General features: G+C 34.1%; 106 protein-coding genes (2 of these 106 only partly in view). 55 read left to right on the top strand and 51 right to left on the bottom strand.

Annotated elements, in window-relative coordinates; translation table 11 throughout:
- The 5 genes from Q0951_RS03830 to Q0951_RS03850 form a co-directional block, all read left to right on the top strand.
- A protein-coding gene (locus tag Q0951_RS03830) for a phospho-sugar mutase (protein WP_299334462.1) crosses the window boundary here: on the top strand, positions 1-1,495 show its 3' portion. The gene continues 233 nt to the left of window position 1, outside the view; the window shows 1,495 of its 1,728 coding nt (coding positions 234-1,728); its start codon lies off the left edge, out of view; the stop codon is at positions 1,493-1,495.
- A 3-nt stretch (positions 1,496-1,498) separates the two neighbouring features.
- The gene (locus Q0951_RS03835) at positions 1,499-3,325 is read left to right on the top strand and encodes an ABC transporter ATP-binding protein (protein ID WP_299334465.1); all 1,827 of its coding nucleotides are present in this window, start codon (positions 1,499-1,501) and stop codon (positions 3,323-3,325) included.
- A gap of 295 nt (positions 3,326-3,620) precedes the next feature.
- Positions 3,621-4,163, top strand: coding sequence for an RNA polymerase sigma factor (locus Q0951_RS03840; protein WP_299334468.1), 543 nt, complete (start codon positions 3,621-3,623; stop codon positions 4,161-4,163).
- A gap of 30 nt (positions 4,164-4,193) precedes the next feature.
- Positions 4,194-4,703, top strand: coding sequence for a hypothetical protein (locus tag Q0951_RS03845; protein WP_299334471.1), 510 nt, complete (start codon positions 4,194-4,196; stop codon positions 4,701-4,703).
- An 85-nt stretch (positions 4,704-4,788) separates the two neighbouring features.
- Positions 4,789-5,238 (top strand): hypothetical protein, encoded by a 450-nt coding sequence (locus Q0951_RS03850; protein ID WP_299334474.1) that lies wholly within the window; start codon positions 4,789-4,791, stop codon positions 5,236-5,238.
- A 28-nt stretch (positions 5,239-5,266) separates the two neighbouring features.
- On the opposite strand, the gene Q0951_RS03855 is transcribed toward Q0951_RS03850, so the two are convergent.
- The 4 genes from Q0951_RS03855 to Q0951_RS03870 form a co-directional block, all read right to left on the bottom strand.
- The gene (locus tag Q0951_RS03855) at positions 5,267-6,364 is read right to left on the bottom strand and encodes an oxidoreductase (protein WP_299334476.1); all 1,098 of its coding nucleotides are present in this window, start codon (positions 6,362-6,364) and stop codon (positions 5,267-5,269) included.
- Positions 6,365-6,584: 220 nt separating this feature from the next.
- On the bottom strand, positions 6,585-7,025 hold the full coding sequence (locus tag Q0951_RS03860; protein WP_299334478.1) for a hypothetical protein: 441 nt from the start codon (positions 7,023-7,025) through the stop codon (positions 6,585-6,587).
- The gene (locus Q0951_RS03865; protein WP_299334481.1) at positions 7,015-7,341 is read right to left on the bottom strand and encodes a hypothetical protein; all 327 of its coding nucleotides are present in this window, start codon (positions 7,339-7,341) and stop codon (positions 7,015-7,017) included. The genes Q0951_RS03860 and Q0951_RS03865 overlap by 11 nt, the downstream gene beginning before the upstream one ends.
- Before the next feature lie 39 nt (positions 7,342-7,380).
- Positions 7,381-7,959, bottom strand: a complete 579-nt coding sequence (locus tag Q0951_RS03870; protein ID WP_299334484.1) for an RNA polymerase sigma factor — start codon at positions 7,957-7,959, stop codon at positions 7,381-7,383.
- Positions 7,960-8,111: 152 nt separating this feature from the next.
- On the opposite strand from Q0951_RS03870, the gene Q0951_RS03875 reads away from it, so the two are divergent.
- Complete coding sequence (locus Q0951_RS03875; protein WP_299334487.1) at positions 8,112-9,326, top strand: methyltransferase domain-containing protein; 1,215 nt, start codon at positions 8,112-8,114, stop codon at positions 9,324-9,326.
- A gap of 12 nt (positions 9,327-9,338) precedes the next feature.
- Positions 9,339-11,243 (top strand): endonuclease, encoded by a 1,905-nt coding sequence (locus Q0951_RS03880; RefSeq protein ID WP_299334489.1) that lies wholly within the window; start codon positions 9,339-9,341, stop codon positions 11,241-11,243.
- Positions 11,244-11,297: 54 nt separating this feature from the next.
- Here Q0951_RS03880 and Q0951_RS03885 read toward each other — a convergent pair whose 3' ends face one another.
- Positions 11,298-12,176, bottom strand: a complete 879-nt coding sequence (locus tag Q0951_RS03885; protein ID WP_299334491.1) for a bestrophin family protein — start codon at positions 12,174-12,176, stop codon at positions 11,298-11,300.
- 166 nt (positions 12,177-12,342) lie between these two features.
- On the opposite strand from Q0951_RS03885, the gene purL reads away from it, so the two are divergent.
- The 15 genes from purL (at position 12,343) to Q0951_RS03960 (ending at position 32,220) form a co-directional block, all read left to right on the top strand.
- A complete protein-coding gene (gene purL, locus Q0951_RS03890) occupies positions 12,343-16,005 on the top strand; it encodes a phosphoribosylformylglycinamidine synthase (protein ID WP_299334493.1) in 3,663 nt (1,220 codons plus the stop codon).
- A gap of 9 nt (positions 16,006-16,014) precedes the next feature.
- Entirely contained in the window at positions 16,015-16,764 is a 750-nt protein-coding gene (locus Q0951_RS03895; RefSeq protein WP_299334496.1) for a hypothetical protein, read from the top strand.
- A 65-nt stretch (positions 16,765-16,829) separates the two neighbouring features.
- Positions 16,830-17,633 (top strand): helix-turn-helix domain-containing protein, encoded by an 804-nt coding sequence (locus Q0951_RS03900; protein WP_299334498.1) that lies wholly within the window; start codon positions 16,830-16,832, stop codon positions 17,631-17,633.
- Positions 17,634-17,880: 247 nt separating this feature from the next.
- The gene (locus tag Q0951_RS03905; protein WP_299334501.1) at positions 17,881-19,653 is read left to right on the top strand and encodes a long-chain fatty acid--CoA ligase; all 1,773 of its coding nucleotides are present in this window, start codon (positions 17,881-17,883) and stop codon (positions 19,651-19,653) included.
- Positions 19,654-19,773: 120 nt separating this feature from the next.
- Positions 19,774-20,202, top strand: coding sequence for a hypothetical protein (locus Q0951_RS03910; protein ID WP_299334504.1), 429 nt, complete (start codon positions 19,774-19,776; stop codon positions 20,200-20,202).
- 12 nt (positions 20,203-20,214) lie between these two features.
- Positions 20,215-21,228, top strand: a complete 1,014-nt coding sequence (locus Q0951_RS03915; RefSeq protein ID WP_299334507.1) for a helix-turn-helix transcriptional regulator — start codon at positions 20,215-20,217, stop codon at positions 21,226-21,228.
- 111 nt (positions 21,229-21,339) lie between these two features.
- Complete coding sequence (locus Q0951_RS03920; protein ID WP_299334509.1) at positions 21,340-21,795, top strand: MarR family transcriptional regulator; 456 nt, start codon at positions 21,340-21,342, stop codon at positions 21,793-21,795.
- Position 21,796: 1 nt separating this feature from the next.
- Positions 21,797-24,205: a 3-hydroxyacyl-CoA dehydrogenase/enoyl-CoA hydratase family protein gene (locus tag Q0951_RS03925; RefSeq protein ID WP_299334512.1), complete on the top strand. Its 2,409-nt coding sequence runs from the start codon at positions 21,797-21,799 to the stop codon at positions 24,203-24,205.
- 101 nt (positions 24,206-24,306) lie between these two features.
- Positions 24,307-25,497 (top strand): acetyl-CoA C-acyltransferase, encoded by a 1,191-nt coding sequence (locus Q0951_RS03930; RefSeq protein ID WP_299334514.1) that lies wholly within the window; start codon positions 24,307-24,309, stop codon positions 25,495-25,497.
- A gap of 25 nt (positions 25,498-25,522) precedes the next feature.
- Positions 25,523-27,325: an acyl-CoA dehydrogenase family protein gene (locus Q0951_RS03935; protein ID WP_299334515.1), complete on the top strand. Its 1,803-nt coding sequence runs from the start codon at positions 25,523-25,525 to the stop codon at positions 27,323-27,325.
- A gap of 105 nt (positions 27,326-27,430) precedes the next feature.
- The gene (locus Q0951_RS03940; protein ID WP_299334517.1) at positions 27,431-28,711 is read left to right on the top strand and encodes a nuclear transport factor 2 family protein; all 1,281 of its coding nucleotides are present in this window, start codon (positions 27,431-27,433) and stop codon (positions 28,709-28,711) included.
- Between the two features lie 83 nt (positions 28,712-28,794).
- Positions 28,795-29,286, top strand: coding sequence for a DUF6265 family protein (locus tag Q0951_RS03945; protein ID WP_299334519.1), 492 nt, complete (start codon positions 28,795-28,797; stop codon positions 29,284-29,286).
- Positions 29,283-30,035, top strand: coding sequence for a sugar-binding protein (locus Q0951_RS03950; protein ID WP_299334522.1), 753 nt, complete (start codon positions 29,283-29,285; stop codon positions 30,033-30,035). Before Q0951_RS03945 ends, Q0951_RS03950 begins: the two co-directional genes overlap by 4 nt.
- A 19-nt stretch (positions 30,036-30,054) precedes the next feature.
- A complete protein-coding gene (locus Q0951_RS03955; RefSeq protein WP_299334525.1) occupies positions 30,055-31,401 on the top strand; it encodes a M28 family metallopeptidase in 1,347 nt (448 codons plus the stop codon).
- Positions 31,402-32,220: a M23 family metallopeptidase gene (locus Q0951_RS03960; protein WP_299334528.1), complete on the top strand. Its 819-nt coding sequence runs from the start codon at positions 31,402-31,404 to the stop codon at positions 32,218-32,220.
- A 37-nt stretch (positions 32,221-32,257) separates the two neighbouring features.
- Here Q0951_RS03960 and Q0951_RS03965 read toward each other — a convergent pair whose 3' ends face one another.
- The gene (locus Q0951_RS03965; protein ID WP_299334531.1) at positions 32,258-33,055 is read right to left on the bottom strand and encodes a T9SS type A sorting domain-containing protein; all 798 of its coding nucleotides are present in this window, start codon (positions 33,053-33,055) and stop codon (positions 32,258-32,260) included.
- A 510-nt stretch (positions 33,056-33,565) separates the two neighbouring features.
- The gene (locus Q0951_RS03970) at positions 33,566-36,814 is read right to left on the bottom strand and encodes a LamG-like jellyroll fold domain-containing protein (RefSeq protein WP_299334533.1); all 3,249 of its coding nucleotides are present in this window, start codon (positions 36,812-36,814) and stop codon (positions 33,566-33,568) included.
- Positions 36,815-37,390: 576 nt separating this feature from the next.
- On the opposite strand from Q0951_RS03970, the gene Q0951_RS03975 reads away from it, so the two are divergent.
- Together Q0951_RS03975 and Q0951_RS03980 are read left to right on the top strand one after the other, a co-directional pair.
- Positions 37,391-37,954, top strand: coding sequence for a YdeI family protein (locus Q0951_RS03975; protein WP_299334535.1), 564 nt, complete (start codon positions 37,391-37,393; stop codon positions 37,952-37,954).
- Positions 37,955-37,992: 38 nt separating this feature from the next.
- On the top strand, positions 37,993-38,568 hold the full coding sequence (locus Q0951_RS03980; RefSeq protein ID WP_299334537.1) for a hypothetical protein: 576 nt from the start codon (positions 37,993-37,995) through the stop codon (positions 38,566-38,568).
- 47 nt (positions 38,569-38,615) lie between these two features.
- On the opposite strand, the gene Q0951_RS03985 is transcribed toward Q0951_RS03980, so the two are convergent.
- Genes Q0951_RS03985 through Q0951_RS03995 form a run of 3 tightly spaced genes read right to left on the bottom strand, consistent with a single transcriptional unit; the run spans position 38,616 to position 41,949 of the window.
- Positions 38,616-40,082 (bottom strand): sigma 54-interacting transcriptional regulator, encoded by a 1,467-nt coding sequence (locus tag Q0951_RS03985; protein WP_299334539.1) that lies wholly within the window; start codon positions 40,080-40,082, stop codon positions 38,616-38,618.
- A 7-nt stretch (positions 40,083-40,089) separates the two neighbouring features.
- Positions 40,090-41,217: a VWA domain-containing protein gene (locus Q0951_RS03990; protein ID WP_299334542.1), complete on the bottom strand. Its 1,128-nt coding sequence runs from the start codon at positions 41,215-41,217 to the stop codon at positions 40,090-40,092.
- A gap of 54 nt (positions 41,218-41,271) precedes the next feature.
- Positions 41,272-41,949: a Crp/Fnr family transcriptional regulator gene (locus tag Q0951_RS03995; protein WP_299334545.1), complete on the bottom strand. Its 678-nt coding sequence runs from the start codon at positions 41,947-41,949 to the stop codon at positions 41,272-41,274.
- Positions 41,950-42,056: 107 nt separating this feature from the next.
- Here Q0951_RS03995 and Q0951_RS04000 point away from each other — a divergent pair, with 107 nt between their 5' ends.
- From Q0951_RS04000 to deoD, 12 genes are all read left to right on the top strand, one after another.
- Positions 42,057-44,435: a heavy metal translocating P-type ATPase metal-binding domain-containing protein gene (locus tag Q0951_RS04000; RefSeq protein ID WP_299334548.1), complete on the top strand. Its 2,379-nt coding sequence runs from the start codon at positions 42,057-42,059 to the stop codon at positions 44,433-44,435.
- Positions 44,436-44,543: 108 nt separating this feature from the next.
- Entirely contained in the window at positions 44,544-44,732 is a 189-nt protein-coding gene (gene ccoS, locus Q0951_RS04005) for a cbb3-type cytochrome oxidase assembly protein CcoS (protein WP_299334551.1), read from the top strand.
- Between the two features lie 6 nt (positions 44,733-44,738).
- Entirely contained in the window at positions 44,739-46,928 is a 2,190-nt protein-coding gene (gene ccoN / locus Q0951_RS04010) for a cytochrome-c oxidase, cbb3-type subunit I (RefSeq protein ID WP_299334553.1), read from the top strand.
- 6 nt (positions 46,929-46,934) lie between these two features.
- The gene (locus Q0951_RS04015) at positions 46,935-47,120 is read left to right on the top strand and encodes a CcoQ/FixQ family Cbb3-type cytochrome c oxidase assembly chaperone (RefSeq protein WP_299334556.1); all 186 of its coding nucleotides are present in this window, start codon (positions 46,935-46,937) and stop codon (positions 47,118-47,120) included.
- Positions 47,117-48,067 (top strand): cbb3-type cytochrome c oxidase N-terminal domain-containing protein, encoded by a 951-nt coding sequence (locus Q0951_RS04020; RefSeq protein WP_299334559.1) that lies wholly within the window; start codon positions 47,117-47,119, stop codon positions 48,065-48,067. Before Q0951_RS04015 ends, Q0951_RS04020 begins: the two co-directional genes overlap by 4 nt.
- 4 nt (positions 48,068-48,071) lie before the next feature.
- Positions 48,072-49,496: a cytochrome c oxidase accessory protein CcoG gene (gene ccoG, locus Q0951_RS04025; protein WP_299334561.1), complete on the top strand. Its 1,425-nt coding sequence runs from the start codon at positions 48,072-48,074 to the stop codon at positions 49,494-49,496.
- A 13-nt stretch (positions 49,497-49,509) separates the two neighbouring features.
- Positions 49,510-49,956 (top strand): FixH family protein, encoded by a 447-nt coding sequence (locus Q0951_RS04030; protein ID WP_299334562.1) that lies wholly within the window; start codon positions 49,510-49,512, stop codon positions 49,954-49,956.
- Positions 49,957-49,965: 9 nt separating this feature from the next.
- A complete protein-coding gene (locus Q0951_RS04035) occupies positions 49,966-50,667 on the top strand; it encodes a sulfite exporter TauE/SafE family protein (RefSeq protein WP_299334564.1) in 702 nt (233 codons plus the stop codon).
- Between the two features lie 54 nt (positions 50,668-50,721).
- Positions 50,722-52,194 carry an aspartate aminotransferase family protein gene (locus Q0951_RS04040; RefSeq protein ID WP_299334566.1) on the top strand — a complete coding sequence of 491 codons (1,473 nt, stop codon included), beginning with the start codon at positions 50,722-50,724 and terminating at the stop codon, positions 52,192-52,194.
- A gap of 64 nt (positions 52,195-52,258) precedes the next feature.
- On the top strand, positions 52,259-52,678 hold the full coding sequence (locus Q0951_RS04045) for a CBS domain-containing protein (RefSeq protein WP_299334569.1): 420 nt from the start codon (positions 52,259-52,261) through the stop codon (positions 52,676-52,678).
- 119 nt (positions 52,679-52,797) lie between these two features.
- On the top strand, positions 52,798-53,232 hold the full coding sequence (locus Q0951_RS04050; protein ID WP_299334572.1) for an Rrf2 family transcriptional regulator: 435 nt from the start codon (positions 52,798-52,800) through the stop codon (positions 53,230-53,232).
- 31 nt (positions 53,233-53,263) lie between these two features.
- Complete coding sequence (gene deoD / locus Q0951_RS04055; protein ID WP_299334574.1) at positions 53,264-53,962, top strand: purine-nucleoside phosphorylase; 699 nt, start codon at positions 53,264-53,266, stop codon at positions 53,960-53,962.
- A 25-nt stretch (positions 53,963-53,987) separates the two neighbouring features.
- Here deoD and Q0951_RS04060 read toward each other — a convergent pair whose 3' ends face one another.
- From Q0951_RS04060 to Q0951_RS04100, 9 genes are all read right to left on the bottom strand, one after another.
- Entirely contained in the window at positions 53,988-54,440 is a 453-nt protein-coding gene (locus tag Q0951_RS04060) for a hypothetical protein (protein WP_299334577.1), read from the bottom strand.
- Positions 54,441-54,450: 10 nt separating this feature from the next.
- Entirely contained in the window at positions 54,451-55,233 is a 783-nt protein-coding gene (locus Q0951_RS04065; protein WP_299334579.1) for an ABC transporter permease, read from the bottom strand.
- A complete protein-coding gene (locus tag Q0951_RS04070; protein WP_299334582.1) occupies positions 55,226-55,933 on the bottom strand; it encodes an ABC transporter ATP-binding protein in 708 nt (235 codons plus the stop codon). The genes Q0951_RS04065 and Q0951_RS04070 overlap by 8 nt, the downstream gene beginning before the upstream one ends.
- Positions 55,927-57,168, bottom strand: coding sequence for a nitrous oxide reductase family maturation protein NosD (locus Q0951_RS04075; protein WP_299334585.1), 1,242 nt, complete (start codon positions 57,166-57,168; stop codon positions 55,927-55,929). The genes Q0951_RS04070 and Q0951_RS04075 overlap by 7 nt, the downstream gene beginning before the upstream one ends.
- A gap of 1 nt (position 57,169) precedes the next feature.
- Entirely contained in the window at positions 57,170-57,601 is a 432-nt protein-coding gene (locus tag Q0951_RS04080) for a nitrous oxide reductase accessory protein NosL (protein ID WP_299334588.1), read from the bottom strand.
- Positions 57,598-58,215 (bottom strand): hypothetical protein, encoded by a 618-nt coding sequence (locus tag Q0951_RS04085; protein WP_299334591.1) that lies wholly within the window; start codon positions 58,213-58,215, stop codon positions 57,598-57,600. The genes Q0951_RS04080 and Q0951_RS04085 overlap by 4 nt, the downstream gene beginning before the upstream one ends.
- Positions 58,216-58,304: 89 nt before the next feature.
- On the bottom strand, positions 58,305-60,260 hold the full coding sequence (nosZ, locus tag Q0951_RS04090; RefSeq protein ID WP_299334594.1) for a Sec-dependent nitrous-oxide reductase: 1,956 nt from the start codon (positions 60,258-60,260) through the stop codon (positions 58,305-58,307).
- A 28-nt stretch (positions 60,261-60,288) separates the two neighbouring features.
- Positions 60,289-60,873 carry a fasciclin domain-containing protein gene (locus tag Q0951_RS04095; RefSeq protein ID WP_299334596.1) on the bottom strand — a complete coding sequence of 195 codons (585 nt, stop codon included), beginning with the start codon at positions 60,871-60,873 and terminating at the stop codon, positions 60,289-60,291.
- A 9-nt stretch (positions 60,874-60,882) separates the two neighbouring features.
- The gene (locus Q0951_RS04100; protein WP_299334599.1) at positions 60,883-61,380 is read right to left on the bottom strand and encodes a cytochrome c; all 498 of its coding nucleotides are present in this window, start codon (positions 61,378-61,380) and stop codon (positions 60,883-60,885) included.
- A 188-nt stretch (positions 61,381-61,568) separates the two neighbouring features.
- On the opposite strand from Q0951_RS04100, the gene Q0951_RS04105 reads away from it, so the two are divergent.
- Together Q0951_RS04105 and Q0951_RS04110 are read left to right on the top strand one after the other, a co-directional pair.
- Positions 61,569-64,781, top strand: coding sequence for a hypothetical protein (locus Q0951_RS04105; protein WP_299334601.1), 3,213 nt, complete (start codon positions 61,569-61,571; stop codon positions 64,779-64,781).
- A 20-nt stretch (positions 64,782-64,801) separates the two neighbouring features.
- Positions 64,802-66,757, top strand: a complete 1,956-nt coding sequence (locus Q0951_RS04110; RefSeq protein WP_299334603.1) for an alpha/beta fold hydrolase — start codon at positions 64,802-64,804, stop codon at positions 66,755-66,757.
- Positions 66,758-66,833: 76 nt separating this feature from the next.
- On the opposite strand, the gene Q0951_RS04115 is transcribed toward Q0951_RS04110, so the two are convergent.
- Both Q0951_RS04115 and hemN read right to left on the bottom strand, forming a co-directional pair.
- Positions 66,834-67,655, bottom strand: a complete 822-nt coding sequence (locus tag Q0951_RS04115) for a universal stress protein (protein WP_299334605.1) — start codon at positions 67,653-67,655, stop codon at positions 66,834-66,836.
- Between the two features lie 83 nt (positions 67,656-67,738).
- On the bottom strand, positions 67,739-69,103 hold the full coding sequence (gene hemN / locus Q0951_RS04120; RefSeq protein ID WP_299334607.1) for an oxygen-independent coproporphyrinogen III oxidase: 1,365 nt from the start codon (positions 69,101-69,103) through the stop codon (positions 67,739-67,741).
- Positions 69,104-69,195: 92 nt separating this feature from the next.
- Between hemN and Q0951_RS04125 the strand changes: the two genes are divergently transcribed.
- The 5 genes from Q0951_RS04125 (at position 69,196) to Q0951_RS04145 (ending at position 72,634) form a co-directional block, all read left to right on the top strand.
- Complete coding sequence (locus Q0951_RS04125) at positions 69,196-69,684, top strand: YdeI/OmpD-associated family protein (protein ID WP_299334610.1); 489 nt, start codon at positions 69,196-69,198, stop codon at positions 69,682-69,684.
- Positions 69,685-69,762: 78 nt separating this feature from the next.
- Entirely contained in the window at positions 69,763-70,398 is a 636-nt protein-coding gene (locus Q0951_RS04130) for a superoxide dismutase family protein (protein ID WP_299334613.1), read from the top strand.
- A gap of 76 nt (positions 70,399-70,474) precedes the next feature.
- Positions 70,475-71,005 carry a sigma-70 family RNA polymerase sigma factor gene (locus Q0951_RS04135; protein WP_299334615.1) on the top strand — a complete coding sequence of 177 codons (531 nt, stop codon included), beginning with the start codon at positions 70,475-70,477 and terminating at the stop codon, positions 71,003-71,005.
- 1 nt (position 71,006) lies between these two features.
- The gene (locus Q0951_RS04140; protein ID WP_299334617.1) at positions 71,007-71,810 is read left to right on the top strand and encodes an anti-sigma factor; all 804 of its coding nucleotides are present in this window, start codon (positions 71,007-71,009) and stop codon (positions 71,808-71,810) included.
- Positions 71,811-72,025: 215 nt separating this feature from the next.
- The gene (locus tag Q0951_RS04145) at positions 72,026-72,634 is read left to right on the top strand and encodes a hypothetical protein (RefSeq protein WP_299334619.1); all 609 of its coding nucleotides are present in this window, start codon (positions 72,026-72,028) and stop codon (positions 72,632-72,634) included.
- 135 nt (positions 72,635-72,769) lie between these two features.
- On the opposite strand, the gene Q0951_RS04150 is transcribed toward Q0951_RS04145, so the two are convergent.
- From Q0951_RS04150 to Q0951_RS04165, 4 genes are all read right to left on the bottom strand, one after another.
- A complete protein-coding gene (locus Q0951_RS04150) occupies positions 72,770-75,001 on the bottom strand; it encodes a TonB-dependent receptor plug domain-containing protein (protein ID WP_299334621.1) in 2,232 nt (743 codons plus the stop codon).
- Between the two features lie 2 nt (positions 75,002-75,003).
- Positions 75,004-76,299 carry a cell surface protein gene (locus Q0951_RS04155; protein ID WP_299334623.1) on the bottom strand — a complete coding sequence of 432 codons (1,296 nt, stop codon included), beginning with the start codon at positions 76,297-76,299 and terminating at the stop codon, positions 75,004-75,006.
- An 88-nt stretch (positions 76,300-76,387) separates the two neighbouring features.
- Positions 76,388-76,939 carry a DUF4331 family protein gene (locus tag Q0951_RS04160; protein ID WP_299334625.1) on the bottom strand — a complete coding sequence of 184 codons (552 nt, stop codon included), beginning with the start codon at positions 76,937-76,939 and terminating at the stop codon, positions 76,388-76,390.
- Positions 76,940-76,964: 25 nt separating this feature from the next.
- Positions 76,965-77,618, bottom strand: a complete 654-nt coding sequence (locus Q0951_RS04165) for a DUF4331 family protein (RefSeq protein WP_299334627.1) — start codon at positions 77,616-77,618, stop codon at positions 76,965-76,967.
- 152 nt (positions 77,619-77,770) lie between these two features.
- Between Q0951_RS04165 and Q0951_RS04170 the strand changes: the two genes are divergently transcribed.
- From Q0951_RS04170 to Q0951_RS04180, 3 genes are all read left to right on the top strand, one after another.
- Positions 77,771-78,958, top strand: a complete 1,188-nt coding sequence (locus Q0951_RS04170; RefSeq protein ID WP_299334629.1) for an LETM1-related biofilm-associated protein — start codon at positions 77,771-77,773, stop codon at positions 78,956-78,958.
- A gap of 80 nt (positions 78,959-79,038) precedes the next feature.
- Positions 79,039-80,058 carry a hypothetical protein gene (locus tag Q0951_RS04175; RefSeq protein WP_299334631.1) on the top strand — a complete coding sequence of 340 codons (1,020 nt, stop codon included), beginning with the start codon at positions 79,039-79,041 and terminating at the stop codon, positions 80,056-80,058.
- 4 nt (positions 80,059-80,062) lie between these two features.
- Entirely contained in the window at positions 80,063-80,512 is a 450-nt protein-coding gene (locus Q0951_RS04180) for a DnaJ domain-containing protein (RefSeq protein ID WP_299334633.1), read from the top strand.
- On the opposite strand, the gene Q0951_RS04185 is transcribed toward Q0951_RS04180, so the two are convergent.
- Genes Q0951_RS04185 through Q0951_RS04210 form a run of 6 tightly spaced genes read right to left on the bottom strand, consistent with a single transcriptional unit; the run spans position 80,509 to position 84,371 of the window.
- Positions 80,509-81,264 (bottom strand): LytTR family DNA-binding domain-containing protein, encoded by a 756-nt coding sequence (locus Q0951_RS04185; protein WP_299334635.1) that lies wholly within the window; start codon positions 81,262-81,264, stop codon positions 80,509-80,511. The two genes, Q0951_RS04180 and Q0951_RS04185, sit on opposite strands and share 4 nt — an antisense overlap.
- A gap of 41 nt (positions 81,265-81,305) precedes the next feature.
- Positions 81,306-81,623, bottom strand: coding sequence for a 2TM domain-containing protein (locus tag Q0951_RS04190; RefSeq protein WP_299334636.1), 318 nt, complete (start codon positions 81,621-81,623; stop codon positions 81,306-81,308).
- Complete coding sequence (locus Q0951_RS04195) at positions 81,620-81,958, bottom strand: 2TM domain-containing protein (RefSeq protein WP_299334639.1); 339 nt, start codon at positions 81,956-81,958, stop codon at positions 81,620-81,622. The genes Q0951_RS04190 and Q0951_RS04195 overlap by 4 nt, the downstream gene beginning before the upstream one ends.
- A 12-nt stretch (positions 81,959-81,970) precedes the next feature.
- Positions 81,971-83,317 carry a histidine kinase gene (locus Q0951_RS04200; protein ID WP_299334641.1) on the bottom strand — a complete coding sequence of 449 codons (1,347 nt, stop codon included), beginning with the start codon at positions 83,315-83,317 and terminating at the stop codon, positions 81,971-81,973.
- Between the two features lie 8 nt (positions 83,318-83,325).
- Positions 83,326-83,949, bottom strand: coding sequence for a hypothetical protein (locus Q0951_RS04205; protein WP_299334644.1), 624 nt, complete (start codon positions 83,947-83,949; stop codon positions 83,326-83,328).
- Positions 83,946-84,371 (bottom strand): DUF2141 domain-containing protein, encoded by a 426-nt coding sequence (locus Q0951_RS04210; protein ID WP_299334647.1) that lies wholly within the window; start codon positions 84,369-84,371, stop codon positions 83,946-83,948. The genes Q0951_RS04205 and Q0951_RS04210 overlap by 4 nt, the downstream gene beginning before the upstream one ends.
- A gap of 198 nt (positions 84,372-84,569) precedes the next feature.
- Here Q0951_RS04210 and Q0951_RS04215 point away from each other — a divergent pair, with 198 nt between their 5' ends.
- A complete protein-coding gene (locus Q0951_RS04215) occupies positions 84,570-86,372 on the top strand; it encodes a serine hydrolase (protein WP_299334649.1) in 1,803 nt (600 codons plus the stop codon).
- A 58-nt stretch (positions 86,373-86,430) separates the two neighbouring features.
- Here the strand turns inward: Q0951_RS04215 and Q0951_RS04220 are convergent, their stop codons facing one another.
- Positions 86,431-86,859 (bottom strand): hypothetical protein, encoded by a 429-nt coding sequence (locus Q0951_RS04220; RefSeq protein ID WP_299334652.1) that lies wholly within the window; start codon positions 86,857-86,859, stop codon positions 86,431-86,433.
- Between the two features lie 309 nt (positions 86,860-87,168).
- On the opposite strand from Q0951_RS04220, the gene Q0951_RS04225 reads away from it, so the two are divergent.
- A complete protein-coding gene (locus Q0951_RS04225) occupies positions 87,169-87,549 on the top strand; it encodes a hypothetical protein (protein WP_299334655.1) in 381 nt (126 codons plus the stop codon).
- 85 nt (positions 87,550-87,634) lie between these two features.
- Here the strand turns inward: Q0951_RS04225 and Q0951_RS04230 are convergent, their stop codons facing one another.
- Complete coding sequence (locus Q0951_RS04230; protein ID WP_299334669.1) at positions 87,635-88,567, bottom strand: peptidylprolyl isomerase; 933 nt, start codon at positions 88,565-88,567, stop codon at positions 87,635-87,637.
- Positions 88,568-88,614: 47 nt separating this feature from the next.
- Between Q0951_RS04230 and Q0951_RS04235 the strand changes: the two genes are divergently transcribed.
- Positions 88,615-89,124 carry a hypothetical protein gene (locus Q0951_RS04235; protein ID WP_299334671.1) on the top strand — a complete coding sequence of 170 codons (510 nt, stop codon included), beginning with the start codon at positions 88,615-88,617 and terminating at the stop codon, positions 89,122-89,124.
- A gap of 6 nt (positions 89,125-89,130) precedes the next feature.
- Here the strand turns inward: Q0951_RS04235 and recQ are convergent, their stop codons facing one another.
- Complete coding sequence (gene recQ, locus Q0951_RS04240) at positions 89,131-91,332, bottom strand: DNA helicase RecQ (RefSeq protein WP_299334673.1); 2,202 nt, start codon at positions 91,330-91,332, stop codon at positions 89,131-89,133.
- 86 nt (positions 91,333-91,418) lie between these two features.
- On the opposite strand from recQ, the gene Q0951_RS04245 reads away from it, so the two are divergent.
- The 4 genes from Q0951_RS04245 (at position 91,419) to lptB (ending at position 94,357) form a co-directional block, all read left to right on the top strand.
- Positions 91,419-92,384, top strand: a complete 966-nt coding sequence (locus Q0951_RS04245; RefSeq protein ID WP_299334675.1) for a KpsF/GutQ family sugar-phosphate isomerase — start codon at positions 91,419-91,421, stop codon at positions 92,382-92,384.
- Positions 92,384-93,211, top strand: a complete 828-nt coding sequence (gene tatC, locus Q0951_RS04250) for a twin-arginine translocase subunit TatC (RefSeq protein ID WP_299334677.1) — start codon at positions 92,384-92,386, stop codon at positions 93,209-93,211. Before Q0951_RS04245 ends, tatC begins: the two co-directional genes overlap by 1 nt.
- A complete protein-coding gene (locus tag Q0951_RS04255; protein WP_299334679.1) occupies positions 93,204-93,551 on the top strand; it encodes a carboxymuconolactone decarboxylase family protein in 348 nt (115 codons plus the stop codon). The genes tatC and Q0951_RS04255 overlap by 8 nt, the downstream gene beginning before the upstream one ends.
- A gap of 62 nt (positions 93,552-93,613) precedes the next feature.
- Positions 93,614-94,357 carry an LPS export ABC transporter ATP-binding protein gene (gene lptB / locus Q0951_RS04260; protein WP_299334681.1) on the top strand — a complete coding sequence of 248 codons (744 nt, stop codon included), beginning with the start codon at positions 93,614-93,616 and terminating at the stop codon, positions 94,355-94,357.
- Between the two features lie 428 nt (positions 94,358-94,785).
- Here the strand turns inward: lptB and Q0951_RS04265 are convergent, their stop codons facing one another.
- Both Q0951_RS04265 and Q0951_RS04270 read right to left on the bottom strand, forming a co-directional pair.
- Positions 94,786-95,619, bottom strand: coding sequence for a tellurium resistance protein TerC (locus tag Q0951_RS04265; protein WP_299334683.1), 834 nt, complete (start codon positions 95,617-95,619; stop codon positions 94,786-94,788).
- Positions 95,620-95,629: 10 nt separating this feature from the next.
- On the bottom strand, positions 95,630-96,385 hold the full coding sequence (locus Q0951_RS04270) for a CDP-alcohol phosphatidyltransferase family protein (RefSeq protein ID WP_299334685.1): 756 nt from the start codon (positions 96,383-96,385) through the stop codon (positions 95,630-95,632).
- 123 nt (positions 96,386-96,508) lie between these two features.
- Between Q0951_RS04270 and Q0951_RS04275 the strand changes: the two genes are divergently transcribed.
- Complete coding sequence (locus tag Q0951_RS04275; RefSeq protein ID WP_299334687.1) at positions 96,509-97,573, top strand: PorV/PorQ family protein; 1,065 nt, start codon at positions 96,509-96,511, stop codon at positions 97,571-97,573.
- A complete protein-coding gene (lnt, locus tag Q0951_RS04280; protein ID WP_299334689.1) occupies positions 97,573-99,171 on the top strand; it encodes an apolipoprotein N-acyltransferase in 1,599 nt (532 codons plus the stop codon). Before Q0951_RS04275 ends, lnt begins: the two co-directional genes overlap by 1 nt.
- A 34-nt stretch (positions 99,172-99,205) precedes the next feature.
- On the opposite strand, the gene Q0951_RS04285 is transcribed toward lnt, so the two are convergent.
- The 15 genes in view from Q0951_RS04285 to Q0951_RS04355 are tightly spaced (at most 48 nt apart) and all read right to left on the bottom strand, a layout consistent with a single transcriptional unit that may run on beyond the window.
- On the bottom strand, positions 99,206-100,600 hold the full coding sequence (locus Q0951_RS04285; RefSeq protein ID WP_299334692.1) for a sugar transferase: 1,395 nt from the start codon (positions 100,598-100,600) through the stop codon (positions 99,206-99,208).
- A 48-nt stretch (positions 100,601-100,648) separates the two neighbouring features.
- Positions 100,649-101,656, bottom strand: coding sequence for a glycosyltransferase family 4 protein (locus Q0951_RS04290; protein WP_299334694.1), 1,008 nt, complete (start codon positions 101,654-101,656; stop codon positions 100,649-100,651).
- Positions 101,616-102,989 (bottom strand): O-antigen ligase, encoded by a 1,374-nt coding sequence (locus Q0951_RS04295; protein ID WP_299334696.1) that lies wholly within the window; start codon positions 102,987-102,989, stop codon positions 101,616-101,618. Before Q0951_RS04295 ends, Q0951_RS04290 begins: the two co-directional genes overlap by 41 nt.
- The gene (locus Q0951_RS04300) at positions 102,990-104,123 is read right to left on the bottom strand and encodes a glycosyltransferase (RefSeq protein ID WP_299334698.1); all 1,134 of its coding nucleotides are present in this window, start codon (positions 104,121-104,123) and stop codon (positions 102,990-102,992) included.
- Complete coding sequence (locus Q0951_RS04305) at positions 104,123-105,226, bottom strand: glycosyltransferase family 4 protein (protein ID WP_299334700.1); 1,104 nt, start codon at positions 105,224-105,226, stop codon at positions 104,123-104,125. The genes Q0951_RS04300 and Q0951_RS04305 overlap by 1 nt, the downstream gene beginning before the upstream one ends.
- A complete protein-coding gene (locus tag Q0951_RS04310) occupies positions 105,223-106,554 on the bottom strand; it encodes a glycosyltransferase family 2 protein (RefSeq protein WP_299334702.1) in 1,332 nt (443 codons plus the stop codon). Before Q0951_RS04310 ends, Q0951_RS04305 begins: the two co-directional genes overlap by 4 nt.
- Positions 106,551-107,390, bottom strand: a complete 840-nt coding sequence (locus tag Q0951_RS04315; RefSeq protein ID WP_299334704.1) for an FkbM family methyltransferase — start codon at positions 107,388-107,390, stop codon at positions 106,551-106,553. Before Q0951_RS04315 ends, Q0951_RS04310 begins: the two co-directional genes overlap by 4 nt.
- Entirely contained in the window at positions 107,362-108,546 is a 1,185-nt protein-coding gene (locus Q0951_RS04320; protein ID WP_299334706.1) for a glycosyltransferase, read from the bottom strand. Before Q0951_RS04320 ends, Q0951_RS04315 begins: the two co-directional genes overlap by 29 nt.
- A gap of 3 nt (positions 108,547-108,549) precedes the next feature.
- Entirely contained in the window at positions 108,550-109,653 is a 1,104-nt protein-coding gene (locus tag Q0951_RS04325) for a glycosyltransferase family 4 protein (RefSeq protein WP_299334708.1), read from the bottom strand.
- On the bottom strand, positions 109,646-111,034 hold the full coding sequence (locus Q0951_RS04330) for an asparagine synthase-related protein (RefSeq protein WP_299334709.1): 1,389 nt from the start codon (positions 111,032-111,034) through the stop codon (positions 109,646-109,648). Before Q0951_RS04330 ends, Q0951_RS04325 begins: the two co-directional genes overlap by 8 nt.
- On the bottom strand, positions 111,027-112,538 hold the full coding sequence (locus tag Q0951_RS04335) for a hypothetical protein (RefSeq protein ID WP_299334711.1): 1,512 nt from the start codon (positions 112,536-112,538) through the stop codon (positions 111,027-111,029). Before Q0951_RS04335 ends, Q0951_RS04330 begins: the two co-directional genes overlap by 8 nt.
- Complete coding sequence (locus Q0951_RS04340) at positions 112,526-113,236, bottom strand: methyltransferase domain-containing protein (protein ID WP_299334713.1); 711 nt, start codon at positions 113,234-113,236, stop codon at positions 112,526-112,528. Before Q0951_RS04340 ends, Q0951_RS04335 begins: the two co-directional genes overlap by 13 nt.
- Entirely contained in the window at positions 113,233-114,189 is a 957-nt protein-coding gene (locus Q0951_RS04345; RefSeq protein ID WP_299334714.1) for a glycosyltransferase, read from the bottom strand. Before Q0951_RS04345 ends, Q0951_RS04340 begins: the two co-directional genes overlap by 4 nt.
- A 9-nt stretch (positions 114,190-114,198) precedes the next feature.
- Entirely contained in the window at positions 114,199-115,116 is a 918-nt protein-coding gene (locus Q0951_RS04350) for a glycosyltransferase family 2 protein (protein WP_299334717.1), read from the bottom strand.
- Positions 115,113-115,343: the end of a glycosyltransferase family 2 protein gene (locus Q0951_RS04355; protein WP_299334718.1), read on the bottom strand. It continues 642 nt past the right edge of the window; only the last 231 of its 873 coding nucleotides appear in the window; its start codon lies beyond the right edge, outside the window; the stop codon is at positions 115,113-115,115. The genes Q0951_RS04350 and Q0951_RS04355 overlap by 4 nt, the downstream gene beginning before the upstream one ends.

The raw sequence follows: 115,343 nt of genomic DNA on the forward strand, positions 1-115,343 counted from the left end.
CAATTATTTGCATCAACAATTTCCTTCGGAAACTTTAAAAGTAGCTATTGCTTACGATTGCAGACACAACAGTCAAACGTTGGCAAAACTTGTGGCTGATGTGTTTTCGGCTAATGGAATTCACGTTTACCTCTTTGAAGATCTACGCCCTACTCCAGAGCTATCATTTGCTTTAAAGCATTTGAATTGCCATTGCGGAATTGTATTAACTGCATCTCATAATCCACCTGAATATAACGGCTATAAGGTGTATTGGCAAGATGGCGGACAACTTGTTCCTCCTCAAGATGCAGAAATCATTGCTGAGATCAATAGTTTGGATTATTCAGAAATAAAATTTGAAGCAAACGAAGCTAATATCAATTATATTGGTTCGGCTGTTGATGACGTATTTATTAATAATTCCATTGAAAATGGTAGCTTTAACACTTCAGATGAAGCGAAACAAAACTTAAATATTGTTTTTACTTCTTTACATGGAACCTCAATAACAGCTATTCCTGAAACTTTAAAACGTGCTGGTTACACAAACGTAAATATTGTTGAGGAACAGCGTGAACCTAATGGTGATTTCCCAACAGTTAAATCACCAAATCCTGAAGAACCGGAAGCACTTAAAATGGCGATGGAACTAGCAGAAAAAGTTAATGGTGATATTGTTATTGGAACAGATCCTGATTGTGATCGCTTAGGTGTTGTAGTTAGGAATTTAGAGAACGAATTGGTCATATTAAATGGAAATCAAACCATGATCCTTATGACTAATTTCCTTTTAAAACAATGGGAAACTTCCAATAAATTAAATGGAAATCAATTTGTAGGTTCTACTATTGTGTCTACACCTATGATGTCAGTATTGGCAAACGCTTACAATGTAGAATGCAAAATTGGACTAACTGGTTTTAAATGGATTGCTAAAATGATCAAAGACTTCCCTGCTCTAGATTTTATTGGTGGTGGTGAAGAGAGTTTTGGCTTCATGGTAGGTGACTTTGTTAGAGATAAAGACGCCGTAACCTCTACGCTTCTAGCTTGTGAAATTGCTGCTCAGGCAAAAGCAAAAGGAATTAGTATGTATGAGGAACTCATTGAATTATATATCACACACGGATTTTTTAAAGAGCGTTTAGTATCCTTAACTAAAAAGGGCATTGAAGGCGCACAGGAAATTAAACAAATGATGATTGATGCACGTAAAAACCCTCTTGAAAAGGTAAACGGATCGAAAGTAATTAGAATTGAAGATTATCAATTATCTACTGTAAAAGATCTTCTAACCAATGAAGAATCAACAATTGACATTCCAAAATCTAATGTTTTAATCTATTATACCGAAGATGGAAGCAAAATAGCATTACGACCAAGTGGTACAGAACCTAAAATAAAATTCTATATCAGTGTAAATACATCTTTAGACAATGTGGCAGCATTTAAAGCTACGGAACAAAAATTGGAAGCACGTATCGATGACATCTTAAAAGATATGAATCTCTAGTCAATGAACTATTTCAAACAAATAATTCGCTTTGCAAAACCTTATAAAGGCTATGCCATACTAAATATTGTTGCCAACATATTTTACGCTTTATTTTCTGGCTTATCATTTATGGTATTGATGCCTTTATTAAAAGTGTTATTTGATAAAGAGGCTATTAGGGTTACTAAAAAACCAATCTATAATGGGTTTACAGAAGCTGCAACATTCTTTAATGACTATCTAAACTATCATATTAGTCAGCTTGCAGATAATGATCCAGCTAAAGCTTTAACGTTCGTAATTATACTCATCCTTACGGTATTCTTCTTGAAAAATGTATTCAATTATCTCGCAATGTATTTCATCACATTCTTGAGAAATGGTACCCTAAAGGATATTCGTAATGAACTCTACGGAAAAACTATAGAACTCCCTTTGTCTTACTTTTCTGAAAAACGTAAAGGTGATATTATGGCAAGATTAGGAACAGATGTTCTTGAAATACAACACTCGTTCTTATCTATTTTAGAGTTGTTCTTTAGAGAGCCACTCACCATTATTTTTACCATCATATTTATGCTTACAATTAGTGTAAAACTCACACTGTTTGTATTTATTTTTATTCCAATATCAGGAATCATTATTTCTCTAATAGGAAAAAGTTTAAAGCGGAAATCTGATAAGGTTCAAAAGGAACAAGGCTACTTTTTATCGTTGCTGGAAGAATCTCTTGGCGGACTCAAAGTCATAAAAGGGTTTAATATGGAAGGGATTTTCAATAGAAAATTTCAAGCTTCAACAAAACGCTTTTTTCACTTTTCAAACTCACTACTTAACCGAACTAATCTCGCTAAACCAACTAGTGAATTTTTAGGCATTGGTGTTATTGGTGTATTACTCTGGTTTGGTGGACGAATGGTATTAGTAGAGCAATCACTTGAAGGCGAACAATTTTTGACCTTTATGGGCTTAGCTTATAATATTCTTACACCAGCAAAAGCCATAAGTAAAGCTAGTTATAGTGTTAAAAAAGGTAATGCTGCTGCAGAACGTGTATTGGAAATTTTAAATACCGAATCGCCTTTAAAAGATGATCCAAATGCAATCATAAAAGAAGAGTTTACTTCGGAAATAACACTCAATAATGTCTCTTTTAAATACGAAGACGATCTGGTACTCAAAAACTTCTCAATAAAAGTTCCAAAAGGAAAGAGTGTTGCATTGGTCGGACAATCAGGAAGTGGAAAATCTACTATTGCCAATCTAGTTACCCGTTTTTACGATGTTACTGAAGGTCATATTGCAATTGACGGCACAGATATAAAAACCTTAACCAAACATTCGTTACGAGATTTAATGGGATTAGTAACTCAAGATTCGGTACTATTTAACGATACTATAAAAAACAATATCCTATTAGGAAAAGAAGATGCTACAGATGAAGAGATTATTGAAGCTTTAAAAATTGCCAATGCCTGGGAATTTGTAAAAGATCTGAAAGGCAACTTAGATTTCAATATTGGTGATTCAGGAACTAAAATTTCTGGAGGACAAAAACAACGTTTAAATATTGCTAGAGCTGTACTAAAGAATCCACCTATAATGATATTAGATGAAGCGACTTCTGCTTTAGATACAGAAAGTGAACGTTTAGTTCAGGTTGCTCTTGAGAACATGATGAAAAACAGGACATCGATAGTGATTGCTCATAGACTTTCTACAATTCAAAATGCAGATGAGATCATCGTCATGCAAAAAGGTGAAATTGCAGAACAAGGAACTCATAACGAACTTATTGCTAAAAACGGTGTTTATAAAAAACTTGTCGATATGCAGAGTTTCGAATAGTTAAAAATCGAATATAAGAGGCTTTAAAAAATAGAAAAGGATGCGACTTGGGTTGCATCCTTTTCAGTTCTATCGCCATATTTGGGGACAATGGCAATAATTAAGTAGGTTAGGCTGAGACAAACATAAATCAAATAAATGTACTGTGCAAGAAAAAAATGCATTTCATCGTTATTTTTTTACACTTAATCGATGTTTTTATAACCAACTAATTGATTACCAATTATTAAGATAAAAAAAAATTTTTTGATTAAACTTTCAGTAAATTGACGAGTCAAAAGAGAAAACGTTTTTATTGGACAACGAACAGGATTTTATACAACGTCTAAAGACCTCATCTACTAAAGAAGCTGCTTTTAAAGAACTTTTAAAACTTTATAAGGAACGACTCTATTGGCATATACGTCATATTGTGAAATCTCATGATGATGCAGATGATGTTTTACAAAACACCTTTATTAAGGTCTATAAAAACATTCATAACTTTAAAGGCGATAGTAAATTATTTTCATGGATGTATCGTATAGCAACCAATGAATCGATTACACACATCAACAAAAATGTGAAGCGCTTGAATTTGACTAATGGTGAAACGCAAGAACATTTGGTTAATAGTTTAACAGCTGATGTATATTTTGAAGGTGATGAAATTCAGTATAAATTACAACAAGCTATTGCGACGTTACCTGAAAAACAACAAATGGTTTTTAACATGAAATATTTTCAGGATATAAAGTATAAAGACATGTCAGATATTCTAGATACCAGTGAAGGCGCTTTAAAAGCTTCATACCATATTGCAGTAAAAAAAATAGAAGCCTATTTAACACAGGATTAAACCAATTAAAGACTTTAGAGTCTTATAGATATGAAACAGAAAAAATTAGATACTATTAAAACTTCAGGATTTAAAACACCTAAAGATTACTTTTCAAAAGTTGAAGAGCAAATTCTTAGTGAAGTTAGTATGATAGATAAAGTTGAGCAATCTGGTTTTGAAGTTCCTGAGTCGTATTTTGATTCCGTAGAAAAGAGCATATTAAATCAGGTTACTCCAGAAAATGACACCAAAGTTGTATCCTTATTCACTTGGAAAAAAGTCATGTATACTTCAGCCATTGCTGCATCATTGATTTTGATGTTTAATGTGTTTTATAGTCCTTCGGAAAACATAAGCTTTGAAGATATTGAAATGGCTTCTATTGAGAATTATATCGAAGCAGAAGACTATACCAGTTACGAACTAGCTGCGCTTTTAACTGAAGATGAGCTTAACAAAGACAATTTTATTGATAACAACATCTCTGAAGATTTACTTGAAGATTATCTTTTAGATCAAGTTGATATTGAAGACCTAATTATAGAACAAACACAGTGAAACATCATTTAGTTATAGTATATAAAATGCTTAATAACAATCAGATGTTACATGTGACAACTAAAAAAAAAATAAACGTGTACACATGAAAAAGATATTTATAACACTACTTTTTATTGCGCTAACGCTTAATGTTTTCGGACAACGAAAAGAGAGACAGGAGCGTATCAAAGCGTTAAAAGTTGCTTTTATTACTGAAAAATTAGAACTGACTACTGATGAAGCTGAAAAATTTTGGCCAATTTACAATGCACACGAAAAGGAAATGGAAATGTTACGCCTTAATGCCAGAGAACAAAGACGTAATTTAAAGATTGAAGATCTCAATGAAGCAGAAGCAAAAAAAGCACTCAATGATTTTTTAGCTTTCGAGAAAGAACAACACACCCTTAAAAATGATTTGATTGAGAGTCTCTTAACAGCAATTCCTGCAAAAAAAATCATCTTACTTAAACTTGTTGAAGAGCAATTCAAAAAGCAAATGCTTAAAGAATTACAAAAACGGCGAGAGCAATTCAGAAAGAACAGACCTTAACAAAAAAGAAGCCAATTGGCTTCTTTTTTTATTTCTTGAATGTTAATTTAGACACACGTCCACTACCAGCAGCATAAGCCACACTATCGTTTAAAAATCTTATGGTATAAAATCCTTCGTCACTTAAATGAGACCAGGTATTCCCCGAATCGGCTGAGTAATCAATACCTTTAAAGCCAATAGCTACTAATTCTTCGGCGTTACTACCAGGAACATATTGTACACAACTTCGGTATCCTGGCGATTGATTTTGTGCCACAAGCTGCCATGTTTTTCCACCATCTTGAGTTCGTATTTTATTAGCTGAACTATCTGCTGCTTTTGTATAATCTCCTCCAATACCAAAACCATTCATATCATCATAAAAATCGATAGAATAGATACCTTCAGTGTCTTTTGCTTTCATGATAGGTGTATCGATAGTGTCCCATGAGACGCCTTTATCTTCAGAATAATAGATACGTCCAGCTGTTGTTGCAACCCAGGTTTTATCTCCAATGATTGCAATATTAGTATCACTTGCAGCAAAGGCACCTTCGCCTTCAATGCCTTCTGGTAATTGATCACAGGTTAACTTAGTCCAGGTATCTCCACCATCTCTGGTAATAATCACAGATAAACAACCATCTACGCTATCTCCAATAGCTATCCCTTCTTTTGCATTCCAAAACTCCATTGAGTCATAGAAAGCTTTTGGGTGATCTTCTTTGTAGATCACCTTATTCTTTTCGATATCGACATCTAATTTATATAGGAGTGCTGGAGAACCAATACTTATTCCAAAGCCAGCATCATTACTAACAGCTAAGGCTCTGAAATTTGGAACAATAGAATCGTATTTGAGATATATTGGAAAATCTTCTTTAAGAGATTCAGGCATGTCAAAATCATCTTTATAATAAACTCCTAAACCGCCATTAGACGTTAAATAGACTAGTCCGACAGCATCCACGATCTCAATCGCTCTTACATTTAAAGTTGAGTCTTGCACTAACGTTTCAATGTCAACTTTTGAAAATCGGTTTTTAATCGGTTTGTACTTATTAATATTGTGATTAAAGAGTCCGCAACTCCCTAAACCAATAATAACAATAGGACCTAACAATACAACTAGTAATCGCTTCATGAGTTTCAAATTTCTATAAAAATAGAAAAGCTCCATGACATAATCATGAAGCCTTTCAAATTAACATTAAAAAAATAATCCAAATAATTATTATTGTCTACCACCAGGACGCCTTCCTCGTGGTTGTCTAGCATTGGGTTGTGGGGCGTTCTCTAATTCTTTTCTGGATAAAAACCCATCGTCATTAGTATCAATACTATCTAACATTTGAAAATATTATTTATTTCCGTCGTCTCTTTTTTCGGAGTGCTTTTTTAACAATCTCATTGAACCGTTTTTTCTGCTGATCTGTACAAATCTCTTGTATGGCTTTAAAATGGTAAAAGGTCTTTTCATCTCTTTGTATTTCATAATCACCAATGATTTGTAATAATGAATCTACTGTATTCTTTGATACATGCTCTTCAGAAATTTTATTCAGCAATTTACCTTTAAACTTCTTAAGTGAATCAGAAATCACATTCATTTCCATTTCGTGTTGATCAGTGAGAACAGTAAACTTTTGCATTTGTGCGTCATCAAACTTTAATTCTTTAGCAATAAAATCGCTTTGACTTACTCTTTTCTTTCCTTTATAACGACCTAAATGATTGACTAGAAAAAAGACATTAGCAACTGCCAGAAATATGATTAATATGTATAAAATTTTATTAGTCTTCATAAGTATCAGTTAATAAGCTATTATCTTCAGATGTATTCAAATCATGCAAATCAGCAAATTCTGAAATATTGTCGTCATAGGATAAATTATTAATTTGAGTTAGAGCTACGATATTTAAAACAATAAAACAAAGTAAAGTTGCCAGCTGCAGTTTTGGCGTAAACCACGACCAACCTGATTGTCTCATTTCTTTTTCAGAAAATAATACATTCAACGTTTTATCTTTAAAAAATGGAGATACCTTAACATCATTAATAGTATCTGCACTATTCAAAACGCTATGTACTTGATCCTGTATGTGTTTATTTGATTTCATGGTCATTCTTTTAGATGCTGTTTATAATAAAAACTTGTGTTAGCTATCATTTTTATAAAAATCTTCAAGTAATTTCTGTAAATTTTTCTTGGCTCTAAACATAAGCGACTCCACTGAAGATAGGCTTTTCTCTGTAATATCACAAACCTCTTGATAACTCTTTCCGTCTATTTTGTTCAGTGTAAAGACCAATCGTTGAGCTTCAGGTAAATTGTTTATTGCTAAAAATAATAGCTCCTGTTTCTCTTTATTCTCCAAAATAATCCCTGGATGATTCATTTCAGTAAAATAATTAGTTCTGTCCAGTTCAAAGTTTTGGCCTGTTATTGACTGCATAAAGGCAAAACGTTTCTTGGCATTTCGCTTTCGTATAAATTCTAAACATTTATTTGTTGTAATTCTATAGATCCAGGTTGATAATTTTGATTGTTTCTTGAATTTAGAGATTGATCTAAAGACCTCTACAAAAACCTCTTGAGCAATATCTTCGGCATCCTCTTTATTAGGAACAAAAGACAAACATGTTGCAAATACTTTTTGCTGATAGTCGTCCAAGAGCTTACTGTAAGAGGCTCTACTTCCACTTTTTAATGCTTCTATAAATTCGGTTTCTGTCAAAAAAAAGAAAACTAGTATTAATTCAATTAGGTTTAGATGCGTTAAGCAATAAAAACTTGTGTAAAAAAATTATTTCTCAAAAGATAACACTTTATCTCAAACACTTCAATATCTCAACTTTTAATGTACCTTTGCATGCTTAATTTTTTATAATGCGTTTACACAGAAACTTATGCTTTGCAGTTATTGATGGATTAACACTTATCTTCAATGAAGGCAAATATGCAGACAAAGTTATTCAACAACTACTAAAACGTGATAAACGTTGGGGAAGTCGTGATCGTGCCTTTGTTGCCGAAACCACCTATGACATTGTGAGATGGAAACGTCTTTATGCAGAAATTGCAGAAGTCAAAGCACCTTATGATCGTGATAACCTGTGGCGAATTTTTGCCGTTTGGGCAACGTTAAGAGGTATCAAATTACCCGATTGGAAATATTTTGAAAATACACCACAACGTAAGATCAAAGGTAAGTTTGATGAGTTGTCTCAAACCAGAAAATTTAAGGAAGCTATTCCAGATTGGATGGACGAATTGGGTGTTAAGGAATTAGGAGAAGCTGTATGGACAAAAGAAATTCATGCCTTAAATGAGCAGGCAGATGTAATCCTTAGAGTTAATACACTTAAAACGACAAAGGAAAAATTACAATCACTTTTATTTGATGATCATATAGAAACAGAATCAATTAAAGGGTATCCTAATGCTCTAAAACTGAAAGAACGTGCTAATGTATTTCAAACCGAAGCCTTTAAAAATGGTTTTTTTGAAGTTCAGGATGCCTCCTCTCAGTTGGTTGCAGAATTTTTGGATGTAGAACCAGGTATGAGAGTTGTGGATACTTGTGCAGGTGCAGGCGGAAAAGCCCTACACATTGCTTCTTTAATGGAAAACAAAGGTCAGGTTATTGCGCTAGATATTTATGCCAATAAGTTGCATGAGCTCAAACGTAGAGCAAAACGTAATGGTGCTTTCAATATTGAAACACGACCAATTGAGTCTACTAAAGTAGTGAAGAAACTATATGATAAAGCAGATCGTGTATTAATTGATGCTCCGTGTTCTGGACTAGGCGTTTTGAGACGAAATCCTGACGCCAAATGGAAATTACAACCTGAATTCATTGAAAGCATCAAACAAACTCAACAAGATATTTTACAACAGTATTCCAGAATTGTTAAACCTGGAGGCAAGTTGGTATATGCTACCTGTTCTATTTTACCTTCAGAAAATAGAACACAAGTTGACACGTTCTTAACATCAGAATTAGGAAAAGACTTTACCTTTGTAAAAGATAAAAGTATATTATCGCATCAATCTGGCTATGACGGATTTTACATGGCATTACTAGAAAAGAAAAAATAATACCCAAAATACATGAAGCATTTTTACACTTTATTCATTGCTCTTATTACATTAACAGCTTCGGCTCAGGTTCCTGCTGGTTATTATGACTATGCTACTGGAACAGGTTATACCTTAAAGACGCAGTTATTTAGAATTATCAACAGTACTGATGATCCTCAAATAAATAATACTATAGAAGAAATTCAAACCGTAGAAAGTTATAATTCATTAGATGGTTTCAATTCTACTTATGAAAGAGACTTCTATTACGAGACTAATGGTAGTAATACCATTTTAGACATGTACTCTGAAAATCCTACAGGAAATGACCCTTACAATTTTACACCAGGTGCTGATGAATGTGGAAACTTTAATGCTGAAGGAGTTTGCTATAACAAAGAACACGTCATTCCACAATCGGTATTTAGTTCTCAAACACCTATGTATAGTGATGCACATCATTTGATTCCTACTGATGGAAGGGTGAATGGATTTAGAAGTAATTATCCATTCGGAAATGTTGACGATAACCAATTAATCTCTCAATCTGGTATTTCTAATCCAACCCAAAACGGTTCTAAAGTGGGAGGTTATGAAGATTTAGGCTATCCAATTGATTATTCTGGAACTGTTTTTGAACCTATAGATGAATTTAAAGGTGATATTGCTCGTATCTATTTTTATTTTGTGACACGTTATGAAAATCAGGTAAGCAACTGGTCATCTTATCCAATGTTTAATGGTACTTCAGACCAGGCCATAGCTGAACCATTTTTGAGTGTATTAATCGATTGGCATTTAAATGATCCTGTATCGCAAAAGGAAATCGATAGAAATAATAATATTTTTTACAACCATCAAAACAATAGAAATCCTTTTGTTGACCATCCTGAATATGTATTGCAAATTTGGAGTACAACACCAGATACTGAAGCTCCTTCTGATGTAATCGATCTTGTAGCGTCTAATCCTACAGATAATAGTATTGACTTGTCATGGACAGCTGCAACCGACAATATTGCTGTGGCTTCATATGATATTTATGTAGATGGTGTGAACACATTCAATACATCTAGCACGACTTTTACAGCTACAGGTCTTACAGCAGATACCAACTATTGCTTTACGCTTAAAGCAAAAGATGCCTCTGGCAATGAATCTAATTTCAGTAATGAAGATTGTGAAATGACCACAAATAATGGAAGTTCTGGTGGTGATATTGATATTTTCTTTTCGGAATATATCGAAGGTTCAGGAACTAATAAAGTACTGGAGATCGCTAATTTTACAGGAGCAACCGTTGACATGTCAATCTATACTTTAAAACTTAGTACCAATGGAAATGCCAATTGGAGCACCACTTATACATTTCCAAATAATACTTCTATTAACAATGAAGATGTATATGTGATTGCCAATGGAGGTTCTACAGTATGTACATCAGAATATGATAATCTTAATAATGATATCACATCTTTCAACGGAAATGATGCTATCGGGTTATTCAAGAACGATGTATTGATTGATATCTTAGGCGATTTTAATAGTAGTGCTAATTATGCACAGAATACGACGTTAGTTAGAAAACCTACTGTAGATAGACCAACAACGACATTTGATATTAACGAATGGAATAGTTTTGCATCTAATAATTGTGATGATCTTGGCTCACACATTCAAACCTTGGGTGTTGATGAATTTACCACTTTTGAGTTTATCATGTATCCAAATCCTGCCAATGGTGATGAAGTGACTATTATATCAAATCAAGATATTGAAGTTGAAGTTTACGATATTCTTGGTAAGAAAGTAACAGTTCAAAGCATTTCTACCGATCAGCAAAAACTTGATATCTCAAGATTATCAAAAGGCATGTACATTATTAGATGTAATGCATCTAATGGAAGTATTACTAAAAAACTGATCAAACAATAAGGCTTATATTCTTCTAAAAAAAGCGTCCTGATTAATCGGGACGCTTTTTTTTAGCTATAAATCCTGTATTCGATGTAAAGTAGAAGTTTGAGATTCATGACTGGATAAATCTTCTATGATATAATTACCAATAGTTTCACAACTTTCCATAATTCCGAAGGGCAATAAAATAATACAGATCCAAACAAATAGATAATTAGGCGTAGCAAATTGCCTTGGATACGGAAAGTTTTTAATCCGTTCACTTTTACCTTGCAGTGTATAAAACTCAACCAACATATTAGCCAATTCCATATGTCTAAAATCTTCAATCAAACCATCGTTCTTTAATTCCTTTAAACGTCTAGACTGAACTCCTAGTAACTGAGATGCTTTATTTCCTTTGGCAAATACGTCTTTGTATTCGCTTTCAGAAATATAACCTTCAATCGCCTCTTCGATAGGAATTGTATCCTCACAAATCAGATAATGGTTTTCTCTAAATTCTCGATTCGATTTACCTGATTTTACATGCTGCTCCCATGGTTTATCTGCTCGTAACTGATAACGCAACGCTGTTAACCAGGCAACATGCCTGTGTACTAACTCTTTATGAATAGCGTGCAATTCTTCATCTGATAATTTATTTTTAGCATGATCATTAGTTATAAAATCCTTGACCATTATCGTCCATGATCTTGACGCGTTTACAATGCCACCCCAAATCTTACGAGCTTCCCACAATCGGTCATAAGATGCATTATTCTTAAAACTTACAATAAAAGCTACAGCTGTTCCCAAAACACCTAGCGGCAACCATGGAACATGCAACCATTTAAGTCCTACAATATCAAATAATACTACAGGAATGGTTGATAAAACAAAGAACAAAAAAATATGACGCCTTGTCCATTTAATGACTCCCATTACGGGAAATATTCGTCTTGTGTACATAGTATTGGTTTAAGTCAACTAAAAGTAACCAAATATGACCAATTATTGTGATTTGATTTGTGAATTATTTAGTGAATAACTCTCAATATTCATTTTAATTATCACCTTAAGTTACATTGAAAAAGTGTAAATTTGAGCTTTCAAAATTTCAAAAAAATACGATAAAATGATTCATTTCTTCGGAAACCAAAACAGCAAGGTATTTGCTGTTCAAGCAACAAAAGAATTATCTACCGATACGACTGCAAAATTGATATGGTTATTTGGCAATCAACCAAAAATAGAACAAGCATCACTCGATGCTTTTTTTGTTGGACCACGTGCTGCTATGATAACACCTTGGAGTACAAATGCTGTAGAGATTACCCAAAATATGGGAATTACAGGCATCATTCGTATTGAAGAGTTTGAATCATGCGCAGAAGATTTCAAAGGTTATGACCCGATGATTTCTGAAAAATATAACAAGCTTGACCAAAATTCATTTACTATAGACATCCAGCCTGAAGACATTTTGGATATTGAAGATATTGCAGCCTACAATCAACAAGAAGGTTTGGCGCTAAGTGATGAAGAAATTGAATATTTAGAAGGTGTTTCAAAACGCATAGGAAGACCTCTAACCGACTCAGAAGTTTTTGGGTTTTCACAAGTAAATTCTGAACACTGTCGCCATAAGATTTTTAACGGCACTTTTGTTATTGATGGTGAAGAGCAACCAACGTCTCTTTTTAAAATGATCAAAGAGACATCAAAACAACACCCAAATGATATTGTCTCAGCTTACAAAGATAATGTAGCATTTGTAAAGGGACCAAAGATCGAACAGTTTGCACCAAAACGTGCTGATGTTCCTGATTTTTATACCAAATCAGAATTTGAATCGGTCATCTCGCTTAAAGCCGAGACCCATAATTTCCCTACCACAGTTGAACCTTTCAATGGAGCTGCAACTGGTTCTGGAGGAGAAATCAGAGACCGACTAGCTGGTGGAAAAGGATCAATACCATTAGCAGGAACTGCAGTTTATATGACAGCTTATTCTCGTCTGGAAGATGATCGTCCATGGGAACAAAAACTGAAAGCTCGTCCGTGGCTCTACCAAACACCAATGGACATTTTAATAAAGGCTAGTAATGGTGCTTCAGACTTTGGTAATAAGTTTGGACAACCTCTTATTTGTGGTTCAGTACTCACTTTTGAAAATAAAGAAGACAATAGAACCTTAGCCTATGATAAAGTAATCATGCAAGCTGGCGGAATTGGCTACGGAAAATTAGATCAAGCCATAAAAGCAGTTCCTGAATCTGGAGACCAGATCGTGGTGCTTGGTGGTGAAAACTATAGAATTGGAATGGGTGGTGCTGCTGTATCTAGTGCAGATACTGGAGAATTTTCTTCAGGAATCGAACTCAATGCTGTACAGCGTTCTAATCCTGAAATGCAAAAGCGTGCAGCCAATGTGGTTCGTGGTATGGTTGAAAGTGAAGAAAATCATATCATATCTATCCATGATCATGGTGCTGGCGGACACCTAAACTGTTTGAGTGAACTTATAGAAGATACTGGTGGCTGTATCGATTTAGATAAATTACCTGTTGGAGACCCTACACTTTCCGATAAAGAAATAATTGGTAATGAATCTCAAGAACGTATGGGATTATTAATTGCCGAAAAACATTTAGACCATATCAGTAAAATTGCTGAACGCGAACGCTCACCATTATATACTGTTGGTCATGTAACAGATGACAAACACTTCTGTTTTAGATCTGAAACTAAAGGAAATACTCCTATGGATTTGGATTTAGAAGACATGTTTGGAAGTTCTCCAAAAACAATCATGACCGATAAAACGGTTAATCGAACGTATAGTGAGCTAAATTATAATGCTGATCTTATCTATGATTATTTAGACCAGGTATTGCAATTAGAAGCTGTAGCATGTAAAGATTGGCTAACTAATAAGGTGGACCGTTGTGTTGGCGGAAAAGTAGCTAAACAACAATGTGCTGGTCCGCTACAATTGCCATTAAACAATGTTGGTGTTATGGCTTTAGATTATAACGGAAAAGAAGGGATCGCAACCTCCATAGGACACTCTCCAATTTCAGGATTAGTCAATCCGGAAGCTGGAAGTAGAAATAGTATTACTGAAGCTTTGACCAACATTATTTGGGCTCCTCTTAAAGACGGTTTAAAAAGCGTATCGCTCTCAGCAAACTGGATGTGGCCATGTAAAAATGAAGGTGAGGATGCCAGACTATATTCAGCTGTAAAAGCCATTTCAGAGTTTGCAATAGAGTTAGGAATTAATGTTCCAACAGGAAAAGATTCATTGTCTATGAAACAGAAATATGCCAATGAAGAGGTCCTTTCTCCTGGTACAGTCATTATTTCTGCTGCTGCTAATTGTAACAATATCCAAAACGTAGTTGAGCCTGTTCTTCAAAGAGATGCAGGTGATATTTACTATATTAATTTATCACAAGATAATTTTAAACTAGGCGGAAGTTCGTTTGCTCAAATTTTGAATACTATCGGAAATGAGGTTCCTAACGTTCAAAATGCCTCTTATGTGAAACGCGTGTTTGACACCTTGCAGAAACTCATAAAAGATCATCAAATCTTAGCTGGTCATGATGTGGCTTCTGGCGGACTTATAACAACTTTATTAGAATTGTGCTTTGCAGATGTAAATCTTGGAGCAGAATTAGATTTGAGTGCTCTTAATGAAAAAGATTCTATCAAATTGCTATTTGCTGAAAATTCAGGTATAGTTTTCCAATCTAAAGATGCCTCAATAGAACAAGTGCTCTCTGAAGCTGATATTGAATTTTTCAATATAGGAAAAGTAACTAGTACTGATGTTCTTGGAATTATTAATGGCAATGAAGTTTTTACAATGACCATTTCAAGATTGAGAGATATGTGGTATAAAACCTCTTACCTACTCGATCAAAAGCAAACGGCAAATGATTTGGCTAAAACGCGATATGAAAATTATCCAAAGCAATCATTAGAGTATAGTTTTCCGAAGCATTTCGACGGAAAACTACCAGAAATAGATCCAACGAAACCAAAACCTAAAGCGGCTATTCTAAGAGAAAAAGGTAGCAACTCTGAACGTGAAATGGCTAATGCCATGTATTTGGCTGGATTTGATGTCAAAGATGTACATATGACCGATTTAATTTCTGGTCGTGAGACTTTAGAAGACATACAGTTTTTAGGTGCTGTTGGAGGTTTTTCAAATAGTGATGTTCTAGGGTCTGCAAAAGGTTGGGCTGGTGCTATAAAATACAATGACAATGCCAATAAAGCCATAAATAATTTCTTCAAAAGAGAAGACACTTTATCTGTTGGAATATGTAATGGTTGTCAGTTATTTATGGAACTAGAGTTAATAAATCCTGAACATGATGAGCACGGAAAAATGCTACATAATGACTCACACAAACACGAAAGTGCCTTTACTTCGGTTACTGTTCAGGAAAATAATTCGGTGATGTTGTCTACACTCAAAGATGCCACTCTTGGTGTTTGGATCAGTCATGGTGAAGGTAAGTTTCATCTTCCTAAGAGTGAAAAGGATTATAACATCGTAGCTAAGTACGGTTATGATAGTTATCCGGCAAATCCTAACGGATCAGATTTTAATACAGCCATGCTTTGCGATGCGTCTGGTCGTCATCTTGTTATGATGCCACATATTGAACGTTCGACATTTCAGTGGAACTGGGCTTATTATCCAGCTCACAGAAAAGATGAGGTTTCACCTTGGTTAGAGGCATTTATTAACGCTAGAAAGTGGATTGAAAATAAATAGCTTGTATTCATGATATTTAGACTATTGATCTTCTGTGTTTTTGTGTCTTTTTATAGTCATTCTCAAACCATAGAATCTAGTTTTAAATATACTGTTGAAAAAGACTCAATCTTTTTAGATGAATACGATAATGCTATTGACAAACGTCTTTTTGATTTTAAATTAAAAAGCACCTTGTTTTATAGCTTAACTATGAGTAATGATACTCTGGTATTGAACAAATTGAGATTTTCTCACCTCTTTGGAGAGTTGGAAACACCTAAAAAACAACAATTGTTCAAATTCTTATCACAGCGAAATAATGTCGACACTACTAAAGTCATGATTATTCATTATCAGGATACTTTAAAGAAGATTAATGAATTTCCTGAAAAATCAGCATTAATTTATAGCAAAGACAGTTCAAGTCACAGACATGTCATTAGTCATAAGGCATTTCTAAAACAACATAAGAAGTGTCAAAACAAACTCAACACTAAAAAAACTAGAGTTTATCATTTCTATGGTCATAATAATGGGCATCCAGAGTCTATTAAAAAATTAACATGGACAAAAGACCATTTGCACTTAATCAATACACTTTTTAGAGACGCTTATAAACGCTATAGTGCAATAATTATTCATCCTGATGGTAGCTTTTATTGTTGGAACTATCGCGATGGTAATCTGGATGTATATGAGGACATTAGAAAAGGAAAACGCTGGGACAAGCATAAGAAAGAATTTATAAAAAAATTGGAAGCACTCAATTCTATGTGATTTATCAGACATAGCTTGCTTTTACCAAAGTAATGTATTAATTTACCTACAATTAATCCTTATTCATGACGCTAACCTATTTTGATCATAGTGTACCACACTTAATCGAAGAGTATTATCAACTGTCGTTTTCTGAAAATGCTGTGCCTTTTCAATCTACAGTACTGCCTGTTGGTTTTACACACATCACTCATTTGTTCTACGGAAAACAAAAAGCTATTTTAAACTCAAAAGAAATGCCTCTGCAAGATACGATCATTAGCGGACAATTTTTTAGATCCTATCAATTGCACTGCGCCTCAGAATCGATGTCATTTGGAATTAGTTTTCACCCAACTGCATTGTTCAAAATATTAAATACTGATGTTTCTAAATTAGATAATAAGCACATGGCTTTGTCAGAATTCCATCCTGAGTTTCATGCTAAGATTCAAAGTGTTTTTAGTAATTTTTCCAGCCCTGAGAGCATGGTAAAACATCTTAATAAGTTCTTTTCAGACATAAAACTTACCACCAATAAAAACACTGAAAACATTGATATTGCTATCAATTTAATTAAAAATAAAGAAGGATTACTGAGTGTTCAAGAGATTCTAGAGCATTTAAATATATCTCAAAAAACATTAGAGACTCAGTTTAAAAAGATTGTCGGACTCACACCAGGAAAATATGTGAGACTATATCGCTTTTTAAAACTCATGAGAAAATATGAAAGTCAGGAAATTGCCATTAAAGATTTGATGTTTATGTTTGATTATTATGATAGATCTCATTTCTCAAAAGACTTTAAATTATTTATGAGTGAAACTCCAAAATCATATTTTAAAAAAGATTACCCGTTGCTCAAAGCAGTATTTAAAAATAGTTAGTTACGATTTTTTACACCATTATACTATTTGTAAATCTTAAATTTACGTATTGAAATGAAATTCATTCCTAAAATTAATATATAGGGTTTATTAGTTTTTAGTTATTTGTAGTAAAGTATTGACATTTCATTTTAGTTAAAATTCAACAAATTAAGGAGTTGTGTCATTGCACCTCCTTTTTTTATGCACACATTTGAAATTCACTTTTAATTTCATAATTTGCAATACTACAATCCTTTCAAACGAGATGACAGAAATAACGAGACTTTTCGACTTCCCATACTATCAATTAGAGGTACACAACCTGGATGCTGCATTAGTAACAAAATATGATGGCAAATGGGTAAAAACTTCAACTAAAGATTATCTAGACAAAGCAAATGCAATGAGTAGAGCACTGCTGAGATTAGGTATTCAAAAAGATGATAAGATTGCTGTCATATCATCAACAAACAGAACGGAATGGAATATCATGGATATTGGAATTCTTCAGCTAGGCGCTCAAAACATTCCAATCTACCCAACGATATGTGCAGAGGATTATGAATATGTACTTAACCATAGCGAATCGATATACTGTTTTGTTTCAGACGCAGAGGTTTTAGAAAAAGTAAGAAAAGTACAAGCTAACACATCCTTAAAAGAAGTCTATTCTTTTGATCATATTGAAGGATGTAAGCATTATTCGGAATTATTCGAATTAGGAAAAGATGACAGTAATCAGGATGAAGTACAAGCAAGAAAAGATGCTGTGCTACCTGATGATCTTGCAACCATAATTTACACTTCAGGTACTACCGGAAAACCAAAAGGTGTGATGCTATCCCATTGGAATATTACAAGTAATGTACTGAACAGCTCACCAAGAGTACCTCTTTCAGAAGGGCAAACACGAGTTTTGAGTTTCTTACCAATATGTCACATTTTTGAACGCGTACTAATTTATGTCTACCAACATGCAGGTACCTCCATATATTTTGCCGAAGCCATCGATAAAATTGGAGATAACGCCAAAGAAATAAAACCAAACCTCATGAGTGTGGTTCCAAGACTATTAGAAAAAGTCTTTGATAAAATCATGTTAAAAGGCGAAGAATTATCTGGTATTAAAAAAGCACTCTTCTTTTGGGCTGTTAAACTTGGAGAACAATGGGAACCCTATAAAGCTAATGGTGCATGGTATGAGTTTAAGTTAAAGATAGCCAATAAACTCATCTTTAGTAAATGGAGAGAGGCACTTGGTGGAGAGTTAACCACAATGGTCTCAGGTAGTGCAGCACTACAACCAAGACTATCTCGTATTTTTGCGGCAGCAGGTATGCAAGTCATGGAAGGTTATGGTTTAACTGAAACCTCACCTGTGGTGACCGTAGGTATGTACAAGGACAATATGTATAAAGTTGGAACAGTTGGCAAGCCAATTAATGATGTAGAAATAAAAATTGCAGATGATGGCGAGTTGTTAATTAAAGGTCCTAACGTCATGAAAGGCTACTATAAAGATCCTGAAAAAACAGCTAGTGTAATGACTGGCGACTATTTTCATACAGGTGATAAAGGTGAAATTGATGAAGATGGGTTCTTGAAGATTACTGGTCGTAAAAAGGAAATGTTCAAAACCTCTGGTGGTAAGTATGTCATTCCACCACTTTTAGAGAACGAAATGAAACAGTCTCTTTTCATTGAACAAATTATGGTTGTAGGTGAAGGCGAAAAAATGCCTGCGGCAATAATTCAGCCTAATTTCGAATTTATTAGAGATTGGATTGAACATAAAGGTCATGATATTGGAACATCTGAAAAAGACATTGCAACTTCAGATATTGTTGTCAAACGTATTCAAAAAGAAGTGGACAAATACAATAAACGCTTCGGAAAATGGGAACAAATCAAACGCTTTGAGTTAACACAAGATGTATGGTCTATAGATGGTGGACATTTAACACCTACTATGAAAATGAAACGCGATATCATAAAAGGAATTTATCAGGATCTATACGACAAAATATACCGAGCATAGCTTATACTGAGGGTTTTAACCCATATTACTACTTTTTTAGACCTTTTTTCAAACCCGAAAAAAGCATGATTAACGTATTGTAGATTTAAATTTGCGGTAGTAATCTAAAAAACGAATATTATGAAATTTCCAAAATTAGTTTCCGTAGTAATACTGTCACTACTGTTTAGTCTAAGTGCATTTGCACAACAATCAACCGAGTTTTCAATGACCAGAAATTTAGGGTTTAAAGAATCTTCAAAAGTTCAAACTGTTGATATTAAAATTTCCGAAGGAACTTCAGCACTAAGACTTGATATTAAATGCGGCGTTAGAAAAGGAGATGTCACCATCGAGATCTATGATCCTGAAGGGACCAAACAAGGTGAGTTTTCCGTAGAAAGTATAGAGACAGAAGATGACGGTTCTCTTTTCAATATGCTAAAAAAAGGCGTAGAAGGACAAATTAATAAATTCATTAAAAACCCACAATCTGGTACATGGACTATTAAATTTATTCCCAAAAATTCTACAGGTAGTGTTAAAATCCTGTCTTGGCAAGGCCTGTAAATATTGATTTTGATGTTTAAAACCAGCTTTAAAACATATCTGTTTTCAATAGTATTATGTTGCTCCTGTGTATATTGTTTTACTCAAAACACACAAGAGCAGCATAATATCAAAGGAACTATAAAACTGGATTCTACCTGGACTAATAAAGTGTATTTATCGCTTATTCCTTCGTTTAATAAAATGTACACCATGTCAAATGCCATGATTGTCTCTGTAGCAGACATAGATGAAAATGGCCATTTTAAATTTGACACCTCCTTTTTACCTGAAGATGAACGTTTATATCGTATACACATCGCAAAAAAAGATGCACCTCCAGCCTCATTAATCATTGGTGGTGATGATGAAAATCACATCTTTATTATAACACAGAAATATTCTAATATTTCAATACACAAGAATGCTAAAACAATGCCGTTTCATCAAACTAAAATCTCGGGTGGATTATCTAATGACGCGTTGGATGAAATCAACGAAATATCAAAATTTATTGACAGTACAGGTGTTGAAAACACCTATCTCAAAAGAGAATTCATTACTAAAGGTATAAATGAAAAGTTGCGATTTATTGCAGACACATCCTCTAACGGTTTGGTATCACTTTACGCACTCTACAAAAGCAAATATGAAAGCAATTACGAAATCAATAAACAATTTTATACTGATTATTTAGAAAAATGGTCGCATAACAAATCGTCATATTTTAGTGAGTTTAGAAATAGTCTCCCACGGGAAGATCAAAAAGAATCATACTCCTACACCAATATAATTTTAGCGATATGTTCTTTCCTTCTTGGAATATTATTTAGTTACTATTTCTGGGTATTGAGGAAAGCTAATAAACTTAAGTCATTAAGTGTTCAGGAACGAAAAATCTTTATGTTACTTCAAGACGGTAAAACAAACAAAGAAATTTCAGAAGAACTAAATATTGGCTTAAGTACAGTTAAATCACATGTTAGTAATATTTACTCAAAGCTTGGCATAAAATCTCGCAAAGAAATTCTTGATATGAATTTGTAGATTTTAAATATTCTAATTCCACATCTCTAAATACTATGCATGCATAATTTTTATTAAAATACTATGCATGCATAGTATTTTTTAGTATATTTGGATTTCAAAATTCAATATATGAAGGATAAAACAATTGATTACGTCCTTAGGACCACATGGTTAGCTGTAAATAAGATGTATAATGAAGAAGCATCTCAGTTTGGAACTACTATGGCAACTGGATTTGCATTGCTTAGTATTGATCCAGAACATGGCACACCTTCCACGTCATTAGGTCCAAAAATGGGTATGGAGGCTACAAGTTTATCTCGTACACTCAAAACCATGGAAGAAAAAGGTCTGATCATTCGAAAACCAAATCCAGAAGATGGACGAGGTGTTCTTATTCATCTCACCGAATTTGGCAGAGAGAAAAGAGCCTATTCCAGAGAAAAGGTATTGACATTCAATGAAACCATACGAGATAATGTTTCTGAAGAAGAACTTACCAATTTTTATAAAGTTGCTGAAGTCATTAATAATATGATTTCAAATAAACAGATATACAATCAAAAAGAACACATTTTAAAATAAGATGAGTAAACGAAGAATTAAAAAAATAGCCATTATTGGTTCGGGAATTATGGGAAGCGGTATTGCTTGTCATTTTGCTAATATTGGCGTTGATGTTTTATTATTAGACATCGTACCAAGAGAACTTAACGACAAAGAAAAAGCAAAAGGTTTAACATTAGAAGATAAAGTGGTTAGAAATCGATTAGTTAACGATGCACTAACAGCTTCTATCAAATCTAAACCTGCACCTTTATATCATCCGTCATTTAAAAATCGAATCACCACAGGAAATCTGGAAGATGATATCGCTAAAGTGAAAGATGTAGATTGGATTATGGAGGTTGTTGTAGAACGATTAGATATCAAGCAACAGGTATTTGAAAAACTTGAAAAATATAGAACTCCTGGAACCTTAATAACATCTAACACGTCTGGTATTCCTATTAAATTCATGAGTGAGGGACGAAGTGAAGATTTCCAGAAGCATTTCTGCGGAACCCACTTTTTTAATCCTGCACGTTACTTAAAACTATTTGAAATTATTCCTGGACCTAAAACTGATGCTTCGGTATTAGAATTTTTGAATGGATATGGTGAGCAATTTTTAGGAAAAACTTCAGTAGTTGCTAAAGACACACCTGCTTTTATAGGAAATAGAATTGGAATCTTCAGCATCATGAATGTGTTTCATGTTGTGAAAGAGCTAGGTATGACTATAGAAGAAGTTGATAAATTATCTGGCCCTGTAATTGGTCGTCCAAAATCAGCTACATTTAGAACGGTTGATGTTGTTGGTTTAGACACTTTAGTTCATGTAGCCAACGGTATTAAAGACAATTGTCCTAATGACGAACGATTAGAGTTATTTACACTCCCAGATTTTATCAATACCATGATGGAAAATAAATGGTTGGGAAGTAAAACTGGTCAGGGATTCTATAAAAAACATGTCTCTGCTGAAGGTAAAAAGGACATTCTTTCTTTAGACCTTGACACTCTGGAATACAGAGAAAAGAAGCGTGCTAAATTTGCAACATTAGAATTGACTAAAACTATAGACAATGTAGCAGATCGTTTTAAAGTTCTGGTTAAAGGAAAGGACAAAGCTGGTGAGTTTTATAGAAAACACCTCTCTGCTCTATTTGCTTACGTAACCAATCGTATTCCTGAAATCACAGAGGAACTTTACAAAATTGATGACGCCATGAAGGCTGGATTTGGTTGGGGACACGGACCGTTCCAAATTTGGGATGCCATTGGTGTAGAGAAAGGTATAGAAATGATGAAGGCTGAAGGTTTAGAACCTAATGCATGGGTTAATGAAATGCTAGAATCTGGAAGCAAGTCGTTCTATTCTGTAAAAGATGGTGCTACATATGCTTACGATATTCCGAAGAAATCTCAGGAAAAAATTCCTGGCCAAGATAGTTTTATCATATTAGATAATATTAGACAATCAAACGAAGTATTTAAAAATTCTGGTGTTGTTGTTGAAGATCTAGGTGATGGTATTCTTAATGTTGAATTCCAGTCTAAAATGAATACTATTGGTGGTGATGTTCTTGCTGGCTTAAACAAAGCCATTGATCTCGCAGAAAAAGATTTTGAAGGATTAGTTGTAGGAAATCAAGCCGCAAACTTCTCTGTTGGAGCTAATATTGGTATGATCTTTATGATGGCTGCAGAGCAGGAATATGATGAGCTAAATATGGCGATTAAATATTTCCAAGATACTATGATGCGTATGCGCTACTCTTCTATTCCAACTATTGCGGCACCTCATGGTATGGCACTTGGTGGTGGATGTGAGTTGTCAATGCATGCTGACAAAGTAGTGGCTGCTGCTGAAACTTACATCGGACTTGTAGAGTTTGGTGTTGGTGTTATTCCTGGTGGTGGAGGTTCTAAAGAAATGGCTTTAAGAGCACAGGATACCTTCAGAAAAGGAGATGTTGAATTGAACGTATTGCAAGAATATTTCTTAACGATTGGTATGGCTAAAGTTGCTACTTCTGCTTACGAGGCTTTTGATCTAGGTATTCTTCAAAAAGGAAAAGATATTGTTGTTGTTAATAAAGACCGACAAATAGCAACGGCTAAAGCACATGCTAAATTATTAGCCAATGCTGGATATACACAACCTGTAAAACGCAAAGACATTAAAGTACTTGGTAAGCAAGCACTTGGTATGTTCTTAGTGGGAACAGATGCTATGGAAGCAAGCCACTACATTAGTGAGCATGACCAAAAAATAGCAAATAAATTGGCTTATGTTATGGCTGGTGGTGATTTATCAGAACCAACTCTAGTAAGCGAACAATACTTATTAGATCTTGAACGTGAAGCGTTCTTATCGCTGTGTACCGAACGTAAGACGCTGGAGAGAATTCAGCACATGTTAAAAACTGGAAAACCTTTACGTAATTAAAATTACTAAGCTATTCGCCTTTAGCTATTTGCTATTGGCAAATTGAATATTAAATCATAATCGCTAGAGGCCAAAAGCTAATAGCCAAAAGCTTTAAAAAAATGAAACAAGCATATATAGTAAAAGCATATAGAACTGCAGTTGGTAAGGCACCCAAAGGAGTATTCCGTTTTAAAAGAGCCGATGAATTAGGCGCTGAGACCATTCAGCATATGATGAAAGAACTACCAAATCTTGATGTATCAAGAATTGATGATGTTATCGTAGGAAATGCGATGCCAGAAGGTTCTCAAGGATTGAATATGGCACGATTTATTTCATTAATCGGACTCAATAGTGTTGATGTTCCAGGTGTAACTGTGAATCGTTTTTGCTCCTCAGGAATTGAAACTATCGGTATTGCTACAGCTAAAATCCAGGCAGGAATGGCAGATTGCATTATCGCTGGAGGTTCTGAAAGTATGAGTTCTGTGCCAATGACCGGATTTAAACCAGAATTGAACTACGATACTGTAAAAGCTGGTCATGAAGAGTATTATTGGGGAATGGGAAATACAGCTGAAGCTGTTGCAAATCAATTTAATGTCTCACGTGAAGATCAAGATGAATTTGCATATAATTCTCATATGAAAGCTTTAAGAGCACAAGCTGAAGATCGTTTTCAGGAACAAATTGTACCGATTACAGTGGATCAAACTTATATCGACGAGAACGGGAAAAAAGCTACTAAATCCTATACTGTGACCAAAGATGAAGGTCCGCGTAAAGGTACCAACAAAGAAGCTCTGGCAAAATTACGTGCTGTATTTGCTCAAGGTGGAAGTGTTACTGCTGGTAACTCTTCTCAAATGAGTGATGGTGCTGCATTTGTTATGGTCATGAGTGAAGATATGGTGAAAGAACTAAATATTGAACCTATTGCACGTTTAGTGAATTATGCTGCTGCTGGTGTAGAACCACGTATCATGGGAATCGGACCAGTAAAAGCAATTCCGAAAGCGCTGAAGCAAGCAGGACTGAAACAATCAGATCTGGATTTAATTGAGCTTAACGAAGCCTTCGCTTCTCAATCCTTAGCTGTGATTAGAGAGCTAGATCTCAATCCTGAAATCATTAATGTTAATGGAGGTGCCATTGCACTAGGTCATCCACTAGGTTGTACAGGAGCTAAATTATCTGTGCAATTATTTGATGAAATGCGAAAGCGAGACATGTCTGGAAAATATGGAGCAGTAACCATGTGTGTAGGAACTGGACAAGGCGCTTGTGGTATATTCGAATTTTTAAACTAAACAAAGAACAAAACAAAATATAGCGATGGAAACAACAGAAAAAGATATCCTAAGAGGAGGACAATTCTTAGTAAAAGAAACAAAATGCGAGGACGTATTTACTCCTGAAGATTTTTCAGAAGAACAAAACATGATGAAAGATGCGGTTATGGAATTTAATGACCGTGAAATTATAGCACATAGAGAACGATTTGAAGCTAAAGATTATGCCTTCACTGAAGAATGTATGGTCAAAGCTGGTCAACTCGGATTCCTTGGTGTTGCAGTTCCTGAAGCCTATGGCGGACTAGGAATGGGATTTGTATCTACAGTACTAACTTGTGATTATATTTCAAGTGGTACTGGTTCTTTCAGTACTGCCTTTGGTGCGCATACAGGTATTGGAACAATGCCAATCACCTTGTATGGAACTGAAGAGCAAAAGCAAAAATATGTGCCAAAATTAGCTACTGGCGAATGGTTTGGAGCTTACTGTTTAACTGAACCTGGAGCAGGATCAGATGCCAACTCTGGTAAAACTACTGCTGAATTATCAGCTGATGGAAAATCGTATAAGATCAACGGACAAAAAATGTGGATCTCTAATGCTGGTTTCTGTAAGTTATTTATCGTTTTTGCACGTATCGAAGATGATAAAAATATCACCGGATTTATTGTTGAGAACGATCCGTCTAACGGTATCACAATGGGTGAAGAAGAGCATAAATTAGGAATTCGTGCAAGTTCTACACGTCAGGTATTTTTTAATGATACAGTAGTCCCTGTTGAGAACATGCTATCTGAAAGAGGTAACGGTTTTAAAATCGCTATGAACGCCTTAAATGTTGGTCGTATTAAATTAGCTGCTGCGTGTTTAGATTCGCAAAGACGCTTATTAACTACAGCTGTCAAATATGCAAATGAGCGTAAGCAATTTAAAACGCCAATTGCCGATTTTGGAGCGATTAAGACTAAGTTAGCTCAAATGGCAACTAGTGCTTATGCTGGTGAATCTGCTACTTATAGAGCATCTAAAAATATCGAAGATCGTATTGCCATTCGTGAAGCTGCAGGAAATACACATCAGGAAGCAGAACTTAAAGGTGTAGAAGAATATGCTATTGAATGTTCTATCCTAAAAGTGGCTGTTTCAGAAGATGTACAAAATTGTGCCGACGAAGGTATTCAAATCTTTGGAGGTATGGGATTCTCTGAAGAAACACCTATGGAAGCGGCATGGAGAGATGCTCGTATTGCACGTATCTACGAAGGAACCAATGAAATTAACCGAATGTTAGCCGTTGGTATGCTTGTTAAAAAAGCAATGAAAGGACACGTTGATCTATTAAATCCTGCACAGGCTGTTCAACAAGAATTGATGGGTATTCCGTCATTTGAAACACCTGATTACTCTGAATTATTTTCAGAAGAAAAAGACATGATTGCTAAGCTTAAAAAAGTCTTTTTAATGGTAGCTGGTGCTGCCGTTCAAAAATTTGGACCAGATTTAGAAGCACACCAACAATTATTGATTGCTGCAGCAGATATCTTAATTGAGATCTACATGGCAGAATCAACTATTTTGAGAACAGAGAAAAATGCAAAACGCTTTGGAGAAGATAGTCAGAAAGTACAAATAGCCATGTCAAAACTATACTTGTATAATGCTGTAAGTATTGTTGAAGGTAAAGGAAAAGAGAGTATCATTTCTTTTGCTGAAGGTGATGAGCAACGTATGATGTTAATGGGACTCAAACGTTTCACAAAATATCAAAACTATCCTGATATTGTTGATCTTAGAAATGAGATTGCTGAAAAAGTAAAAGCAGAGAACAAATATTGTTTCTAAAATTTAGGCTAATTCAAATTTTCTAAACAACTATGAAAGCCAATCCACTAACGGGATTGGCTTTTTTTATTTTACTATCTTTAGAACATTAATCTCCTTTATCAAATGAAACAATACTTTTTAATTCTATTTACGCTCGTTTTTTCTGTTAGCTTTTCTCAATCCAATACTGAAGTGTTTTTATTCGACATAGAAACTCAGGGTTCAAAAATTGATGTGAAAAACGGAAAAAACCTCTCAAATAATGAAGGGTATGATAACCAGCCTACATTTCTTAATGATCGCTATATTTTATTCGCATCCACCAGAAACAACCAAACAGACATTGCTAAATACGACATGCGCTATGATTCTAAGTCATGGTTGAATTTTTCTGAAGGTGGCGAATACACTCCTCTCAAAATCCCAAATAAAAATGCTGTATCTGCAGTACGTTTAGATCCAGACGGCAAGCAACGTTTATATACTTACAATATGAGTAATGGCGAATCTAGCGAACTCATAGAAGATATTGTTGTGGCTTATTACACTTGGTATGATGAACAAACTGTGGTTTCAGCAGTTATTGAAGACGATAATCTAAACTTATATGTGAGTAATCTTGAAGAAGGTAGAAGTCGAAAATATCAACTTAACGTCGGACGTTCATTTCATAAAATTCCTGGTTCAAATCTAGTGAGTTATATTTCCAAAGAAAATGAAAACAAATGGCAAATAAAGTCGCTAAATCCAATTTCCGGAACAACAAAAGTAATTGCCAATACTATGGAAGGTGTTGAGGATATATGCTGGTTGAACAGTAAAACCATTCTCTGCGGAAAAGATAATATACTGTATAAACTCACCTTACAAAAAGACAATAACTGGAAACAAGTTGCCGATTTATCCTCAAGCGGAATCACTAAAATCACACGTTTAGCAACCAATCCTGAGTCTGATAAATTATTGATTGCAGGAGATATTAGTACAACTACTAGCTCTACACCTACTGATGGTAAAACTACACCTGATGAAACAACCACACCAGATGATACAACAACTGAAAGTTCAACTACAGTATCAGATGCAGAAACAATTGTACAAAGAAATTTAGATGCTTATAATGCCAGAGATATTGATGCGTTTATGAAAGATTACGCTGATGATGTGAAACTGTATGCCTATCCAAACACCTTACAAACCGATGGTAAGGATGCTATGCGTAAAGGCTATAAGGATTGGTTTGACCGCGTACCAGATTTAAGAGCTTACATCAAAAAACGTATTGTTATAGGGAATAAAGTTATTGACGAAGAACAAGTAACGGCTAACGGTCAGGTTTTTAATGCTGTTGCTATTTACGAAGTTGAAAATGGCAAGATTCTAAAAGTAACTTTTATTCAATAAATCTATAAAAAAACTAAAAATGTGTCCTTAAAAACATAACTTCATACGTCTAGTTATTATAAGACATACAATTACATTATAACATGAAATATTTATTTATCATTACCGCATTGCTCTGTTTTTCTGGATGGTCTCAAAACGAAACCGAAACTAAAACACAGGATTCACTGGCACCAAAGCTTGAAAACATCAAATGGATTTCAGGAAACTGGAAGGGTGAAGCTTTTGGTGGTCAAACTGAAGAGAATTGGAGTGAACCATCAGGTGGCTCAATGATGGCGACCTTTAAATTGATTAATGATGGTCAAGTGTCTTTTTATGAAATAGAGATTATAAGAGAGATTGAAAATTCGCTTGTACTGCAGTTGAAACATTTTGATAATGATCTCAAAGGATGGGAAACAAAAAATGAAACTGTTGACTTTCCGCTAAAAAAAATTACACCAACACAAGTGATCTTTGAAGGTATGAGTTTTGAGAAAGTGAGCGATACTGAAATGAATGTATATGTAGATATCAAAAATGAAGAAGGCCATACAGAAATGGTGAAATTCAATTATAAGAAAAGTCCATGAAAAACTTTCTGAGTTTTGTCCTCATTGTTATATCTCTTATTGGCTGTAACAGTAAAATATCTAAAGAAGAGTCTTTAAAGTCTGATAAACAGCTTTTACAAATCAAACACGCAAAAACTGCGCCTGTAATAGATGGCATAGCTAATGAGGCAATTTGGGAGACATCTGCTTGGTATCCTTTAGATCAGGTTTGGTTGGGTGGAGCTTTAAATTCTGAAGATTTTCAAGGTAGATATAAACTCACATGGACTGAAGATGCGCTTTTCCTTTTAGCTGAAATTAAAGATGATATCCTCCTCGATAAAGAATCAGACCCTTTAACAGCATGGTGGGACGATGATTGTCTTGAAATTTTTATAGATGAAGATAATAGTGGTGGTGATCATCAATATACACACAATGCTTTTGCCTATCATGTAGCACTTGATGGAAATGTGGTAGACATGTCCCCTTCGGAAAAAGGAAAACTTTACAATTCGCATATAGAATCTAAAAGAATAACAACTAACAACATCTCGATTTGGGAAGTAAAAATCATGGTATTTGATGACACCTACAGTGAGGTTATTGTAAGCACACCTGTAAAATTAAAAGCCGATAAAAAAATTGGATTTGCTTTAGCCTATTGCGATAATGACACCAGTGCACATCGAGAACACTTCATTGGGTCTATTACAGTTGAAGGTGAAGATAAAAACAGAGGTTGGATAGATGCAGATATTTTCGGAACTTTAGAACTCACAAAATAATAGCAATTACTCACATATTATGAAACAATTTATCGTCTTAACGCTTTTAGCCCTTTGTACCACTACATATGCCCAAACCAATCAAAATATTTACGACATAATAGATGCTGTTTCAGAAGAACGTTTGCGTCAAGATGTTAAAACGCTCACCGGATTTGGAACACGAAACACCTTTAGTGACACCTTAAGTGATACACGAGGTATTGGAGCAGCTAGACGTTGGATAAAAAGTGAATTTGAAACCATTTCAAAAAACTGCAACAATTGTTTAAATGTGTTCTACCAAAAAGATTTCGTAACCAAGGAAGGTAATCGTCGTGTACCAAAAGATGCTTGGGTAGTGAATGTTGTTGCCGTTCAAAAAGGCACAAAATACCCTAATCGTTACATCATTATGAGTGGAGATATTGACTCTCGTGCGAGTGACACTATGGATTTTACTACTGATGCTCCAGGTGCTAACGACAATGCATCAGGTATGGCAGGAGCTATAGAAGCAGCAAGAGTATTGTCAAAATACCAATTTGAAAGCAGTATTGTCTATGTTGGTTTATCTGGAGAGGAACAAGGCCTATTTGGTGGAGCAGGCTTAGCAGCTTATGCTAAAGACCAAGGTTGGGATATTATTGGCGTTTTAAACAATGATATGATCGGAAATATTGAAGGTGTGGATGGTGTGATAGATAATCGTACGTTTCGTATTTTTTCTGAACCTATTACCACTGCAGAAAAAGATCCGGAAATTTTAGCGCGCCAAGCCAGAAGTCGCCGTTTCTTTGGAGGTGAAGTCGACGGTATTTCTCGTCAGCTGGCACGTTATGTTCACAATACTGTTAAAACGTATATGCCTGAAATGAACCCGATGATGGTGTATCGCTTGGACCGATTTGGTCGTGGAGGTCACCATAGACCATTTAACGACTTAGGATATGCTGGTATTAGAATTATGGAAGCACACGAAAATTATACCCAACAACATCAAGACATAAGAACCGAAAACGGTATTAATTATGGAGATACTTTTGAGCATGTCAATTTTGGATATGCCAAAAAACTTACAGCTGTAAATGCAATCAACATGGCAAGTCTGGCTTGGGCACCTCCTGCTCCAACTACTGTTGAGATTGGTGGTATTGTAGAAGCTTCAGTAAAATTAAAATGGAATGCTGTAGATGGTGCTAAAGGCTATAAAATTTATTGGAGAGACACCACATCTCCAACTTGGGATCATAGTAGATACGTTGGTGATGTTACCTCATTTACCTTAGAAGGCATTGTTATTGACAACTTTTATTTTGGTGTTGCTGCCGTTGATGATGAAGGCAATGAGAGCGTTGTTGCATTTCCAAATAAGATTCTACGATAAATGCGTATCCTGCTTTGCCTTATCATTATCACTCTGTGCTTTTGGTCTTGTAAGGAAAAAGCAAAAAGACCGAGTTGGATTAATTTTGAATTTAGTGATGATTCTACTCATGTCTTTGGCTCAAATAAGAGAGTATATCCATTCCAAGTCTACTTTAAGCAAAATGGGAATATAGTTTCTGATACCATTGTATTACGTGCTAACAGTTCTGTAAAATTACTGAGTTTTAAGACACAGGATATGGATACTTTAAGTATTTTGAAATCCTATGAGTTTAAAGGTGCTTTTGGTGATCCAACTGATACTATATATGACTCCACATTTAACTATCAACTCCCATTTCCGAAGTATAAATCATATAAAGTCTTACAAGGAAACAATACCAATTTTACTCATAGTGATGCATTTTCTAGATATGCTATAGATTTTAGAATGCCTGTTGGTGATACCATTTGTGCTGCCAGAAGTGGTTATGTAGTAGGAATAGTAGAGAACTTCAATAAAAATGGTAATGATGAATCATATAGGGAATATGCCAATTTTATTACGATGTATCATGAAGACGGTACCTTTAGTCAGTATGTACATTTAAAACAGAATGGTGCTTTAGTGTCCTTAAATGAATATGTTGAGCAAGGTCAACCCATTGCCTTATCAGGAAATACTGGTTGGTCTACTGAGCCACATTTACACTTTGCGGTATTTAGATCTGTTCCTTTAAATTTTGAATCGATTCCAATTATAATTAACGGAAATCGAAGTCAAACCATTAAGAAATGGGATGTAGCGTCTCATGATATACAAAAAGACCATCCGTAAGGATAGTCTTTAAGTTGACATAAAATAAAAAAACTAACTAATTAACTAAAATCTTCTTTGAGTTGATCCCGTTATTGGTTCTAACGATTACAACATAAGTTCCCGTTGTCAATCGGTTTGTATCGATATTCAACTCACTATTAGTATTAGGTGTGTTAGATCTGTGGACTGATTTACCTAAAATAGAATAGACTTCTACCGCTTCTATTTTTAAGTTTGTTTTATTTGATATTTTAATTTGGTCTGCAGCAACATTAAATCTAATATCTAATGCATTTGCTGCTGTTTCAAATTCATTTGTTCCTAAAGTTTCAGGTTGCATGAACACAATTTTAAATCGGTTTAAATACACTCCAGAGTTTAAGTTCACCTCATATGGCCCTTCTTTTAGACTATGGTACTCATCTAAAGTTGTATCATGTAAAAAGATTTTCATTGAACTTGGGATATTTTCCAACTTGTCAATAGCTATAGTATTTAATCCGTTTGTACTTGTATTGATTCCTAATGAAAGAACAGTTTCTTCATTAATTTCTGTAATTCCTTGGTTTAAGTACTTTCCAGAGTCAATGACCCAATACATATCGTCTGCTTGAATATTATTCATTTCAGAATCGAAATCGGCATCATAACCTTCTGTTGCATTCTCATCGGCCATAACTAAAATTTCTCTCATGAATGAATTTGGAGAGTTATACTCTAATCTAATCTTCATTCTTAAATCCTCACCTTGAGGATCATTGTCATTACTCTCAGGAGTAGTGTTTGCGAATAAACCAGTTGTACTGATCAACAAACAAAATAATAATAGTGATGCTTTAGTAATTTTTTTCATAATAATAGTTTTTAATGATGTCATGCATCATAGCTTAGTTAAATTCTCTTACTTAAATTAAATGTTGTGATATAAAAACTTATAACACTTTGAGGGAGAATACTTGACTATTATGAAAAGTATTTGGATTAATTAGATATTGAAAAAAATATTATGAAGTATAAATAGGTATTTAAATTTCATAGGCTTGGGGCCACATATTTAATTGTATGAACAAACACACAATTTCAATAACACTTCAAATATAGAGTGCATACAATGCGACTGTTCAAATACTCGATTACATGAAAAAAATACTCGTTAAAGTGATACAATTTGCAAAAATTACCGATAAAAAGCACGTTTTCAAAACGCAAAGCCCCCTGTAACAACATACTGTATAACAGTATTTTAACACCCTTAACCGTAGAATCATCTATCCTACGTTTATACTTGTTTTATAGAAGTAACCACATAACAAAAAGACCGCCAAACGGCAGTCTTTTTGTTGACATAAAATTAAAAAACTAATTAATTAACTATAACTTTTTGAGAGTAGTTTCCAGACTCTGTTTTAATTTTTACGATATATGCTCCAGTACTTAAAGTTGAAGCATCCAATTTGATTTCACTATTGGTTGTATTTTCATCTGATACCATAACAGACTGTCCGAGAATTGTAAATATTTCCACAGCATCAATAACAAGATTTTTTGAGTTTACTATCGTAATGGTCTCATCGGTTTTATCGTGAAATATAGTCAAACCTGCTTCATTAGCTTCATGGTTTGAAACACTTAAAGAGTCTTGATTAGTAAACACCACTTCAAAACGACTTAAATAGACACCAGCGATCAAGTTAACTTCGTAACTACCTTCTTTAAGATTATGGAATACTCCCATGTCAATATCGTGTAAATAGATATCCATCTCCTCTGGTATATTTTCTAATTTATCAATTGAGATATCATTTATTCCGTTGCTATTGATATTAATACCTAATGGCAATACTGTTTCTGTATCTATTGTATTAATACCTTGAATTACATATTTACCCTGATCAATTAACCAGTACATATCATCAGATTGGTTATCATACAATTCTGCATCATATCCCCAATCATAACCCATAGTTGCATTTTCATCTGCAGTAACAAGTATCTTTCTTACATAAGTGTTTACAGAATTAAATTTCAAACGAATTTTCATTCTTAAATCAGTTTCTTCTTCAGTAGGTGGTGCTTCATCTTGTGAAATCTGCGGACCAGCCTGACGCATAAAGGTTGAAGCACTTGTGGCTTCGGTCATAAATACTCTCTGACTATTATTAAATCTGATGGTGCCTGTATTTTCTCCTACAACAAAGAATCCTTGTCCGACAGGAATATATCTACCTGGTAATTTTGTTCCTATTAAAACACTTTGATCAACATCTTCATCAGCGATACCATAAGCTACAGCAGGAACTGATCCAGCTAAATTATATGTCGCATATCCACCTTGATATTCAGATAAAATGTGTGATCCTCCTCCCCAATGCTCCCAGAAATATAAGGTACCAGTTGTGTTACCTGGCGCATCAATTGTTGGTGCATTATCCAGAATAAACTCGTGCGCATCTATAGCAGAGGCGTAAGGATTTCCAACTAAGTAATCGTTACCAGCATTAAGCGGTAAAGTAATTGTACCATTATTAGGTTTTCCTTCTACAGTATAGTTTTGTTCTAATGCTACATTTCCAGAGGTATTGGTAACACCTTTCATTGTAAAACCTTCTCCAGGACTTAATGAGCCTGTACTTCTAACATGTTGCCAAGCAGAGTAATCTCCGTCAGGTTGGTTTGCAAATTTCCATATCCAATAATCTGCTATAGTAATTGGATTACCAGCACTACCATTATAGCTATTAGTGACAAAATTTATGTTTTGAGGCGAAACCGGATTGGTACCATCTTTAAATACTGAGCCTACAGTATAACTTGTATTATTTGTAGTTACACTAGTCACTCCAACAGGAGACGCCCAATAATTATAAGTGTACATATCCCTGGTACCTTGCTGGTCTTTTTCTAAAGTACCAGAACTTGTAACATCTAATTCACTTTCTTCAGTCTGAATTAATTGAGACTCTCCATCTAAATCTATTTTTCCATCTAATTTCAAGTACCATGAATTATACAGACCTGAATCACCATTGATTATTAATTCTTTAGAATTATCTATTATCAAACCAATAGTTTCGTGGTCTTCATTTGTTTCCAAATCGTCTGAAATCTTTATAATAGCAGAAGCCGTATGAGAATCTGATATATCCCAAACATCACCATGTACCCAGTTATTTTTATCTTTCCAATTTCCAGTACCTCCTGACTTAGTTCTATAAGGCAATGGTGCAGTGTAATCTTGATATGTTCTCATACCATGTAAGTTTCCATTTTCACCAGAAATTGAGCTATCTGAAGTTTGGCCATTGTTTAAGATATCCATTTTGTAGTATAATATTAAATCACTCCACAATAAACCATCTATATCTTTTGGAATTACTGTACCTCTTACTTTTCCAGCATTATTTTCTATTTCTTGATACACTTGTCTTTGTAATTGACGCTGTGTTAATGCCTTACTATAAACTCTGGTTTCATAAATGGACCCTTCAAAATAGTTATTGTCATTTTCAGTGTTTCTTCCTATTTCAAAATCGTAATTTGCATTCCATGTTGCTGTATTATCCAGAGCAGTACCTGTCATTCCGCTAAATGTCCAGACCAAATCTCCATTCAGATACAATTTTAACTCTTGATTATTGCCATCATAAATGGCCGCAACATGATACCATAAGTTTGTTGATAGTGTTGGTGCATAGATACTAGGCGTACCTTTCCCATATGATAGGGTTTTAGCATATGTTTTTAGTTTCATGTTTGAATCTACATAAATTCTAAAATTCCTTTGTCCCATGATTTCACCTCCATCAAAATTTGAATCTAATTTGACCCAAGACATCATAGTTACTTCAGATTCATTTCCTAAAAACGCTGCCCTATTAATATAATCGTCCTGACCATCAAAATCTAATGTTAAACCTTCTACCTTACTAAAAGCGATTTCCCATCTATCATTAATTGAGTTAGAACTAGAGGCAGCATCCATTGTCAACTCGAAGGTTATGGTTTGGAACACACCATTTAATCGAACACTTCCAGAAGCTGTTCCATCTAATGGTGGGCCACATTCTGAAGGTAAAGAGTTATAAGTTTGTCCTGCGCTTCTTCCCAATGATGTAGGAGTTACTACGAAATGAGTATCATTTCCTGACAACCTTGTAAATGTAATTCCTGGAGTAGCTATACTTACCAGTGTTGAAGTTGTTAAGTTAGCCATTTGCCCTCCTCCTAATCGGTCAAAATGCATGACAGGATTTTCTACAGCTTTGCTAAACGTAAATTCTAAATATGCTTTATTTGGAAATGTATGCCTAATACTTAAAGAAGGATTACCAACAATAGTCGCATCACTATAAGCGCCATTATTACATCCCATGGTATCATTTGTTTGAAAATCATTTAATGTATAACCTGTACCGCTTCCATAATTAGATGCAGAAGCCGTAATATCTATACCACCAGCAGAAGTTGTCCAAGTTGTTGATGCTCCACTTCCTGAAGCCACCCATACACCAGAATTTTGTGCAAATACTGCAACAGTATTGAACACAAAAAAGATAATCAAAAGAAATAATTTTGCAATAGTAGGTGTTCCAAAATTCTTAATAGCTTTCATAATAATAGTTTTAAATGATGTATCGCATCATTGGGTTAAGTAAAATCCCTTACTTTTTTTTAGCACTAATTTTATTTATGCATTTCACATGCTGTGCCACAAACTAACAATTGTTAGTAAGCGACATAATGAGGGAAAATACTTCGTTATTACGAGAGGTATTTTGGATTAATTAGATATTGAAAAAATAATATGAAAATGAAGTACCTATTTGGTTCTATGTGTATGAAAAAACAATCCGTAATAATCTGTATAACAGATTTGGAAAGAAAGAACATAACATTGCAGTAGAAACTGCTTTAAATAAGTATTTTTGTTTCATAGGCTTGGGGCCAAATATTTAATTGTAAAAAAATCACAATTTCAATAATCAGGGTAAATGTATGTTTACCTCCAATAACCAAAAAGACTTAATCGATTAAGTGTGCTACATATTCGACGAAATACATGCAAATGTTAAAATAATCGCTGAAAAACAGTCTGAAATACCAAAAATGACAAAAAAACGTAATTCCAACAAAATCAATACTTTAGAGTATTTGATAAATAAATATTGTCAGTGAAATCTTAAAAAACATGGAACATTATTTCAAAACTGACCAAGAATGGAGAAATTGGCTCATGGAACACCACAATACGTCTAAAGGTATCTATTTGATCTTTTACAAAGTAGAAAACAAAGAAGTATCCATGCGTTGGGAGGAAGCTGTAAAAGTGGCCTTATGTTTTGGTTGGATAGATTCTACAGTTAAGAGTTTAGGAGGTGGAAAACGCAGACAGTATTTTTGTCCGAGAAAACCCAAAAGTGTTTGGAGTGCTTTGAATAAAAGATACATTAAAGAACTTATATCACTTGATCTTATTCACGAAAGTGGATTACGATGTATAGAACTAGCAAAGCAAAATGGAAGCTGGACTGCATTAGATGATGTAGAAAAAGGTATTATTCCAGAGGCATTACAACTGGCTTTCGACAAAAATCCAGAAGCTTTCAAAAATTATAACAACTTTGCACCATCCTATAGAAAGAGTTATCTGTATTGGTTAAATCAGGCCAAACGAGAAGCTACACGCGAAAAGCGTATTAAGGAAATTATCAGATTATGTGTCAATAACACCAAAAGCAGAGATACATGGTAAAAAATTATTAGTATTTTTAATTTAAAATACTAAATAAGATGTCTGAAGAAACCCAAGCTGAAAAACATAAGTGGAAGATCAATTGGACTACAGATAAAATAATGAGTACGTCGGCTCTTTTTATAAGTGTCATCTCATTAATTGCACTCTTATACCAATCATATCTGGCACGTGAAGAAAATAAACTCATTCAAAAACAACAGAGTGCTAGTGTTTTACCTTATCTGAACCAATGGTATACTGATAGTAATGAAAAATTCCAACTGGTTATTGGTAATAAAGGTGTTGGCCCAGCTTTTATAACTAAAGTAGAACTCACCTTAGATTCTATTTATAAATTTGACAACTCAGATGATTTATTCAGAAAACTGTTTAAAGATCATGAAGGTATGGATACCATTCCTTATACAACCAGCACCTTAATTAAAGGCTTTGTATTACCAGCAAACGATCAAATAAATATCATTGAAATTCGAGGTCAGGATAATATAGCTGCCTTTGGAAAAGCAATGTCTAAGTCAGATATACAATACGAAATCACCTATGAGGATGTATATGGCACTATGTGGATACTAAATGATAAAGAGAATACGCCAATACTATTACCTGAGTAGCATTAGCCCTAAATAAAAGGTAAGCTAATTGCTTCCCTTTTTTTAATTTATATCCCACTTATATAACTTCCATAAGGATCTTTAAATTGAATGCCTTCAGTAAAACGATATTTACTCAACTGTTTAAATTCTACTAATGCCCAGAGCACAAACTCTTTTACAAAATAACTATCCTCCTTTTTGAGATTGGGTTGATATTCGCCTAAGAGATCGCCTAATGGAGAGATTGCATCTAAAAGGGCTTTATATTCTTTATCTCTAAGATCATCCAGAATTTCAAAGCCATCTTGCTGGTTAAAAAACCAGGATATAATATCATCATAAGGTGTGTCTTCGTCTTCCTTTTTGAGTTTTTCTATCTTCGGAAAGAACTCAGGAAACAAACTTTTCACGGCTTCACCAATTAAGTTATAGGCAACCATAGCTGCACCTTCCTGCTCGCCTTCGTACACCAATTCTACCTTTCCAGTAATGGAAGGGATGATTCCAACAAAATCACTCAAACGTAACATCGTTTGTTCATCACCTGCTTTTAATGCTCTTCGTTCTGCAGTACTTAATAGATTTTCAAGCGCTGTGATACTCAGTCGTGCACTCACACCACTTTTAGCATCAATATATTCGCTCTCTCGTGCTTCAAAAACAATTTGTTCCAATAGATCACGTGCAAGATCAGGAACAGTAACAGAATCTTTCTGACTTTCTAACACTTTGGCTTCCTGTTCGGTAATCAGTCTTGCTGTTTCGATATCTACAGGATAATGGGTTAGAATCTGACTCCCAATACGATCTTTCAAAGGAGTAACTATACTTCCTCTGTTGGTGTAATCTTCTGGATTTGCAGTAAATATAAACTGAACATCTAAAGGCAATCTCAGTTTAAATCCACGAATTTGAATATCACCTTCCTGCAAAATATTAAACAAAGCCACTTGAATTCTTGCTTGAAGATCAGGCAATTCATTAATAACAAAAATGCAACGATTGGCTCTTGGGATCATTCCGTAGTGAATGACGCGATCATCAGCATAACTCAATTTTAAATTTGCGGCTTTTATAGGATCAACATCACCAATAATATCAGCAACCGTTACATCTGGAGTGGCAAGCTTTTCTGCAAAACGTTCACTTCTATGTAACCACGAAATAGGTGTATCAGCTCCCCTTTCAGCAATGAGTTCGGTAGCAAAACGTGAAATAGGATGAAAAGGATCATCATTAATTTCAGAACCACTTACTATTGGAATATACTCATCTAGTAAATTCAGCATTAAGCGCGCTAATCTTGTTTTTGCTTGTCCGCGAAGTCCTAACAAATTAATATTATGTCGCGATAGGATGGCACGTTCCAACTCAGGAATTACCGTATTTTCATAGCCATGAACACCTTCAAAAGCGGTTTGTCCATTCCTGATTTTTTCAATAAGGTTATCACGCAATTCGTCCTTTATGGATTTTGATTGGTATCCTGTAGTCTTTAATTCACCTAAGGTTTTTATAGTTTCTATTTTCATAAGTTTTTTATCCTCTAATTCTTTTTTTTCTGTTTGTTTCGTAATCTTCAAAAATCATTTCACCAAGTCCTTTCAATCCTGTATAAAAAGCTTTGCCCTGATTAGCTCTGGTAAACTCCTGAACAAATTGCATCAAATAACGATCTTGAGCAATCATAAATGTTGTAATGGGAATATGTAATTTTCTAGCTTGTTGTGCCATAGCATAACACTTATTCGTAATGTATGGATTGAGTCCGTTACTATCTTTATAATATTGTCCGTCGGGTAAACGCAGGCAACTTGGCTTTCCATCGGTAATCATAAAAATTTGCTTATTGGTATTACGCTTTCGTCTTAACAAATCCATTGCTAATTGTAGACCTGCAACGGTATTGGTATGGTATGGTCCAACCTTTAAATATGGTAAGTCTTTGATTTCTATTTGCCAGGCATCATTTCCGAAGACAAGAATGTCAAGAGTATCTTTTGGGTAACGAGTGGTAATAAGTTCTGCCAAAGCCATGGCTACTTTTTTGGCTGGAGTGATGCGATCTTCACCATAAAGAATCATACTATGACTGATATCGATCATCAATACTGTACTCATTTGCGATTTGTGCATGGTTTCTTCTACCACAAGATCATCTTCAGTTAAACTGAAATCACCAATACCATGATTAATTTGAGCATTTCGTAAACTCTCGGTCATTGAGACTTTATCGAGTGGGTCTCCAAATTGGTAATTTCTGAAATCTCCTGTATGTTCGTCTCCAAGTCCAGGGCTTTTACTCTTGTGATTGCCTTGCCCGCTACGTTTTATTTTTCCGAAGATATGATCTAATGCTTGTTGCCTGATAGCACGTTCGGTTTTTGCAGTAATAGCCATACTTCCTTTACCATCAGGATCGATCTCTTCTTTGATATACCCTTTCTTTTTTAGGTCTTCAATAAAATCGTCTATAGTATATTCGGCAGTTGTAAGCTTGTATTCTTTATCGAGTTCTCTAAGCCAGTCAATAGCTTCATCAAAATCGCCAGATGTATGTGTAATCAACTCTTTGAAGATTTCAAAAAGTTTTTCAAAAGGAGATTGATTAGGTGCTTCGTAAGGTTTAAAAACAAAGCCTTTTCTAAAATTATTTTTCTGTTTCATTGCACTATAAAAATAATGCTTTTTCAACTGAAAAATATTAAAGCAATTATAAAATTACTCTACGAATTTTAATTTTTGAAGATTTTCGATTTTGATCTGCTTTCCTTGAGTAGAAATGAGTCCTTCTTTTTTAAACTGAGATATGATTCTAATTGCCGATTCGGTAGCAGTTCCAACAATATTAGCATAATCTTCTCTGGATAATACTATTCTTAAAAATCCGTGATTATCGGTACCAAAACTATTATGAATGTAGATTAAAATATCAGCCAGACGTTGCTTTACTGATTTTTGCGCCATATTAACAATGATATCTTCAGAATCTTTAAGGTCTTTGGTCATTTTCTTGAGTACTTCCATAGAGAAATCTGGATTCTTTTCAAGGTCATTAAGAATCTCACGTTTTGGTATAAAACACACCTGCATATCATTTAGGGCTGTAGCCGTTAAATTTGTAGACTCCTCTCTAATCAATGAGTTCTTTCCAAGAAGATCGCCTTTAACAACTAGCTTGACAATTTGATCTTTACCATTAGCACTTAACTTAGACAATTTACAAATACCATCTTTGACACAATAGATGCCGTTAAGGTGTTCACCTTCTTCAAAAATGACATCACCTTTCTTGATCATTTTTGATGTTTTACATCCTGAAATTCGCACTAGTTCATCTTTTGTTAGCGCTTTCAAAGAACTAAACTGCCTAACAATACACTGCTCGCATTTACTCATACCTAAGTTTTAATCTAATAGTAAAAATACTAAAAACATGACAAATATCATATTTTGTTCGCACTTCTTTTGTGACTTTTGTTACAGGTATAAATGAGCAAATAATTATGGAACAAACTTCTTGTTTCCACTGTGGTGATGATTGTAGTATATCAATTATTTCCTATGATGATAAAAACTTCTGCTGTAATGGCTGTAAGACTGTTTATGAGATTTTCTCAGAAAACGACTTAACTTGTTATTACGATTTAGAAGCGTCTCCAGGTGCTGTTCCAAAAGAAATTCAAGGTAAATATGACTTTTTATCTCAGGAGAATATTATTGAAAAATTAACCGAATTTAACGATGGCAACACACAAATTGCTACGCTTTATATTCCTCATATTCATTGTAGCTCCTGCATATGGATTCTTGAAAATCTCAACAAATTAAATGCTGCAATTACCTCATCTCAGGTTAACTTCGGAAAGAAAACTGTTCGGGTCACTTACAATTCTAATGCGTATTCATTAAAGGATGTCGTGCTGCTTTTAAGTGCTATTGGTTACGAACCTTATATCTCACTGGACGACTTTAAAACAGGCAAGCAAGATGTGAACAGACAACTCATATATAAACTGGGTATTGCTGGTTTTGCCTTCGGAAATGTGATGTTCTTGTCATTTCCTGAGTATTTTGAAGTTGGAGAATTCTGGTTAGAAAAATACAAACACCTTTTTAGATGGATCATGTTTGCGTTTTCATTACCTGTGGTTTTTTATGCAGGTCAGGATTATTTCATTTCAGCTTACAAAGGACTGCGTTCAAAACTATTAAATATTGATGTCCCAATAGCATTAGGTATTGCGGTGTTATTCATAAGGAGTACTGTAGAAATTATTTTTGATCTGGGTTCTGGCTTTTTTGATAGCCTGACAGGATTGATCTTCTTCTTACTTCTCGGTAAATTCTTCCAGCAAAAAACCTATACCTTCTTATCATTTGAACGCGATTATAAATCCTATTTTCCAATTGCTGTCACTAAAATAAACACCACTGGTGAGGAAACTCCAATTCAGGTATATGATATCAAAAAAGGAGACCGACTCTTAATCAGAAATGAAGAACTGATTCCTGTTGATGGTATATTAATTAACGGAAAAGCAAGAATCGATTATAGTTTCGTAACAGGAGAATCAGAAACTGTAAGTAAAGTGTCTGGAGACAAACTCTTTGCTGGAGGCAAACAAACTTCAGGTGTAATAGAAATGGAAGCTATCAAATCTGTAGAACAAAGTTACCTCACTCAATTGTGGAGTAATGATGTGTTTAGTAAAAACAAAGAAGACAGTTTTACAACCTTGACCAACACCATAAGCAAACGATTTACTATTGCTGTTTTAAGTATTGCAGTAATTGCCACAACATTTTGGTTATTTACCGATGCTTCAAAAGCAATGAATGTATTTACAGCTGTATTGATTATTGCTTGTCCGTGTGCTATTGCTTTGTCTGCTCCTTTTACCTTCGGAAATTTGCTGCGTATCTTCGGAAAGTTAAAATTCTATGTAAAAAATGCTGGTGTTATTGAGCAATTGGCTGCTATCAATACGATTATCTTCGATAAAACCGGGACCATAACATCAAATAAAAAGAGTACAGCAAACTATGAAGGTGAAACTCTAACTGTTTCCGAAGAAACCCTCTTAAAGAATACACTTCGGGGTTCAAACCATCCTCTAAGCAGAACATTGTATGATATTTTAGATGCTCATAATATCATTTCGCTCAATCATTTTGAAGAGCATTTGGGTAAGGGAATTGAAGCTAGTCATAATACAGATCATATCAAAATAGGATCAGCAAGCTTTGTTGGAGCTACAGAAACCTCATTATTAAACACAACTGTTCACATCAGTACTAATGATAAGTACAAAGGCAAATTTACATTCTATAACTCTTATAGAAAGGGCTTATCAAAATTATTCAATACACTAAAAAAACAATACGACCTTGTTATTCTTTCTGGAGATAATGAAGGTGAGTATGAGAACCTTAAAAAACTATTGCCTTCAAAAACCAAATTGATCTTTAATCAAAAGCCTGATGACAAATTAGAATACATAAAATATCATCAAACTGAAGGTGCTAAGGTTTTGATGATTGGCGACGGACTTAATGATGCAGGAGCTTTGGCACAAAGTAATGTTGGCATTGCATTGTCAGAAAATGTAAATGTATTTTCTCCAGCTTGTGATGCAATTTTAGATGCTTCAAAATTTAATACGCTAGATCAGTTTATAAGTGCATCAAAAAGTGCTATAAGCATTATAAAATGGAGTTTTATTCTGTCATTTATTTATAACATTATTGGCCTCTATTTTGCTGTAACCGGACAATTATCACCAGTGATAGCAGCTATTCTGATGCCTTTAAGTTCAATTAGCATTGTAGTTTTTACAACCATAGCTACCAATTTTTTAGGTAGAAAATTGAACACAAAATAATATGATGTACAAAAGACTAAAAAAAGAAAATTATTTAATCAAACATGACATAAATCATGTTTTAAGAACGTGTTCAAACGTAATTTTGAACCATAACTTCAAATAGGTATGAGTGTTATATATATTTTATTGAGTATCAGCATTATTGTTGCTATTGTATTTTTTATTGCGTTTATAACTGCAGTAAGACAAGGGCAGTTTGATGATAGCTATACACCATCTGTTAGAATGCTTTTCGAGGACGAACTCGTTAAAGAGCAACCAAAACCATCTGTTAAAATCAAAAAGACTAATTAAATTATTATGGAAGTTCAACAGTTTCATTACGATAACAAAATCGTTAAAAATTTCCTCTATGCAACCATGCTTTGGGGAGTTGTAGGAATGCTAGTAGGATTAATCCTCGCATTCATGTTTTTATTCCCAAATATGACCGACGGTATTTCGTGGTTGAGTTTTGGTCGATTAAGACCATTACACACTAATGCTGTAATCTTTGCATTTGTGGGAAATGCCATTTTTGCTGGTGTGTACTATTCTACACAACGTTTATTAAAAGCAAGAATGTTTAATGATACACTAAGTAAAATCAATTTCTGGGGTTGGCAATTAATCATAGTTGGTGCTGCAGTAACACTTCCTTTGGGTTATACAACATCAAAAGAATATGCAGAACTGGAATGGCCTTTTGATATTGCCATTGCAGTAATCTGGGTTGTTTTTGGTTGGAACTTGATTGGAACTATATTAAAAAGAAGACAACGTCATTTATATGTGGCTATTTGGTTTTACATCGCCACATTTGTAACCGTTGCTGTATTACACATATTTAATAGTTTGGCATTACCTGTAAGCGGACTTAAGAGTTACTCAGTTTATGCAGGTGTTCAGGATGCTTTGGTACAATGGTGGTATGGTCATAATGCAGTAGCATTTTTCTTAACAACACCATTCTTAGGATTAATGTATTACTTCGTTCCTAAAGCTGCAAATAGACCAGTATATTCCTATAGATTATCTATTGTTCACTTCTGGTCATTAATCTTTATATACATCTGGGCAGGACCTCACCACTTATTGTATACAGCACTTCCTGGTTGGGCGCAAAGTTTAGGTGTTGCCTTTTCTGTGATGCTTATTATGCCATCTTGGGGAGGTATGATCAACGGACTCCTTACCCTTCGTGGTGCTTGGGATAAAGTGAGAACAGATCCTGTTTTAAAATTTATGGTTGTTGCAATTACTGGTTATGGTATGGCAACCTTTGAAGGACCAATGCTATCTCTGAAAAGTATGAATGCCATGGCGCATTTTACAGATTGGATTATTGCACACGTTCACGTTGGAGCATTAGCATGGAATGGTTTCCTAACCTTCGGTATGATCTATTATTTAGTTCCGAAGTTGTTCAAAACAAAATTACACTCTGTAGCACTTGCAAATTTACACTTCTGGATTGGCACCCTTGGAATTATTTTCTACGCACTACCAATGTATGTAGCAGGTTTTCAACAATGGGCTATGTGGAAGCAATTTAATCCAGATGGAACATTAGTATATGGTAACTTCTTAGAAACCGTAACTGAAATTATGCCGATGTACTGGATGCGTGCTATTGGAGGTACATTATACATTACTGGTATGCTCATCTTAGTGGTAAATATTATCATTACAATTAGAAATGGTAGTAAAGTTACCGATGAATTAGCTGAAGCTGCTGCACTTAAACGTGTATCAAAAAGACGTGTTGCTGGTGAAGGATGGCATACATGGTTAGAACGTAAGCCAATCAAATTGACCATATACGCTACAGTAGCTATCTTAATTGGTGGTATGGTACAAATTATTCCAACACTACTAGTAAAATCTAATATTCCAACCATTACAAGTGTACAACCTTACACACCTCTTGAACTTGAAGGTAGAGATATCTATATCAGAGAAGGATGTGTTGGCTGTCACTCTCAAATGGTGAGACCATTTAGAAATGAGGTTGAACGTTATGGCGAATATTCAAAAGCAGGAGAATTTGTTTATGATCATCCATTCCTCTGGGGAAGTAAGAGAACTGGACCAGATCTACATCGTGTAGGTGGTAAATATTCAGACAACTGGCATTTAAGTCATATGTACAATCCACAAAGCACCTCATCTGGTTCCATTATGCCAGCTTACCAATGGTTAATTAGAAATGAATTGGATAAATCGCAAACCGAAGCTAAGATGAAAGCCATGGTATCATTAGGTGTTCCTTATTCCGATGAAGATATTGCCAATGCGCAACAAAGCATGTTAGAACAAGGGACTCAGATAGAACAGAATTTATACTCAGATCCAGATTTCGTGGCCTCTTATGAAGCTGATAAAGAAGCTGGTGGTGAAGCATTTGTAGAAATGCGAAATAGAGAAATTGTAGCTATAATAGCGTATTTACAACGTCTTGGTACTGATATTAAGGTAGAAGATCAGGAAGTAACAACAACTCAAAACTAATTAATCATGTTAAAATTCGTAAAAAATCATATGGAAAGCATCACAGGCATAGAAATCTATCCTTTGATCTCCCTAATCATATTTTTCAGTTTTTTCGTCATCTTATTTTGGTGGGTAATTACTGCAAAAAAAGACTACATCACCAAGGTGAGTAATATTCCGTTAGACAACCAAAATCCATCAGAATTATGAGAAATATACCATCATGGATAAGAATACCTGTAGTATTCTTTATCATTTTCGGACTTACAGAATACGTTATAGATTCTGGTGATCAACCAGCATTTATGGAACAACCTATTATATTACTATTCTTAGCATTAGTATTATTAATACTCATAGCTATTGAAGCCATAGTAAACTCAATAGATAATGTTTTATATCAAAGTTTAGATGCTGAGGCAAAAGCTAGATATGATGCTAAGCGTAGTGCACCATCTAAATTAGTGGCCTGGATCAATGGGCTTTATAATAAATCGTTAGGTCAAAAACCTATTGAAGAAGAACACGAAATCATCTTAGATCATAACTATGATGGGATTAAAGAACTTGATAACGATTTACCACCTTGGTGGCTATATGGCTTCTACGGAACAATAATCTTTGCTTTTATCTATTTAGGCAAATACCATGTATTCAATGGAGACACTCAATTCGATGAATTAGATGCTGAAATCGCTCAGGCTAAAATTGATATTGAAGAGTATAAGAAAACAGCTAAAGATTTGGTCGATTTCAATACAGTAACAGTATTGACCGACGCAGGAGATCTAAATGCAGGTAAGAAAATTTTTGAACTCAACTGTGTCGCATGTCATAAAGCCGATGGTGGAGGCGGTATTGGACCTAACCTAACCGACAAACACTGGATCTTAGGAGGCGGCATCAAAAATGTCTTTAAAACAATATCAGAAGGTGGCCGTGACGGAAAAGGAATGGTGGCCTGGAAACAGAGTTTAAAACCATCAGAAATGGCTCAGGTTGCTAGTTATGTATTGCAATTTCAAGGGACAACACCTGCCGAACCTAAAGCTCCTGAAGGGGATATTTGGGTGAGTGAAGATGCACCTGCTGAAGCTATACCAACCGAAGCTATTGAAGTAAAAACTGATTCTGTAATTACTGTAGAAGAAGAATAAACACATGGAAACGCCCGAAAACGAAACCTTTAGAGATTCTATTGGAACTATAACTGAAGAAGGAAAACGTGCCTGGGTATTTCCTAAGAAACCTAGTGGACGCTATTACGAGAAACGAAAGATTGTAAGCTACATTCTATTGGCATTTTTATTTGCCGCACCTTTCATTAAAGTTGGTGGGAATCAATTTTTAATGTTCAATGTACTGGAACGTCGTTTCAATATTTTCGGTTTTCCGTTTTGGCCACAAGATTTTTACCTATTTGTCATTTCTATGATTATAGGTGTCATCTTTGTCACACTATTTACAGTAGGTTTCGGACGTATTTTTTGTGGATGGATTTGTCCGCAGACCATATTTATGGAAATGGTTTTCCGTAGAATAGAATATTGGATTGATGGTGATAGAAATAAACAACGTAAACTGCAAAGACAGAAATGGGATGCAGAAAAAATTAGAAAGCGCCTTTTAAAATGGTTTATATTTTTAGTGATCTCATTTTTGATTGCTAATGTATTTCTAGCTTATTTAATTGGAAGTGATAAACTCATAAAGTACATAACTGATGGTCCTTTAGAGCATCTTAGCACTTTGTTTCCGCTACTTATTTTTACCGCTGTTTTCTATTTTGTATTTGCATGGTTTAGAGAGCAGGTATGTATTATAGCTTGTCCTTACGGAAGACTACAAGGTGTATTATTGGATAACAAATCTATTGTAGTGGCTTATGATCATAAACGTGGTGAAGGTGAAAACGGGCGTAAAAAATTTAGAAAAAATGAGGATAGAGAAGCTCTTGGACATGGTGATTGTATTGATTGTTTACAGTGTGTTCATGTGTGTCCGACAGGAATTGATATTAGAAACGGTACACAATTAGAATGTGTTAATTGTACGGCTTGTATTGATGAGTGCGATCACATTATGGAAAGTATCAACTTGCCTAAAGGATTGATTCGTTATGCTAGTGAAGATAATATTGAGAAGAAAAAGAAATTTGAATTCACACCAAGATTAAAAGGTTATACAGCTGTATTAGTAATTTTAATTGGTGTATTGTCAGGGATGCTTTTACTAAGAAATGATGTAGAAGCCAGAGTATTAAGATTACCTGGTCAGTTGTATGAGCGTAAAGATGGTAATATTATTAGTAACGTGTTTACCTATAAATTGATAAATAAAACAACTGACACTATAAGCAATGTGAGTTTCAAATTACGAAAATATAAAGGTGAAATAAAACTTGTTTCTACAACAGATGATTTTATAGTGCCAGCTCAAGGTTTAGCTGAAGGCACCTTGTTTATAGAAATAAATAAAAGTGAGCTTAAAGGCAATAAGAATAAATTAATGATTGAGGTTTACAATGATGATGAACTCATCGAAACCACTACTGTTAATTTCTTAGGGCCAGCAAGCTATAATTAAAATATAGATTGTTATGAAATTTAACTGGGGAACAGGAATTGTATTAGCTTTTATAGGCTTCATTGCCTTCATTATGTATTTCGTTATCAATATGAATACAGTAAAAAAGTACGATACCGATTTAGTCACTGAAGATTATTATAAAGCCGAATTAGAATATCAAAATGATATCGACAAAGAGAGTAATGCTAAAAATTTAGCATCAAATGTCTCTTGGAAACGAACTGAAAACGGTTTAGAAATCTCGTTCCCTGAGGAAATGAATACAAAAGAAATCACTGGAAAAGTGTTCCTATATAGACCATCTAATAAACAATTAGACTTTGAAACTGCAATTTCTTTGTCTAACCACAATTTGCTCATACCTGACAAACGTTTGTTAGATGGTCGTTGGAACATAAAAGTTGATTGGCAATATAAAGGAAAATCATATCTCTTCAAAGAGGAGATCTCTTACTAACCTTAAACTATGCTTTGGTCTGCACTCATATTTGGTCTTTTAGGAAGCTTTCATTGCATTGGAATGTGCGGTCCTATTGCCTTTATGCTTCCTGTAGACAGAAGTAATTCAACCAAAAAAGTTTTCCAAATTTTAACATATCACTTCGGAAGACTTCTCGCTTACAGTCTTATTGGTTTAGTCTTTGGATTAGTTGGTAAAGGGTTGTACCTCTTTGGTGTACAACAGCAATTATCCATAGTGATTGGAATTTTAATGATTGTTATCGTTCTTATTCCAACTCAAACATTCAACAGGTATAATTTTTCAAAACCAATCTATAAAGTGATTTCTAAAGTTAAATCATCTTTAGGGCAAGCTTTAAAAAAGAAATCGGCAGACACCTTTTTAACGATTGGTTTTCTTAATGGATTTTTACCATGCGGATTAGTCTATATGGCGGTTATAGCCTCTATAGCTACACAAAATGCTGTGCAGAGCAGTCTATACATGTTTTTATTTGGTATAGGAACCATACCGTTGATGACCACTGCAATTTATCTGGGTAAATTTTTAAATGCTACAGTAAAGCAACGCATTCAAAAAGCCATTCCTGTATTTGTAATCATTATCGGACTACTATTCATTATTAGAGGTATGGGATTAGGAATTCCTTATTTATCTCCTACTCCAGTCGTAGAGATGGCATCAAGTACTATAGACTGCCATTAAATGTTAATCATTACACTTTTTAACCTATTCATATCCATCTTTTACATTTAAATGATGTCTAACAACTTAATTAATAATCATAAACTACAATTATCAAAAGAAGACATGAAAGCCTATGGTTATCAAGTTATTGATGCCATTGTAGAACATTATGACACAAAGCACAATAAAAAACCTGTAGCTTCAGGATCTCGTGAAGAGATGGATACACTATTCAATATAGATGTCCCAAATTCTGGAACTAATTTTCAGGATGTATTCAGTTTTGTTGTCAACAAAGTATTACCAAATAGTACTATTGTTTCTCATCCAAAAGCCTATTCATTTGTACCTGGACCTAGTAACTATGTTAGTGTTATGGCAGATACATTAGCAACTGGTTTTAATATTTTTTCAGGAGGCTGGGCTGCTTCTCCTGCAGCTGCAGAACTTGAAATAGTAACCATGAACTGGTTGTTGAAGCTATTCAAATTTCCAACAAAAAAAGGCGGTGGAATTTTTACTAGTGGTGGTTCTATGGCTAATCTTACAGCTCTGGTAACAGCAAGAAGACAACATTGTGGTGATGATTTTTCAAAAGCAATCATTTACATGTCAGACCAAACACATTCTTCAAATATAAAAGCAATAAGAGTACTTGGTTTTAAGAAAGAACAGGTTAGAATCATCCCAACAGATCTAGAATTCAAAATGGCAATTAACAAACTCAAAAACGCCATAGCAAAAGACAAATTGGAAGGATATCACCCCTTTTGCATCATTGCATCTGCTGGCACGACTAATACCGGAAGTGTTGATCCGTTGAATGATATCTCAAAAATTTGCAAAGCTGAAAACCTATGGTTTCATGTTGATGGTGCATATGGTGGAGCTGCCATACTATCTAAAACAGGAAAAACATATCTAAAAGGTATAGAAAAAGCCGACTCTCTTACTATTGACCCTCATAAATGGTTATTCCAACCTTATGAAATGGGATGCCTTCTTGTACGTGATCATCGATGGCTAAAACAAACATTTAGTGAAAAACCAGAATACCTCAGAGATATTGAAGGAAACACATCAGAAATCAACTTTTATGATCATGGCATTCAATTGACTAGACGTTTTAGAGCACTTAAGTTTTACATGTCTATAAAAACCTTTGGCTTGAATGCTTTTAAATCTGCAGTCACCTACTCCATCGATCTTGCTGAGCAGGTAGAAGCGCATCTGAGAAAAAGTTCACGATGGGAAGTTATTTCTCCTGCAACGTTGGCTGTTATCAATTTTAGATATAACCCAATTAACAAAGCATTTGATGAAAAACGATTAGATAGTCTTAATCAGGATATATCAAAAAAAATAGTCGCTTCCAGAGAAGCTTTACTCGTCACCACTGTGTTACAAAACCAAGTAGTATTGCGTATGTGTTTAATCAATCCAAGAACTACATTTAAAGATGTTCTTGAGACCTTAACGCTTTGTGAATCTATAGCTGATGAGATTGTGAAGAGTAACTCAGTATCAAAAAACCAGTTTTGCTGATATTTGTCATAGTTTTTCGACTGATCTAATAGTAACTTTAGTAAAGAATTTAAAACAGAAGATCATGGATAAGAGTACTCCAATTTCAGAAATAATGACCACTGATGTTATCACGTTAAACCGTTCTGATAATTTAGATACAGCAGAAATACTATTTAAGAAACATAAAATACGTCATATTCCAGTTGTTAGTGGACATGAAATTTTAGGCATGTTAAGCTATACTGATTTATTAAGAATTAGTTTTGCAGATGCCGTAGATGAGCATGAGCAGGATGTAGACACTGTGGTTTATAATATGTTTACGATTGAACAAGTGATGGCTAAAAACCTCATAAGTGTCAATTCAGACTCAACAATAAAAGAAGTTGCTGAAATACTATCAAAAAGAGAATTTCACGCATTACCTGTAGTAGATAACAACTCATTGGTTGGTATTGTGACTACTACAGATTTAATAAATTTCTTGATTGAACAGTTTTAATGTGTCATCATTAAAACGGCAAATCCTGGAAGGCAATTGATCTTTCAGGATTTGTTTTGATTAAGACGATATAAATTAAAATATCATTTAATATTTGTAATATATTACCCGATTAAAATATGTTTTCCAAAGCCTGCGAATATGCCATTAGAGCATCTATTTTTATTGCCAAAAACTCCTTTGAATCCAGACGTGTAAGTCCGAAGAAAATTTCCGAAGAAATAAATTCTCCACAGGCGTTTACAGCTAAGATCTTACAAGCATTAGTTAAGTATAATATTGTCAATTCTGTAAAGGGTGCCTATGGTGGTTTTGAGATTAATAAAGAAGATATTTCAAAGATTAAACTACTACAAATAGTTCAAGCCATTGATGGAGAAAAGACTTTTAAAGGCTGTGCATTAGGTTTAGAAGCTTGCAACGAAGAACACCCTTGTCCGCTACATGATAAATTCAAGGATGTGAGAAATGATCTAAAAGACATGCTTGAACATACGAGTTTAGAAGAATTAGCTTTAGATTTGAAAAGTGGATCAGCATTTTTAAAAGTATAAATCCATAACTTAGAACACTTAATACAAACTTATGAGCATACATATTGAAGCAAAAAAAGGAGAAATCGCAGAGACTGTATTACTACCAGGTGATCCTATGAGAGCCAAATGGATAGCAGAAACATTTTTTGACAACCCTAAGCTATATAATGATGTAAGAGGAATGTTAGGCTACACAGGTACTTACAAAGGTAAACGTGTATCTGCACAAGGCACAGGAATGGGAATTCCCTCTACATTGATTTATTGTCATGAACTCATCAATGAATACGGTGTTAAAAACTTGATTCGGGTGGGTTCAGCAGGATCTTATCAACGACATGTGAAAATTAGAGATATTGTCATTGCAATGGCTGCTTCTTCTACTTCTGGAATTAATAACTCAAGATTTATAAATGCTGATTATGCTCCAACTGCTGATTTTGAGTTGTTCATGAAAGCTGCAGCGTATGCCAAAGACAACAATATACCTATCAAAGCTGGAAATGTATTATCATCTGATGAATTTTATGAAGATGAATTTGAGGACTATAAGAAATGGGCTGACTTTGGCGTCTTGTGTGTTGAAATGGAAACTGCAGGATTATATACAATTGCTGCAAAACACAATGTTAAAGCGCTTTCGGTATTAACCATTTCTGACTCGCTGGTTACCAAAGAAGCCACCTCAGCAGATGAGCGTGAATCTACATTTAATACCATGATTGAGATAGCTTTATCTACATTATGATATCAACCTATACTAAAGTTATGAATCAAATTGAAAAGTACTTAAAATAAGCACTACTTAATTGTTCCAAATTATAAAGTGCAGACTTGGCCTTTTCATTGTTGTTTTCCTCTTTTAAAACTGAAATCTCATCAAGCATTGGAATTAAAATAACATGTAATTGGTCATGAGCTTCCCCTTTCATACTACAATGCTTGATAATAAAACCTGTTTGCTCTGAGAGCTGATTTCCTAATTCAATATAATCAGTTTTATTTTCTGCTCTAAATTTGGTGATGATGGAATCCATTTTTCTGAAGCCTAGATGGGTTTCCGCATTAGCAATCCATTTCCCATTGGGATTTTGTGTTATAGAAAAGGTATCTAGAATTGAGACACGCTCTATTTCAGAGGGATTACCCGTGTCTATGGTGTTAGCACTATTCTTACAAGCAAGTATCAAAACTCCAACTAAAAGCAATAAAATATATCGTTTCATAATGTTCATACTAAAAATCTTTTTTTCTCGATTTGAACACGATACGCAAAACAGGTAATATAACCCAAATACTCAACATTAAAAAAGAGATGATTAATCCAAAACTGGTTCCGAAGAATTGTTTAAAAACAGCTCCAGTATATCCCAATAACGCAGAAATATCTAATTTCAACAAGATAAGTGTTCTTGAGAGATCTATAGGATTAAGCATGGTACCAACCAGCGATAATTTATCAAGTGGATAATCTTCAAACAAAATAAGAGACATCAAAAACAAACCGTCATATATGATGGCCAAAAATAACCACATCAAAATAGCATAACCAAACCCCTTAATTTTATTCTCATTAGACAACGCAATATTGAATGCCAGCGCACAAAAAATGAAAGTAAGAAACACTCCTGTTATTAATAATAATGAAAAATCCCAAATAGCAGACGATTTAAACAAACCGTAAGCAATAAACGGCAAGCCTAAACCTAGTATTAAACTCATAGATAAAGAAATAGCTACGCCTAAATATTGCCCTAAAAAGATAGAGCTTCGTTTTAATGGCTGTGCTAATAAAAGTTCGGTAAACTCTTTTGAATTGTAATAATACATCACACCAAAAACGGTTCCTATTAAAGGTACTAACACAATAATAACGTTCATTAAAGTGATGACAGCTTTTGACAGGTCATTATTAAGAAATAACAATACTATACCCAATAACAAATAAAATGCAAAATAGACATAGCTCCAGCTACTTCGCATAAGATCAAAAAAACTATATTTTAATATTTTAAGCATGGTTTTCGGTTAGGATATTAGCAATAGCATGTTCAAAATCTTGTTCTTGGGTTTTATTCTTTAATTCTGAAATACTGCCTTTAAAGTATATTTTTCCTTCTAAAATAAACACAATCTCGTCGGCTACTTCTTCAACAAAACTCATGATATGAGAGGTGATCAAAATGGTTTTACCCTTAGCCCTTTCTGCATGAATTAATTCTTTTAATCTAATTAGAGAAATAGGATCTAAACCTGTTGTAGGCTCATCTAGAATAATGATTGGGCTATCAAACATAAATGTTAATACAATATTCACTTTTTGCTTTGTACCTCCAGAAAGGGTTCCTAGCTTTTTATTTAAAAAGGGTTCAATCTTAAATGTTTTGATGAGATCTTGATCTGCGTTTGTTTGCCCTCTCAGGTCTTTGATCATTTTAATAAGTTCACTAACTTTTAAGTTACTGGGAAAGTTTGCTATTTGAGGCAAATAATCAATTTTGTGCCTGTATTCAGAGTTTTTTTTAACTGAGGTTTCAAAAACCTTTATAGAACCTGAATCTGGTATAACCATACCCAAAATAGATTTTATAATGGTGGTTTTGCCAGAACCATTTGGTCCTAATACAGCAAAAATACCACCTTTATTGATGTTTAGGTTGATACCATTTAGCACCTTATTTTTTCCAAAACTTTTGTATAGATCAGTAATTTCTACCATGTTGCTTTTGTCATTAGAGGCTTATTATCTATCAGGTTTTCAGGAGTAAAAACGGGAGATACTTTTTCAGAAAAATCAATGATATCTATAAATAAACTCCGTAAAAGCACGATACTCTCTGGTGTTCGATTTACCAGATAAGAAAACAATTTTACTGGTCTGTAGGGTACATCTCCAATGCCATCTTTATCAAGATCATAGCCTGTGTAATTACTCCAATAATTATTCTCAAACTCATTGCTATTTAGGTTTCCAGCATATGACAAATCAAATGAGTTATAAAGAAAATTGTTTCTCGAATAGATATTATCGTAACATGCGCCGTGAACTTTTATAGCATAACCATTGTTCTCAAACGTATTTTCTGTATATGTAATTCTATTGGTGCCATCAGCATTGATACCAATAGTATTGTTTTCAAACCGGTTGTGCTTCAACTCGGCATCATTAATTTCTTTTAGCAGTATTCCGTAAGATGCAGTTCCCCAATTTTTTTTAAACACATTGTTATACATCTTTATTTTTTTTGAAAACATAACAGCTACACCTGCTCCATTGGCTTCAAAGACGTTATTTTCATATATATTATCATTAGAAAACATAAAATGTAAACCATAACGCAAGTTTTCAGTAGAATAATTATTGGAAATGTACGAGTTACTTCCAAATTCTAAATAAATACCATCACGCATTCGTCTCACATCATTATTGGTAATAGTCACATTCTCACAATGCCATAAATGAATGGCATTTCCAGAATCAGCTTCCGCTGAACCTTCTCCCGAAATTGTATTGTTATGCACTTTTCCGTCTTTAGATTTTTGAATTAAGAACCCGAAAAATGCATTTTCAACAGTAATATTCTCAATAACAAAATCATAAGATTTAAATAATAATATAGCAGCATACTCCTTAGTATAGCTTACTTTAATGTTCTTTATTTTAAGATTTTTAATTACAATATCTGTAGCTTCAACCGAAAATCCGTAACCCTTATATTGGGTATCGATTACTGCTCCTTCTTCTCCAATAATGTGAAGTGATTTTTTGTAGATGACAATGTTTGACTCTTTGTAGAATCCAGATTTTATATAGAGAGTATCACCACTTTTAGACTGGTCTATAGCCTTCTGGATACTTTTAAAATCACAACCTGATTCACAAATTGTTAGTGTACCAGCACTTACTAGCCAGGTTGAAATTATAAAAATTATAATACTGAAATAGATCTTCATTCTATTCATTTAGTTTAATAAAAATACGTTCCCAGTCATAGTAGTTGGCTTGGTCATCGTTGATGGTTTGCTTAGCTGTATCAATAGAATTAAATCCTGAAAGGTTAGCTCCCATTGGACTAGTAATTTTTGAACTCACCAAATAGCCTGCGGTTTTTGCGTCAATCATTGTCCCAGGAGTTTTATAATCAGTAATTAAGAGTTGGCTCTTAGACAAAAGGTCTTGCTTGTCTTGTAGAAAATGAATCATACATTCAATAGCGTCAAATTTATATTGTTTGCCTTTATCCGTAACCATTTGTGCAGCATGTGTCTTGGTTACTATAGTCATTTGACAAAAATTACACATATCAGCTCCATAAACAATAGGCTCGGGAATTTTACTACATGCCAATGCAAGACTCACAATTAATAAAAGACAAATACGTTTCATGTGTTTACAATTTTCGTTTTTTTAATGCCTAGCCAATAAGCCATAAAGGTCAAAAACATTCCGAATCCCATCATATAAGCTCCTGTACTTGGATACGAATGTGCTACAAAATTTAATATGTGCCTAGTACCAAATAATGGTGGTTTATAACTCAACGGGTTTCCATCTGCATCTGTCATCTTCATAATGGCTTTAGGATCTAAATTAGTTCCGTAGTCAACCATCCAATTATTGAAGTCATACATACCCAATACTCCTAAAATAACCATTAAAACCAACCAAGCCAAGAACCATTTTGGTGATATGGATTTAAAAAGACTAATTAAACCTATCACTATACCCAAAACTGCCATTGCTCCAATGACTTTAGGAAAGGTACTAAATTCCCACATTTCATCTGCCTTTGGTAATTTACGCATTCCAATGTAATGGTTAAGACCATCAATATTTTGTAAGTCATGCTTCTCTCTACCCTGTAAACCATCTAAGTGAATATTCATACCAATACCATTAGGATATTGCGGTGCTTCTAATTCTATACTCCATAAAGGGAAGACAAATAATCCCAAGAGCATAGCTGATCCAATGATCATAATAATGCTTGCAGATTTCATAAAAAAGTTGTTTAAAAATGGGCGAGCAATTTTTACTCGCCCATAATAAGTTAAATATTCTTTTATAACACTAAAACGTATTTAACTCTTTATTCATCATCTAATGTGAATTTTAAAGGGGTATTTGAATTAGCTGCAGATACTCTAATATATCCCTGCATCTCCTGGTGTAATGCAGAACAGAAATCTGTACAGTAGAATGGCCATACACCTTCACGCTTTGGTTCCCAAACAATTGTTTTGGTTTGACCTGGCATCACAAGTATTTCAGATGTGTTAGCGCCAATGATTGAGAATCCATGAGGCACATCAAAATCTTGTTCCAAATTAGTCATGTGGAGGTAGACTTTATCTCCAACTTTAACACCTTCAATATTATCAGGTGAGAAATGACTACGAATCATAGTCATACTAATATGAACTTCATTTCCATTACGCGTTACTTTGGCTTCACTTTCGCTCTTAGCAACATAAGGGTGTTCATTTTCAGATAATTCATAATACTTTTTACTCTTATCTTTAATGATATCTGCTCGTATTCCAGCTGCGTAATGTGGTTCACCATGTGTAGGAAAATCAGAAAGTAATTCCATTTTTTCTCCTGAAATATCATATAGCTGAGCCGAGTGCTCTAACTCTGGTCCTGTTGGCAAATAGCGATCTTTTGTGATCTTATTCATTGCGACCATATATTTACCAAATGGTTTACGTGAATTACCTCCAGGAATCATCAAGTGACCAACCGAATAGAATGTAGGTTGTCTATCAACGACTTCCCATGTTCCTAATTTCCATTTTACAACTTCAGAAGAAATAAAGAATGTGGTATAGGCATTTCCTAGTCCGTCAAACTCAGTATGTAAAGGGCCTAAACCTGGTTGAGCAACAACACCAGCAATGGTATTTTCATAACTTAATACAGGAATTCCATAAGAATCGTCTACAAAGTCCTCTTTTTCAATCGCTGCTAATATTTTATCAAACGAATACACACTTAAGTCGGTAGATAATTTACCACTACCAACAATATATTCTCCAGATGGATCTACATCACAACCATGAGGTGACTTAGGAATTGGAATATAAAATACAGCACCTTTAACGTCTCTTGGATCAACAGTGATCACACCATCTTTAATGGTTGATGTTGCTGTATGCGTTTTCTCATCATAAACATTATGAGCATATTTTCCTGCCATTTTAGTTCCGCCACCATTTTTAACGAAGTCGGCAATTTTCTGCCAGTTAACTGCTGCGATATAATCCTTATCATTCTGAGATGCATTCACTTCCATTAGTGTATTAGCTTCTTCAGTGTTATAACTTGTAAAGAAGAACCAACCATGTGATTTATTTCGTCCTGGATGGGCTAAATCGTAATTAAAACCGGGCATATTCAATTGGAATTCCAAATTCATACGACCATTGTCAGCTATACTTACAAAAGATAAAGGTCCTTTAAACTGACCTTTCATTTCACTAATTGGCATATCACGTTGCGGATTAGGAACTGCAAAACGGGTACCCGCTACTATAAATTCTGTATTCTCAGTAACAAAAGAAGAAGCATGATTCCCTGCACTATTAGGAAGCTCTATGATCTCCTCAGTTTCAAAGGTTTCAAGACTTACACGAGCAATTCTTGGTGTATTGTTTTCATTAATAAAAATCCATCGACCATCAAGTTCCCCATTAGTCTGTGAGATATCTGGGTGATGAGCATCACCCCATGGTACAAATCCGAAAGAAGTATTTAACATCGGTTTGGTTTCTTCAGAATAACCATAACCTGAGGTAGGAAATTGTGAAAACACAGGAATCTCTTTTAACATTCGTCCACTAGGAAGACCAGCAACAGTAATATTACCACTATATCCTCCTGAAAAAAATGCGTAATATTCATCATGTTCTCCAGGTGCTACATATACTTTTTCAGCTTTGCTGGAGTTCATTGCTCCAGTATTGCCCGAATTGTTATTATTACCGCAACTTGTTATTAGAACAAAAGCGATAATACTAAACATATATTTACTTATTGTATTCATATAAATTGATTTTATTAGTTATTAAGAATTAATCTTTTGGTAGCATGACATCTTCTAAGACATGCACCCAGCCATTACTTACATTGACAGTTCCAATAATCCTGTTCCCATCAACATAAATATTACCGTCTTTGGTAGTAACTTCCAGATATTTACCAGATGCCATGTAAAGTTTTCTATTCTTCTCTGCGTTTTTTTCAAGAGTCTCAATTGGGTAGTTACTAGGTGCTACATGATGGGTTAAGATAAAAGCTAATTTTGCTTTATTTTCTGGCTTTAATAAATCATTTAAAGTTGTTTCATCAATTTTTGCAAAAGCCGCATCATTGGGTGCAAATACTGTTAAAGGACCAACATTAACTAAGGCATTTTCAACACCAGCTGCTTGAACTGCTGCAACCAAAGTGGTATGATCTTCAGATTGTATTGCTAATTGCAGTGCATTTGGTGTACCACCTTCATCTTTAATGAAAGCCTGACCTGTTTTTTCTTGTGCTGATTTTTCAGTTTCAGTAACTGTTGTAGTCGATGAGGCATCTTTGGTTTCTGTTTTGCACGACGCTAGTAAAGCGATTAATGCAAAACATAAAAATAGTTTTTTGGTTATCTTCATAATGTGGTTTTATAATGTTCTAAAATATTCTAATACTGCTCTGGCTTCTTTTTCGGTTAGATTTTGATTAGCCATTGGAGAGCCATTAAACTCGATTAGCAATTCTTTTGCTAATGGATCATTTTTTACCATGCCCTCTGGATCTAATATCATATTCATAATCCACTCAGGTGAACGTCGTTCAAGAAGTCCTTGTGGTGACGGACCAATAAACTTTTTGTTTGGTCTGTGACATGCTGTACACATCTTCTTAAAAATCTCTTCTCCCTCTGCAGCCATAGCTGTATCAATTTCACCTAAAGAAATGGATGAAATTGGTCCAACACCCTTATTGGTTAGATCTATCTTTTTTGATGCAGGAGTAGCTTTTTCTTTTGCTGATTCTGTCTTAACTGTAACCTCTTTCTTTCCATAAGAAATCGGCTCTTTTTTTTGTTCTTCTTTGCCTCCACAACTTATTAGTAGTGTTACAAATAATACGGTCAATAGTTTTAGTGTTATCTTCATAATGAAATTGATTTGTTAACAAAATTAGTGACTAAAAAGACCAATTATTATGATATATATCATATTTAGGATAAAAATATCTTAATTAATTTTTGAATAAGGCTTTAGATGATTTTTGTTAAAGCATTGCTCACTTTTTACTTCGCAATATCTTTTGCTTATCTTTAATGCAACTAAACCAAACTGTAATGAAAAAATCACTATTCCTGATGCTTTTCTTAGCATCACTATCTCTTTTTTCTCAAGACATTTCTCTTGATGTATTAAAAAACATGACACCGCGAAATATAGGTCCTGGAGGTATGTCTGGACGAGTTACTGCAATAGATGTGGTGCATTCAAACCCTGACATCATGTATGTTGGCACTGCTTCTGGTGGTTTGTGGAAAAGTGAGTCTGGAGGCATAACTTGGACACCAATTTTTGATGATCAGGTAACAGCTTCAATTGGAGCTGTGGCTATCCAACAATCTAATCCAAGTGTTATATGGGCTGGAACTGGAGAAGGCAATCCAAGAAATAGTTTAAATGGTGGCTATGGAATTTTTAAATCATTAGATGGTGGCAAGAGCTGGAAATCTATGGGATTAGAAAAAACAAGACATATACATCGTGTAATTATCGATCCAATCAATCCAGATGTTGTTTATGTTGCTGCTATTGGATCTCCATGGGGTGAACATCCTGAACGTGGTGTCTTTAAAACGACTGATGGTGGTGAGACCTGGAATAAAATTCTATTTGCCAATAATAAAACTGGAGCTGCAGACCTGGTCATGGATCCAACCAATCCAAACAAACTAATTGCTGCTATGTGGGAACATAAACGTGATCCCTGGTTTTTCAATTCAGGTGGTGAGGGCTCAGGATTACACATCACTCACGATGGTGGAAAAACCTGGAAAAAGGTCACTGATAAAGATGGGTTTCCTAAAGGGAACCTCGGACGTATTGGTGTTGCCATTGCGCCCAACAAACCAAATGTTATTTATGCTTTAGTTGAAGCCAAGAAAAATGCATTATATAAAAGTGTAGATGGCGGATTTAACTGGACCATGATCAATAATAAGAGTGATATTGGTAACAGACCTTTTTATTATTCTGAAATATATGTCGATCCTCAAAATGAAAATCGTGTGTATTCGGTATTTACTTATGTCAATGTTTCCGAAGATGGAGGAAAGAACTTTACACAATTAATGCCTGCCTATGGTGTAAGTAATGGTGTACATCCTGATCATCATGCCTGGTGGATTCATCCTGACGATGGAAGTTTTATGATTGATGGAAATGATGGTGGAATGAACATCACAAAAGATGGTGGACAATCGTGGCGATTTATAGGTAATCTGCCTGTCGCACAATTTTACCATATCAATGTAGATAACGAAATTCCATACAACGTTTATGGTGGAATGCAGGATAATGGCTCATGGAGAGGACCAGCTTATGTTTGGAGAGCTCAAGGCATTCGAAATAGCTACTGGCAAGAAATTAGTTTTGGTGATGGTTTTGATGTGGTTCCAGATAAAGACGATTCCAGATACGGATGGTCTATGAGTCAACAAGGTTATGTGAGTCGCTACGATTGGCAAACTGGAAACAATTATGGTGTAAGACCTACGCATCCAGATCCTGATGTTAAATTGCGGTTCAACTGGAATGCTGCTATAAATATTGATCCTTTTAATAACAGTACTATTTACTTCGGAAGTCAATTTGTGCATAAGTCAACAGACAAAGGTGATACCTGGACAGTGATTTCACCAGACTTGACTACCAACGATCCTGAAAAACAAAAACAATCTGAAAGTGGTGGTCTAACCATGGATGCCACAGGAGCAGAAAATCATACCACTATTTTAGTCATCGAACCTTCACCTCTAGAACGAAACATGATGTGGGTTGGAACTGACGACGGAAAAGTACACTACACCACTAATGGTGGTGAGTCATGGAGTGACGTCTCAAAAAATCTGAAAGGCCTACCAACTGGAAGTTGGATAGCACAGATCAAAGCGTCTAATAAAAATAAAGGAGAAGCTTTACTCATTGCTAACGATTACAGAAGATTTAATTATACTCCTTATGCCTACAGAACTACAAATTATGGTAAAACTTGGGAACGCATAGTTGATGCTAATGACGTTGAGAGCTACACCTTATCCATAGTTGAAGATCCAATTGAAAAAAATCTTATGTTTTTGGGTACAGATGACGGACTATATATCTCTTTTGATGCTGGAAACAAATGGACAAAATGGACTAATGGTTTCCCTACAGTTTCAGTTAAAGATCTCGTGATTCATCCTAGAGAACACGACTTAATTATTGGTACGTTTGGTCGTGCAGCATGGGTATTAGATGATATTCGACCGTTACGTGCGCTAGCCAAAAACAAACAAATAATCAATCAAAAGCTAGAGCTTTTTGAACCACCTACAGCATATCAAGCTGCTTACCAACAACCTACAGGTAGTCGTTTTGGAGCTGATGCTATGTATCACGGCGAAAACAGAGGTTATGGTGCAAGACTTTCCTATTTTGTAAGTATTGACACTATGAAAAAAACCAAAGGAGATAAAACATCTAAAAAGACTGATAAAAAGGAGGAGGTTTCCGAAGCAAAAGAAACTAAAGTGAAATGGGACTCTATTCATTTAAAACTATATGATAGTGATCGTCTGATTAGAAGTTTAAAACGAAATGCTCCAGATTCTACAGGATTGTATAAATGGACTTGGTTTATGGATGAAGCAGGTGTGGATCGTCCTTCAAAACGTATTAGACCAAGACGTGGAGAGCCAGGAGGTATGTCTGTTAAACCAGGAACTTATAAAGCTGTAATGACTTTTGGCGACCAAACTTCAGAAAAAATGATAACTGTAAAATCAGACCCTAGAGTTAATGTATCTCAGGCGAATATTAATCAGGTTTATGATCACTATAAAAAATTGGAAGGTATGCAGCAAACGGCTGCAGATGCTGTAAAGCAATTGATAGAAAGCAAGACTATTGCAAAAGATTATCAATCACTATTAAGCAAACTCGATAAAGACAAATACAAAGATGATATCAAAGCTTCAAAAGAGATCATTAAGAGCATCGATAGTATTGTTGACAAGTTCTTAGGCAAAGATGACAAACGTCAAGGTATAACTAGAAATCCTGAAGTGACAGTAATGCAGCGTTTAGGTTTGGCCAGAAATTATGTAAGTTCCAGACAAAACGGAATTACCGAAACTGAAACCACACTAATCAAAAATGCTAAAGAGGCAATGGAAGCTGTACTTAATGAAACTAATACCTTCTTTAATGACATCTGGGCACCTTACAGAAGTAAGATGGAACAATTGCAAGTAAGTCCGTTTAAAGACATAAAGACATTCAAAATAGATTAACAACACTAAAACAAATCATTATGAGAACAAAAATTTTAGGACTGTGTATCGCTGTTCTGATGGTGTCCTGTAAAAAAGACACTAAAGAACAAGCCAATGCAGAAAGGGAGATTCAGCAATACACTATCGATCAGTTCATGGATAACGAAGCCGTTGGAGGTGGGAGCTTTTCGGCTGATAACAGCAATTTATTAGTGTCTAGTAACCGTTCTGGTATTTACAATGTGTATACCATTCCTGCGGAAGGTGGCGATATGACTCCAATTACAAAATCAGATAGCACATCTATTGTTGCACAATCTTATTTTCCAAATGATAATAGAATGCTTTTAAGCGCTGATGGAAATGGCGATGAAATTGATCATCTGTTTGTAAGAGAACTGGATGGAATGATTAAAGATATCACACCTGATAAAGGTGCGAAATCTAACTTCTATGGCTGGTCTGAAGATGATAAATCATTGTATTACGGGTCAAATAAACGCGACCCTCGTTATTTTGATGTCTATAAAATGTCTATTGATGACTATACTTCGGAAATGATCTATCAGAATAATGACGGACTTGATTTTGGAGGTATGACCAGTGACGAACGCTATTTTGCCCTTTCAAAGAATTTAAATACTAACGATAGTGATCTTTTTCTTTATGATGTAAAGACAAAAGACATGACGAAAGTGAATGACTCACAGAGTGGTAATTCGGCACAGGATTTTTCTAAAGACAATACTACATTTTATTATACCACAGATAACGGAAATGAATTTTCATACTTAATGTCTTACGACTTGGCAACAAAAGAGAAAAAGAAAGTCGTTGAAAAATCTTGGGATATCATGGGAAGCGGTTTTACTTCTGAAGGGAACTATATGGTAGTATATGTCAACGAAGATGGGAAAAATGCCATAGAAGTTCTAAATGCTAAAACAATGACACCTATTGACCTTCCCGATTTTAAAGGCAAAAGCATAACCAGTGTTGGGTTTAGTGATGATGAAAAATGGATGCGTATGTATGTAGGTGGTTCTAACTCACCTTCTGATTTGTACACCTATAATTTGGAAACTAAAGAACAACATAAGCTTACCGATGTTCTCAATGATGAGATCAACGCTGATGACCTTGTAACTGCAAAAGTGATTCGATTTAAATCGTTTGATGGTGTAGAGATTCCAGCTATTTATTATTTACCTCACCAAGCATCTGCCGAAAACAAAGTACCTGCAATGGTATGGGTTCATGGTGGTCCTGGAGGACAAACACGTCAAGGGTTTAGCTCTTTAATTCAGTATATGGTCAATCATGGTTATGCTGTTCTTGCTGTTAATAATCGCGGAAGTAGTGGCTACGGAAAAACGTTTTATCAAATGGACGATCTTAACCATGGAGAAAAAGATTTACAAGATTGTGTAGAGGGTAAAAACTGGTTAGCAACTCAAGCTGAAATTGATGGAGACAAAATAGGTATTATAGGTGGATCTTATGGTGGTTACATGACTATGGCAGCACTTACCTACACTCCTGAAGAGTTTGATGTTGGTGTCAATTTATTTGGTGTAACCAATTGGATACGTACATTGAAAAGTATTCCTCCGTATTGGGAATCATTCAGGGAATCACTTTACTTAGAACTAGGTGATCCATTTTCGGCAGATTCTGTTCGTTTAAAACGTATCTCACCATTGTTCCATACAGATAAAGTAACTAAACCACTTATTGTACTTCAAGGTGCTCAGGACCCAAGAGTATTACAAGTAGAATCTGATGAGATAGTAGCAGGTGTTAGAAAAAATAACGTACCTGTAGAATATGTCTTATTTGAAGATGAAGGACACGGATTTGTAAAAAAGGAAAATCAGATTGAAGCTTACAGCCGAATTCTTAAATTTTTAGATAAACATCTCAAAAAAGAAAACATGCCAATTGATGGGGAAACAGAATCTAAAGAAATTGAAGTAGAATATGAAGATCAATAAGTAATCTTTCTAATTGAAATAAAAAAAGCTTGAGCATTAGACTCAAGCTTTTTTTATTATATATATTAAAATGATACTAGATCTTAAATGTCATTACAGGAATTGTGGCATGATTGGCCACATCTTCAGACACACTTCCAGAGAAGAAATGCGCTAATCCTTTTCTTCCATGAGTAGGAACAGCAATAAGATCGGCTCCTAGAAGATTAGATGAATTTAAAATCCCTTTTTCAACCGTATAATCAGACGTGTAATGCACATCATTCAATTTATCTAAATTACCATCTGCTTTCTTTAAAAAGTTAGCCACTGTAGTTTCCATTTCTGTAGAACTTCTAAATCCTTCACCTGGAACATTAACATGAATCAGTTTGACATTGTCAAATAATTGACGTGCTTTTAGGTAAGGCTCCACCATTTCTTCCGAAAAATCACTGGCAAAAGTGACTGTTTCAAAATTTAAATTTGTTGGCTTCTGCTTCACAACCAAAACTGGAATCTCAGAATGTCTCACAACACGTTCAGTGTTTGAACCTACGAATATTTCGGATAAACCACTAGAACCATGAGAACCCATAACAATCATATCTGCATTCTGCTCTTCAGCAACTTCAGCAACTTCACTAAATACTTTAAAGTGTTTTACAATTGGAGTGACGTTTACCCCTTCTAAAAAATCTTTAGCTAAAAATTCATCAAACTTCTGTTCGGCTAGTTTTAGAAAGAAAACTACCTTTTCATTATGAGCATTTGCAGAATCTGTTACACTTCCTCTATCTAGGTCTAACATATGTAATGCAATTAATTCAGCATTATTCTTTTTTGCTAGAATTGCTGCTGTTTCTAGAGCGTATTCAGAGAATTCAGAGAAATCTATTGGTACAATGATCTTATTCATGATTTTAGTTTTTTAGTTTTAAGTCCGTTAAATTACAAGTTTTGATTTAGTATCGAAAACATTTTCGACCAAATCACAAAATTTTACACAGTCATTGAAAATAATCGTGTACTGGGTTGTTTGCGTTGAAGTAATACATCAAAGGCCATACACACATTCCTAACGTATGGCTGTCCCTTTGGTGTGACTTTAATGCCATGGGTTTGAAATGTCACCAAACCATCAGCTTCCATCTCTCTCAGTTTAAAAACGATATCTTTAAATTCTTCAATGTATAACGACTGATCATTCCAGCTTGTTTCAAAGTGACACATTAAATTCAAAATATGTTTCCTGACAATAAGATCTTCAGAATTTAAAATATGCCCACGATATACAGGGATGATATCTTGATCAACTAAATGGTAGTATTCTTCTATACCTTTCACATTTTGTGCAAACCCATACCAGCTATCACTAATAGAAGACACACCTAAGCCAATCATAGCTTGAGTTTTTGATGCTGTATAACCCATAAAATTTCTATGCAACTCATTAGCTTGCATGGCTTTGAAAAGTGAATCACCCTCTAATGCAAAATGATCCATTCCAATTTCATGATACCCTGCTTTACTCAGTAGTTTCTTTCCCAATTCGTATTGTGCTCGCTTAGATGCTCCTGAAGGAAGATCCTCATCCTTGTAACCACGCTGTCCATTTCCTTTAAGCCATGGCACATGTGCATAACTGTAAAAAGCAATACGATCTGGCATTAACGCCTTAGTAAGTTCTACAGTTTTGGCGACATGTTCCTCGGTTTGAAATGGTAGACCAAAAATAATATCGTGACCAATAGAAGTATATCCAATCTCCCGAGCAGTGAGTGTGGCTTGTTTTACATTCTCAAAAGGCTGAATACGATTGATTGCTTTTTGAACAGCTTCATTATAATCCTGAACGCCAAAACTCACACGAGTAAATCCAAGATTATATAGCGTTTCAAGATGAGCTCGGGTGGTATTATTTGGGTGACCTTCAAAGCTAAACTCGTAATCTTTTGCAAGATTAGCTCGTCGTAAAATACCTTTGATCAAAAATTCTAAATTCTCTGGAGAGAAAAAAGTTGGAGTTCCACCTCCAAGGTGAAGCTCTTTTATTATTGGTCGTCCTTTTAAAAGTTTACAATACAGACTCCACTCTTTCAATACTGCTCTAACATAGGGCTCTTCAACATCATGTCGTTTTGTGATACGTTTATTACATCCACAAAACGTACACATACGCTCACAAAATGGCAAATGAATATAAAGGCTTATACCTTCGGAAGCATTGCTTTCTTCAAAGGATTTAGATAGCGACGCTTTCCATTGTTTTAATGAAAACGATGCATCATCCCAATAAGGAACTGTTGGATAAGATGTATAACGTGGTCCTGCCACATTATATTTATTGACTAATGAACTGCACATACCTGATTAATTTTCACCAAAATTACTCGCTTTTGTTTGGATAAAATATGACTTAAGTCATATCTTGGAGATTCATTGATAAATCTATGTTTATGTTAAAAAGCGAGCCATTTGAAGTGACACTTGCTACCAAACAAAGTATAATTTTACCTGAAGCTATAGCTAAATTATTTACAGACAACAATCATAAAAGAGTCAAGGTTACGGCTTCTCATCAAGGAACATCTATATCCTATCATGCTGCATTACTTCCGAAGAAAAATGGATTAACAACCATGTACTTTAGTAATGAAAAACAAAAAACCTTAGGCATCTTCATGAATGATTACTTCAGCATACAACTTATTGAAGACCAGACAAAGTACGGTGTTGAAATGCCAGAAGAACTGGATGCGGTATTGATGAGTGATCACGAAGCGTTTTCTGTTTTTGAAAGCCTGACACCAGGTAGACAACGCAGTATCATCTATACCATTAAACGCTATAAATCCATACAGACCAGAGTAGATAAAGCGCTAATCCTTACCGAAAATCTAAAACGAGGGATTACAGATCCCAAATTGTGGCTCAAACAATTTTAGTGAATTTTAAACCAATTATTTTCTATCATTTCAAATAATGATTATCTTTCAACTCCAATAAAACTTAAAACAAAACCAATGAAACGTTCTATTTTATATATTTCAATTTTAGCCTTATGCTTAAGTGTATCATGTAAATCTGATAAAAAAGAAGATGCTACTGAAAACACCGAAACTACAACAACTGAGGTTGAGACTAAAGCTGAAGATAAATCAAGAGAAACAGCTAATCCAAAAGATGAGCCTGCATATTATGCCGACAAGAAAAAGGCAACCGTTACCTTAGACCCTAAAAGTAATAGTGGTGTAAGTGGAAGTGTTGTTTTTACTCAAGATCAAGGTGTAGTGACCATGATTGCTGTGTTAGATGGCTTGTCTCAAGGACAACATGCTATTCATATTCATGAAAAAGCAGATTGTACTTCAGACGACGGAAAATCTGCCGGCGGACATTGGAACCCTACAGGACAACCTCACGGAAAATGGGGAGATGAAGCTGGATATCATAAAGGTGATATAGGTAATGTAACTGCAGATGCCAATGGACATGCAACTATTACTATGATTACAGACCAATGGTGTATAGGTTGTGGTGATGAGACCAAAGATATTCTTGGAAAAGCCATCATCGTTCATCAAGGAGTAGATGATTTTAAATCACAACCATCAGGTGCTGCTGGTAGTCGTGTAAGCTGTGGTGGTATCATCCAGTAATTCAAAAAAAACTTAACAGAAAGGCTACCGTTGTGTAGCTTTTTATTTAATCTTTAGCACAAATCAAATTCTCTAGATGCAATTAGAAACGCTCATTTCCCAATTTCAAAACAAAGATGAAAAGGCTTTTGAGCAATTGTACCATATGTATAAAGAAAGTATGCATGGTGTCATCTATAACATTGTACGAGATCATGATATTGCTGAGGAAGTCATGCAAGATGTATTTATTAAAGCATGGAACAAAGCTAGTACCTATAACTCCAGTAAAGGTCGTTTTTTTACATGGCTTTTGAATATCGCCAGAAATGCTGCCATAGACAAAACACGATCTAAAGCTTTTAAAAATTCTGGTAAAAACCTCAATGCCGAATTTTTCGTAGATATCTTAGAAACCAGTGATAATTTGAATACTAAGACAGATGCCATTGGTGTTAAAGGATTCGTTAAGAAATTAGCTAAAACATGTATCGAAGTTATTGAGCTTCTTTATTTTAAAGGCTACACTCAAAAAGAAGCCTCGGAAACCTTAGATATGCCTCTAGGTACTATCAAGACAAGAAATAGAAATTGTATCAAAGAATTAAGACACATGTTGTTGGAATAAAATGGATATTAACGCTTACATAGAGTCAGGTATACTGGAATTGTATGTTTCAGGTCAACTTTCTGAAAAAGAAAATCAGGAGGTCTATGAATTGATGCGTCAACATCCTGAAATTTTACAAGAAGTATTGGAGATTGAAGCGGCTATGATAAAACTCGCTGAAGGCGTAGCTCCAAATACTCATACTGTGCTATTACAACGCATAAAAGATGAATTACAGTTTGACAATGACGACAATAAGGTTCTTACTATGCCTAAATCTAGAACCAATTGGTTTGCATACACTGGATGGGCAGCAGCTCTTATTGTTGGTGCTGGATTACTATGGACTCTAAATCAAAATCAACAACTGGAATCTCAGGTTTCTGATATGGATCTTGAAAATCTATATCTGGAGCAGCAGATAGAAAAAGCTAAAACCGATCTTGCAGTCAAAGAAAACTTATTGAATGTATTACGTGATCGGGATATTATTTCGGTACCATTAGGTGGTCAGGGTAATTTCACCGATAGTTACGCTAAGGTATATTGGAATAAAGCAGACAATAGTATTTATCTTGATGCTCAAGGTTTACCAGAAGCACCAGAAGGTAAAGTATGGCAAGTATGGTCTCTGACATTAAACCCATTAACACCAACTAGTTTAGGAACTATTGATAATTTTAATACTGACCAAAACAAAATTTTTAATATTGCTAACACCAATGAAAGTCAGGCCTTTGGTATCACTTTAGAGCCAGCTGGTGGAAGTGAATCTCCAACTATGGAACAACTTCATACACTAGGTGTTGTTGCTCAACCTTAAAAATAAAGTCAATAATTTATTATGAAGCGCCAGATGAATATTTGGTGCTTTTTTTATTTTGAAATTTACGTAGTACTACGTATGCATTCGTATTTGATATTGTCATAAATTTAAGGAAATCAATACCTAATGCCATGATATCCTTTTTAAAAAAATTACCAGTATCAATAAAAATATGTTTGATAGCTGTTATTGTGATAACAATAAATTGGATAATGTTTAACAGGTTTAAAGCATCGTTTGAGCTATTGAATAATGAAAATGTAGTAGCAATCAAACAAATAGACAAATCTCGGATTGACTTATTCGAGAAAACCGAGAATATCAATTTGAATATAGAACAGAAAGATATCTTAAGACAGAAGATTCACATTTTAAATCAGCAACGATACCAATACATGAACCTTATAAGTCTTCTTTACAAAAACTACTATGCCTTACTAAGTTTATTTCCTTACATCTCTGGTTTAACAGGTGTATTTGTATTTATCATACTACAAGATGGCTGGAAAAACACAAATATTTACATCAAATCTATATTTCTAATTTTAGCATTACTTACTGCTATTACTGGTATCTTTCCTGAGGTTTACCAACAAAAAGAAAACATTGATCGCTACTCCAGTCATTACACAAAATTCAGCAAAGTACAACGTGATATTTTTAATTACAATTTAACTTCACCATATACTAAGCTTGACGACACGCTAAGCTTTAATAAGTTTTTACTTAAAATCAATGCTCAGGAAAAAGAACTCATCGATTTACATTTTGGATTGGAAAAAAAGGAAATTTCAAAAGATGCTTTTGAAATAACTAAGTAATTAGATAAAAAAACACCCACTCTTGAAGAGCAGGTGTTTCCACTAACAAAAAAACTCTAAAAATATCATAGTGACCTATGATAATCAATCAAAAACTCAAATCAATTTCATGTTAGTGTTCACCAATCAACAACCCTAAAAATTATAACTTATACGTCCTTTGATAAAAAAGGGAGTTCCAGGTGTAAAATGTATTTCTTCCACACTCTGTGGTTCATTTTGTAATCTGGATTCTGTTGCAAACTGTGTTTCGTTCCATTCAACATCAAATAAATTTTCAATTTGTAAACCCAGTGTGATATTGTCGAAACTGTAATTGATATTGAAATCTGTTACAAAGTATCCTTCAGCAATTATACTATTGGTTTCATTGGCTGGTCTATCATCGATATATCTATATCGTATTCCTCCCGAAAATCCATCCAAATCTGAAACTGATAATCCTCCAGCTAATGTAAAGTCTGGTGCTAATGGAATGTAATTTTCTCCTTCTGCAGCTTCCAGGCTTCTTGCTCTGGTGTAAGTGGCATCTGTATCAAGATATAACCAATCATTCAGTTGGTAACGCAAGCCTAAATCAATACCATAACGCTCTGTTTCCCCACTTGGCTCAACAATTCCAGCATCTCCAACATAAACAAATTCCTGTTCTAAAAACAGATACCACAGAGCTGTATTAATGATAAATTTTTTATTAGGTTTCCATATCGAACCTACGTCAAGACCGTAAGCTCTGGGCAGTATATCTCGACCAGAATTATTGACAACAACTCTTGTATCATTGGAATGAAAACCAATACCTGATTTCATATAAAGTTGTAAATTATTTTGAACGTCATAAAAAACATTAAGTTTCGGACTAACGATAGTTTTAGTTTCCGATTGAACTGAATAGGCTGTTTGCAGCTTATCATTATACAGGAATTTAAAATAATCTAGTCGCAATGCTGGAGCAATCCGCAGTTTTCCAAAATCGAAAGTGGTATTGATAAACGCATCAATGTTAGTTTGATTGATATCTCCCAACTGAACATTTTCTAATGTCGTCTGACGGTTTAACGTTCTTGATAATTCAACATCATTAATAATATCATGTCGAAACTCAAGACCAGCATCAAAACTCACATTTGTATTTCCAAGATACATTGATTTTGAAAGCATAGTATTGACACCAAAAATATGTCGTTCCTCTTCTTGCTTTATTTGGTCTCCGTTTATAGGATCCTCTAAAAAGAAGGTAAAGTTTGAAAAGAGTTTAAAGTTATAGTTAGAGTAAAACGCATTGGTTTTTAATTGTGTATCATCTGACATATACTTACTGAACTCTACATTAAAGTTTGTACGCGATGTTTCTCCTCCTTCAGTATCGTCTATAGCACCAAATCGCGTTATATTTCCGTTATCAACTTCGCGTTGCGGTATTTGCCCTGAAGCATCCCAGCGACTTGTAAAATGAGAAGCTGATAGTGTTAACTTATCATTATCAGGTGAGAACATCACATACTTCCCAAATAGATTTAAACGGTTAAAGTTTTGCGGCGATTCAAAAGGTCCATCAGTAGCAATATACTCCATTGCTAAATAGGCATTTTGTCGTTTTGTGTTTTCAAGTAAATTGAACATTCCCAATGTTCTCAGTGAATTAAAATCACCCACGGAAAGACTAATCTGACTATCTTTTAAATAGTCTTTTGTAGAGAAGTCTACATAACCAGCAGTATTAAAATCTCCTTGCTGTCCATAATAGGGTCCTTTACCAAAATCAATTTTATTAATGGTCTCTGGAATCAAAAAATGTAAATCGCTATAACCTTGTCCATGAGCATGAGACACCATATTTACTGGCATACCATCTACCGAAATAGAAACGTCAGTTCCATGATCAACATCAAACCCTCTGAGAAATAATTGTTCTGCTTTACCTCCTCCTGCATGTTGTCCTATAATTAAACCAGGAACTTTACGAAGTATTTCCTGTGAAGAATTTACTGGTGTTGTGCTTAAATCTAGCTTTGAAATTGTATGTAATGCATTGAGTTCTTCAGTAATTACCAGTTCTTCCAATTGATAGGCTTGTTCTTCTAAAACAATAACAAACAATGCGTCAAAATATGAATCATTCAATACCAGTGCTTTTGTTTTATATCCTAAAAGTCTAACCCTAATAGAATCTCCAACTTTAGTTTCTTTAAGCGCAAAAACTCCATTATCTGAAGAGTGAGCATGACTTTCAGAATTTATATTATAAATGTAAGCAGCTTCAATAGGTTGATTAGATGCATCAATGACTTTACCTTTCAGTTCTTGTGAAAACAAGAAACCAGTACTAAGTACAAATAGTATGCATATTATAAGTTGTTGTCTCATAATTACAGATTATTTATTTCAACTTCCATAGTTGGTCCTAGCTCATAGATACTTGCCAGAAGCTCATCTTTAAGCGGCTTTATCTTTTCTGTTTCACCTGCTGCTTTATAGATCTCAGCTACGTGATATAAGATTGCAGGTTCAAAGGTTTTTTCAATAATGTGTTCTTCCGTAATCTGTAGTGCAGCATCTAAATTGCCGTTACTAAAATAAGCCCAAGCCAAAAGATCGTATGATTGAGGTGTTGGCCTGTTCTCTACTTCTGTTTGTGCAATTGCAATTGCCTCATCCAAATTTGAGTTTTTATCAGTGTACAACAGGACATTATAAGCATTATACATATCACCATAGGCTTCATTCTTTACAGCCATTTCGTATAGTTCTAATTGTTTTTCAGCAATGGCATCGTAGCCAGCATAATCGGCTATTTCTGATTTCAAAAGGTAGTAGTCTGGTGCTTGATAGTTCTCAGTCACTGCGTTTAAAATACGTAATGCTTCATTTGGGTTCTTTTCATATGAATAAACAATCCATGCAATTCCTTTCTTAGCATAGGCATCGTTAGGATCTAAGGTTAGGGCTTTTAAATAGTGTTGGTATGATTTTTCAATCTTTCCGGCATGACCGTAGAAATCAGCAATATTAGTGTAAGACCACTGTTTTAAGTCTTTAAGATTTGAAGCCTCTGCTATGACCATGGCTTGCTCCATATATTTGATAGCAGCATCGAGATTACCTTTATGGTCACTAAGTTTTGACAAACGAATGAGATAATCAAAATCACTAAAATTTTCGAAGTTATTCAAGTAAGTTTGAGCCTCATTATAGTTTCCTAATTCTAGATGAACATCAAATAACATTTTTTGAGTCATTTGCAGGTTTTCTCTCAATAGTTCAGCTTTTGTGAGTAATTCTAAAGCCTCTTTGAATCTGTGTTGTGAAATGTAGTTGTATGCTAAACTTCTTAGATAAGAAGGGTTTTCATACCTTGTAATTTCATTAACTTCCAGTAATTTTTGTTCAGCTTCAATAAGATAATTCACATCTCCTGTTGCCGAAAAATAATTAGTATAAGTAGATGCTAATTTTCCTAAGTAAGGAAACTGATCTGGAGATTCTTCTAATTTTTCAGACCAAAAGATTTTATTTTGTTCAGCTTGTTTCAGAGATTGGTTTTCCGAAGGATACAAAAAGACATTATAATCATTATGATCTGTGATTTGAGTAGTTGTAGACGTGCAATTTGTGACAAGAGCAACTATCAACACAACCATTAGGCATGTGTATTTAGAGTTCATTGTTGAGTGTGTTTTGAGTTTTTTAGAGTGATTTTATTAAAAACTCTGAAATGAGATGGACTAATCCCATTTCAGAGCTATAAGCGGTTTAGTGAGGTGTTGCCAAATAAGGGAATGATGTTAAGAACGGCTTATCATTTCCATCGACATTATCATCTGTTAATCCAGGATTTTCTGAACCATCTGGACCACCAAAAATGAGCAATAACTCTGTTGAGATAACATCATCAGCCAGCGCACGACCCGTTAATACATTGGTGCCATCAAAAAATGTAGTAGTACCATTTAAAGACACTGTCAATACATCTGTTGCCAAAGCTCCTGTAAATGTTGGTGCGTCAAATCCTAAAGCATTTGTTGTATATCCAGGATTTAAGGCTAATAATTTAGCTTCAAACTTGGTTTGAAATGCTGCATTTTGATCTGATGGTACAGTGGTGTTAAAACTATTTTTATCTGCCATATCTACAAAAACTGTATTAATTGCAGGTCGACCCATTTGATCTTGCTGAGTAAAAGTCCCTGTAAAGTTTGGCCCTGTTGGACCTGTTGGTCCGTTATCGTCATCGTTACTACAGTTGTATGCTGAAAAGGATACAAGCAGTGCGATGGCTATTAATTTTATATTATTAAGTTTCATAATGTTCTATTTAAAAGATTTATAATTATTGTTTTCTTTTTGATTCTACCCAAATGTTTACTGAATCACCTGTACCTACCATAGCTTTTGGAACTTCAACCACAACAGATAGTACATTTGTACCAGCAAAAGTGTCTGATCCAGGATCATTGAACATGGTTTCGTTTCCAGCGATAATTTCTCCATAACGTGCAAAATCCATAAAGAATGGATCATCACGAGGTCCAGCAAAAAAGCTCATTCCATTATTAGTCTCAACAATGGCATTTGCGCCATAAGATGTAATATCCACTTCGTTACGCATTGCTGTATCTGCTAAGATTGTACTATTTAAACCTGACTGCGAAGGTGCTGTTGGTCCAAAAAAGTACATCTTACCATCTCTTGGAATAGCTTGAATCACTAAATCTTCAATGGCATCGCCATCATTGTCAATATTGAATTCTAATAAGACGTTCTCATCAAATGATGCTCCAGCTGTACTTGCTGGACTTAGTAATCCTTGTAGATTCGCAACAAACACAATGTTGTCGGTGTTTTGACCTTGAAAGCCATAAATGTCAGTGATATCACTTGTACCACCAGCAACTGCAGGAGCATCAATATGATCTGCTGCGATTGCAAAAAAGCCAGCAATGGTCAACACTGCAGCTCCAATTAAAATTTTTGATTTTTTCATAATACTTTTGAGATTTTGTTAATTAATGTTTTGTCTCTGCTAACACTTACGCAAATATTAACATAGCGGTTTTGTTAAAATTTTGTTAACGTAATTAAAACGTCGATTTTCAAAAGAAAAAATTAACTTTGCATGTCTTTAAAAATGATGTAATGAACCCATCTACTAATGGTTGGATTGAAAAGTTTTGTTCTCAACTCTCTAAGAAAGGAGTTGCCTTTGAGACCTATGACCAACTGTATGATAATCTGAAGGATTTTGGATTTATCTACGGTGTAAATGTTAGAGTTACAGATAAAATTGAACAGATTCATAAATATTCTGAAGACGAACTAGCCAAGATGAATCTCATCACTGGTTTATACCATATTTACTTATTTCACCGACAAAAATTCAGTACTAACGTATTTATTAAAGATCTACTTAACTTCTATAAAATGTTGGAAGTTTCAGATTTGTCATTATGGGATAAGTTAGTGATTGGTAAAAGTGATAATTCCATGTTGGAACGCTTAATTCATGATCGAATTCAGATAGATGATAATTTACTGACCAGAAATTTCAACAAGTCAATTACAAACTCTTTACTTTTTGTTGATGTACTAACCTTTGACGAGTATCTTTCAAAAACTATAGATCCAAAATCATATGCTGCCAACCTAGAAAGCATTATAGTTGGAACCTTATACCAATCTTTAAATTCGAAAAGTAAGATTACTGATTACGATAAAGGGATTATTAATATCATTGAATCCTCAACTGCCTTTTTAGAGGAAGACACCACTGTAATTGAAGACCTCATCTACGATATTGATTACGATATTAACACTAATGAAAAAAAATATCTGATTGATCTCATGTGCTTATCCGTTTGGGATGATGAGATCTTGGAAAAATCGGAGTATCAGTTTTTAAAACAGTTGGCAAAACGATTGGATATAGATATTTCCGAAGTTAGAAGTTCTATCATGTGTGTGGCTAATTTTCATACAGAACATAAAAAAGAGGTCATGCTTTTTCAGCAAACCAATCCGATTAATAATTTTTATGAAAATTCTTCTCAATTGGTAAATAAGCTGATTAGGCGTAATAGTAAACGTTTGGTAAAAGAACTCAAACAGAGTAAAGATCTGATGCTACTGATAAGTAAATCTACCCATTCTGATCTTACGAAAGAAGAACAAAAACAAATGCAAAGTCAGTTGCTGGATATTTTAAAATCTATACCAAGCTTGGCTATTTTTATGCTACCTGGTGGTGCTATTTTACTACCAATTTTTGCAAAATTAATCCCAAACTTATTGCCTTCGTCTTTTGATGATAATCGTATTGAAAAGTAATTTTTTAAATAGTCTGATAAAAACGTAACTTTAGTTATCATAAAACGTCCTATAGTTGATGTTAAAATGTGAGAACTAAGATGACTAAACAAGTACTATTAAAACCACAGTTGATTGCGTTTTTAATTCCAACAATCCTTTTATTATCATTAGTTCTACTCATCAATTCAAGCCTCTTTACAGAACATCAAAGCAAGCTATCTACCTTCATTACCATTGACTTTATTATCACGATTCCACTAATCTATTTTCTACTCATTAGAAAAACAAAGATTTCAAATCTAACCATAGCGCCTTTTCTCATAGTATGTGTTGTGATTGCCTCATATACCATTCCAATGGCTAATCAGGATATACTGAATCTTGCAAAAACTTGGTTAATCCCAATTGTAGAATTGAGTGTACTAACATTTATCATTCTCAAAGTAAGAAAAGCTATTAAGGCATATAAAGAAGTTGCAACAACTCACAAAGATTTTTATAGCACACTTACAGAAACTTGTAAATCGATATTTCCAGATACTGCAGCTAAACTTGCGGCTAATGAAATTGCATTGATCTATTATGGATTTTTTAATTTCAAAACAATAAGCTTAAAGGCTAACGAATTTACCAACTATAATGGTTCAGGAATTTTGTCAACCTTAGGTGCTCTTATTTTGGTGGTTGGCATCGAAATGGTTACTATTCATTATTTGGCTTCTAAATGGAGTATTACCTTTGCCTGGATTATGACCGGATTGAGCATATACTCAGCGCTTCAACTCATTGGTATTATAAGATCTGTTCCTAAACGTCCAATTGTGATTAATAGTGATCATCTATTATTGCGATTTGGTATCTTGAGTGAGACAACCATTCCTTTAGATGTCATTGAAAGCATTCAATTGGCAGATTCATCAGATTTCAATAAAGAAAAAGGCACCAGAACATTATCGCTTTTGGGTGAGATGGAACATAGTAATATTATGATTCACTTAAAAACACCACAACATATTGAATTCATCTACGGAAAACCAAAACTTTATACTAAATTATTATGTTTTGTAGACGATAATCAACGATTTAAAACTGAAGTAGAGCAGCTGCTTTCAAATTAATGCTATGGTAGAATTAACTAATTATTATCAATTATTGAATATTGATAGATCAGCAGATCTAAATACTATTAAAAAAGCATTTAGAACAGAAATTGCATTGTATCATCCAGACAACAATTCATCTAAAGGTGCCAGAGCTCGTTTTGACCTGCTTGTAGAAGGTTTTGATATTTTATCGCATCCAAAAAAAAGAGAAACTTATGATGCGATGCTTAGAGATTCAGACTTTAATAAACCAGTTATTATAAAGCGAAAGGTTGAGCCTGAATATCAAGAATGGCAAAAAGAAGCTAAGAAAAAATCAGATTCGTATTGGGATAGTTCTCTAGCTGAAGTATTAGTCCTTGATATATTTTTAGAAGCTGGATTTAGTGGATTATTTTCAGGAACCGAAGATCTACTAGACAGTCTTGGCGATTCGCTTGGTGATATATTAGATATTGATATCTTTTAAGCTAACCACTGTTTAAAGTCTTTAACACGTTCTCTAGCCACAATAACGTCCTGTTCATTATAAGTGTTTAGCTTAATCTGGAGTCTGGAATTGGTATAGCTTACCATATCTTTTATAGCATTCACATTCACAAAAAACTTTCTACTAATTCTAAAGAATTTATGAGGTTCTAACTCATCTTCAAGCTGCTCGAGAGTAGTGTCTAGCAAATAATTTCGCCCTTCTGATGTATGAGCATAAGTGCCTTTGTTTTCACTATAAAAACATTCGATATCATCAATATTGATGAGCTTTAAATGTTGTCCGACTTTTACTGAAAATCGCTTTTTATATTCTCGTTCTATTGGATTAACCAAAAGTTTTTTAATATCGTCAAAATCTAAAGTTACCGATTGTTGTTGAGGCGCGCGGTCTTTGAATTTTAACACTGCTCTTTCAAGATCTTCTTCATCAATAGGTTTTAACAAATAGTCAATACTATTGAGTTTAAAAGCTTGCAAGGCATATTCATCATAAGCTGTTGTAAAAATGACTGCCGAATTAATATCTATAGTATCAAATATTTCAAATGACAGACCATCACTTAACTGAATATCTAAAAAGATCAAGTCTGGATGTTGGTTATTTTGAAACCATTCTATTGACTCTTCAACAGAATGAAGCATAACTTCAACATCCATTTGTAATTCTGTTAGCATACGCTGCAAGCGTCTTGCCGATGGCTTTTCGTCTTCAATAATGATGATATTCATTTCTTAAATTTATGTTTTCTTATTAAATATTTTGAGAGACTTTATTCCCAATGTTGATCTTCTTGTTCAATATATTTTTTTATTCTACGTGCTTCCCAGCCTTTACCAAAAATTATATTTGGAAGAAACACAGATGCAGCGTGTGATACTAAAAACAGACCCCAAATAGAAAATGTAAAGAAATTATGCCATTGAAAATAGCTCTCACCAACCTCTAAGCTTCTGTAATTCATTATTGCAATTATGATATTTATTATTAAAAAGATCAACAAATGAAAGTAGAATCCTTTAAGTTGCTTTACTCTTTTAGCTGCCAGTTCATAACGTTCTCGACGTAATAGTTTATTTGCTTCCATCATTCCCAATGTTTTTTATCCTTATCCATCATTTCTTTTATTTTACGCTCTTCCCAGTTTCTTCCGAAGAAAAAATCTGGACCATACACTCCAAGGAAATGAAAAAAGAGTCCTATTCCCCAAAATAGTGCTGTTGCAAATGTTCCAAAGCTCCATAATCGTCCGCCATTAATTACAATCATACTGATGATAAAAATATTAACAATGATATATGAAGCCAGATGCCAGTAAAATCCAATAAGTGCTTTAACTTTTTTCTGAGCTCTTAGGTAAGCCTCTTCTCTTTCAAAAGCTCTTTTATGGTTGTTACTATCGTAAGGTTCTATCTTGTTTTCCATGATATTTATATTTTAATTCCAACGTTGTTCCTCTTCCTCTTGCATGAATTTTTCAATTTTGCGCTGCTCCCAACTTTTTCCTAAAACACCGTCATTTACATAGACTTTATAAGCGTGAAATGCTATTCCCATTCCCCATCCCAACATAGGAAACCAAAACCATTGTATGGTATTAGGAGTGTAACGATACCAGATAAAAATTAGGAATGGTATCACTAAACAATAGGAAATTAATCCATAATAAAATTCTTTCATCTCTTCTACACGTTTGCGTGCTCTTACATATCTGTCGTCAAAATCTGACTTAGGTTCTATTGCTTTCATAATTGATACTTGTTTTGTAAGCATTGGAATTGCTACTGCAAAACTGTTTGCTTGTTGATTGATTGATACTGTTCTACTTGATAATAATTTGTAGCGTTGTTTAATATTTTCTAATCCTACTCCACTACTCTTTTTTACAATTTGTTTGGGCTGAAGGTTATTCTCTACAACGAGCATACTCCCAGCTTCATATATTTTAATGTGCAACGGTTTACTACTCGTTACCATATTGTGCTTAACTGCATTTTCTAAAAGCAATTGTAATGACAATGGAACTACTTTACTTTCAGGATTTGACGCTTGATCCGGAATTTCAAAAATGATACTATCTTCAAAACGCATTTTTAAAAGTGACATATAGGTTCTGGCAAATTTCAACTCCTCGTCAACGGTTACCAGATCCTTATTTTTTTGCTCTAAAACGTAGCGATATACTTTTGATAAAGACGTTGTAAACTTTTGAGCATTCTTTGGATTTTCCTCAATTAAACTCGTTAATACATTTAAACTATTGAATAAAAAATGAGGATCTAATTGATTCTTTAAAGCGTCAAATTTCGCACTTGCTGTTCCTGCTATAACCTTTTGCTCTTTGATCTTATTACGCTGATATCTATTATAGAATGCTGCAATATGAAAAATGGAAACAATTATTAAAGTGATCCATAAACCGAAAGAATAGCCTTGCCAGGAATCATATCTTAGGAAATCTTCAATTGACACACCTTCATAAAAAACAGCAATTCCAAGTCTTAAACAAAAGATACCTACTAAGGTTAATATGGTTGCACCTAATATGCCAAGTACAATACGCTTTAATGTATCTCCTTTCTGCCATCTACGACGTTCCATGTAATTAAAAAACTCAGTGTTGATATATCCAAGTACAAAAGTATACAACTGATAGAATGCAAAATTTATTAAAAACTCATTGACCGATTTATAATTAAATCCTGTTGAAAGTGCAGTACCTATAACATAGATTACACATCCAATCAAAAAAGTAACAATGATATTTTTAAAGAATTTTGTCATAACTGTTTTTACTCTTTACAAGATTTTACAACCTGTTCTGCACGCTCTAATCCCCAATTAGGATGCAAATTGCTTTCTGGTTTAAAGGTAGCAAAAAGTTCAATTGATTTTTCTATTTCAGAACAAAACGGCTTTGTGTCTTGCCCAAAATAACGTGCGCTGCCCATAGCCCAATCTGCCTTACTAAATGCAACTCTTGGGTTTTCAGGAGCCAATTTGTAAGCTTTATTGTATAACTCTGTTATTTTTCCTGCGTACTTCATTCCGTAAGTCGCTCCATCATAAGCCACCCAATTCGTAAAAATCTGAGCTTGCATGACTATAATTTCAGGATTGTTTTCACTTATTGCCATTGCGCTGTCCAAATGTTTCTGAGCTTTCTCGAGTTGCACTTTTAGAACGTTTATATCTTTAATATTCCAGCTTTTTAAACTATTGATCTGAGCTATATAATAATGAGGCAACCATTGATCTGTTTCAGCGTTAGAAATGCGTTCAAACATATTTTCTGCTTCGTCTACTTTATTGTCTTGCCAAAGCTCAAACGCTTTTTGCATTCCTTTTTCAAAATTGCTTTGAGCATAGTTAATACCCGAAACTAATAGGAGTGTGATAATGATCACTTTTTTCATAATGTTATAGTTTTTGTTACTGATTTATTATGTAATTCAAATTTTGCATCTTTCCATTTTGGTGGTCCCATAAACCCTCTCGCATTATTAGAGCAACCGTAATCCTCCTTAGGGATTCCTAGAAAATTACTATCTAATCTATTATTTCCATTTTCATCATGAAACATAGATATAGCATAAATCCCATTGGGTACATTTTTAAAAACAACTTCGCAACTGTTATTTTCAATATACGTGAATGATGCTTTATACCCTTTATCCAAAAATGTGTCCTGAGAATTATAAAGTGCTACATACACTTTACCCTTATTATTATCAAGATTATCGATTTTGACAATAATATCTTGCCCTTTTAACTCTTGAGCATTAAGTACTGTATGACTCAATACAAAGAAAATTATGATTTTAACTAATGTGCTCATAATGATTTATTTTTTTACTGAAAATTTGTTCAGCTTGATTGATGAGACAAATATCATACAGAAGTTAAGATTCTTAAAAAGCGAATGACCGAATTGTGATTTTTTATGGACGAATTGTAAAAAACTAAAAAAAGAGTAACTTATTTACATACTTTACTACTAATGAAGTATGTATTCACTAACTTAAAATCTGATACAATGAAAACATTAGCTTTAGCTCTCTTTAGTTTATTAATCTGCACTACTGTTGATGCCCAAGACAAACGTCTTAAAGGCATTGATAAAGAACTCAACAAAATTCTTGAAACCACTAATGCTGCAGGTTTTGCTGTAGCTGTAGTAGAAGGCGATAAGATAATTTATGCAAAAGGATTTGGTTATAGAGATTATGAAAATAAAGTTCCTGCCGATGCCAACACACTATTTGCTATTGGGTCATCAACAAAAGCATTCACTTCTTCTATTCTAGGTTTACTTAGAGAGGATGACAAATTATCTTTTGACGATAATCCCAGAAAATATATTCCAGAATTAGAGTTTTACAATAATGATCTTAATAACAATTTGATCATTAAAGATCTTATGCGACATAGTTCTGGTATACCAAGACATGATGGGTCGTGGTACTTTTTTCCAACCCATGACAAAGACAGTTTAATTATGCGATTAAAATATCAAGAACCCTTTACAGGCATAAGACAACAATGGTATTATAACAATTTCGGATTTTTAATTCAAGGAGTTATAGCTGAAAAGATTACTGGTAAAAGCTGGGAAGATAATATTAGAGACCACTTCTTCAAACCCTTAGGAATGAACCGATCAAATGCTACCATTGCCGAAATGAAAGCAAGTTCAAATGCTGCATTTGGATATGAGCTCAAGGAAAATGGCTCAATACGTAAAATGGATTATTACGATATTGCTGCGATGTCTCCTGCTGGAAGTATTAACAGTAGTGTAAATGACATGAGCAAATGGATTACACTGTGGTTGCAAAACGGAAAATTTAATGACGAGCAAATCCTTTCTGAAAATTATATAAAGGAAGCCATGAGTGCGCAAATGGTTATGGGTGGAGGCGTTCCAGATGAAAAATTTCCAGATATTCACTTTTCAAGTTATGGATATGGTTGGATGATGCAATCTTATAAAGGACATTATCGTGTTGAACATGGTGGCAATATTGATGGTTTTTCAGCTAGTGTTGCTTTTTACCCAACAGATAATATAGGCATTGTTGTTTTGGCTAACCAAAATGGGTCTTCTGTTCCGTCACTTGCTAGAAATACTATAGCAGATCGTATGTTAGATGAAGAACGAACGGATTGGGTAGGTCGTTATGCAGAAAACCTTGAGAAAAGTAAAAAAGCTCAAGAAGACGCTAAAAACGATTCGAAAACTGCAAATGTAAAAAATACAAAGCCATCACATATTAAGCAAGATTATACAGGCTCATACGAAAATAAGGGCTATGGCAAATTTGAGGTTATTGTAGAAAATGACACTATGTTTACACAGTTAAATACCAAAAGACAGTACCTGCACCATTTTCACTATGACACATTTGAACTCATAGATGTTGTAGATGGAAAAGTCGACACAACAGGTATTGGACAATCGCTTAAAATCACCTTTAATACTAATGATGCTGGTGATATTTCCGAAGCAAAAATAAGTATTGAGCCTACAGTGGATGCGATCACATTTGATCGTACACCTAATACGATTGACGTTGATACTAAAACACTTGAATCATATACTGGAGCTTATGAATTGGCAGGAACAGAGATTAAAGTGTATACAAAAGAAGAGACGCTTTATTTATTTGTTGCTGGTCAACCAGAATACGAATTGGTCGCAACCGCAAAACACAAGTTTTCGTTTAAAGCATTAGATGGATTTAAAGTAGAATTTTTAGAATCTGAAGATGGACAAATCAACCAACTAAAAGCCATACAACCTAATGGTATTTTTACGGCTACGAGAAAGAAAGAATAAATTAATAGCATATATATTACATTACTGATGAGAAAAGCACTTTTTTAAAGTGCTTTTTTTAATGTTCCATATCAGCTAAAACTTTATTTGTTGCCCATTGCACTGCGGCATCAAGGCTATTGAAACGTTTAATTTTTTTACTAAAAAATAGATTTTCTATCATTGTATTGAGAAGACTCCCTTGCGTATATCCAACGACGCCATAACCTTTCAAGCTGTAACTATGCGTAAAAAACTTCAACCAATCGTTAGGTTTTACAGCATAAGAGTTGATTCTGTGTGAAATATAAATAATATCATTTCCGTCGGTTTCTAAAAAAGACGTAACATCCTCAACAATCTGCTTAGCGTGATGTTCCCAAGTAAATGTAATCCCTTGATTAATTTCAGAAATGACATATCCGTCAAAAACGAAAACACTACCATAATCGTAATTGAATTCTTTTAACACGTCATCAAATAAAGCAGAATGTTTTACACTAATCATGTATGTAATATAAAATTATTTAATCAAACAAATAAAATAAAATTTGGCAGGTTTGTTAGATATTTAATATACACTTAAAACCATAAGGTCCTGATTCATTGAGACACAGTAATTTAGTTTGAGTCACTTTATTAAAGTTTCAAAATAGATAAAAAAACATAATTAAAGTAAATAATTTCGATGAACTGGCACAAATCACGACAATTAATGGTCATGTTTGTCCATCTTAACCTTTGTATCTGCCTATTCTATCTGAAATCTGTAATAATCCATAAAATCATACGTTTCATATAAAAAAATCAACCAACAATGAAAAAATTACTCACAATAGTTTCACTTTTAGCATTTATTTTCCTCATGTTATATGGTGCGCTTCATCTCTTCGGAAGACAGATTTATAATACTAAATCCTGTGAATTATATAATATTGATAATATTGAATTAAGAACAGGAGTAGATATTCCAAAAGTAAAATCGACAGATTGTGAGTGTAAAGACAATACAAAAGTATCCAAGTTTATCATAGATACAAATCAACTCGATCTAGACCGCTACATATCCAGAAATGATTTTGAGCTTAAAGACAGCATATATGTCAAAGAAAATGACAATGATAATTCAACTTACAGAGTTACTTTTAATAAAAAAACTGCTGAACTCATAGTCAATTTAACCTACAAGAACGATTAAACTAAATATCACATCTCTACATAAAAAAAGCACCAGTAGTGGTGCTTTTTTTATGATATCAGATTCAGAAAAATTAGAATTCTGCTTACTTTACGTCCATCAATTCTACATCAAATACTAAGGTAGCATTTGGAGGAATAACGCCTCCTGCACCAGCAGCACCATAAGCCAAGTCACTAGGAATAACCAATCGTGCTTTATCACCTACGTTTAACAAACATATCCCTTCATCCCATCCAGGAATTACTTGTCCGACACCAACTTGAAAATCAAGAGGTGCATTTCTTTTGTAAGACGAGTCAAAAACAGTTCCATCTGCTAATTGCCCTTTATAATGTACAGACACCATTTTTCCAGCTTCCGCAGCTTTTCCATCTCCTTTTTGGATGATCTGGTAGCGCAATCCGCTTTTTGTTTCATCAAAACCAGCAGCAAGTTTATCTAATTCAGCTCTTGCAGCATCACGTTCAGCAGCAACTCTTGCCTCTCTCGCACCTTCAAAAACTCTAAAGGCTTCAACAGCATTAAATTTTTCGGCGTCAGCTCCTACTCTTACAATTTCTAATGTTTCTATTTCATCACCTTGTGCAATAGCATCTACAACATCTTGTCCTTCAATCACTTTTCCAAAAACTGTATGGTTATTGTCTAACCATGGTGTCTCAACATGTGTGATAAAGAACTGGCTTCCATTTGTTCCTGGTCCAGCATTTGCCATAGACAATACTCCTGGTGCATCGTGTTTTAGATCTGGATGAAATTCATCATCAAATTTATACCCAGGATTTCCTGTTCCAGTTCCCTGAGGACAACCGCCTTGAATCATAAAATCAGGAATTACTCTGTGAAATTTTAATCCGTCATAATAAGGAGTTCCCTGAGGCTTTACTGCATTTTCTAAATTTCCTTCAGCTAAAGCAACGAAATTACCAACAGTTCCTGGTGTTTTTTGATATTCTAAAGCGACTAATATTTCGCCTTTTGTTGTATTAAATTTTGCGTATAAACCGTCTTGCATTGTATTGTATTTTAATTGAGGTGCAAAGATAACAAACTCTATTAGAAGTGAAGCAGAATTTGGAATTTGAATCACATAAGGTTAGCTTTGCCGAAAATAACATTGCCATGAGTTTTATTACCAAATTAAAATCTGCTTTCGGAAATTCTAAATCCATTGATAAGAAAGCCACTTTAGATACTACTGAGGCTATCATTCAAGATATTGAACATGATCCTTTTGCTATTTCCGAAGAGAATGTATTATATGCAGGTTTGAACGAACTTGGTGGTTATTATTCATTTCAAACTGTTATAGTTGGAACTTTCAAAGTTAAAACCAAAAAAGGAGGTCAATTAAAGGTTACAGGTAAAAACTACAACTTAGAATTGAACTCAGAATCGGTTGAATTTGAATCTGACCCTACAGATATTAAAGGTCGAAGTATTACAAAAATAGACTTTCAAATTGAAGAGAATGATGCTACAAAAATCACTCAACACCAACCAAATCAGTTAGTTTTAAATTGCAAAAAACAAGAAATTGTATTCAATACAGCTATAGCAGCTAATGAGTAAAACAAATTAATTAGCTACTTCACTTATAAATTTAATGCGATATAATCGTAGTTCTTCATCATCATAATCACCATCAAATTCTTCGATAGCTACGTCTATTTTATCGGTTTCAGATTCCATAAAATAATCATGAATCTCTTCCTGTTGGTCTTCATCAAGGATATCTTCTAACCAATAATCAATATTGAGTTTGGTTCCAGAATACACTATGGCCTCCATTTCCTTAATAAAATCTGGCATAGACATTCCTTTTGAGGATGCAATATCTGTGAGTGGTAATTTTCGGTCTACATTCTGAATGATATATAATTTAATAGCAGAATTAGATCCTGTACTTTTAACTACAAAATCATCTGGTCTTACAATATCATTATCCTCAACATACTGTGCAATCAAGGCTACAAAATCTTTACCATACTTTTTAGCTTTTCCATCTCCAACACCATGAACATTACTCAATTCCTCTAAAGTAATTGGATATTTAAGAGCCATATCTTCTAGTGAAGGGTCTTGAAAGATTACAAATGGCGGCACGCCTAAGTTCTTAGCATTTTGCTTTCTAAGATCTTTAAGCATTTTCATTAAAGCTTCATCAGCAACAGCTCCTCCTCCTTTAGCAGCAGTAATAATATTATCATCACTTCCTTCATCAAAGACGTGATCTTCGGTCATCATAAAAGATTCAGGAGATTTTATAAAGTCACGACCAGAATCAGACAATCTTAAAACACCATAGGTTTCAATGTCCTTTTTTAAATAACCAGCTACCAAAACCTGACGTATAAGTGCCATCCAGTAACGTTTGTCTTGATCTTTACCAACGCCGAAGAATGGTAGAGTATCGGTTTTATGAGAGGATATCAATGCATTGGTATTTCCAACGAGAACCTGAACCAAATCTTTAGATTTATACTTTTCATTGGTCCTCTGAACGGTTTCTAATAAAACACTAACCTCTTTTTGAGCTTCATGTTGTTTTTTAGGGTTTCGAACATTATCATCCATATCACCCCCTTCTCCAGTAGCATTATCGAATTCTTCACCAAAATAATGAAGTATGAACTTTCGTCTGGAAATAGAACTTTCAGCAAATGCAACAACTTCTTGCAATAATGCTTGTCCGATTTCTTGCTCAGCAACTGGCTTACCAGACATGAATTTTTCGAGTTTTTCAATGTCTTTATAAGCATAATATGCCAGACAATGACCTTCGCCACCATCCCGTCCTGCGCGACCAGTTTCCTGATAATAGCTTTCTATACTTTTAGGAATATCATGATGAATAACAAAACGAACATCGGGTTTATCAATTCCCATTCCGAAGGCAATAGTAGCAACGACCACATCACAATCTTCCATAAGAAACATATCCTGATGTTTTACTCTCGTTTTAGGGTCTAAACCTGCGTGATACGGTACAGCCTTGATTCCATTAACTTGTAATACCTGAGCTAATTCTTCTACACGTTTTCTACTTAAACAGTATACAATTCCTGATTTCCCCTCGTTCTTCTTTATAAACCGAATAATATCAGCATCAACATTTTTGGTTTTAGGACGAATCTCATAATACAGATTTGGTCTATTAAATGATGCTTTGAAGGTTTTGGCATTAGGTATATCTAGACTCTTTAGTATATCTTCCTGCACTTTTGGTGTTGCAGTAGCTGTTAATCCAATGATTGGAATATTATCGCCTATACGTTTAATGATATGACGTAAATTTCTGTATTCGGGTCTGAAATCATGGCCCCATTCACTAATACAATGTGCTTCATCTACAGCCATAAATGAAATGGTAACCGTTCTTAAAAACTCGACGTGCTCTTCTTTTGTTAGCGATTCTGGTGCTACATATAGTAGTTTTGTAACACCATTTGTGATGTCCTCTTTAACGCGTTTGACTTCAGTTTTGTTAAGTGAAGAGTTCAAAACATGAGCAACTCCTTCTTCATTTGAAACGCCTCTAATGGCATCCACTTGATTTTTCATTAAAGCAATTAATGGTGAAACTATAATTGCTGTACCCTCTTTTATTAAAGCAGGAAGTTGGTAACATAATGATTTTCCGCCTCCTGTAGGCATAATAACAAATACATCCTCACCTTCAACAACACTTTTAATAACACTTTCTTGAAGTCCTTTAAATTTTGAAAATCCGAAGTATTGTTTTAGTGCAGAATGTATATCAATTTCTTTTACACTCATTAATCCCTATTAGTATTTTTGATACATTTGCATAAGACTAAAGATAACAATTTCTTTATACCCATCAAACTCAAAAAAAATTAATTTTGAACAGTATTCAATCTATCTTAGAAACCGCAAGAAAAACTATAGATTTAGAACGTGATGCTATTGCCAATTTAAGCCACTTACTAACTGATGATTTTGCAAATGCAGTTTCATTGATATATAACTCTAAAGGCAGGGTAATTATTACTGGTATTGGTAAAAGTGCCATCATTGCTAATAAAATTGTAGCCACACTTAATTCTACTGGGACTCCAGCTATTTTTATGCATGCTGCAGATGCAATACATGGTGATCTAGGCTTAATCTTAGAGGATGATGTAGTGATCTGTATTTCTAAAAGTGGAAATACTCCAGAAATTAAAGTTTTAGTTCCGTTAATAAAGAATGCTAAAAATAAGATGATAGCCATTACTGGTAATGACTCTTCATTTTTAGCGCAGCAAGCCGATTTTATTCTTAATGCCTACGTCGCCCAAGAAGCATGTCCAAATAATTTAGCACCTACAACGAGTACAACAGCCCAATTAGTCATGGGTGATGCGCTAGCAGTTTGCCTCCTAGAGCTTAGAGGATTTTCCAGTAAAGATTTTGCAAAATATCATCCTGGTGGTGCATTAGGTAAACGACTGTATTTACGCGTAAGTGACCTTTCATCTCAAAATGAAAAACCTAAGGTTCATCTCAATACCTCAGCAAAAGATGTGATTGTTGAAATTTCCGAAAAAATGTTAGGTGTAGCAGCTGTTCTTGATAATAATAAAATTTCGGGAATTATCACTGATGGCGATTTGAGGCGTATGTTGACTAAAAGTGATGAATTTTTGCATTTAACTGCCAAGGATATCATGAGTAGTAATCCTAAACGAATTGATGAGGATGCTATGGCTGTTGATGCTATGGAATTAATGGAAGAGCATGGTATTTCGCAGTTACTAGTTGAAAAAAATGGAGACTATGCTGGTGTTATTCATATTCATGATCTCATTAAAGAAGGTATTATATAATGAGTAAAAACAATACTGATGAGATGTCGTTTCTAGACCATCTCGAAGACTTAAGATGGCATTTAATTAGAGCTACACTGTCTGTACTTATATGTGCTACAGTAGCCTTTATATTTAGTAAAGCTATTTTTAAATATATCATTTTTGCGCCAAAGCAAATGGACTTCCCAACCTATAAATGGTTGTGTCAGGCTTCTGAATATATAGGAATAAACGATACTACATTCTGTGCTGCAGAATTTCCATTCAAAATTCAAAGTTTGGAAATGTCTGCACAATTTTCAGCAGATATCTGGACATCTATTTATACTGGTTTTATAGTAGCCTTTCCATATATCATCTATCAGTTTTGGAGCTTTATAAGTCCGGGATTACATCCAAATGAACGAAAACACTCAAGAGGTTTTATTATTATCATGTCTTTATTGTTCTTTATTGGTGTACTATTTGGATATTATATCGTTACACCTTTATCTATCAATTTTTTAGCCAATTACAGTATTAGTCCTGATATTGAAAATCAATTTCAAATTAGTTCTTATATCTCATTAATAAGATCTGCTGCTTTGGCTTCAGGTTTTGTATTTGAATTGCCAATAGTGATTTATTTTTTAACAAAAATAGGACTCGTGACACCAAAGATCATGAAGAAGTATCGAAAATTCGCTTTGGTTATCGTACTTATCCTTTCAGCAATCATTACACCTCCAGATCTGGCAAGTCAAATTATTGTTGCCATTCCAATTTTGATCTTATACCAAATCAGTATTTATATCTCTAAAGTGGTAGTTAAAAACCAAAATAAAAAACAAAAAGCCCATGTCTGATATTGTTTCCGATTTTAATGCATACCGTTCTAAAATGAACGATGCTATCCTTGCTGATAACAATAAAATTATCAAACGTATATTTAATCTCGATACTAACGCATTTACTGAGGGTACTCTTGACAAAAGAACCAAAGAACTTCTAGGTCTTGTGGCTTCTACTGTATTACGCTGTGATGATTGTGTAAAGTACCACCTGCAAGCCAGCTATGAGATTGGGTTAAAAAAGGAAGAAGTTGTTGAAGCACTAAGTATAGCCACGTTAATTGGTGGTACGATTGTTATTCCGCATTTGCGAAAGGCTTATGAGTATTGGGATGCTCTGGAACAAGAGCGTTAAACTTATAATAAACTAAAAGCGAGTCATTTTGAATTTGCTATTTTAGCATTTATTACACAGCTATGAAGAAATTAAGAGCCGACAATTTAATGAAGTCCTATAGTGGACGAAAAGTTGTTAAAGACGTGTCTTTGGAAGTTAACCAAGGAGAAATCGTTGGTTTACTTGGACCCAATGGAGCAGGTAAAACCACCTCGTTTTACATGATTGTTGGACTCATAAAACCTAATGGTGGTAATATCTATCTCGATAATACTGAAATCACTACATTTCCAATGTATAAGCGAGCTCAAAATGGTATTGGTTACCTTGCTCAGGAAGCTTCGGTATTTAGAAAATTAAGTATTGAAGATAACATATTGAGTGTGCTTCAGATGACCAAGCTCAGCAAAAAGCAGCAACAGGACAAAATGGAATCGCTTATTGATGAGTTTAGTCTAGGTCATATTAGAAAAAATAGAGGCGACTTACTCTCAGGTGGTGAACGTCGTCGAACAGAAATTGCTCGTGCATTGGCTACAGATCCAGATTTTATTCTCTTGGATGAACCCTTTGCTGGTGTTGACCCTGTTGCCGTAGAGGATATCCAACGTATTATTGCTCAACTTACTAAAAAGAATATTGGTATTCTCATAACCGATCATAATGTACAGGAAACTCTAGCCATTACAGATAGAACCTATTTGATGTTTGAAGGTAGTATTCTTAAAGCTGGTAAACCCGAAGAACTTGCCAGTGACGAAATGGTACGTAAAGTGTATTTAGGTCAGAATTTTGAACTTAGAAAAAAGAAATTAGAATTTTAACTTTGAATGATATTTTTCAGACTGACTGGTTTTCACTTTACATCATTCCACTCCTTTTTGTTTTAGCCTATTTTCTCCATAAAAAGCTAGTCAAAACTTCTATTTACACTGAAAAAGTCAAAAACAAAGGTTGTGTTACCAGCTATATTTACTTTAATGCATTATTACTCATTACGTATTTAGTTGTGCTAGTAATATTTTCAATTATTCACCTGATTACATATTTACTTTACTGAAACCCATTAATAATTAGTGCTAATCCAATAACAATTAGACACAGGACTCCAATATAAAGCTTGATCATACGATCGGTACTTTTTATTCTATAATAGGTGAAGTGGAATATTCTGGCACCTATAATCAGGACTAGTATGCCTAGTACGATTTCAACAACTCTCAAATTAGTTTCATTTACATTATATTAGATACTATGCGTTTTGATCTTTAGTTTCCATACTTTCAACACTCTTTTCTTGTTCGGCAATTAGTTTCTTTTGATAACGGCCTTGTACAATATCTGTAATCACTAAAATGGCAATCACAAAATAGAATGTTGTTTTACTCATTGGAACAATCTCATTTCCGAAGATTTTTAAATGTGCCAAATGTCCGCCTTCGGTAACCAACATAATACCAACTATGAATAAAATGAAAAGCCCAAGTACTTCATACATTCTGTTTTTAGCTAAGAAAGCAGAAATCCTGTCAGCTAAGAGTAACATCAACAACCCACTAGCCACAATAGCAATAGCCATAATAACAAATGCTGTGGTAGAGTTTTCAATATCACTTGTTAGTCCAATAGCAGCAAGAATTGAATCAAAAGAAAAAACCAAATTCATAATAACAATACTTGTAATTGCAGCATTTGCAGACTTTCGGCGTTTTGATCCATTATCAACGTCATGATCCAGATCAGGACTACCAATCATATGCCATATTTCTTTGATGGCTGTATAAATAATAAAAGAACCTCCTAATAATACAATGATACTGTGCCCATTGAATGCAAAGTCAAAAACGTCTTCGACTTTTCCTGTTAGAAACGAAAATGGTTCCTGAAAAAAGTCGATAATTGAGACAAGTACAAACAACAATACAATCCTTAAAACAATAGCAATTAAGATCCCTAATTTTCGTACGCGCTTTTGATCGTCCTGAGGTGCTTTTTTAGATTCTAAGGAAATGTAAAGCAAATTATCAAATCCCAAAACAGCTTGCAGCATGACAAGCATTAACAGCGTGAAAATATTTTCTAACATGTGTAATTAGTTATTTAGTCGTTAAGTTATCTATAATTGAAAGCATAATGTAAAGTAAAATAATAATAGGTATGGCTATAAAATGAAATAGCAATAATAAGATGATTGTTGATATAATGAGCACATATCTATATGTGTTATTTGAAAAGCCATAATTTTTAAACTTCAAAGCAAAAAGTTTAATATTAGAATTAAGTAAATAGCAACTCAATAGTGTTATAGCAATTAAAAACCATTGGTTCAAAATCAAGGATGACGCCATATTGCTATTTTGAAATTCTATGATTAAAGGCAGAGACAAAATAAGCAATGTGTTTGCTGGTGTTGGCAATCCTTTGAAATAAGATTGCTGGTCTTCATCAATATTAAATTTTGCCAAACGATAGGCTGAAGCCAATGTGATAAAAAGACCAACAAGAGCTAAAGGCACAATATTCAAATCTGAAAAACTAAAACCCGAATTCCAATCGTTTTGAGTGACCACTTCCGGAGCATTAATACTCAAGGAAATAAGCTTATACATAACAATTCCTGGCACTAATCCGCTTGTAACCATATCTGCTAGAGAATCTAACTGAACACCTAACTCACTTTGAACATTAAGCTGTCTCGCCAATAATCCATCAAAGAAGTCAAAGAAAATACCAACAAACACAAAGACAGATGTAGCAATGAAATTATTATGAACAGCAAATACAACTGCAATACTTCCGCAGAATAAATTTAAGAGGGTTACAAAATTTGGAATGTACTTTTTTACAGACATGCATAAGATTTGTGTAAAAATAGCAAACTATTTACGACTAATGCAAGTGAAGTACAATATCTAGCTCGATTTACAGTTTAATAGATGGAAAATATTGTGCATCTTTGTAAAAAAATTTTGCTGTTGAAAAAATACATATTCATTGTCTCTACTTTGATAACATTTTTTTGCACTGCTCAGACCAAATATTCTAATGAATTTTTAAATATTGGTGTGGATGCAGCTGCTTTAGGAATGAGCAATAGTGTGGTTTCTCACACCGCAGATGTCAACTCTGGTTATTGGAATCCTGCAGGTCTCGTTAATCTTGAAGACAATCAATTAGCGCTCTTACACTCTAATTATTTTGCCAATATTGCTAATTACAATTATATCGCATTTGCAAAACCTCTTGATGACAGAAGTGCTATTGGATTGTCACTTATTAGATTTGGTGTGGATGATATTTTAGATACCACTCAATTGATCGATGATCAAGGGAATATTAATTACGATCGTGTGAGCTTGTTTTCAACTGCCGATTATGCCTTAACCTTTTCTTATGCCAGACGTTTACCTCTTGATGGATTAAGTTATGGTGTCAATGCAAAAGTAGTTCGTCGTGTTATTGGTGACTTTGCTAATTCTTGGGGTTTCGGACTTGATGCTGCCATTCAATTTGAAACCAAAAACGATTGGAAATTTGGTATCATGGCAAGAGATATTACCACAACATTTAATGCATGGTCTTTTAATGAAGATAAGTTAGCTGATATTCAAAATGCCATTGAAGGTCAAAATCAAACAGTTCCTGAAAGCACCGAAATTACCATACCAAAATTACAAATTGGTATGTCTAAGAAATTTGTATTCCATTATGATTACACACTTCTCACTTCATTAGATTTAAATGTAAGATTTGAAGAGAATAATGATATCATTTCTACATCTTTTGCTAGTGTAAATCCGGCTTTAGGATTCGAGTTTGGATATACAGACCTTGTGTTTTTACGAGCAGGATTAGGAAATTTTCAAAATGAACTACAGATTGACAACTCTGAAGACTTAACATTTCAGCCTAGTCTAGGTCTTGGATTTAAGTATAGAGGTATTCAAATAGACTACGCATTTACAGACATTGGAGATCAAAGTGCTGCTTTATATTCAAATGTATTTTCATTAAAACTTGATTTTAGTATCTTTAGATAGTGAATAGACCTTTACTAGCCTTCATTTCAGGAATATTACTAGCTTTAGGATGGCCAACCTATGGTTTCCCTATCTTATTGTTTTTTGCTTTTGTCCCACTGCTCTTAGCAGAACAGCAATTACGATTGTCTCATGCTAAACGTAAAGGCTTGGCAATTTTTGGGCTCTCTTACCTTGCTTTTTTTATTTGGAATATCACAACTACCAGCTGGTTGAGACATGCAAGTATCTTTGGTGCCAGTTTTGCCGTTTTTGTCAATACAGCATTAATGGCGTTACTCATGCTCATTTATCATAAATACGCCAAAAGACAATCTCAAAACAGAGCTTTACTTTTTTTGGTTGCACTTTGGATCAGTTTTGAAAAATTACATCTTCATTGGGAATTTTCATGGCCATGGCTTAATTTGGGTAATGGGTTTTCAGAATACATCAGTTGGATCCAATGGTATGAATATACTGGTACGTTTGGCGGCACTCTTTGGGTATGGATCTTGAATGTTTTAGTTTTTAAAGGTGTTCTATCTTATCAAAAAGAATCGTCTAAATCTGTTTTAAAATCTTTACTTCTGAAATGTGCCACATTAATTATAGTGCCTATTCTGATTTCATTAGGCATCTATTACAACTACTCACACAAAGGAGATAATGTGAATATTATTGCACTGCAGCCCAATATTGATCCGTACTCTGAAAAATACAATATGACCAACCTGAAGTTTTCAGATATATTTGTTGAGTTGGCCAATTCTAAAATTACAGACTCTACTGATTTTGTGATTGCTCCTGAAACATTCTTTGCAGAAAGCACACGACTTTCAAAGTTTGAAAATTCACTATTAAGAAGCAGACTCGATCGTTATGTGAGTCAGCATCCTAATGTTAACCTTTTGACTGGTATTTCATTTATTGAATGGTTTAGTGATAAAAGCAAAATACGAAAGCAAACCAACACCTATAAGTTTAGACCAAACACTTGGTACGACGACTATAATTCAGCAATTTTTATAAATACCTCAGACTCCGTTGCCCAATACAACAAATCGAAATTGGTAGTTGGTGTTGAAAATTTCCCCTATCAAAGTGTTTTAAAACCCATCATAGGAGAAGCCATGATTGATCTTGGAGGAACTGTAGCTATGAAAACCACTCAAGATTATCGAAGTGTATTCATTTCTTCAAATGCTAAGTTTAAGGCGGGACCTATCATCTGTTATGAATCGGTATATGGTGAATTTGTTAGTGGTTATGTGAGAAATGAAGCTAATTTTTTAGCCATTATTACCAATGATGCATGGTGGAACGAAACACAAGGTCATAAACAACATTTAAGCTACGCTAGGTTACGTGCTGTAGAAACAAGACGTGATATTGTGCGAAGTGCAAATACAGGTATTTCGGCAATTATAAATGCTAAAGGTGAAATAACCAGCAAATTAGGGTATAACAAAAAAGGAGCTTTAGCAGGTCAAATCACGACCAACGATAAGATTACATTTTACGTTATGGCTGGAGATTATATTGCACGTATCAGCATATTTGTATTGATTTTTGTCTTCTTAATCGGTTTCTTCCGGAGACAAAGAAAAACGTTATAATTTCAATCTAGATTCAACTAAACTAATAGAAATGTTACTGACCTCTGTAGTACAATATGGTACTGAGCGTCTTGACAATGATATTGATATCTAAGAACACACTTCTATGCTTGATATAAAACAAATCATACTGAAGTTTTGTTAAACTATCATCTACAGAAGAACCATAACGTGTATTCACTTGAGCCCATCCTGTAAGTCCTGGCTTTACAATGTGTCTGGTTTCATAGAATGGAATAATACGAGATAATTCGTTAACAAAGAAAGGTCGCTCAGGTCTAGGACCTATGATGCTCATATCTCCTCTTAAAACATTGATAAATTGTGGAATTTCATCTAAACGAGAACGCCTTAAAAACATTCCGAATTTTGTAATTCTTGAATCATTTTTCTGAGCCCATTTCGCACCACTTTCTTCTGCATTGACAACCATACTTCTCAACTTAACAATTTGAAAAAGTTTTCCGTTTTGACCTACACGCTCTTGAAAATAAAAGATAGGACCTTTATTAGCAATCAGGTTTCCGAGGTAAATAAAAGGCAAAATCAATATTCCAAACAAGAGTCCGAAAATTGAAAATATAATATCAAATGTTCTATGAAAGAACAGATAAAGTGTGTTTTGATTACTGCGACTAAAAGGGAAATATTTATAAAAGTCTTTACCAACAAACTGAATTGGCACTCGGTAAGTAATCTCTTCAAATACTTGTGTGTATTCTCTTATTGTAAAACCTTGATCTAACAATGCAATCAGATCGTGATAGATTTCAGGTGTTATAGTTTCTGAATTGTAACTCGCCACAAGAATTTCTGATATCTTCTCATCTCTAATAACATTCATTAAATCAGCAGATGCAAACTCTTTAAGTCCTTTGAATTTGATTGGATTTTCAACTTCCTTTTCAGAGTTAATAAATCCGACAATCTTATAATTGGGATCCGATTGGTTTAAAGGTTTGATTATATTTTCAACATTAGAAATTTCACCAACTAAAAGCACCTTCTTATAAAACCTAGGAGTAGAAATAAACGTGACATATGCCCATCTCCATATAAAAATAGTTGTTATTGTAGTTACGTAAAAGTATACGATTTTTAGTCGTTGTTCTGGTAAAAATGGCGTTACCACAGGAGTTAATAAATAAAATAATACTGTAGTAGAAGCTGTTAAAACAATATTTCTAAAGGTAACATCTAATTTACTGGATTTTTGAAGGTTATAGATTTCAAAAATAGATCCGAATATTGTAATATAAATGGCGAAGACAACAAGATATACAAAACTCTCCCTGTTAACGGTCAAATAATCATATTTTATGGTGTTCTGTAGAATATACAATCCAAGCAATACCACACAAATATCTACAATACGCAACAATAGTTTGCGTTCTGAAATTTCAAAATGTATGTCTTTTTTGCGGCTCATGTTTTCAAGAAGATCTTTGGTAAATATAATAAGTTAAAATTTAACAAATTATAAAATTTTAATCCAAAGTTTTTTGACATTTTCCCAATCAAATTGTTCTACTTGCGCTCTTGCATTTTTAATAATCTTCTCGCGTTTAGCTTTATCATTTAGCAATTGCACAATAGCTTCAATCATCTCATCTTGATTGTTTGGTTGAACCAGAATACCAGCGTCGTCATTAGATATTAAAAATGGCATACCTCCAACATTGGTTGACACAACAGGTAGCCCTAAAGCCATAGCTTCTATGACACTTACTGGTGTATTATCAAAATTAGTAGTGTTTATAAATATATTATATGCTTTAGACAACCTGATCCATTCTGTTTTACTGAGTTTTCCAGTTAGTTTCACATTTAACTTTAGGCTTTTAACAAGATCTTCAATTTGCTTTAATGTGCCATCACTATCTGGACCTACCATACATAATTCAGCTTCAGGATATAACGTTTTTAATTTTGCAAATACATGAATGGCCAATTTAGGATTGTAGATTTTTGAGAATGATCTTACCCATAAGAGTTTGGGTGCCTCATAAGATTTTGGGTAAACTTGATAGTTTTCAATTTTAAGTGTGTTAGGTATATACTTTACATTGTCATATCCATAGTTTTTAAAGCTATTTTTTAAATACAATGAAGGAGACACACTACATTTGGCATGATTAAAGATCAAACCACACATTTTAGGGTGCTTCTTCAAGCGAGCTGGTAAGTTTCCACCATTGAGACTAGGTATATAATCTCTACGAAACAGCCGACACAACTGACTAATAATTAATGCAAAATAAAAATTATGTGTACTGTAAGTATCGATTATAACCACATCCACTTTTCTAACACGTCTCAATAAGGCTAGAATCATATCCAATAACCTCAACACTTTGTTACTCACTGTGGAAGCATAATACATTGTATATCCTTCACCAGACAACAAATCTCCAAGAATATGAATAGATGATATGTTGCTTGTTTTATTTTGTAATTTGTTTCCTATGTATAGTATGCTTTTCATTAGTTACGTTTAATAGACAAAATGCATATAACAATGCAGGAGCAGCAATACGCATACCCGAATGATTAATAGTAGCAAACCAAAAACAGAAGAACGCATAGAAATAATAATTCCTCTTATTATTGGCTCTAAATACAAGTGGTTTAATAAATAAAATAATAATCAAAAACAGACCAATCATACCATGCTCAGATAACAATCGACCTATTTCATTGTGAGATGGTAGTTGATTTCCAGACATCTCAACTCGAATATCTTTTACTCTACTTGCGCCAATTCCTATAATTGGATTATCAATAAAACCTTCCAACTCTTCCATAAACAGGTCCAATCTTCCTGTGGTAATATCTTTCTTTTCAAGACCGGAGGCACTTTTATTGGCATATCTCATATCAATAAGCCCTCGTGTTTGACTAGAACTAATAATCCAGGTAATTGAGACTGCTGTTATGAATAAAAAGAAGGAAACGACTATTTGATTTCTCAATTTTTCAGATGACCTGTAGAATATAGTTCCTAAAAATGCAATGATAACAATTATTGCAGCAAATACACCTCCTCTACTAAAGGTTACAATTGCTCTGAATGAAATAGAAATTAAAAGTATTAAATTAAATATTTTAAGGCCAAATGACGGAGATTTCATAAATAATCTAATCACAATAGCGATTATCCCGAGGCCAAGAGCCGTTGACACTTGATTGGGACCAAATCCTCCAGATGTAGCAGCATTAGATGCCGTGCCTGATAAAGTGTCTTTTATACTTGGATTATATAAAAACAGATATACAGTAGTTGCTATTGATGGATAAATTAAATTGGAGATAACTTCTAACAGGTTGTTATTACTAATCTTTCTATCATAACAAAATAACGCAGCAATTCCCAAGCACACGGGTCCACTCAATACAAAAGCAATATTAGTTCTGAAATTAGCATCAAAACTTAAAGTCATCGAGGCAACTAAAATTGAAGGTAATAAGGCTACTAAATATATAAAGTAGGGATACCCTCTACCAGAGACTCCTTTAAAAAACATCCCAAGAGTCATGAATAAAATAACCAAATACTTTGATGCTTCGTATGCAATTCCACCCTTTGTCATCCTAAATAAAACCTCAGCACCAGCAAAATAAGCACATGCTAACAATATCTCTTTGGTTTTTTTTTCTTCTGGAAGAAGTATGATTCTTACTAAAAAATAACCCAATACGATATAAAAATAAATCTTAGAAAGAGGCTCAAACATAAACACAGCCACTCCAATTAAGATATGAAGTAGTATACGACCTACATAGTGATCTGTTTTTAATATATTTTTGTTTTGACTCAATTAATCAAAATTTGATACAATATCCTGAATTTTTCGGTTATAATTCAAGTAAGTAAATTTGTTTACTATATCTCTTTGACTTAGTAAAATTTTTTGCAACACTTTCTCATCCAAATTTAAAAATTCATGAAGTAATAAGGTTACATTTTCCGTATTAATAGGATTGATTAAAAATCCATTCACCGATGTTTTAATATAATGACCAATTGACGAAATATCTGATACTAAAGGTACACAACCAAAATTCATAGCTTCAGCTATAACTTTAGGAAATCCCTCAGATGCAGTTGTTGGCATTAAGAAGACGTGAGATTGTTTATAAATATGAAACACACTTGCTCTATCTAAAAAGCCGTGAAAAACAATTTCCACTCCTGAATGAATTGCTAAATCCTTAAAATAAGATAACTCAGAGCCATTACCAACAAGATGTACACATTCTACTTTGTGCTTATCTTCAATTGAAAGATTCGTCAGCGCTAATATAATTCGCTCAACACCCTTTTCTCGTTCTAAACGACCTACATAACAAAATGTAAATTTTCCGTCAAAAGCTTTATTTTTACTTATATCAGTACCTTCAGTCAAATCATCAATACTTAAACAGGGATTTTCAAATGTTAAACAGTGCTCTGGCTGGTCAGGCCATTTTCCATTAATCGTCACTGTTCTTTTCTGTCTTTTTAATAACCATCTCTGAAAAGCATAACCCATAGGCGGCTGTTCTTGTTTCCAATTACCAGCATATTTAAACCAGCCATTTTTCTTACTAAAGAGTGTCAAATACGGAATGAGGTAAACTCCTATTCCTGTTGGTGTTCTCAGTTGAAAACAATCTACCTTTTTTAATGTTTCTGAAACTATGCTTAAAGTTTTAGGCGCCTTAGATAGAATCTTCAGCTTTTCATTAACGCCATGACCTCCTACTGATGGAATTGTAATAAACTTAATACGGTCAGACTTGTAAGGCAGCGAACTTGGAGGTGCTTCACCTTTATAAAGCATAGCCACATGGTATATCTCTTCAAAAACCTCTAACAAATGATTTAATTCATTTATTGTTGGTCCCCAACCAACAAGTTGCCCATCTTGATTTATATAGTGCTCTGTATGTGAAATTATTGCAACCTTCATTAATTTATTAACTTAGTATAAGCATTAACTAAAACTGACCAGTCATGATCTTTTGCCCATTGTTGAGCCGACTTAGAGAAAGACTCGTAATTGATTGTAATGGTTTCAATGGCTTTTAAAAACGCGTCTGAATCTTTAGGGTCAATTAATATTCCTGTTGTATTATTATTGATAGCGTCTTCAATTCCACAGCCTTTTGAACCTATTGCAGGAACTCCAATGGCATTAGCCTCTATGATAGCTATTCCAAATCCTTCAACATCACCAGTATCTGTAACAGAGCTTAACATGATAAAAATATCTGTATTTGATAAAATGTTTACTAACCTCTCTTCGGAAACTCTACCATGAAATGTCACATGGTCCTCAACACCTAATCTTTCAGCAACTTTTAAAAATTCCTCCTTGTTTGTTGGTAGTCCAACGCAGTGATAATGCAACTCAGGAAATTGTGTCTTTAAAACACTTAAATGGCGAATTACATTTAATTGCCCTTTTCGTTCTGTTACGTTACCAACAGTAACTAGACTTGGATTACCTGTTAAATTATCGGGTGAAATCTCTTTTGATTGAAATTGTAAATAGTCAATTCCATTTGGTATTACTGTTATTTTAGACAACCCTTTTTCAATTATAATTTCCTTTGTGAAATTTGAGACTGCTATGATCTGGTCAAAACGTTTCAGAGCCTTTGTAATTGAAGCACTCAAGACTTTATTTTCAAAATTCACTTCTGTACCATGAGTGACAGCAAGATATGATTTCCTATAAAAAAGGGAGACGAAAGCTACAATCCACAGAGAAAATTTTCCAGAAGCAATAATGATATCATTAGATTTCAAAGATCTAAATAATACCAGAATTCGTTGAACATACATTAATATTCTCAGCCTATGACGTTTTATTCTTTTAATGTCATAAGGTTCACTATTATCAAATTTTTGTTCTTCCAAGCCATCATAAGAGCGTTGGTCTGAAAGCACCTGCATTTGATATCCTTTATTATGTAACGCTTTAGCTAAGTTTCTCGCATGATTACCTATACCGCCAGGCTGAGGAGGGAATTCAGAAGTTACAATTAAAATTCGTTTCTTAAAGCTCAAACTAATCTTTCTATTTTTGGACCTTCATTCAGTTTACGTCCTGATAATTTCCAGGATTTTTGTACCTGAAATATAACAATAGGCAATAGCAACAAAGAAACAAAAATACCTAATACCATCATTAATTTGTTCTTTTTAAATCGGTAAGGCATTATTGATATTGGTACAGTTTTAAACAAAGCTAACGTTGACTGTTTATTTCCAAAATAGTTTCGGAATAAATATAAAACGCTTGGAATTGGTCTTGGAGCCATTAATTTTTTAGTCCGAAAAGCGTCCCAACTCCCCATATCTCTTAAACCACCAGATCCAACCTTAAGGTGTAATCTTTTAGCATAAGGATTTGAAACATTCAAATAATTATTCAAATAGGCACGCAATCCAAATTCGCCATCACCCATTCGTTGTTTTTCAAATTGCCTATCGAAAAGTCCGATAGATTCAAATACATGTCTGCTAATAAGTACATTTCCAGTATCTAACTGATCACTAATTCTAAAGAATGCATAGTGCCTAGGAGTCTCCGCTCCAACTTTTGAAATGGATACTCCCGAAGAAATATCAGCATTAAAGTATTCTAAGCCTTTTAGATGATTAACTATCCAATCTTCATCAACTCTGCTGTCGTCATCAAAAAGTAAAAAATAATTAGCTGAAGACATTTTTATGGCTGTGTTTCTGGCTAACCAAAGTGCTTTTTCTTTTTGATATTCAATAGTGATGTTAAGATTAAACACATCGTAAAAGTCTCTTTCAAATGGTTCAGATTGATCAATAACTATGACTTCAAAATTTTTATACGACTGATGTTCCAAGTCTTTAAGAACATCTTTTAAATATGTATATCTATTTAAGGTTGGAATTACGACACAAATCAATGGTGATTGTGTAACTAGTGAAGAATTGAACTCTCCATAATTTTCGTAATCAATGGGCTGCTCCAAATAACTAGAGCGTTTCGTTGCCTTGGACGTGTAAAAAGCTCTTACTTCTCTAACTGGATTTTTTAACGACATCAAGCGTAACAGAAGCACGTAGTATACCCAAGCTCTATTGAAATATTTACGAATGAAGTGGTAATTATCACGAATTGAAATGGTTTCATCAAAGTTTGACAACCCTTCTTTTGAAATGTAACCTTTGTTTAAGGCTTGCCAAGACATATCACGATTTGAAGCCTCTACACTATCGTAACGTTCATCAAATTCGAGTTGGTTTTTTATGTGCTCAGGAATAGTTGCTACATCAGGAAAAACATAAAGCCCATTATTTCGTTTTAATAAGAAATAGCTCGTAGGCTGTAAATATTTTAAAAACTCAAAAATCATGATAACTCATTTGGAACACAAAAAATATTCAATGGAATATCATTTGTGCTTAAGGGTTGTAACTGCATATCAAAAATTTGATAGTCTGAGTTTTTAAAAAAATCTATGATATTTTGATCATCATTTGTCTCTATAATACATAAAGGTCTAAATTGGTTGATCAAAGACTGACTCCCTTTAAGTATTTCATATTCAATACCATCGACATCAATTTTTATCAAATCACAAGTGTCAATTGTATGCTTAGAAAAGTAAGCATCTAAAGACACCATATCAACTGTTTCGTATGTCTGCTGACTATTTTGAGCATTGATATTAGATGTAGCATTATCAATATATAATTTAATGGGCTTGTTTTCTAATCCAACTGCCTTGTTAATAATCGTGATTTTGTCCTCCAAACGATTAGTCTCTATAGACTTACTAAACGATTTAAAAACATGCCTACTAGGTTCAAAGGCAAGTATTCTACCTTGATCTTTTGCTATGGTTTGCGACCATACTAAACTTAAAAATCCAAAATTAGCACCTACATCTAAAATCGTACAATCTGTTCTACCTTGTTTATACTTCTGTATTAATTGAATTGAATTATTTAAAACAGTCGTTTCAATACCAGTCTTTTTAGCCTTTGCTGCCGTCTTAATAGCAGCACAGAATTTAAAGTTTACATCAATACCTTGATAAGTTCTATTTACTTTTACTGTACCTTCCTTATATCTTCCATCAGACTTTAGAAAAAAATCTCTAAGCCCTTTCAAGAACTTGATCTTTCCTAGTTTATACTGAAAAGACTTAGGCAGATTATTATAGAGATAAAAAAGAATTCGCTTCATAAAACGTAATAAAATCCTTGATCTGATTCGCTAAATTAAACTTGCTTTCTACACGTAATTTTGCTTGTGTAAGTATTGCAATTTGATCTTCTTCGCACAAATTAATGACTTTCTCCAAAGTATTAGCCAATTCTGCTGGATTTTTTTTAGGCACAACGTATCCCGTTTTATGGTGAATGATATTTTCTGGAAGAGCGCCACCATCAGAAACAACACAAAGCAAACCTGAAGCTTGTGCCTCTAAAACTGCATTACAAAATCCTTCAGACAAGCTATATTGGATATAGATATCAGATGTCATCATAAATGAAAACACCTCATCATGCGGACGTTTACCAATAAAATTAACCTCGCTTTTCAAGTTTAGACGCTCAACATCATTCTTAAGACGATCAAGCTCTGAACCTTCTCCAATAATGGTGTATAAAAAAGGTATTTGTTTTGATTTTAGAATACTTAGGGCTTCCAAAACATAATCAAATCCCTTAATAGGGTGTAGTCTGCCTACTGTTAGTAACTGCGTTATCTCATTAAGTTTTGAATACTGATCATCAATAGGCTTCAATTTTGTTAAGTCAACAGCTGGATAAATAATTTGATAAGAAGACTTTTTAAACCCTAAAACATTAGCCTTTTCGAGAAGGTATTTAGAAATTGAATGCACTTTATCAACTTTCTTCCACAATAAGTCATAACAATTAGGATGTGATTCTGGGTAGACATCAATGTCATAGCCTCTGAGACTAACAGACATTTTTGAATTAATAGCTTGCGCTACATTTTCGCTTTGAATAGCCATAGTAGCAAAACCAAAATGCAACCAGTCCAATTGAGCAGTTAAAGTATGATAATTAAGATGAATATTCTTTAAAAGCTGAATCCATGAACGTCCAGCTTGTTTTTCAAGAGAAACAAAAGTTTTAAATCGTTTAGGAAAACGGATAAGCAATTTAACTACTGACCAAAGTGCGAGAAAATAAGCAAAATTCCCTTTTGCCTTAGGAGCACTATTGACTGTACACAAATTAAAATTAGGATCTCGCTCTTGAACAAACAGTTCTACTTTCAAACCACACCGAATCAACCCTTCAATTTTGGCTCTAAAGAAGGTTTCGGAGTACGATGGAGTTCTGGATAAAACAATCCCTATTTTCAATGTTTATGTTATTATGTTATGATAAAAATCTTCGTGTTTAGCTATACACTCTTCTATAGAAAATACATGTTCTACTTTATGTCGCATCTCTTTTTCTATTCTGTTTTTTTCTGAAACATCAAGAGCTTTAATTGTTTTAATTTTTGATGCTATCGCTTCAACGGAATTGGGTTCAAACAGACAATCTGGAAAATCTTTCAACACATCCTTTATACCTGCAATTCTTGAGCCTAGTACTAGTCGTCCACTCGCCATAGCTTCTAATGGAGCAACAGGCAGTCCCTCTCGGCGACCTTCGTTCTTAGTTGGAATTACAAACACATCAGCTACTGCCAGATAAGGTCTGACGTCCAACTGCTTTCCTAAAAAATGAACTGAAGACAAATCTCGGTATTTCAACTTCAATTCTTTTGCATAATCACTTTGATCATTTCCAATAACAAGCAATTTAATATCATTGTCACTTAGTAATTTTACAGCTTCAATGAGTAACTCTATACCTTTCACTGGTACTAAATTAACTATAGTTGATATAACAAAGTCCTTAGCAGTAAAGCTTATATTATCAGGCGTATTAAAAACTTTTTCCTGAGGCTTAAAATAATGGGTATCAACACCTAAAGGTATGTAATGCACTTTTGATGACATCTTAGAGAAAAATTCAGATATCATATCTGTATTGATTACAATAATTTCTGTACTTAATTTAGAGCGCCATGTCCAGGCTTTGTTTCCCCAACCCATAGCCTTCTTTGTGTAAACAAAAGGAATACCAGCTATTTTAGCAGCTAATGGTTCTGAAAAATCAGAACTCCAATGCCAAGAATGAATGAGGTCATATTTATTTGATCTAAAAAACTTTGCAATCCTGTTAACCCTTTGAAAAAAGGTCAAATACGGTTTATATGGCGTTGTAAACTGAAATAGATGAATCTTAATACCTAGTGTTTCTATAACTTTAAAAAAGTCTCCTTTATCGTGAAAGCAGCAGATCTCAGGTTCAAATTTATCCTTATCTAAATAACGCACGAGATCATAAACGACCTTTCCACTACCTGCAGTATCAAAATTTGGAATTGTAAATAGTATCTTTTTTTTCTTATTCATTAGTATGTTTATCAAATTGTGACAATACCAGAAGCATGTTTAATGCATGTGCATTTTCTAGTTGTTGTCCATTTTTAAACGCATTAATATATGTTGTTATCACTTGTTCAGGAATCCATGAATTAAAAGATGTATTACGTAGACGAGATTCAAGTTCTGACATATTTTCTGCTCCGCAAAATTGCAATTCCCAATTCCTTTGAATATAAGGTTTCCCAGTTAATCCATTAAACATTCGTTTCAATTTATTGAGTCCACGATAAGGCACATTATAAGGATATTTATTATACTGATAGTTATTTAGGTGAAATGGACGTTGATCTTGCCATGTAATATTTGCCAGTTTAGGTGATTTAGACCTAATGTAGGCTATTTGAAGCTTACGGTTTTTTAAATAATCTTCTGGAATTTCACATATGAACTCACACATCCGATTATCATAATAAGGTAGACGTATTGGATGTTTGGATTGAAATACTGAAAGGTTAACTGATGTCCAACGTGGTGCCCAATACATGGATTTAAAAGCTCTAAGCTTTGCGTTGGAGTTGTCAATTTTGATGTTGTTCAATAATTCTGATAATCGCGATGTAAAATAGGCATCAAACGTGCCTTGAAGCCCCCAAACATCCCATAAGCGACTGGCAATTTCCATGCCTCCTCTTTTAATTAATTTCGTTTTAATAATTTGTAACTCTTCAGTCTCAGAACAATTAGAGATATTCATACTATCGAAGAGTACATCTCCCCAATGCCCTAAAGAAAACACATCTCCCATAGTATCAAATTGATCATATACAGCCATTTGTCGAGGCGCTGTAAAATCTGAAAAACAATGATTTAACTCAGACAGTGTGTCAATACAATTCCATAAATACCCTTTTTGTATCTGATATTTCTGAAACTCGAAATCACAAGCATTAGCAATTTGTTCCGCAATCTTTGACTCTTTGAAACCCCCTTTAAAATCGTAGCTGTAAGACTTAACCTTTGCGTTACATCGCTTTAAGGCTAAGGCTTGCGTTCGACTATCTAATCCTCCTGAAAGAGGCAGAATGACTTGTTTACCTTCGGTTTGTTCTTTAACGATAGTTTCAAATACATCGATGTACTTGTCTAAGGCCTGATTAAAACTAATAGATCTTGGCGTGTAATGCCAATTAAAATAAGGAGTAGAATCTACTAAAACACCTTCAGCAGTTAATGTATTGTTAGATGCTCCAGGCAAAACAATTTTGTCTTTCCAATACGTATCCCGATTTAAAAAAAAACCTATTGCTGAAAACACACATATGGCTTTTAAATGCAATTCATGTTTCTCAGGAATTTTTGCAAACTCATGCTGTGCTGGGATGATATTTGTTCTAACTTTCTTATTCAAGTTTTAATTTATAGAGATAATATTTGGAATTATTAAATTCCAATTGAAAAAAATCTTTTTTAACTATGCCTGTTGTTAATATGTAATCAATGCGGTAATCCTCCTTTTTATTTTTTATTTGAGATATGTTTGCAGATACTTTCCGCTTAAATAACTCACGTTCGTACCATTCAGGTATGGCTGAGAGATCTGCAGGAATAAATTTATATACTACAAATCGATCCCGTTGCATGCGCCTGTTTAGAGACAGCTCATCTACAAAACTTAAAATCACATCCTCTTTATCAGTATTTTCTTTTATGTAGTTACTCATCTCGGTTAGATCACTGGCTGTGTTCATCTTCAAATAATTCTTACTCGAAATTATATTGGTCATGGCCATTTTCAGCAAGAAAAGAAAAGCAACCATAGCTATCAAAGGTCTCACTAATCTTAAAGATTTCTTTTTTAGATGTACAAAGACATATTGTGAAATAATTAATGTAAATAAAAATGTTGTTGTAGCATTAATTCGAAATGGGTAGTATTTCACAAATTTACCTTCTTTGTCAAAATAGGCAATCACCACCGATAATAACACTCCTATTAAAGAAAGAAACACAAAATGATTCAATTTAGACAAGGCGTAATTCTTATTGTATTTGAAAAACCCTAGACTAATTAATAATGCCACTATGGCAAACATTACACCATAGAAATGTTTCGAATAGAAATAACTTAAATCTCTAAAAAGTCCGACGTGGTGCGGGCTTCTAAAATAAGAATAGATCCAATCTGGCGAAGGTGAATAATTGACATCTCCAGTAACAGCTGTTTTTAAATACAACACAAACGGAAGTAAAGCAATCACATAAACAATAGCCAGAACACTATGAAATTTAAACGATTTACTCTTGTCAAAAAAGAAAAGTGAAGCCATTATAAACGCAAAGACATAACCTCCTACCAGTACGTGAAAATAGGTTGCAATGATTAAGAACAAGAGCATTCTTTTAAAATTAGATCTTAGATATGCGTTGATGGCGTACAGCACAAAAATGTAAGAAAAACATTTTGGCTCTAGAGACAACATCATCCACGAACCTGCAAACATAGACTGGTTTAGTAGGTATAGAATAGGCAGATGTAATAGTATTTGTACATTACTTAACTTCAGGTAATCATATAGTTTCGACAGTGGCAAAGCAAACCATACAGCGAGTATAAAAACACCAACAAAACGAACAGTTTCAAAGCTGAAATACTCTAAGAAAAACCCAACAATGTATTGATATAAAACACGCGTCCCAGCAAATTCATTCAAATAACGAGAGGAGATCCAATCTGGATCCATGAATTGTTTTGCATAGGTCATATATTGCTCCTCATTTCCATTGAGTGAAAATGTGAGATATCCAGCACATAGAATAAAAACAATCAATACTACTTTATGCACTGCCTCTAAGTAAGACAGTAATTTCAAGCTGTATAGATAATCGCTTATTTTTAAAACTATTTTTTCCATATACCCAGTAATGATTTACCCAATTGATGTCCTAAAATCGGATCTCCAATTATTGAGGTCTTTACAATATAATTGTCCCAAAATTTTATTTGTTTGATTGTAGGATAGCTTTGCTTTAAAAATAATTTATTGACCATTGATGCACACATTCCAACAGCATCCATATACAGTAATCGATGTAACTTTAAATCGTCTCCAACTGATGTCTTAAGCATCTTCTTATTATATCTTCGGAAATGTCCAATTGCCTTGTCAAAATCTGAAAACAAGAAGTTATGAGCTGGCACAAGAATTATGAGATATCCGCCTTCTTTTAAAAACGTTTTTGCCAGATTGATTTCCGAAGCATCATTATCAATATGTTCGATAACATCAATATAAAGAATGCTATCAAATTTAACGTCAGGCTTATAATCAGCTAAGTAGCTAGTCTCTACTGATAGTTTTGAGTGATATTTTTCATCAATATTTGAATGAATTTTACTAGACAACTTTGCATCAGGTTCCAGGCACACCCATTGACTGATTGATGGTTTTAAAGACAACAGATCATTAGTATTAGTTCCTAATCCTGCTCCTACTTCTAAGACATGCTCTCCAAGGAATGGAACCACTTTATTCCCCCAATACGCCTTCCAGTTTTTAGCATGAGAAAACAGCTCTAATTCATTACCAATATATTGAGATTCAACACTCATGAATGTATCTGTATTACTGATAATATAAAGTCTTTATAATAATTTTTTGGCGATAATTTGATGGTTGTTTTTTGATTAAGCTGAAATAAAAGAATCAAAAATGTGGTTAAAATAACAATAGCCAGAATATTTAATAAACTCAATCCAACTATCGAAGGCCAACCAGGAATAGTTAGATCTGTAAATAATGTAAGTGCAACCACTACACACAAAGCTATTACAGTAATAATTGTAAAGAAAAAGGATACAAACAGTAAACGTACAGACACCACATCTAAATAGATTGAAATCGAACTCAAACCGTGTAATACTAGGTTGGCAAAATTCATTTTTGATTCTCCATGATATCTGCGACCTCTGTCTGTTCCAACAGATTGGTAAGGGATTTTAGATTTCATTATCGCTCCCGAATAATGATTCCATAATTCAGGAACAGCAGTCACTCTACTTAATAAATTTCTTGGGATAGCACTAAAATTTCCAAATTCCAGCTTTTGATTAGTCAACCAATAAAAGGAAGCTTTATAGACGCGATAAAATAGTTTAAACATCAATCCTTCACTACGTTTTTCCCGTTTAGCAAAAACAATCGCTTTCTTATCGGTTTTATTTATGTGCTGCAATATTTTTACAATATCCTGAGGCCTATCTTCACCATCGCTATCCATAACAACAAAACAATCGACGTCTTTAAAACGATCATCCATATAAGATAATCCAATAGAGATAGCACGTTGATGTCCAACATTATTATTTAGGTTTACAATTGAAACAGGTGTATTGCCTTCAAACTTACTCCCTTCATAAGACTCGCTGGAGCCATCATTAACAGCTACAATATGTTCAATTTCAAAACCATCCTTTACAGAAACCGTATTAAGTTCGTCAACCAGAGACTGAAAACTTTGCCAATCATTGTATACAGGAGACACTACTGCTATTTTAAAACTCATATATCGCTGCTAAGACTTGTTAAAATACTTTTTAATTCGCATCAATGGGTACTTTAAAAAATATGCATCAAAATACAATAAAAAATATGAAATACTATACAATAGAATTCCAAGTTTACCATGATGACCTAATTCTATTTTTCTATGGAATTTTAATGCGTCTTTATAATCTGATGCTGTGATTAAATCTGGAAATTCTTTTTTAAAATCCAACAGCAATCGTCTGGAGGTTTCATGCTGCATCTTTTTATTAGTGGTTACCGATGTATTAGAACCTTTCCTATTCATTGTCACCAACTTTTCAGGAATCCCATAAACATTTGATACTAACGAAAATCGTAAAACATAATCCCAATCTACATTCATATTAGGATATCTATCTGTAAAAACCAATGCATTATCCAGATGAACCTGTTTCCTTAACATCATACAGGTATTGACTACCTTGAGTTGATTTTTATACAAATACTTAAATAAATCTACACCTTGGGGAAATTGATTTCCATGTACCAGAATATCAGGAAACAATAATGTTCCGCTATCGCTTACAAATTCGGCAATACCAGAAACCAAACCGACCTCAGTATTCTGCTCCATAACAGCCACCTGTTTCTCTATTCTTGTATTTGTATAAATATCATCTTGCTCTGCCATTGCGATATACTTAGAGTGCCTAGAAGCATTTGATATTAATTTGTTAAGATTTGGACCTAAGCCAAGGTTTATTTCATTTTCAATAATTCGAATACGATCATCATTAAAACTCTCAGCAATATCTTTCGATCTATCTTTAGTTCCATCAATTCCAATAAGAATTTCAAAATTGGAATAGCTTTGATGCAACAGACTGTTAAGTGTTTCCGACAAGGTGTTTTCCCCATTATAAACAGGTAAAACAATAGTCACAAAAGGAGAAGACTGTATCATGAAAATTTACGTTTTATCTGAACCATAAATCGAAATACAGGATGATATAATTTTAATAATTTCCATTGATTTTTAGGATGTAAATACCAAAAAAGATTTTTATAATAACTATGGTATAATAGCTGGTTATCATCATGCGACTTACTTTTATTAACAGAACTTGCCTGCTCATCGTGTAATCTAAAGCTCGCTAGTTTTTTATTTACAAACCCAATATCAAAAGACTT

Origin of the sequence: uncultured Psychroserpens sp., assembly GCF_947501425.1 — a bacterium.
Classification (GTDB): domain Bacteria; phylum Bacteroidota; class Bacteroidia; order Flavobacteriales; family Flavobacteriaceae; genus Psychroserpens.

Coding starts and splice junctions, on each gene's coding strand:
- Q0951_RS03835 (WP_299334465.1), top strand. CDS start 1,499: ATGAACTATTTCAAACAAATAATTCGCTTTGCAAAACCTTATAAAGGC.
- Q0951_RS03845 (WP_299334471.1), top strand. CDS start 4,194: ATGAAACAGAAAAAATTAGATACTATTAAAACTTCAGGATTTAAAACA.
- Q0951_RS03850 (WP_299334474.1), top strand. CDS start 4,789: ATGAAAAAGATATTTATAACACTACTTTTTATTGCGCTAACGCTTAAT.
- Q0951_RS03855 (WP_299334476.1), bottom strand. CDS start 6,364: ATGAAGCGATTACTAGTTGTATTGTTAGGTCCTATTGTTATTATTGGT.
- Q0951_RS03860 (WP_299334478.1), bottom strand. CDS start 7,025: ATGAAGACTAATAAAATTTTATACATATTAATCATATTTCTGGCAGTT.
- Q0951_RS03865 (WP_299334481.1), bottom strand. CDS start 7,341: ATGAAATCAAATAAACACATACAGGATCAAGTACATAGCGTTTTGAAT.
- Q0951_RS03875 (WP_299334487.1), top strand. CDS start 8,112: ATGCGTTTACACAGAAACTTATGCTTTGCAGTTATTGATGGATTAACA.
- Q0951_RS03880 (WP_299334489.1), top strand. CDS start 9,339: ATGAAGCATTTTTACACTTTATTCATTGCTCTTATTACATTAACAGCT.
- Q0951_RS03885 (WP_299334491.1), bottom strand. CDS start 12,176: ATGTACACAAGACGAATATTTCCCGTAATGGGAGTCATTAAATGGACA.
- purL (WP_299334493.1), top strand. CDS start 12,343: ATGATTCATTTCTTCGGAAACCAAAACAGCAAGGTATTTGCTGTTCAA.
- Q0951_RS03895 (WP_299334496.1), top strand. CDS start 16,015: ATGATATTTAGACTATTGATCTTCTGTGTTTTTGTGTCTTTTTATAGT.
- Q0951_RS03900 (WP_299334498.1), top strand. CDS start 16,830: ATGACGCTAACCTATTTTGATCATAGTGTACCACACTTAATCGAAGAG.
- Q0951_RS03905 (WP_299334501.1), top strand. CDS start 17,881: ATGACAGAAATAACGAGACTTTTCGACTTCCCATACTATCAATTAGAG.
- Q0951_RS03910 (WP_299334504.1), top strand. CDS start 19,774: ATGAAATTTCCAAAATTAGTTTCCGTAGTAATACTGTCACTACTGTTT.
- Q0951_RS03915 (WP_299334507.1), top strand. CDS start 20,215: ATGTTTAAAACCAGCTTTAAAACATATCTGTTTTCAATAGTATTATGT.
- Q0951_RS03920 (WP_299334509.1), top strand. CDS start 21,340: ATGAAGGATAAAACAATTGATTACGTCCTTAGGACCACATGGTTAGCT.
- Q0951_RS03925 (WP_299334512.1), top strand. CDS start 21,797: ATGAGTAAACGAAGAATTAAAAAAATAGCCATTATTGGTTCGGGAATT.
- Q0951_RS03930 (WP_299334514.1), top strand. CDS start 24,307: ATGAAACAAGCATATATAGTAAAAGCATATAGAACTGCAGTTGGTAAG.
- Q0951_RS03935 (WP_299334515.1), top strand. CDS start 25,523: ATGGAAACAACAGAAAAAGATATCCTAAGAGGAGGACAATTCTTAGTA.
- Q0951_RS03940 (WP_299334517.1), top strand. CDS start 27,431: ATGAAACAATACTTTTTAATTCTATTTACGCTCGTTTTTTCTGTTAGC.
- Q0951_RS03945 (WP_299334519.1), top strand. CDS start 28,795: ATGAAATATTTATTTATCATTACCGCATTGCTCTGTTTTTCTGGATGG.
- Q0951_RS03950 (WP_299334522.1), top strand. CDS start 29,283: ATGAAAAACTTTCTGAGTTTTGTCCTCATTGTTATATCTCTTATTGGC.
- Q0951_RS03955 (WP_299334525.1), top strand. CDS start 30,055: ATGAAACAATTTATCGTCTTAACGCTTTTAGCCCTTTGTACCACTACA.
- Q0951_RS03960 (WP_299334528.1), top strand. CDS start 31,402: ATGCGTATCCTGCTTTGCCTTATCATTATCACTCTGTGCTTTTGGTCT.
- Q0951_RS03965 (WP_299334531.1), bottom strand. CDS start 33,055: ATGAAAAAAATTACTAAAGCATCACTATTATTATTTTGTTTGTTGATC.
- Q0951_RS03970 (WP_299334533.1), bottom strand. CDS start 36,814: ATGAAAGCTATTAAGAATTTTGGAACACCTACTATTGCAAAATTATTT.
- Q0951_RS03975 (WP_299334535.1), top strand. CDS start 37,391: ATGGAACATTATTTCAAAACTGACCAAGAATGGAGAAATTGGCTCATG.
- Q0951_RS03980 (WP_299334537.1), top strand. CDS start 37,993: ATGTCTGAAGAAACCCAAGCTGAAAAACATAAGTGGAAGATCAATTGG.
- Q0951_RS03985 (WP_299334539.1), bottom strand. CDS start 40,082: ATGAAAATAGAAACTATAAAAACCTTAGGTGAATTAAAGACTACAGGA.
- Q0951_RS03990 (WP_299334542.1), bottom strand. CDS start 41,217: ATGAAACAGAAAAATAATTTTAGAAAAGGCTTTGTTTTTAAACCTTAC.
- Q0951_RS03995 (WP_299334545.1), bottom strand. CDS start 41,949: ATGAGTAAATGCGAGCAGTGTATTGTTAGGCAGTTTAGTTCTTTGAAA.
- Q0951_RS04000 (WP_299334548.1), top strand. CDS start 42,057: ATGGAACAAACTTCTTGTTTCCACTGTGGTGATGATTGTAGTATATCA.
- ccoS (WP_299334551.1), top strand. CDS start 44,544: ATGAGTGTTATATATATTTTATTGAGTATCAGCATTATTGTTGCTATT.
- ccoN (WP_299334553.1), top strand. CDS start 44,739: ATGGAAGTTCAACAGTTTCATTACGATAACAAAATCGTTAAAAATTTC.
- Q0951_RS04015 (WP_299334556.1), top strand. CDS start 46,935: ATGTTAAAATTCGTAAAAAATCATATGGAAAGCATCACAGGCATAGAA.
- Q0951_RS04020 (WP_299334559.1), top strand. CDS start 47,117: ATGAGAAATATACCATCATGGATAAGAATACCTGTAGTATTCTTTATC.
- ccoG (WP_299334561.1), top strand. CDS start 48,072: ATGGAAACGCCCGAAAACGAAACCTTTAGAGATTCTATTGGAACTATA.
- Q0951_RS04030 (WP_299334562.1), top strand. CDS start 49,510: ATGAAATTTAACTGGGGAACAGGAATTGTATTAGCTTTTATAGGCTTC.
- Q0951_RS04035 (WP_299334564.1), top strand. CDS start 49,966: ATGCTTTGGTCTGCACTCATATTTGGTCTTTTAGGAAGCTTTCATTGC.
- Q0951_RS04040 (WP_299334566.1), top strand. CDS start 50,722: ATGTCTAACAACTTAATTAATAATCATAAACTACAATTATCAAAAGAA.
- Q0951_RS04045 (WP_299334569.1), top strand. CDS start 52,259: ATGGATAAGAGTACTCCAATTTCAGAAATAATGACCACTGATGTTATC.
- Q0951_RS04050 (WP_299334572.1), top strand. CDS start 52,798: ATGTTTTCCAAAGCCTGCGAATATGCCATTAGAGCATCTATTTTTATT.
- deoD (WP_299334574.1), top strand. CDS start 53,264: ATGAGCATACATATTGAAGCAAAAAAAGGAGAAATCGCAGAGACTGTA.
- Q0951_RS04060 (WP_299334577.1), bottom strand. CDS start 54,440: ATGAAACGATATATTTTATTGCTTTTAGTTGGAGTTTTGATACTTGCT.
- Q0951_RS04065 (WP_299334579.1), bottom strand. CDS start 55,233: ATGCTTAAAATATTAAAATATAGTTTTTTTGATCTTATGCGAAGTAGC.
- Q0951_RS04070 (WP_299334582.1), bottom strand. CDS start 55,933: ATGGTAGAAATTACTGATCTATACAAAAGTTTTGGAAAAAATAAGGTG.
- Q0951_RS04075 (WP_299334585.1), bottom strand. CDS start 57,168: ATGAAGATCTATTTCAGTATTATAATTTTTATAATTTCAACCTGGCTA.
- Q0951_RS04080 (WP_299334588.1), bottom strand. CDS start 57,601: ATGAAACGTATTTGTCTTTTATTAATTGTGAGTCTTGCATTGGCATGT.
- Q0951_RS04085 (WP_299334591.1), bottom strand. CDS start 58,215: ATGAAATCTGCAAGCATTATTATGATCATTGGATCAGCTATGCTCTTG.
- nosZ (WP_299334594.1), bottom strand. CDS start 60,260: ATGAATACAATAAGTAAATATATGTTTAGTATTATCGCTTTTGTTCTA.
- Q0951_RS04095 (WP_299334596.1), bottom strand. CDS start 60,873: ATGAAGATAACCAAAAAACTATTTTTATGTTTTGCATTAATCGCTTTA.
- Q0951_RS04100 (WP_299334599.1), bottom strand. CDS start 61,380: ATGAAGATAACACTAAAACTATTGACCGTATTATTTGTAACACTACTA.
- Q0951_RS04105 (WP_299334601.1), top strand. CDS start 61,569: ATGAAAAAATCACTATTCCTGATGCTTTTCTTAGCATCACTATCTCTT.
- Q0951_RS04110 (WP_299334603.1), top strand. CDS start 64,802: ATGAGAACAAAAATTTTAGGACTGTGTATCGCTGTTCTGATGGTGTCC.
- Q0951_RS04115 (WP_299334605.1), bottom strand. CDS start 67,655: ATGAATAAGATCATTGTACCAATAGATTTCTCTGAATTCTCTGAATAC.
- hemN (WP_299334607.1), bottom strand. CDS start 69,103: ATGTGCAGTTCATTAGTCAATAAATATAATGTGGCAGGACCACGTTAT.
- Q0951_RS04125 (WP_299334610.1), top strand. CDS start 69,196: ATGTTAAAAAGCGAGCCATTTGAAGTGACACTTGCTACCAAACAAAGT.
- Q0951_RS04130 (WP_299334613.1), top strand. CDS start 69,763: ATGAAACGTTCTATTTTATATATTTCAATTTTAGCCTTATGCTTAAGT.
- Q0951_RS04135 (WP_299334615.1), top strand. CDS start 70,475: ATGCAATTAGAAACGCTCATTTCCCAATTTCAAAACAAAGATGAAAAG.
- Q0951_RS04140 (WP_299334617.1), top strand. CDS start 71,007: ATGGATATTAACGCTTACATAGAGTCAGGTATACTGGAATTGTATGTT.
- Q0951_RS04145 (WP_299334619.1), top strand. CDS start 72,026: ATGTTTAACAGGTTTAAAGCATCGTTTGAGCTATTGAATAATGAAAAT.
- Q0951_RS04150 (WP_299334621.1), bottom strand. CDS start 75,001: ATGAGACAACAACTTATAATATGCATACTATTTGTACTTAGTACTGGT.
- Q0951_RS04155 (WP_299334623.1), bottom strand. CDS start 76,299: ATGAACTCTAAATACACATGCCTAATGGTTGTGTTGATAGTTGCTCTT.
- Q0951_RS04160 (WP_299334625.1), bottom strand. CDS start 76,939: ATGAAACTTAATAATATAAAATTAATAGCCATCGCACTGCTTGTATCC.
- Q0951_RS04165 (WP_299334627.1), bottom strand. CDS start 77,618: ATGAAAAAATCAAAAATTTTAATTGGAGCTGCAGTGTTGACCATTGCT.
- Q0951_RS04170 (WP_299334629.1), top strand. CDS start 77,771: ATGAACCCATCTACTAATGGTTGGATTGAAAAGTTTTGTTCTCAACTC.
- Q0951_RS04175 (WP_299334631.1), top strand. CDS start 79,039: ATGACTAAACAAGTACTATTAAAACCACAGTTGATTGCGTTTTTAATT.
- Q0951_RS04180 (WP_299334633.1), top strand. CDS start 80,063: ATGGTAGAATTAACTAATTATTATCAATTATTGAATATTGATAGATCA.
- Q0951_RS04185 (WP_299334635.1), bottom strand. CDS start 81,264: ATGAATATCATCATTATTGAAGACGAAAAGCCATCGGCAAGACGCTTG.
- Q0951_RS04190 (WP_299334636.1), bottom strand. CDS start 81,623: ATGATGGAAGCAAATAAACTATTACGTCGAGAACGTTATGAACTGGCA.
- Q0951_RS04195 (WP_299334639.1), bottom strand. CDS start 81,958: ATGGAAAACAAGATAGAACCTTACGATAGTAACAACCATAAAAGAGCT.
- Q0951_RS04200 (WP_299334641.1), bottom strand. CDS start 83,317: ATGACAAAATTCTTTAAAAATATCATTGTTACTTTTTTGATTGGATGT.
- Q0951_RS04205 (WP_299334644.1), bottom strand. CDS start 83,949: ATGAAAAAAGTGATCATTATCACACTCCTATTAGTTTCGGGTATTAAC.
- Q0951_RS04210 (WP_299334647.1), bottom strand. CDS start 84,371: ATGAGCACATTAGTTAAAATCATAATTTTCTTTGTATTGAGTCATACA.
- Q0951_RS04215 (WP_299334649.1), top strand. CDS start 84,570: ATGAAAACATTAGCTTTAGCTCTCTTTAGTTTATTAATCTGCACTACT.
- Q0951_RS04220 (WP_299334652.1), bottom strand. CDS start 86,859: ATGATTAGTGTAAAACATTCTGCTTTATTTGATGACGTGTTAAAAGAA.
- Q0951_RS04225 (WP_299334655.1), top strand. CDS start 87,169: ATGAAAAAATTACTCACAATAGTTTCACTTTTAGCATTTATTTTCCTC.
- Q0951_RS04230 (WP_299334669.1), bottom strand. CDS start 88,567: ATGCAAGACGGTTTATACGCAAAATTTAATACAACAAAAGGCGAAATA.
- recQ (WP_299334673.1), bottom strand. CDS start 91,332: ATGAGTGTAAAAGAAATTGATATACATTCTGCACTAAAACAATACTTC.
- tatC (WP_299334677.1), top strand. CDS start 92,384: ATGAGTAAAAACAATACTGATGAGATGTCGTTTCTAGACCATCTCGAA.
- Q0951_RS04255 (WP_299334679.1), top strand. CDS start 93,204: ATGTCTGATATTGTTTCCGATTTTAATGCATACCGTTCTAAAATGAAC.
- lptB (WP_299334681.1), top strand. CDS start 93,614: ATGAAGAAATTAAGAGCCGACAATTTAATGAAGTCCTATAGTGGACGA.
- Q0951_RS04265 (WP_299334683.1), bottom strand. CDS start 95,619: ATGTTAGAAAATATTTTCACGCTGTTAATGCTTGTCATGCTGCAAGCT.
- Q0951_RS04270 (WP_299334685.1), bottom strand. CDS start 96,385: ATGTCTGTAAAAAAGTACATTCCAAATTTTGTAACCCTCTTAAATTTA.
- Q0951_RS04285 (WP_299334692.1), bottom strand. CDS start 100,600: ATGAGCCGCAAAAAAGACATACATTTTGAAATTTCAGAACGCAAACTA.
- Q0951_RS04290 (WP_299334694.1), bottom strand. CDS start 101,656: ATGAAAAGCATACTATACATAGGAAACAAATTACAAAATAAAACAAGC.
- Q0951_RS04300 (WP_299334698.1), bottom strand. CDS start 104,123: ATGAAGGTTGCAATAATTTCACATACAGAGCACTATATAAATCAAGAT.
- Q0951_RS04310 (WP_299334702.1), bottom strand. CDS start 106,554: ATGATTTTTGAGTTTTTAAAATATTTACAGCCTACGAGCTATTTCTTA.
- Q0951_RS04315 (WP_299334704.1), bottom strand. CDS start 107,390: ATGAAGCGAATTCTTTTTTATCTCTATAATAATCTGCCTAAGTCTTTT.
- Q0951_RS04325 (WP_299334708.1), bottom strand. CDS start 109,653: ATGAATAAGAAAAAAAAGATACTATTTACAATTCCAAATTTTGATACT.
- Q0951_RS04335 (WP_299334711.1), bottom strand. CDS start 112,538: ATGGAAAAAATAGTTTTAAAAATAAGCGATTATCTATACAGCTTGAAA.
- Q0951_RS04340 (WP_299334713.1), bottom strand. CDS start 113,236: ATGAGTGTTGAATCTCAATATATTGGTAATGAATTAGAGCTGTTTTCT.
- Q0951_RS04345 (WP_299334714.1), bottom strand. CDS start 114,189: ATGAGTTTTAAAATAGCAGTAGTGTCTCCTGTATACAATGATTGGCAA.
- Q0951_RS04350 (WP_299334717.1), bottom strand. CDS start 115,116: ATGATACAGTCTTCTCCTTTTGTGACTATTGTTTTACCTGTTTATAAT.